Raw genomic sequence first — 115,343 nt, 5'->3', positions numbered from 1 at the left:
CGGCGGGTACTGCCGCCGCTTGTACTCGGCGGTGTCGACCAGCCGGACCACCCGGTCCACCACGGCCGGGTCGAAGCCGGCCGCGACGATCGCGTCCCGCCCCTCGTCGCCCTCGATGTAGCGGGCCAGCACGCTGTCCAGCAGGTCGTAGTCGGGCAGCGAGTCGCTGTCCTTCTGGTCCGGCCGCAGCTCGGCGGACGGCGGCTTGGAGATGGTGTTCTCCGGGATCGGCGCCACCTCGCCGCGCCGCTGGGCCTCCTCGTTGCGCCAGTGGGCCAGCCGGAAGATCAGCGACTTGTAGACGTCCTTGATCGGCCCGAACGCGCCCACCGAGTCGCCGTAGAGGGTCGAGTAGCCGACGGCCAGCTCGCTCTTGTTGCCGGGCGCGAGCACGATGTGCCCCTCCTGGTTGGAGATCGCCATCAGCAGGGTGCCGCGCAGCCGGGACTGCAGGTTCTCCTCGGCCAGGCCGGTCAGCTCGGTGGCGCCCATGTACGCGTCGAACATCGGGGCGATGGAGACGGTCCGGAAGTGCAGGCCGGTCCGGCGGGCCAGCTCGGCCGCGTCGTCCCGGGAGTGCTGCGAGGAGTAGCGGCTGGGCATCGAGACGCAGTACACGTTCTCGGCGCCGATCGCGTCCACCGCGATGGCGGCCACCAGCGCCGAGTCGATGCCGCCGGAGAGGCCGATCAGCACCGACCTGAAGCCGTTCTTGGCGACGTACGCCCGGGTGCCGGCGACCAGCGCGGCCCAGATCTCGGCCTCGTCGGACAGCCGCGGCGCGACCTCGGCGGCCGCCGCCGAGGCGGGCGCGGCCTGCGGCTCGCCGCCCAGGTCGGTGCGGACCAGGTGCAGCCCGTCGCTCAGCAGCAGGCCGTCGGTGTGGTCGCTGCCGGCGGCCGGCAGGTCGAGGTCCAGCACCAGCAGGTGCTCCTCGAACTGCGGCGAGCGGGCCAGCACCTCACCGTCCGCGCCGACCACGATCGAGTCGCCGTCGAAGACCAGCTCGTCCTGGCCGCCGACCATGTTGACGTAGGCCAGCGGGCAGCCGGCCTCGGCGGCCCGGCGCCGCACCAGCTCCAGCCGCTGGTCGTCCTTGTTCCGCTCGTACGGCGAGCCGTTGATCACCAGCAGCAGCCCGGCCTCGGCCTCGCGGGCCGCGGTGACCCGGCCGCCGTCCTGCCAGATGTCCTCGCAGATGGCCAGCGCGACGTCCACCCCGTGCAGCCGCAGCACCGGCAGCTGGTCGCCCGGGACGAACCAGCGGTACTCGTCGAACACGCCGTAGTTGGGCAGGTGGTGCTTGGCGAAGCGGGTCACCACCTCGCCCCGGTGCAGCACGGCGGCGCAGTTCTGCGGTGAGCCGGCCGGGCGGCCGAACCGCGGCGAGGCGTGCTCCGAGCGCCCGAGGTAGCCGACCACCACCGGCACCCCGCCCAATCCGTCGGCGTCCAGCCGCCCGGCCAGCTCGACCAGCGCGCCACGGGAGGCCTCGACGAAGGAGCGGCGCAGGGCGAGGTCCTCGACCGGGTAGCCGGTCAGGGCCATCTCGGGGAAGGCGACCAGCTGGGCGCCGGCCTCCACGGCCTGCTTGGTCCAGCGCACCACCTCATCGCTGTTGCGGGCGATGTCACCGACCCAGGGGTCGATCTGGCTCAGGGCGAGACGGAGATTGGGCATGCCCCCGAGTGTAATCGTCGATCTGACGCAATGTGCTGCCCGGGGGGTCGGGCCGGGCCCGGCACTGCCGTCCCGGGCGATGATCGGCCATGATGGGGTCAGTCGCTTTCGGGGGTCTTCCGGGCGTAACACAAGCGTAAAGAGCAGAGGTGAGACTGTCCCCATGGGCAAGCAGCAGCAGTTCGTGCTTCGGACGCTTGAGGAGCGTGACATCCGGTTCGTCCGGCTGTGGTTCACCGACGTGCTCGGGTTCCTGAAGTCGGTCGCGGTGGCGCCGGCCGAACTGGAGCAGGCCTTCGAGGAGGGCATCGGCTTCGACGGCTCGGCGATCGAGGGCTTCGCCCGGGTGTACGAATCCGACATGATCGCCAAGCCGGACCCGACCACCTTCCAGATCCTGCCGTGGCGCTCGGAGACCCCGGGCACCGCCCGGATGTTCTGCGACATCCTGATGCCCGACGGCTCGCCCTCCTACGCCGACCCCCGGTTCGTGCTCAAGCGCACCCTGGAGAAGGCCTCCGGCCAGGGCTTCACCTTCTACACCCATCCCGAGATCGAGTTCTTCCTGCTGAAGAACCTGCCCGGCGACGGCACCCCGCCGATCCCGGCCGACCAGTCCGGCTACTTCGACCACACCCCGCGCGGGGTCGGCCACGACTTCCGCCGCCAGGCCATCACCATGCTGGAGTCGATGGGCATCTCGGTGGAGTTCTCCCACCACGAGGGCGCCCCCGGCCAGCAGGAGATCGACCTGCGTTACGCCGACGCGCTGTCCACCGCCGACAACATCATGACCTTCCGCCTGGTCATGAAGGAGGTCGCGCTGGAGCAGGGCGTGCACGCCAGCTTCATGCCCAAGCCCTTCTCCGACCACCCCGGCTCCGGCATGCACACCCACCTGTCGCTGTTCGAGGGCGACCGCAACGCCTTCCACGAGTCCGGCGCCGAGTACCAGCTGTCCAAGGTCGGCCGCTCCTTCATCGCCGGCCTGCTCAAGCACGCCGCCGAGACCGCCGCCGTCACCAACCAGTGGGTGAACTCCTACAAGCGCATCTGGGGCGGCTCCCAGCGCACCGCCGGCGCCGGCGGCGAGGCCCCGTCCTACATCTGCTGGGGCCACAACAACCGCTCGGCGCTGATCCGGGTGCCGATGTACAAGCCCGGCAAGCAGGGCTCCACCCGGGTCGAGGTCCGCTCCCTGGACACCGGCTGCAACCCCTACCTCGCCTACGCCGTCACCCTCGCGGCCGGCCTCAAGGGCATCGAGGAGGGCTACGAGCTCCCGCCCGGCGCCGACGACGACGTCTGGGCCCTGTCCGACTCCGAGCGCCGCGCGCTCGGCATCCAGCCGATGCCGCAGAACCTCGGCGAGGCGATCGACCTGATGCAGCGCAGCGAACTCGTCGCCGAAACCCTCGGCGAGCACGTCTTCGACTTCTTCCTGCGCAACAAGCGCCAGGAGTGGGAGGAGTACCGCTCCGAGGTGACGCCGTTCGAGCTGCGCAAGAACCTCCAGGTGCTGTGAGCGCTTGACGGCTTCTCAAACGGCTTCGGGCCCGTTGTCGTTCGACCGGATGACAGCGGGCCCTCCGGTGGGGTGGATCGTCTCGCCACGGCGGAATGCGATGACCTGGCCTCGGCGCCCGGCGGGTGGATCCGTCCGCCGGTCGTGTCCGCCGGTCGTGTCCGCCGGTCGTGTCCGCCGGTCGTGTCCGGCGCCGGACCGCCAGGGCGCGTAACCTGCTGGGGCGGACGGACGGAGGGGCGATGGCGGTGGAGGAACAGCGGGCCGGGAGCCGGGTCAGCCGGCCGGAGAACAGGCTGGTCCGGCGCGGGTTCACCGACCCGGCGCAGGCGGTGCGGCTGCTGGCCGGGCCCGGCCTGGAAGGCCTGGCCGAGGACCCCGTGCTGCTGGACGCGCTCGGCGCCACCGCCGACCCCGACCTCGCCCTGCTCGGCCTGGCCCGGCTGCTGGAGGCCGCCGACGAGGCCGAGCGGCACACCCTGCGCGACACCCTCACCACCTCCAAGCCGCTGCGCGACCGGCTGCTCGGCGTGCTCGGCGTCTCCACCGCGCTCGCCGACCACCTGGCCCGGCACCCGCACGACTGGCACGTGCTGGTCACCTTCGAGCTGCGCGACATGCACCCCGGCCCGGAGGACTTCCGCCGCGCGCTCGCCGAGGGCGTCCAGGGCAGCGGCCAGGCGGGCGGCCGCAGCCCGGCGGACGCGCTGCGCATCGCCTACCGCCGCTGCCTGCTCGCCATCGCCGCCCGCGACCTGACCGGCACCGCCGACCTCGCGCAGACCGCCGCCGAACTCGCCGACCTGGCCGGCGCCACCCTGCAGACCGCCCTGGACCTCGCCGCCGAGCAGGACCCGGACGCCGCCCGGGCCTGCCGGCTCGCCGTGATCGGGATGGGCAAGTGCGGCGGCCGCGAACTCAACTACGTCTCGGACGTGGACGTCATCTTCGTCGCCGAGCCGCACGAGGGCGTGGACGAGCACGAGGCCGTCAAGGCCGCCACCCGGCTCGCCGCCCTCCTCACCCGGCTCTGCTCGGACACCACCGGCGAGGGCACCATCTGGCCGGTGGACGCCAACCTGCGCCCCGAGGGCCGCAACGGCCCGCTGGTGCGCACCCTGGCCAGCCACCTCGCCTACTACCAGCGCTGGGCCAAGACCTGGGAGTTCCAGGCGCTGCTCAAGGCCCGCCCGGTCGCCGGGGACGCCGACCTCGGCGCCGCCTACGTCGAGGCGCTGGCCCCGATGGTCTGGCAGGCCGCCGCCCGGGACAACTTCGTCACCGACGTGCAGCAGATGCGCCGCCGGGTGATCGACTCGATCCCGGCCACCGAACTGGACCGCCAGCTCAAGCTCGGCCCGGGCGGGCTGCGCGACGTCGAGTTCTCCGTCCAGCTGCTCCAGCTGGTGCACGGCCGCACCGACCCGGCGCTGCGCAGCGGCAACACCCTGGAGGCGCTGGCCGCGCTCTCCCGCGGCGGGTACGTCGGCCGGGCGGACGCCGTCTCGCTGGACACCGCCTACCGCTTCCTGCGCTCGCTGGAGCACCGGATCCAGCTGTACCGGCTGCGCCGCACCCACCTGATGCCCACCGGCGCCGAGGACCTGCGCCGGCTGGCCCGCTCGCTGGCCGCGCTGATCAACGACGACACCCGCTCCGACCCGGTGGCCGCCCTGCAGCGCGAGTGGAAGCGGCACGCGGTGGAGGTCCGGCGGCTGCACGAGAAGCTGTTCTACCGCCCGCTGCTCGACGCCGTCGCCGAACTGCCGCCGGGCGCCGCCGGGTTGACCCCGGACGCGGCCCGGGCCCGGCTGGAGGCACTGGGCTACGCGGACCCGGCCGCCGCGCTGCGCCACCTCAGCGCGCTCGCCTCCGGGGTGAGCCGCAAGGCCGCGATCCAGCGCACCCTGCTGCCGGTGCTGCTCGGCTGGTTCGCGGACTCGGCCGACCCGGACGCCGGGCTGCTCAACTTCCGCCAGGTCTCCGACGCGCTCGGCCGCACCCCCTGGTACCTGCGGCTGCTGCGCGACGAGAGCGCCGCGGCCGAGCAGTTGGCCCGGGTGCTGTCGGCCGGCCGGCTCGCCCCCGACCTGCTGCTGCGCGCCCCCGAGGCGGTCGCCATGCTGGGCGATCCGCAGGGCCTGGCGCCGCGCGGCCGGCCCGCCCTGGAGCAGGAGATACTGGCCGCCGTCGGCCGGGCCGGGTCCACCGCCGCGGCCGTCGCCGCCGCCCGCTCGGTGCGCCGCCGGGAGCTGTTCCGGACCGCCGCCGCGGACGTCCTCGGCCGGCTCGACGAGGACCCGGCCGAGGCGCTGGACACGGCGGGGGAGGCGCTGACCGCGCTCAACGCCGCCACCCTGCAGGGCGCGCTGCGGGCCTGCGTGGCCGGCTGGGAGGCCGAGCACGGGGACCTGCCGACCCGGATCGCGGTGATCGCGATGGGCCGGTTCGGCGGCCGCGAACTGGGCTACGGCTCGGACGCGGACGTGCTCTTCGTCCACGAGTCGCTGCTCGGCTCGCTGGAGCAGGACGCCGCCCGGGCCGCCCAGGCGGTCTGCCACGAGCTGCGGACCCTGCTCGGCGCGCCGTCCACCGAGCCGCCGCTGCTGGTCGACGCCGACCTGCGGCCGGAGGGGCGCAGCGGCCCGCTGGTGCGCACCCTGTCCTCGTACGCGGCGTACTACCGGCGCTGGTCGCACGCCTGGGAGAGCCAGGCGCTGCTGCGCGCCGATCCGGTGGCCGGGGACGAGGAGCTGGGCGCCCGGTTCCGGCAGCTGATCGACCCGCTTCGCTACCCGGGCGCCGGGGTGCCGGAGCGGGACCTGGTGGAGATCCGCCGGATCAAGGCGCGGATCGAGGCCGAGCGGCTGCCGCGCGGCGCCGACCCGACCACGCACACCAAGATCGGGCGTGGCGGGCTGGCCGACGTGGAGTGGACGGTGCAGCTGCTCCAGCTCCAGCACGGGCACGAGCTGCCGGCCCTGCGCACCACCCGGACCAGGGCCGCGCTGGCGGCCGCCGTCGAGGCCGGGCTGGTCGGGCGGGCGGACGCGGAGGTGCTGGACGCGGCCTGGGTGCTGGCCTCCCGGGTGCGCTCGGCGGTGATGCTGGTCCGTGGCCGGCCCGGCGACAGCTTCCCCGGGGAGGCCCGGGAGCTGGCCGGGGTGGCCCGCTACCTCGGGTACGGCGCCGGTCACAGCGGCGAGTTGGTGGACGACTACCGGCGGACCACCCGGCGGGCCCGGGCGGTGGTGGAGCGGCTCTTCTACGGCGGCTGAGCCGAGCACGCGAGAGGGGCCCCGACCGGGGCCCCTCTCGCGTGCTCCTTCGTCCTGCGGGCTAGCGCCGTGCGCTGCCGACCGCCTGTTCGCTCCACTGCTCGGGGACGGTGATCGGCTCCTCCACCGGCTCCCGGGCGGGCACCTGGGGCAGCTTGTAGACCCAGGAGTGGTACAGCCAGCGGGCGGCGAGGAAGCCCAGGGCCAGGCAGAGCTCGCCGACGACCGCGTCCATCCAGAAGTGGTTGGCGGTCGAGACGATGACCACCAGGGTGGCCGCCGGGTAGAGCAGTCCGAGCACCCTGACCCACGTCCGGCGGGCCAGGCAGAAGATGGCCAGCCCGCACCACATCGACCAGCCGATGTGCATCGAGGGCATCGCCGCGAACTGGTTGGAGACGTGCGCGGCGGGCCCGGAGGCCATCGAGCCCCAGGTGCCGTGGACCTTCACGGTGTCGATGAACCCGCCGTCGGTCATCAGCCGGGGCGGCGCCAGCGGGAAGCCGTAGAAGCCGACCAGGGCGATCCCGGTGGTGATGAACAGCACGGCGCGGGCCGCGGCGTAGCGGCCGGGGTGGCGGCGGTACAGCCAGATCAGCACGCCGATCGTCACGACGAAGTGCAGCGTCGCGTAGTAGTAGTTCATCCCGGTGATGAGCCACCCGATGCTGTCGACGCCGTGGTTGATCGAGCGCTCGACGGCGATGCCGAGGGAGTGTTCCAGGTCCCAGATCCAGCGCGCGTGCTTCTGGGCTATCGCTTCCTGTTCCGGGACGGCGTTGCGGACGATCGAGTAGATCCAGTAGCTGATCCCGATCAGGGCCAGTTCGAACCAGACCCTCGGTCGGGCCGGCGAGCGCCGCTGGTCGCGGATGCGGTCGCGCAGCGCGGCGGCGCGGGTCCGGGTGGCGCGGGTGGCTCCGTCGGGCAGGCGTTCCGAAGAGGCCGGCCGTGCTCCGGAACCGTCACCGTGCGCCGCCTCGGCACGCCTGGCGCGGCCTTGCTGGATCTCGGTCGGTTCCCCCATGGACGAGAAGTCTGCCAGACGTCCTGTCGCCGTCCGATCATCCCCTGGCAGTGGATTCTTCACCGGCTGTCCCCCTTGAGGGGTAGGGGGCGGCTCCCACCGGGGTAGGGGGTGCGGTCGAGTCTGGTGCTTACCGGTGGGACGGACATACGTCCCATTGTCATGCCGACCGCCTGAAGGGAGTAATCGGGGTGGCGGCACGGGCCGGAGGCCTGGATTTTCCCGGCACGAAACGGTTTCTGCATCTTGCTGAAACATATTGCAGGCCGCTAGCTTCCTGGGAACTCGATCGCCCTTCCCCTAAGGGAGACCCTCAGTGGCCGATACGCCGCCGCTCCGCCCCCGACGCAGACCCGGCCGCACGGCCGTCCTGCTGGCCGCCGCCCTGACCGCCGCCACCCTCGGCAGCGCCCCCGCGGCCCTCGCCGCCGCCGCGCCGGCCCCGCCCTCGGACGCCGCCCTGGCGGCCACCGCCGGGCGGCACGACCTCACCCGCGAGCAGTTCTACTTCGTCCTGCCCGACCGCTTCGCCAACGGCGACCCCGCCAACGACACCGGCGGCATCACGGGCGGGCGGCTGGACCACGGCTTCGACCCCGCCGACAAGGGCTTCTACCACGGCGGCGACCTGGCCGGCCTGACCCAGAAGCTCGACTACATCCAGGGCCTCGGCACCACCGCGATCTGGATGGCCCCGATCTTCAAGAACAAGCCGGTGCAGGGCAGCGGCGCGCAGGCGTCGGCCGGCTACCACGGCTACTGGATCACCGACTTCACCCAGGTCGACCCGCACTTCGGCACCAACGAGCAGCTCAAGGACCTGATAGCCAAGGCGCACGCCCGCGGCATCAAGGTCTTCTTCGACGTCATCACCAACCACACCGCCGACGTGATCGACGACGCCGAGCAGCAGCACGCCTACCGCTCCGTCGGCGCCTACCCGACGCTCGACGCGGACGGCAAGCCGGTCGACGAGACCGCGATCGCCGACGCCGGGGCGCCCTGGCCGCGGCTGACCAAGGACTCCTTCCCCTACACCCCGGTCTTCCGCACCCCCGCCGACGCCGGCGCCAAGACCCCGTCCTGGCTCAACGACCCCGCGCTCTACCACAACCGCGGCGACTCGACCTTCATCGGCGAATCCGCCACCGAGGGCGACTTCAGCGGCCTGGACGACCTCGACACCCAGAACCCCCGGGTGGTGAAGGGCTTCGAGAAGGTCTACCAGCAGTGGGTCAAGGACGCCGGCGTGGACGGCTTCCGGATCGACACCGTCAAGCACGTCGACATGGCCTTCTGGCAGCAGTGGGCGCCCGCGCTCAAGGACTTCGCCGCCAAGCAGGGGAACAAGAAGTTCTTCATGTTCGGCGAGGTCTACTCCGGCGACCCGGCGATCACCTCGCCGTACGTCACCAAGGGCAGGCTCCAGGCCACCCTGGACTTCCCGTTCCAGGGCGCGGCCCGCTCCTACGTCTCCCAGGGCGGCTCGGCGCGGAACCTCTCCGACGTCTACGCCCAGGACTACCGCTACACCACCGCCGACACCGACGCGTACGAGCTGCCGACCTTCCTCGGCAACCACGACATGGGCCGGTTCGGCTCCTTCCTGCTCGCCGACAACCCGGGTGCCGACGAGGCCACCCTGCTGAAGAAGGACCGGCTCGGCACCGAGCTGCAGTTCCTCACCCGGGGCCAGCCCGTCCTGTACTACGGCGACGAGCAGGGCTTCACCGGCGCGGGCGGCGACCAGGACGCCCGACAGGACATGTTCGCCTCCAGGACGCCCTCGTACAACAGCGACCGGGTGCTCGGCGGCACCCCCGGCCCGGCCGACCGGTACGGACAGGACGGCGGGCTCTACCAGGACGTCGCCGCGCTGGCCGAACTGCGCCGGGAGAACCCGGCGCTCGCCGACGGCGCCCAGATCGAGCGCTACGCCGCCGACGGCGCGGGCGTGTACGCCTTCTCCCGGATCGACGCCGGGCAGCAGATCGAGTACCTGGTGGCGGTCAACAACGCCGCCGAGGCGAAGACCGTCACCCTGGACACCTTCTCGGCCGGGGCGGCCTTCGACCGGATCTACCCGGCGGCGGGGGAGCGGGCGACCAGCGGGGCCGACCGCAAGGTCACCGTCACCGTGCCGGCGCTCTCCTCGGTGGTGTTCAAGGCCGGTGCCAAGCCGGCGCCCACCACGGCGGCGCCGCAGCTCGCGGTGCGGCCGCCGGCGGACGGTGCGAGCGGCACCGTCACCGTCGGCGCCGCGGCGGACGGCGGCGGCTTCGACCGGGTCAGCTTCGCCGCCCAGATCGGCAACGGGCCCTGGCAGACCCTGGGCACCGCCGACACCGGCACCTCCGGCCCCGACGGCCGACGACTCTTCGCCGTGACCCAGGACCTGAGCGCCGCCGCCCCCGGCACGGTCGTCCGCTACAAGGCCGTCGTCCAGGACTCCAGCGGCCGGCTGCGCTCCGCCACCGCGAGCTTCACCACCGGCGCCCCCGCGCCCAAGCCGGTGCCCACGGCCGGCGCCCGCCCGTACGCCGTCGTCCACTACAACCGGCCGGACGGCGACTACGACGGCTGGAACCTCTACGCCTGGGGCGACCTCGCCGACGGCGAGGCCACCCAGTGGCCGGCCGGGCACGCCTTCACCGGGCGGGACGCGTACGGCGCCTTCGCGTACGTGAAGCTCAAGCCCGGCGCCTCGGACGTCGGGTTCATCGTCGAGAAGAACGGCGTCAAGGACGTGGACGCCGACCGCCACCTCGACGTCGGCGCCGCCGGGGAGGTCTGGCTGAAGCAGGGCGACCCGACCGTGCGCACCGCCGACCCGGGCCCGGCCGGCACACCGCCCGCCGGCACCGCCGTCATCCACTACAACCGGGCCGACGGCGACTACGACGGCTGGGGCCTGCACGACTGGACCGGCGCCGCCACCCCCACCGACTGGGGCAAGCCGCTGACGCCGGTGCGCCGCGACGCCTTCGGCGCCGTCTTCGAGGTGCCGCTGGCCCCCGGCGCGACCAGCCTCAGCTACATCCTGCACAAGGGCAACGACAAGGACCTGCCCGCCGACCAGTCGCTGGACTTCGCGGTCAACGGCCGCGAGGTGTGGATCCTCGGCGGCCGCGAGGGCTACCTGCTGCCGCAGAACCCCGCCGCCTCCGCGCAGGTGGACCTCGGCAGCGCCAAGGCCCAGTGGATCGACGCGAGGACCGTCGTCGTCCCGGCCGGCTACGGCGCGAACGACGCGGCCCTGGCCGGCGGCACCAGCGCCCAGCTGGTGTACGACCCCGAGGGCGGCATCCGCGCCGACAAGGGCGCGCTGACCGGGCCGGGCCGGTGGATCCGGCTCACCCCCGTCCAGGGCGGCCTGACCGACGCCCAGAAGGCCGAGTACCCGCACCTGGCGGGCTACCGGGCCTTCACCGTGGACGCCCGCGACACCGCCCGCGTCCCGGCGGCGCTGCGCGGCCAGCTGCTGTTCACCGAACACCTGCCCAGCGGTGCCGTCCTGGCCGCCACCGGGGTGCAGATCCCGGGCGTGCTGGACGACCTGTACGCGCGCCGCACCGGCCGGGTGGACTTCGGCCCGGCCTACTACAACGGCAAGGTGGCGCTCTCGGTGTGGGCGCCGACCGCGCAGGAGGTGTCCGTCCAGGTCTTCGACAGCGCGACCGGGGGCACCCCGAAGACGCTGCCGCTGAAGCTGGACGACGAGACCGGCGTGTGGGAAGTCGTCCGCGACAAGGCCGAGTTGGACGGCAAGTACTACCTGTACCAGGTGAAGGTCTGGGCGCCCTCGGTGCAGCAGGTGGTGGTCAACACCGTCACCGACCCGTACTCGGTGGCGCTGTCCACCGACTCCCGGCGCAGCCTGGTCGCCGACCTCGCCGCCAAGGAGCTCAAGCCGAAGGGCTGGGAGGAGCAGGCCGTCCCGAAGGCCGTCCCGCCGGCGCAGCAGCAGATCCAGGAACTGCACGTCCGGGACTTCTCGGTGGAGGACACCACCGTCCCGGCCGCCGAGCGCGGCACCTACCTGGCGTTCACCGAGTCGCAGTCGGCCGGCATGCAGCACCTGCGGGAGCTCGCCAAGGCCGGGGTGACCACCGTCCACCTGCTGCCGACCTTCGACATCGCCACCATCCGGGAGAACCGGGCCGACCAGAAGCTGCCGGCCTGCGACCTCAAGTCCCTTCCCCCGGACGGCCCGAAGCAGCAGGAGTGCGTGGCGGCCGTGGCCGCCGACGACGCGTACAACTGGGGCTACGACCCGTTGCACTACACCGTGCCGGAGGGGTCGTACGCCACCGAGCCGAACGGCGTTGCCCGCACGGTGCAATTCCGGCAGATGGTGCAGGCGATGCACGAGGCCGGACTGCGGGTGGTGCTGGACGTCGTCTACAACCACACCGCCGCCAGCGGCCAGGCCGAGCACTCGGTGCTGGACCGGGTCGTCCCCGGCTACTACCAGCGGCTGGACGCCAACGGCAAGGTCACCACGGACAGTTGCTGCGCCGACACCGCGCCCGAACACGCCATGATGAACCGGCTCGTGGTCGACTCGGTCACCACCTGGGCCCGCGAGTACAAGGTCGACGGCTTCCGCTTCGACCTGATGGGCCTGGACCCGAAATCCACCATGCTGGACGTGCAGGCCGCGCTGCGGAAGATGACGCCCGACTCCGACGGCGTCGACGGCCGGAACGTCCTCCTCTACGGCGAGGGCTGGAACTTCGGCGTCGTCGCGAACAACGCCCGGTTCGAGCAGGCCACCCAGCTCAACCTGGCCGGCACCGGCATCGCCACCTTCGACGACCGGATCCGCGACGCCGCCCGCGGCGGCAACTTCATGCTGAGCTCCGCCCCGCAGCAGGGCTTCGCCTCGGGCCTGTACACCGACCCCAACGGCTCGCCCGCCAACGGCAGCCCGCAGGAGCAGAAGGCCCGGCTGCTGCACCAGATGGACCAGCTGAAGGTAGGACTGACCGGCAACCTGGCCGGCTACTCCTTCACCGACAGCTCGGGCAAGGCCGTCACCGGCGCGCAGGTCGACTACAACGGCGCCCCGACCGGGTACGCGGCCAAGCCGGGCGAGGCGGTGGAGTACGTGGACGCCCACGACAACACCGACCTGTTCGACGCGCTCGCCTACAAGCTGCCGACCGGCACCGCGCCCGCCGACCGGGCCCGGATGCAGGCCCTCGGGCTATCGCTCACCGCGCTCACCCAGGGCGCGGGCTTCGCCCAGGCCGGCAGCGACCTGCTGCGCTCCAAGTCGCTGGACGCCAACTCCTACGACTCGGGTGACTGGTTCAACGCGATCCACTGGGACGCCGGACAGGGCAACGGCTGGGGCCGTGGCCTGCCGCCGGCGGCGGACAACAAGGAGATGTGGTCGACCGCGCAGTCCCTGCTGGCCAACCCGAAGTTGACCATGGGGGCGGCCGAGATCCGCGCGACCACCGCGCAGTACCAGCAGTTCCTTCGGATCAAGCAGTCCTCCCCGCTGTTCTCCCTGCCGACCCTGGCCGCCGTCCAGCAGCGGCTGTCCTACCCGCTCTCCGGCACGCCCGGCGAGACGCCCGGGGTGATCACCCTGCACCTGGACGGCACCGGGCTGAAGGGGGCCGAGAAGGGCGTCACCGTGGTGTTCAACGCCACGCCGACCGCGCAGGCGCAGACCGTGGCGGCCCTGAGGGGGACGGGCCAGGCCCTGCACCCGGTCCAGGCGGGCGGCGCGGACGAGGTGGTGAAGCAGTCCGGCTTCGACGCCGCGACCGGCACCTTCACCGTGCCGGGCCGCACCGTGGCGGTGTTCGTCCAGGGCTGATCGGACCGTAACCGGAACTCCCGGGTCCCGCACCACCGTTGGGGTGGTGCGGGACCCGCTTCGTTTTGGCCGCCCGGTGGCCGGAAACCACCGATGGCACGGCCGGAAGTGTGATGTGCCGCGCCCGCTCGGCGCCGCGGGACACCGGGTGGTGCGGGCGGGGGCCCTGAGCGCTGGTCAGTGACATCCGGAAGTGATCGAACTTTACCCGGATCATGAAAACCGTGTTCACGAGTTCGCAATGGGGTAACACAACTGACGAACAGTCGCGCATACGGTTTCGGTAATGAATCGGCCATTCCGTGGCATGCATCTGTCATTAACGGCTCGTTTGCTGCCACGATTCCTGCGGCTGCAGACGAGGGGGCCCCACCCCCCGGTGCAGCTGACCGGTTCAGGTGCAGCGCCTCCCAACCCTGCAACGACTTGTGAGCACCGCTACCGCACCCCCGTCGCACACCGCGGGCGGGGGCCCCCACTGCGCCGCAACCCTGCGGCCCAGGTTCTCTCCACCGCGTGCGAACCCGCACCGGTCGGAAAAGGAGTCCGCATGTCCCGTTACGCTCACGCCCGGAAGGCAGCGGTTGTCATGGCCGCCACCACCGCGCTGCTGGTGACCGGCATACCGGTCATCGCCCAGGCGGCCACGCCCGACGCCCCGACCGCCGTCGCCACCCAGCAGTCGGCCCGGGCCGCGCTGATCGCCTCCGCGAACCAGCAGTCCGCGTCCGTCGCCCAGGCCCTGGGCCTGAGCAGCCAGGAGAAGCTGGTCACCAAGGACGTCGTCCAGGACGCCAACGGCGGCCGCCACCTGCGCTACGAGCGCACCTACGCCGGACTCCCGGTGCTCGGCGGCGACCTGATCGTCCACCAGGACGCCGCGGGCGCCACCAAGAGCGTGACCAAGGCCAGCGAGGCCAACCTCACCGGCGTCGACACCACGCCGGCCCAGGCCGCGCCGAAGGCCCAGGCCGCCGCGCTCGCCGCCGAGCAGGGCGCCGCCGTCGACACCGCGCCGCGCCTGGTCGTCTGGGCCGCCGACGGCACTCCGAAGCTCGCCTGGGAGACCGTCGTCGCCGGCCGCGAGTCCGACGGCACCCCGAGCAAGCTGCACGTCGTCACCGACGCCAAGACGGGCGACGTGCTCAGCAAGGCCGACGGCATCAAGCGCGGCTCCGGCACCGGCGTGTTCGTCGGCCAGGTGCCGCTGACCACCACCCAGAGCGGCTCGACGTACTCGCTGAAGGACGCCACCCGCGGCGGCCAGTACACCACCGACATGAAGAACGGCACGTCCGGCAACGGCACGCTGTTCAGCAAGTCCAGCGACACCTGGGGCAACGGCCAGGCCAGCAACCGCGAGTCGGCCGCCGTGGACGCCCAGTTCGGCGCCGCCGTCACCTGGGACTTCTACAAGAACACCTTCGGCCGCAACGGCATCAAGAACGACGGCGTCGGCGCCATGAGCCGGGTCCACTACGACACCGGCTACGTCAACGCGTTCTGGGACGACAGCTGCTTCTGCATGACCTACGGCGACGGCTCGGGCGACACCCACCCGCTGACCGAACTCGACGTCTCCGGCCACGAGATGAGCCACGGCGTCACCTCGGCCACCGCCAACCTGAACTACTCGGGCGAGTCCGGCGGCCTCAACGAGGCCACCTCGGACATCTTCGGCTCGATGGTCGAGTTCTACGCCAACCTGTCCGCCGACGTGCCGGACTACCTGATCGGCGAGCTGATCGACATCAACGGCAACGGCACGCCGCTGCGCTACATGGACAAGCCCTCCAAGGACGGCCAGTCGGCCGACTCCTGGTACTCGGGCGTCGGCAACCTGGACGTGCACTACTCGTCCGGTGTCGCCAACCACTTCTTCTACCTGCTGGCCGAGGGCAGCGGCGCCAAGGTGATCAACGGCGTCAGCTACAACAGCCCGACGGTCAACAACATCGCCGTCACCGGCATCGGCCGGGACAAGGCCCAGCAGGTCTGGTACAAGGCGCTGACCGCGTACATGACCTCCACCACCGACTACGCCGCCGCCCGCACCGCGACCCTGAACGCGGCCACCGACCTGTACGGCGCGAACAGCGCCGAGTACAACGCGGTCGCCACCGCCTGGGCCGCCGTCAACGTCGGCTCGCTGCCCAACCCGGGCGGCGTCACCGTCACCAACCCGGGCAACCAGTCCACCGCGCTCGGCAGCGCGGTGAACCTGCAGATCAAGGCCTCCGGTGGCACCGCGCCGCTGTCCTACGCGGCCACCGGCCTGCCCACCGGCCTGGTCATCAACGCCTCCACCGGCGCGATCACCGGCACCGCCAACACCGCGGGCACCTACAACACGACCGTCACGGTGAAGGACGCGGCCGGCAAGTCCGGGACCACCAGCTTCACCTGGACCGTGGCCGGCGGTGGCGGCTCCTGCACGCCGACCCAGTTGCTGGGCAACGCGGGCTTCGAGACCGGCACCGCGGCGCCGTGGACGGCCAGCTCCGGCGTGGTGGACAACAGCTCCTCGCAGGCGGCCCACGGCGGATCGTGGAAGGCGTGGCTGGACGGCTACGGCTCCTCGCACACCGACTCGGTCTCGCAGACGGTGACCATCCCGGCCGGCTGCAAGGCGACGCTGAGCTTCTGGCTGCACATCGACACCGCCGAGACCGGCACCACCGCGTACGACAAGCTGGCCGTGTCGGTGAACGGCACCACGCTGAAGACCTACTCCAACGTGGACGCCGCGGCCGGCTACCAGCAGCGCACCTTCGACCTCTCGTCCTACGCGGGCCAGACGGTCACCGTGAAGTTCACCGGCACCGAGGACACCTCGCTGCAGACGAGCTTCGTGATCGACGACACCTCCGTCCAGACCGGCTGAGGCCGGACCGGGCCCCCGCGGGCCCGGTGAACCAGGACAGGTGAGGGGCCCGGCGGCTACGGTCGCCGGGCCCTTGTCGTGGGCGCGGGCGCGGTTGTGAAGAAACGTTCCTCCAAGGACCTTGACGCTGTCTCCCGGCGGCCCTAGGTTCAGCGCTGCAAGTTTCCGGCAAGTTACAGAAACTTCCTGCAGGCTCCACCTCCGGCTGCCCCACCCCAGCCGCGGGCTTCACTTCCGGCTGCCCCACCCCAGCCACCCCCAGGAGACGACGTGGTCACCACCGCCCCCACCCGCCGACCCGCCCGCGCGGCCGGTGCGCTCGCCGCCTCGGCGGCGCTCGCGCTCTCGCTCGGCACCTCCCTCGGCGCCCCCGCCGCCCAGGCCTCCCCGCCCGCCAACGGCGGCAAGGACGTCACCGCCACCCTCTTCGAGTGGCGCTTCGACTCGGTCGCCCAGGCCTGCACCTCGACGCTCGGCCCGAAGGGCTACGGCTTCGTCGAGGTCTCGCCGCCCCAGGAGCACATCCAGGGCCCGCAGTGGTGGACCTCCTACCAGCCGGTCAGCTACAAGATCGCCGGGCGGCTCGGCGACCGGACGTCCTTCAAGAACATGGTCGACACCTGCCACGCGGCCGGGGTCAAGGTCATCGCCGACGCGGTCGTCAACCACATGACGGCCGGCTCCGGCACCGGCACCGGCGGCACCGCCTACACCAAGTACACCTACCCGGGCACCTACCAGGACCAGGACTTCCACTCCTGCCGCCAGCCGATCACCAACTACCAGGACCGCTCCAACGTGCAGAACTGCGAGTTGGTCGGCCTCGCGGACCTGGACACCGGCAGCGCGTACGTCCAGACCACCATCGCGCACTACCTGGACGACCTCGGCTCGCTCGGCGTCGACGGCTACCGGATCGACGCCGCCAAGCACATCGCCGCCGGCGACCTCGCCGCGATCAAGGCGAAGATGGCCAACCCCAAGGCCTACTGGGTGCAGGAGGTCATCTACGGCGCCGGCGAGCCGGTCCAGCCCACCGAGTACACCGGCACCGGCGACGTCGACGAGTTTCGCGTCGGCACCGACCTCAAGCGCATGTTCACCAGCGACAAGCTCGCCAACCTGGCCTCCTGGGGAGCCTCCTGGGGCTACCTGCCGAGCGCGCAGGCGCGCTCCTTCGTCGACAACTGGGACACCGAGCGCAACGGCTCCACCCTCACCTACGCCGACGGCAGCACCTACACGCTGGCCAACGTCTTCCTGCTCGCCTCGCCGTACGGCGCGCCCAACGTCTACTCCGGCTACGCCTTCACCAACAAGGACGACGGACCGCCCAACGGCGGAACCGTCAACGCCTGCTACCAGGACGGCTGGAACTGCACCCACGCCTGGCGGCAGATCGCCAACATGGTCGGCTTCCGCAACGCCGTCGCGGGCACCGGTGTGACCAACTGGTGGTCCAACGGCAGCAACGCGATCGCCTTCGGCCGCGGGAACAAGGGCTACGTGGCGATCAACCACGAGAGCGGCGCGATCACCCAGACCTTCCAGACCGGGCTCGCGGCCGGCACCTACTGCGACGTCCAGCACGGCGACCCGCAGCCGGGCGGCGGCTGCACCGGCCCGACCTACCAGGTGGGTGCGAACGGGCAGTTCACCGCGACGATCGGCGCGGGCGACGCGGTCGCCCTGTACCTCCAGGGCGGGGCGACGAGCGCCTCCGGAGCCTCGTTCAACGTCAACGCGACCACCGCGTACGGCCAGAACGTCTCCGTGGTCGGCGACGTCCCCGCGCTCGGCGGCTGGGACCCGGCCAAGGCACTGCCGCTCTCCTCGGCCGGCTACCCGGTCTGGTCGCTGTCGCTCACGCTGCCGGCCGGCACCGCCTTCCAGTACAAGTACGTCCGCACGGACGCGAGCGGCGCGGTGACCTGGGAGTCCGGGGCCAACCGGACGGCGACCGTGCCAGCCTCGGGCCTGGTCACCCTGAACGACACCTGGCGGCCGTAGGGCTGACGGACCCCTCCGACCCCGGGACCCCCGTCAGCCCGGCCTGACGGGGGTCCCCCCGGGGGGGCGCCGCTTTCCCCGTCCGGTCCGGGTCCTGCCCGGCGGACCCTGGGGCTGGACGCCCTAGCCCCGTCCGATGTACGGCATGGCGGTCGCCATCACGGTGGCGAACTGCACGTTCGCCTCCAGTGGCAGCTCGGCCATGTGCCGGACGGTACGCGCCACGTCGGCCACGTCCATGGTGGGCTCGACCGCGATCCGCCCGTCCGCCTGCCGCACCCCGGCGCTCATCGCGGCGGTCATGTCGGTGGCCGCGTTGCCGATGTCGAGCTGCCCGCAGGCGATCCGGTACGGGCGGCCGTCCAGCGACAGCGACTTGGTCAGCCCGGTGATCGCGTGCTTGGTCGCGGTGTACGCGATCGAGTGCGGGCGCGGGACGTGCGCCGAGATCGAGCCGTTGTTGATGATCCGGCCGCCCTGCGGGTCCTGAGCCTTCATCCGGCGGAACGCGGCCCGGGCGCAGAGGAAGGCCCCGGTCAGGTTGAGGTCGACCACGGCCCGCCAGGCCTCGACCTCCAGGTCCTCCACCGGCACGGCCGCGCCGAAGGTGCCGGCGTTGTTGAACAGCAGGTCCACCCGGCCGAAGCGCTCGGCGGCCTCGGCGAACAGCGCGTCCACCGCGGCCGGGTCGGTGACGTCGGTCGGCACCACCGCGGCCGGGGCGCCGCCCAGCCGGGCGGTCTCCCGCAGCGGCTCGGCCCGTCGGCCGGCCAGCACCAGCTGCCAGCCGGCCGCGGCCAGTTCGACCGCCACGGCCCGGCCGACCCCGCTCCCGGCTCCGGTGACGACGGCGATCTGCTGGGGCATGGCGCTCTCCTCGGTCTGCTCGGGTCGACGGTCCGCCCGGTAGTGGTTCGCCCGCTGGTGGTTCGTCCGGTAGTGGTTCGCCCGGCTCGCTGGTCCGCGCGGGCCCTGGCGTGAGCCGATCGTTGCGGATGCGCGGGCCGCCGTCACTGGTCGAAGGCCCCAAAATCCACGCGGTCGGGCCGGCCGGAGACTGTGCCCCCGCCGTTCGGCCCCCGTCGACCGGGGGGAGAGGTGAAGGTCTTTACCTGATCGCGAACAAACATTGGATTTCCGGTGGCCACCACGCAACCGGGCCACCCCGGCCCACGTCATAAGATCGCAGGAAGGCGCGCCACCGCGAGGGAGGGCGCGCCACCACCCCGGGGACCGCACCAGCGCCGCGCCCCCGGGCCTGTCCGGCCCCACCGGGGGGCCACAGCCCGGCCAGACGGACCGGGCGTGACATCGGTCGGAGAGTCCTCACCGTGCTTAGGCAGTCGTCCCGTTCCCGCGCCGTTCTGACCGGCGCCGCCGTGCTCGCCCTGGCCGCCTCGCTGGCAGCCTGCGGGAGTTCCGGCGGCGGGAAGGAGGACGGCGCCAAGGCGGCCGGCACCCCGGGTGCGAGCGGCACCGCCGCGGGCGGACCGACCGCCGCCGGCGCCGCCACGGCCGCGCCCGCCAACGCGGAGCCTGCGGTCGCCAGCGGGAAGGTGCTGATGCCCACCGGCCCGAACGCCGCCCTGACCAAGGCCCGGGACACCGCCGCGGGCCCGATCATGGTGACCACGGTGACCGGTGCGAAGTCCGGCGTCTCCGGCAAGGTCTGGGTCTGGCTGCCGCCCGAGTACAACGACCCCAAGTACGCCAAGACCGGCTTCCCGGTGCTCACCCTCTTCGCGGGCGGCCAGAGCAACGGCTACAACACCTGGACCGACAACCAGCTGCCGATCCAGGAGGACAACGAGGCACTGGTCAAGGCCGGCAAGGCCCACCCGTTCATCATGATCATGCCGGTGCAGAACTTCAACAGCGACGAGCACAACGCGCTGGACTGCTCCGACATCCCGGGCCAGCCCAAGATGGGCACCTGGATGGCCCAGGACATCCCGGACTTCGTCCGTGCCAACTTCCGTACCGTGAAGGGCCGCGACGGCTGGGGCGTGATGGGCGCCTCCACCGGTGGCTTCTGCAGCGCCAAGCTCGCCCTGCAGCACCCGGACGTCTACAAGGCCGCCGTCCCGATCGACGGCTACTACGTCCCCGACTCGGGGCTGTGGAAGGGCCACGAGGCCGAGCGGCAGGCCAACAACCCCGACGTGCTGGTCGCCCAGGGCAAGGCCGACGTGAAGATGCTGGTCACCGCGGGTGGGGCCAACCCGTACGAGACCAAGCTGGTCAAGGCCTGGGTCGCCAAGGCCGCCCCGCCGGCGTCCCTGGAGTACTACGAGCAGCCCGGCGGCAAGCATCTGACCTCGGACTTCAAGAAGATGATCCCGGACACGCTGCAGTGGCTCACCAAGAACCTGGCCGGCCCGGCGGCCGACTGATCCGGTACCGCCACCCGCGCGGGCGCTCGCGCGGGCACTCGTCCGCCGACCGGCACGGCCATCCGTACGCCGCGGGCCCGGAGCACCACCAGGTGCTCCGGGCCCGCGGCGTTCCGGCTTCGTCCGCGGGTCGTCCGCAGACCCGGTGCGCGCTTCGCGAGGAGCCGCCGCCGTCCGCGAAAACGCCTGTGACCTGCGCGTCAATCGGACATTGATTCACTTCTGATCGACTGTGAGCACTTTGGATGGGGCCGCATTCCACCGGCCGGCCCCGCCCGCCCCACGACGTTGTGAAGAGAGTGCCATGCCGATCCATCTGCTGCCCCAGCCGTCCCCCTCCGTGCCCCCGCAGACGGAGCCCGGGGCCGACACCCGGGGCGCGGCCGCGCCCGTGCGGGCCGCCGACGAGGTGCCGGGGACGGACCGCTTCGCCGGGCTGCGGCTGGTGCACGCCGCGCTGCGCCGGGACCTCGCCCGGCTGCCCAACGCGCTGCGGCTGCTCCAGCCCGGCGAGGACGACGCGGGCGAGGCGCTGCTGCGGCACTGGAGCTTCGTGACCGCGATGCTGACCTGCCACCACGAGCAGCAGGACACCCGGATCTGGCCGATCGTGCGCCGCTTCGCGCCCGAGCTGCGGCTGCTGCTCAACTGGCTGGAGGCGGACCACCACAACCTCGACCACTCGTTCACCCGGGTCACCACGCTGGTCCGGATCGCCAGCCGGGACACCGGCAGCGCCTGGCCGGTCGCCTACGCGATGGAGGACCTGGCGGCCCGGCTGGAGACGCACCTGCGGATCGAGGAGCGCCAACTGCTGCCCCGGATGGAGCGGGTGATCCCGGAGGGCTCCCGGCTCGGCGGTCTGGGCGAGCTGCTGGACCTGCTGCGGTCGGCGGACGGTCCGGGCGCGCCGGACGCGCTGGCGTGGCTGCTGGAGGGGGTGGAGCCGGCGCTGGTCGAGCGGCTGCTGGCCGAGTGCGACGACGACGTGGCCCGCAACTGGCCGCACTGGCAGGCCACCTACCAGCGCTGCATGGCGCCGCTGTGGGGCCCGTCCGCCGGACTGGGCGGCCTCGGCGACTGACCGCCGGTCCTTTTCGCGGCCCGTCGATCTACGCGCGTGGCATACGCCTGAGGCATATGCGGTCATCGCCTTGGCATCTGCCCCTGTAGGCCCAACTCCCTTTTCCCCCTAGGGGATTCACCTCACCGTCCTCGGGGTCGCGGTGGCCCGGGCGCTCCGGGCCCGGCCAGGGGACGGGTGCCGCCGACGGGCGATGGCGGGGTGTGCCCGGCCGCCTACCGTCGACACCATGACCACAGGACGCACACCGAACTCCCACCGAACCCGTGACCGCCACGGCCTCGTGCCCGCCCGCCGCCGCCCGGCGCTCCTCGCCGCCGGCGCCGTCCTGGCGCTCGGCGCCGGACTGACCGCCTGTGGGGGCAGCGGCTCGCTGTGCCTCGACGACGACAGCTGCGACGTCGTCGTCCGCACCGACGATGCCGACACCTCCAAGACCGTCCAGGTCTTCGGCGGCAGCCACACCGTGAAGATGGCGGTCGGCCACATCACCGACAGCACGGTCGAGGTGGCCGTCGGCGACGACCGGAAGACCGTCGGCAAGGACGCCGAGACCACCATCGGCCAGGCGAAGGTCACCCTGCACAAGGCGAACAAGGGCGACCGCTCCGCAGAACTGCACGTCACCCGCGGCTGACACCGCCCGCACGCTGCCCAGACGTTCACCCGGGACTCCCCGGCGCCTACTCCGGCAGGCGGTTGAGCCACTCCAGCGGAGTGACCCGGATCGCCGTATGCGGCGAACCGTCCCACTCCACCGGGAGCCCGGCCGCCTCCAGCGCGGCCACCACCGCCCGCCCGACCTCGGCCGTCCGCCGCTCCGACACCTCGGCGGCCTCCTCCCCGGTGTGGAAACCGCCGTAACGCAGCATCAGGCCCCGCCCGTCGGCCGCCGCCTCGGTGTCCTGCTGGTGGAAGAAGACGAAGCCGTGCGAGCCCTCGTCGGCCTCGCCGCCGATCTCCGCATAGCCGCAGCCCGCGCAGCAGGTGAAGTCCATCGCCGCGACGACGCCCTCCTCCTCCAGCGCGTCGAAGGCCGCCGCCAGCCGGTCCACGTCCGTGGTCGCGGGCCAGGAAGCCTGCTCGGCCAGCCGCTCGGCCCACAGCGGAGCGACGATCCGCTCCGCCTCCTCCTGCGTCAGCCCCTGGTCGTCGAGGACCTCGACCAGGGACTCGGCTATCTCGTCCGGGTCCTGGAAGCCGCACCGGATCAACTCGCGGGCCCGTTCGCGGGCTTCGCGCAGCACGTCGGGGGTGGGAGCCGTCTCCTGGGTCATGCCCGCATCCTTGCACCCACCACTGACAACGCCACCGCCCCGGCCGACCGTGAGTGCCACCGTCCGCCGGTGACCTCCCTCCGGCAACCCCCGCTGATCACCCGACTGCCGGCCGCCGAGCGCATCCTGGCCGCCGGCGCCGGTGGCGGCGCCAGCGCCAGCGCCGGTGGCGGCACGCCGTGCTGACCCGCCAGATCCGCACCGCCATCGAGGAGTTCCGGGACGGGCCGTCGTGACAGCGGGCACCGCGACAGCTCCCGCACCGACCGGCCGCCCGGGGGAGCGACGGACCCTAGGCGAGCCGGAACTCCAGGTTCCCGAACCGGACCTGGTCGCCCGGCCGGACCCGGACCCCGCCCGCGATCCGGCGCCCGTTCACGTGCGTGCCGTTGGTCGAGCCGAGGTCGTACAGCACCCAGCCGCCGCCCTCGTGCCGCAGCTCGGCGTGCTTCCGGGACACCGAGGCGTCGTGCAGCCGCAACCCCGAGCCGATGATCCGACCGATCGTCAACTGCCCGGCCCCGGTCTCCGGCAGGCTCAGCCCGGGCAGCCGCTCGGCGCGCCAGGCCCGGCTCAGCCGGTCCCCGAACGAGGAGATCCGGCCGACCGTCCGCAGCAGGAGGCGCTCGACCGGGTTCCCGGTCGGCAGCCCGCTCATCGCCTCGTCCAACTCGCCCCGGCTGGTGGCGTGCAGGACGATCTCCATCCGGCCGAGGAAGGTGTCGTGCGACAGCCGCCCGCTGCCCGCGCCGTCCTTGAGCACCCCGAGCACCTGGTCCCGTTCGGCGTCGGAGGGGCGGACCGCGCCGGAGGGCGAGACCGCGCCGGTGCGGAACTCAGGAGACGTCATGGCCCGATTCTCGGCTCGGCCGGCTCCGACTGTCCAGATCACGCCGTGCGCCGACGCGGAGTGAGTACGTCACTGCACTTCAGACGCCTGGTGCGCGACCGCGGTTCCGGTCGCGGTGGCGGCCGGCCGGAGGTGGTCAGCCCTTCCGGGCGGCCGCCAGGATCTTCTCGGTGGTGTGCAGGAACCGGGCGGTGACCGACCCCCGGTAGGCCTTGCCGAACAGGTCCCCGGTGACCCACCGGCCGTCCCGCAGACGGACCACCACGTACGCGGCGCCCGGGTCGGCACCGATCACCTCGTGGTCGCCCTTCGGCGAGGTGCGGGGGAGGGCGAGGGCGGCGGGCAGCGGTTCGGAGAGGAAGGCGACGACCAGCCGGATGTCGGGCGTCACCTCGATGCCCCGGAACGGCTCGGCGGCGAGCAGCGCGGCCACCTCGTCGACCGTCCGCAGCATCACCGGCACCGGGTAGCCGAGCGACCGCTCCAGGTGTTCCTCGATGCGCCGGGTGAGGGCGGCGCGGTCCGGCTCGTCGGTGCTGAAGAAGACGTTGCCGCTCTGGATGTAGGAGCGCACGCCCGCCAGCCCCAGCTCGGCGAAGAGCGCCCGCAGCCGCTCCATCTTCACGGTCCGGCCGCCGACGTTGATGGCCCGCAGGAACGCGATGTACGTGGTCGTGGTGGTCACCCCGCCAGTCTGGCACCGGCCACCGACAATGCCCGGGCGGCGGTGGGGGGCGACGGTGGGCACCCGGCCGGCGGAGATGCCCGGCGGCTGTCAGTGCCCGGTGCCAGACTGGCGCCATGGCTACCTGGCAGGATTTCGAGCAGCAGGCACCCGATCTGGCGCCCCTCGTACGGGCCCGGTTCGAGGCCGACAAGCACCACGTCCTGGCGACGCTGCGCAAGGACGGTTCGCCCCGGGTGAGCGGGACGGAGGTCGGCTTCATCGGAGCCGACCTGATGATCGGGTCGATGTACGGCTCGGTCAAGGCACGCGACCTCCAGCGGGACGGCCGCTTCGCGCTGCACGCCCACCCGGGGGACGAGACCATGGCCGGTGGGGACTCCAAGGTCTCCGGCCGTGCGGTCGAGATCACCGACGAGGCCGAACTGACCGCCTACGTGGCCGATCTTCCCGAGCCGCCGCCCACCCCCTTCCACGCCTTCCGGCTGGACCTGGAGCAGGTGGTGCACACCACCGTGGAGGACGGCCGGCTGTGGATCTCCAACTGGCACCCGGGTCGGCCGGTGCAGCGGATCGAGCTGCACTGACCGCCCCCGGCGGCGTCCCTACGGCAGTACGGACTTGACGGCCTCGGGGGTCCGGGCCACGACGGCGTGGCCGTCGTCCGCGGTGATGATCGGCCGCTGGATCAGGATCGGGTGCTCCGCCATGGCCGCGATCCAGCGCGCCCGGTCCGCCGACTCCCGGGACCACCGCTTCATCCCGAGGTCCTTGGCGACCGGCTCCTCGATGCGGGTGATGTCCCACGGCTCCAGGCCCAGTCGCTCCAGCACCTGTTCCAGCTCGGCGGCGGTCGGCGGATCCTCCAGGTAGCGCCGCACGGTGTACTTGGCCCCGACGGCCTCCAGCTCGCCGAGTGCCGACCGGCACTTGCCGCAGCGCGGGTTGATCCAGATTTCCATACGGCCACCCTACCGAGCCGCCTCGACGCCCGCGTGCGAACCCGGGTCGCACGGGAGCCGCGGCCGGATGCGCACCCGAGCCGGACGGGAACCCCGCCGGAACCCGGCCGGAACCCGCCGGAACCCCGCCGGACGGGAACTCCATTGCCCCCGTCGGTGGTTCACGCATCAGGAACGTGGGCTTCGGGAGGGGTGCACCGGATGGACGGCACGTCGATCATCGAGGAACTGCTGACCAGCGAGGGCAGGGCCGACCCGTACCCGCTGTACGCGAGGGCGCACGAGCTGGGCGCGGCGATGCCCGCCGGCCCGGACACCTTCCTGGTGGCCGGCCACGCCGCGGCCGACAAGGTGCTGCGCACCCCCGCCTTCGCCGTCGCGACCGCCGAGATGATGGCGGGCCTGGCCCCGGAGTTCGCCGAGCACCCGTCGATGGCGCTGTTCGGCCGCTCGATCCTGCAGCGCAACGCACCCGACCACCCCCGGGTCCGCTCGCTGATCGCCTCGGTGTTCACCGCCCGCCGGGTCGCCGCGCTGCGCCCGGCCGTGGAGGCGGCGGTCGCCCGGCTCCTGGACGGGATGGCCGAGCAGGGCGCCGACGGCTCGCCGGTGGACTTCATGGACGCCTTCGCCTTCCGGCTGCCGGTCGGGGTGATCTGCGAACTTCTCGGTGTCCCCGAACCGGACCGCTACCGCTTCCGCGACCTCGCCTCCGACCTCACCGTCGCCCTGGAGTTCATCGACGACCGCTCCGATCTCACCGCGGCCGACGCGGCCGCCGACGAGCTCGCCGGCTACTTCACCGAACTGGCCGCCGAGCGCCTCGCCCGCCCCCAGGACGACCTGGTCACCGACCTGGCCCGGATCGCCGTCGACGATCCGGAGCGGCTCCCCGCCCGGGAGCTGCTGGCCAACCTGGTGCTGTTGTTGGTGGCCGGTTTCGAGACCACCACCAACCTGCTCGGCAACGGCCTGGCCCTGCTCTTCCGCCATCCGGAGGCGGCCGCGGGCCTGCGCAGCGGTGCGATCACCCCGGCCGCGTTCACCGACGAGGTGCTGCGCTTCGACTCCCCGGTCCAGCTCACCTCGCGGGTCGCACTGACCGAGGGGCTCGCCGTCGAGGACCTGCCCGTTCCGGTCGGCACCGTGGTGCTCCTGCTGCTCGGCGCGGCCAACCACGACCCGGCCCGGTACGACCGCCCGCAGGTGTTCGACCCGACCCGCGGCGACAGCCAGCCGCTCAGCTTCGGCGGCGGCCCGCACTACTGCCTCGGCGCCCAGCTGGCCCGGCTGGAGGCCGAGGTCGCGATGCCCGCCCTGCTGGACCGCTTTCCCCGACTCGCCCCCGGCGGCGTGCCCAGTCGGCGGGATCGCCTGGTCCTGCGCGGCTTCGACACCCTGCCGGTGACCGTGCGCTGACCGCCCCCGCCCCCGTCCCGCCCCCGCCCCCGCCCCGCCCCCGTCCCGCCGGCCAGGGCGTTCGTCACCCTCGGTCGGCCAGGCCTGACGCCGCGCGTCCAGGCCCGGCCGGCCGGGAAAACCGGGACATTCGGCCGTTCGTGACCGGACCGTTCATAGGAGAACATGGAGGGATGAACCGGTCATTCCGGACCGGTCGGCCAGGAGGTCCCCGCCGTGCCCGTAGCACCCCGCCCGCCGCACCGGGCGGCCGTGGAACCCAGGGTGCCGCGTTGGGTGCCCTGGCTGCCGGTGCTCCTGCTGCTGCTCGACCTGGTCGCCGAGGCGGTCGTCCCGGACGCGGTCGCGGCCGGCTTCCTGCTGACCGCACTGCCCGTGGTGGCGGCGTTCAGCTACGGCCCGGTGCTGACCGCCACCGCCTCGGCCGGCTCCCTGGCGCTGCAACTCGTGCTGGCCCTGCGGGCGGGCCACATCAACGAGCAGCACCACGTCTGGGTCTACATCGCCACGCTGTTGTCCGGGGTGATGGGCACCGCCCTGTCCTGGCAGCGGACCCGGCAGAACCGCAACCTGCTGCACGCCCGTACGGTCGCCGAGACCCTGCAGCGCACGGTGCTGCGCCCGGTGCCCGAACGGGCGGGCGGCCTGCGGGTGGCCGGCCTCTACCGCCCCGCCCAGGCCGAGGTGCTGGTCGGCGGGGACCTGTACGAGGTGTGCGACACCCGCTTCGGCGTCCGGGTGCTGCTGGGCGACGTCCGCGGAAAGGGCCTCGGCGCGGTCCGGACGGTGGCCGACGTGCTCGGCGCCTTCCGGGCGACCGCGCACGACACCCCCGACCTGGTCGACCTCGCCGACCAGCTGGACCGCTCCGTGCTGCGCGACGCCGCCGACCGGGGCGACGACGAGCTGTTCGTCACCGCCGTCCTGCTGCAGTACCGGCCGGGCTCCGACTGCGTGGAGATCGTCAACCGGGGCCACACCACCCCGCTCCTGCTCACCGGCCACACCATCACCCCGGTGTCCTGCGCGGACGAACTCCCCCTCGGCCTCGGCCACCTCGGGCCCGCCGAGGAACGCGGCAAGCCGACCGCGGTCGCCCTGCCCCCGGGCCACACCGTCCTGCTCTACACCGACGGCGTGAGCGAGGCCCGCGACGCCACCGGAGCCTTCTACCCGCTCGACCGCCGCCTCGCGGCCCTCGGCACCACCTCGCCCGACCGGCTGGTCTCCTTCCTGGCCCAGGACGTCCACGAGTACGCCGGCCTGCTCGCCGACGACCTCGCCGTCCTGGCCCTCACCCCGGAGCGCCCGTAGGCCGTCCCGGGCTCGCCTTGCCCGCGCTCCACTTCACCACCTGACCCACCCCGACAGGCGAGGCACCCCGGGCCGGGGGCCGCTCGCCCGGGCGGAACGCGCCGGTGGCGCCGCTGGGGGCGGCGCCACCGGGGATGGTCAGGTGTTCAGTTGTTCACCGTTGCGTCAGCTGTGCCGTCCGGGCCGGCGGTAGGCCACTGCGCACAGCGCCACGCCGCCCAGGACGGCGATCAGCGAGTCGGACGACGAGCCGCCGGTGTTGGGCAGTGTTCCACCGCTCGCCGACGAGCTCGCGCTGTGGGTCGGGCTGACGGGCGGGGTCGTACCGCCGGTCCGCGTCGCGGTCGGCGACGGAGAGGACGTCGGGGACGGGGACGAGGTCGGCGACGGAGAGGCCGTGGGCGAGGCCGTCCAACCGGACTTCCCTCGGCACAGCACTCGATGACACTGATTCACCCGATCGGCCGCCCCCACCCGCACCGGCCACCCCAAGCCCCGCCGCCAGCCACCACCACCAACCAAAGACCCCGCCGTCCCCACAAGGAGCACGACGGGGCCCGATCAAGGCCGACGACCGCGATTTAGAGGTCGTAGTACAGCTCGAACTCGTGCGGGTGGGGGCGGAGGGCGATCGGGGCGATCTCGTTGGTGCGCTTGAAGTCGATCCAGGTCTCGATCAGGTCCGGGGTGAAGACGTTGCCGGCGAGCAGGTACTCGTGGTCGGCCTCCAGGGCGTCGAGCACGGCCGGGAGGGAGGAGGGCACCTGCGGGACGTTGGCGTGCTCCTCGGGGGCCAGCTCGTAGAGGTCCTTGTCGACCGGCTCCAGCGGCTCGATCTTGTTGCGGATGCCGTCGAGGCCGGCCATCAGCATCGCCGAGAAGGCCAGGTACGGGTTGGAGGACGGGTCGGGCGCGCGGAACTCGATGCGCTTGGCCTTGGCGTTGGAGCCGGTGATCGGGATGCGGATCGCGGCCGAGCGGTTGCGCTGCGAGTACACCAGGTTGACCGGCGCCTCGAAGCCCGGCACCAGACGGTGGTAGGAGTTCACCGACGGGTTGGTGAAGGCCAGCAGCGAGGGGGCGTGCCGGAGCAGGCCGCCGATGTAGTAGCGGGCGGTGTCGGAGAGGCCGGCGTAGCCCTGCTCGTCGTAGAAGAGCGGGGAGCCCTCGGTCCACAGCGACTGGTGGACGTGCATGCCCGAGCCGTTGTCGCCGAAGATCGGCTTCGGCATGAAGGTGGCCGTCTTGCCGTTGCGCCAGGCGACGTTCTTGATGATGTACTTGAACAGCATCAGGTCGTCGGCGGCGTGCAGCAGCGTGTTGAACTTGTAGTTGATCTCGGCCTGGCCGGCCGTGCCGACCTCGTGGTGCTGGCGCTCGACCTCCAGGCCGGACTTGGCCAGCTCCAGCGACATCTCGGCGCGCAGGTCGGCGAAGTGGTCCACCGGCGGGGTGGGGAAGTAGCCGCCCTTGTACTTGACCTTGTAGCCGCGTACGTCGCCCTCGGCGGCGCCGGTGTTCCAGGCGCCGGCCTCCGAGTCGATGTGGTAGAAGGACGCGTTGGCGCTGGTCTCGAAGCGGACCGAGTCGAAGACGTAGAACTCGGCCTCGGGCCCGAAGAACGCGGTGTCGGCGATGCCGGAGGAGGCGAGGTAGGCCTCAGCCTTCTTGGCGACGTTGCGCGGGTCGCGGCTGTAGGCCTCGCCCGTGACCGGGTCCTGGATGAAGAAGTTGATGTTGAGGTGCTTCTCGGTCCGGAACGGGTCGAGCCGGGCCGTGGCGAGGTCCGGGACCAGGGCCATGTCGGACTCGTGGATGGCCTGGAAGCCGCGGATCGACGAGCCGTCGAACATCAGGATCTCGGACGGGTCGAAGGTCGCCGCAGGTACGGAGAAGTGCTGCATGACGCCCGGCAGATCGCAGAAGCGGACATCGACGAACTTCACGTCGTTGTCCTGAATGTACTGCTTCACTTCGGCGGCGTTGTTGAACATACATCCTCCTCGGCGTGCGAATGGGGCTCACCCTAGGAACGGGCCGTTTCCGGTCGGTGACCCGGTCGTTTCGTAAATGTTAACCACGGCCGCCGATCGGGTGGCAAAGTCGTACCGTACGGGGGCAAAACGCACCGCCGACCGGGTCGGGTGTGTACAAGTGGTCTGGACCACTTGGAAAGCTCCGGCAGCGCGATTCACTCGCCCGTGGCGTTCGGGGGAGCCGGTGGCGGTGTGGACGGGCCGCCCGGTTAGTGTGGATTCGTGGACACCAGAGAAGCGTTGGGATCGTGGATCGACGGCCCGAAGGCGGCCGCCGAGAAGATGGGAGCCGACTTCGGCTACCGCGGCGAGCGCCTCGGCCTGCCCAAGGAGGGCCCCGGTTCGATCGCGGGCCCCGGCCGTCGCATCGGCGCCCTGTTCGTGGACGGCTGGCTGGTCGCCCTGATCGCCTACGGGCTGATCGGCAAGGGCAGCCCGGCCGAGGCGAACCTGTGGACCAGCCCGCTCTACTTCGTGGTCGCGGCAGTGCTGCTCGCCACCACCGGCACGACCGTCGGCAAGCGGCTGTTCGGCCTGCGGGTGATCCGTCTGGACGGCGGCCGCGCGACCATCCCGCAGGTCCTGCTGCGCACCCTGCTGCTCTGCCTGGTGGTGCCGCCGCTGGTCTGGGACCGTGACGCCCGCGGCCTGCACGACAAGGCGGTCGGCACCGTCGAGGTCCGGATCTAGGCCCCGGCCTCCAACGGCCCCGCCGCACAACGATGAACGGCCCCGCCGCGGGATCTCCGCGGCGGGGCCGTTCACGTGTCGTCAGGGACGGGGGAGGGTCAGCGGACCTGGCCGCCCTTGGGCATCCGGGCACCCTTGGGCATCGGGCCCTTGGGGATCGGCGCCTTGGAGAGCAGGTCGCCCAGCGCGCGCAGACGGTCGTTGGTCTCGGTGACCTGGGCGGCGGTGATGGCGCGGGGCAGTCGCATCAGGTGGATCTGCAACTTCTTGAGCGGGATCTCGCCCTCGCCGTTGCCCACCACGATGTCGTGCACCGGCACGTCGCCGACCACCCGGGCCATCTTCTTCTTCTCGGAGGCCAGCAGCTGGCGCACCCGGTTCGGGTTGCCCTCACCGATCAGCGCGATGCCGGCCCGGCCCACCGCGCGGTAGACCGCGTCCTGGTTACGGGTGACCGCGACCGGGGTGGAGTTGGAGCTCCAGCCACGTCGGATGTTGTTCAGCACCGCCGCAACGGCGCCCGGCTGCCCCTCCATCTGTCCGAACGCCGCGCGCTCGGCCCGGCGCCCGAAGACGATCGCCATGGCCAGGAAGGCCACGATGAAGCCCAGGATGCCCAGGTAGATGGGGTGGTCGATTGCGAAGCCGATGGCGAGGAACACGCCGAAGGTCAGCAGGCCGACGCCGGCGATGATCAGGCCGATCTTGGTGTCGACCTTCTTGGTCATGGTGTACGCCAGGCGGATCTGCTTCAGTCGCCCGGGGTTCTCGGATGTTTCCCTCGCCATAACGCTCATGGTACGTGGCACGGGTACGGGATATCCAAGCCCGGGTACCCGTTCGCTCGATCCGTGACCCGAGTGCCCTGCGCCGTCGCACACAGCGACCGGCGGCCGCGGGCGGACTGCCGCCCTTGCCGCCGTCCGGATGTCACCGTCGCCCCGGCCTCACCGGCGACTCGGCCTCACCGGCGCCCCGGCCTCACCGCTGTACGGACCTCACCGTCGTGCGGACGTCCCCACCGGCCCGGGCGACGGCGCGTCGTGGTGGCGGTCCGCCGCGTACCGGCGGTTCTCGCAGACTGCCGCCCAGGCGTTGCGCCGGGCCTGCCGCTGGCCACCCGCCAGCAGGACGCTCTCGGCGAACCGCAGCGCAACCCCGACCGACCGGATTCGCATCCGCATGCCGAACAGCTCCCCTCGTGGCTGAGAAGAATCGAACGCTCGCAATGAGTCCATCATCACCACCCCGTGTTACCAGGCGGTGACCGGCCAGTCAAAGCGTGGTGAAGCCGAAAGGGCGGAGCCGAGGCTCCGCCCTTCGCTCGATGCGGGTGGCTCAAAAGCGCCGGATCAAGAGCGGCGACTCAAGAGCGGCGACTCAAGGCGCCAGCTCAGACCGCGGCCTGCTCGCGCCGCTCCAGCGCCTGCCGGTACAGCCGGCCGGCCCGGTAGGAGGAGCGCACCAGCGGGCCGGACATGACCCCGGCGAAGCCCAGCTCCTCGGCCTCCTGCTGGAGCTCGACGAACTCGTGCGGCTTGACCCAGCGCTCCACCGGGTGGTGGCGCAGCGAGGGGCGCAGGTACTGGGTGATGGTGATCAGCTCGCAGCCGGCGCCGACCAGGTCGGCGAGCGCCTGGCTGACCTCCTCGCGGGTCTCGCCCATGCCCAGGATCAGGTTGGACTTGGTCACCAGCCCGGCCGCGCGGGCCTGGGTGATGACGTCCAGCGAGCGCTCGTAGCGGAACGCCGGGCGGATCCGCTTGAAGATCCGCGGCACCGTCTCGACGTTGTGCGCGAGCACCTCGGGGCGGGAGGAGAAGACCTCGGCCAGCTGCTCGGGCACCGCGTTGAAGTCGGGGATCAGCAGCTCGACGCCGGTGCGGCCGCTCGCGCGGTCGGCGGTCATCGCGTGCACCTGGCGCACGGTCTCGGCGTACAGCCAGGCGCCGCCGTCGGGCAGGTCGTCGCGGGCGACGCCGGTGATGGTGGCGTAGTTGAGGTCCATCGTGACGATGGACTCGGCGACCCGGCGGGGCTCGTCCCGGTCGAACTCGGCGGGCTTGCCGGTGTCGATCTGGCAGAAGTCGCAGCGGCGGGTGCACTGGTCACCGCCGATGAGGAAGGTCGCCTCGCGGTCCTCCCAGCACTCGAAGATGTTGGGGCAGCCGGCCTCCTGGCAGACGGTGTGCAGCCCCTCCTTCTTCACCAGCGACTGGAGGGCGTTGTACTCCGGGCCCATCTTCGCGCGGGTCTTGATCCACTCGGGCTTCCGCTCGATGGGGGTCTCGCTGTTGCGGACCTCCAGGCGGAGCAGCTTCCTGCCGTCGGGCGCGACAGCGGACACGTGCGACTCCTAGAACTAGACGGGGTACCCCCAGGGTACGCCTGTGGTTGTACGGCCTTCGCGGCGCCCGTTGCCCCGCAATCGCAGGGCAACAGAGCTACTGGCCGGTAGATTCCCGGGTGGTGCCGAGGGTGCCGAGAGCGTCCGGGGTGTGCCGGGCGGTACGGTCCTCAGCGGGTGAGCGCCGGCTCCGGCAGCTCCGCGAACACGTCCGACAGGTGCCGCTCGACCACCGGCAGTGCCTCGCCGACGGTGAAGCCGCGTCCCAGCTCGCCGGCGAGCGAGGCGACGCCCGCATCCCGGATGCCGCACGGCACGATCCGGTCGAACCAGGTCATGTCCGGGTCGCAGTTGAGTGCGAAGCCGTGCATGGTCACCCCGCGGGCGACCCGCACGCCGATCGCGGCGAGCTTGCGGTCGTCGCCGCGCTGGCCGGCGTTGGACGGTGCGTACTCGGGGCCGGCCAGCCGCGGGTCGATGCCCAGCGGCAGGCCCATGCGCAGGGTCAGCTTGCCGATGTCCACCACCTGCGCCGGGTCCACCACGGCGTCCGGGATGGACTCGCCCAGCACCCACACGCCACTGCGGCCCTCGACCCGGGTGGTCCCGACGCCGAACTCGGTGCAGGCGCGGATCAGCGCCTCCTCCAGCCGGCGGACGTACGCGACCACGTCGATCGGGTCGGGCAGCTTGACGATCGGGTAGCCGACCAGCTGGCCGGGGCCGTGCCAGGTGATCTCCCCGCCCCGGTTGACCTCGACCACCGGGGTGCCGTCCATCGGCAGGTCGGCGGGGTTGGTGCGCTTGCCCATCGTGTAGACGGGCTGGTGCTCCAGCAGCAGCACGGTGTCGGGGATCTCGTCCGCGACCCGCAGCGCGTGCAGGCGCTGCTGCTCCTCCCAGGCCTCCTGGTAGGCGATGACGCCCTCGCCTATCCCCATTCGAACGAAATCGACGTTCTCGCTCACCGCTGCCGCTCCTTGCCAGGCGTTCGAGACCAACCTCGCCACTGTACGCCCACGCCCGTACGGACCGGTCAGCCGCCCGAGGCCACCCGACTCCGCCCGACTCCACCCGAGGCCGCCGGGGGCTACCTGGGGCCACCCGAGGCTGCCGGGGGCTACCTGGGGCCGCCCGAGGGACAGCCGCTCAGCCCCCCGAGAGCAACTGCAGCCGCAGCGCCAGCTGGAGTTCGAGCGAGCGCTCGGGGTGGTTCCAGTCCGGGCCGAGCAGCGCCTCGACCCGGTCCAGCCGCTGGACCACGGTGTTCACGTGGACGTGCAGTTCGTCCTTGGCGCGGGTGAGGCTGCCGCCGCAGTCGAAGTAGGCCCGCAGGGTGCGGACCAGTTCGGTGCCGCGCCGGGCGTCGTAGGCGAGCAGCGGGCCGAGCGCCGCGCCGACGAAGCCGTCCACGTCGTGCCCGTCGCCGAGCAGCACCCCGAGGAAGCCCAGCGCCCGGGCCGAGGCGCCCTCCCCGGCGCGGCCGAGCACCCGCAGCGCACGTACGCAGCGCAGGCCCTCGGCGTACGAGGCGGCCAGCGCGGGCGGGCCGGCGGCCGGGCGGCCAGCGCCCACGGTGACCGGGAAGCCGGCCAGCCGGGCCAGCCGCTCGGCGGCCTGCCGGGCGGCCTCCTCGGGGTCGCCGGCCTCCGGCACCAGCAGCACCACCGCGTCGCCGTGCTCGGCGCCGACGCCTCGGGAGCCGAACAGGTACCGGCGGGCCGCCCCGGCCAGCCGGCCGCGGTCCGCGCCGGGGGACCCCACGGGTTCGGCCGGTTCCGCGACCAGGACCAGGTGCGGGCGGGCGAGGTCGACGCCGAGCCGGCGGCCGCGTGCGGTGAGCCCGGCCGGGTCGCGGTCGGGGGCGGTCAGCAGGTCGGTGAGCAGTTCGCCGCGGACCCTGTTCTCGGTCTCGGCCACCGAGCGGCGCAGCAGCAGGAGCAGCGCGGTCACCACGCTGGCCCGCTCGAACAGTCGCCGGTCCGCGTCGTCGAGGTCGGGCCGTCCGCGCAGCACCATGGTGCCGAGCGCGTCGTGCCCGGCCAGGACCGCGCACACCCACAACTCGCCGTGCCGGACGGACCGCCCCTCGGCCCGGGACGCGGCGACCGCCTCCGCCAGTTCGGCGGCGGGCGCGGACCGCCCGGCCAGTGGCTCGCCCTCGGCGTCGAGGACGGCTATCTCACCGCCCAGCAGGGTTGCGACGGCGGCGGCGACGTCCGGCACCTCGGCGCCGCGCAGTACCAGGTCGGTGAGCCGGTCGTGCGCCTGCTCGGCGCGCTGGACGGCGGCGGAGTGGGCGCGGACCAGCTCGTTGGCGCTGTTCAGCTCGGCGAGCGCGGCCCGGGTGTCGGCCAGCGCCTTGGCGGTGTCCAGGGCGATCGCGGCGTGCGCGGCCAGCGTGCACAGCAGCGCGACCTCGTCGGGGGAGAAGGCGCGCGGCGAGCGGTCGGCCGCGAACAGCACCCCGATGACCTCGCCGCCGAGCAGCAGCGGCACCCCGATGATCGCCACCAGGCCCTCGTCGAGTACACCCTCGTCGATCGTGCCGGTGTGGTGGAACCGCTCGTCGGTGCGGTAGTCGGGGGTGGCGTACGGGCGGGCGGTCTGCGCGACCAGGCCGCCCAGCCCGTCGCCGAGGCTGAGCCGCAGGGTCTGGAACAGGACGGAGACCGAGCCGTCGGTGACCCGCATGTAGGTGTCGCCCGCGGCCACGTCCGGCAGGGTCAGGTACGCGGTGTCGGTGCCGAGCAGCATTCGGGCGCGGCGGACGATCGCCTGCAGCACGGTGTCCAGCTCCCGGGAGGCGGCGAGGTCCCCGGCGGTGTCGAACAGGGCCGTCAACTCCGCCTCCCGGCGCCGGTGTTGGCGCAGCGTGCGGTGCACCCGGAGGGCCTGCCAGGTGGCGTCGTCGATCTCGGCGAGGACGGCGGCCGGCGCCCCGCGGTGGCGAGCGTCGGCCAGCACGTCGGCGAAGTCCTCGGTGGCGGCGCCGGAGGCGAGCAGGTCGAGCAGCCGCCGCAGCGCGGGCGCGGAGCTTTCGTGAGGGTGGTTCATGGTGCGTGCCGCCAATCGGCGTCGTGTCCGGCGGAAGCGCGATCGTAGCGGCTCGGCCGTCAGGCCGTGGCGGGCTTTCCGGCCACGGTGGTGGCCTCCGTCTCCGCCCCGGCCGCCGCCTCGGGCTCGACCTCCGCGAGGTCCTGGCCCCTGGTCTCCCGCCCGCAGAGCACCGCCAGTACGGTGATCGCCGCCGCGATCGCGACGTACACCGAGATCGGGGTGGCGCTGCCGTAGTCCTTGAGCAGCGCGGTCGCGATCAGCGGCGCCGGCGCGCCGGCCGCCACCGAGGCGAACTGGGCCCCGATCGAGGCGCCCGAGTACCGCATCCGGGTCGAGAACAGTTCGGAGAAGAACGCGGCCTGCGGTGCGTACATCGCGCTGTGGAACACCAGCCCGATCGTCACCGCGACCAGCAGCGACCCGAACGACCTGGTGTCCACCATCCCGAAGAAGACGAACGCCCAGACGCCCACCCCGACCGCGCCGACCAGGTACACCGGCTTGCGCCCGACCCGGTCCGACAGTGCGCCGAACAGCGGGATCAGCGCGAACTGGATCGCCGAGGCGATCAGCACCGCGTTCAGCGCGGTCTGCTTCGAGAAGTGCGCGTGGGTGACGGCGTAGGTCAGCACAAAGGTGGTCATCACGTAGTACGAGATGTTCTCCGCCATCCGGGCGCCCATCGCCACCAGCACCTCCCGCCAGTGGTGCCGCAACACGGCCACCAGCGGCGGCTGTTCGGCCGCCGTCCGGGCCGCCTTGCGCTGCTCGGCCGCCGCCAGCGCCTGCTTGAACAGCGGCGACTCGTCCACCGCCAGCCGGATCCACATTCCGACCCCCACCAGCAGCGCGGACAGCAGGAACGGCACCCGCCACCCCCACGACAGGAACTGCTGCTCCGACAGCACCGCCGTCAGCAGCGACAGCACCCCCGCCGCCAGCAGGTTCCCGGCCGGTGCCCCACCCTGCGGCCACGACGCCCAGAACCCCCGCCGCCGTTGGTCGCCGTGCTCCGACACCAGCAGCACCGCCCCGCCCCACTCCCCGCCCAGCGCGAAGCCCTGCACCAGCCGCAACACCGTCAGCAGCACCGGCGCCGCCACCCCGATGGAGCTGTAGGTGGGCAACACCCCGATCAGCGTGGTCGACCCGCCCATCAGCAGGAGACTGACGACGAGCAGCTTCTTCCGCCCCACCCGGTCCCCGAAGTGCCCGAACACCAGCGCCCCGACCGGCCGCGCGGCGAACCCGATCGCATAGGTGAGGAACGACAGCAGCGTCCCCGTCAGCGGATCACTGTTCGGAAAGAACACCTTGCCGAACACCAACGCGGCTGCTGTTCCGTACAAGAAGTAGTCGTACCACTCAATGGTCGTGCCGATCAGGCTCGCGGCCACCACTCGGGGGAGTGAACTGGTCGCCGTCGAACCACGTGCAGAGGCGTTCATGGTCACCACTCCAGGTTCAGGGGGGACGGGGACGATGTCGCCACAAGGTAGGAAGTCCCGGAGCTGCGGCACATGTTGGCAACACACATAGTCAACGGCACTGATATGGCCTGCCACTCCATAACGGCCTCGGCCCCCACCCCTGCACCGGTCGCCCCGTCGTGGGGGGGGGGGGGGCCCCGCCCCCCCCCCCCCCCCCGCGGGGGGGGGCGGGGTGGCCGGGGCGGGGGGGCCCCCGGGGGGGGGGGGGGGGCCCCCCCCCGCGGCGGCCCCCCCGCTCCCCGCCCCGCCGGCCGCGCCGCCCCCCCGCGCGGCGGCCGCGGGGGGGGCGGCCCCCCACCTCCGCCCCGCCGGGGCCCGGGGGTCGGCGGCCCCCCCCCCCCCCCGACGCTGCTGATCGAGATCGAGATCGAGACGGCCGGGCCTGCGCTCCCCGTGTGGGCGCGGGCATCCGCCCCGGAGGAGGCCCGTACACGTTGCCTGCCCGTGGATCTTCTCTTTCGCTTTCCACCGCCTGTCTCAGTGCGCCGTCCAGCCGCCGTCGACGGGGAGGCTGGCACCGGTGATGTAGGAGGCGGGTGGGGAGCAGAGCCAGAGGGCGAGTTGGGCGATCTCGTCGGGTTCGATGAGGCGCTTGAGGGCGGTGCGGTCGAGCATGATCTGTTCGACGACCTCGTCCTCGTGGATGCCGTGGGCCAGGGCCTGGGCGGCGATCTGCTGCTCCACCAGGGGAGTTCGGACGTACCCGGGGTTGATGCAGTTGCTGGTGACGCCGTAGGGGGCGCCCTCCAGGGCGACGGTCTTGCTGAGGCCTTCCAGGGCGTGCTTGGCGGTGACGTAGGCGGACTTGAAGGCGCTGGCCCGCAGGCCGTGGACGGAGGAGATGTTGACCACCCGCCCCCACTCCTGCTCGTACATGTGCGGGAGGGTGCGGCGCAGGATGCGGAACGGGGCCTCGACCATGACACGTTGGATGAGGGTGAAGCGGTCGGGCGGGAACTCGTGGACGGGCGCGACGTGTTGGAGACCGGCGTTGTTGACCACGATGTCGGCGTCGTCCGGCAGGGTCTCCACGGCCTCCGGGGCGCCGAGGTCCGCGACGATGGCGCGGCCGCCGATCCGCTCCGCGAGCTCCCGGGCCGGGCCGGCCGCGAGATCGACGACGTAGACCCGGGCGCCGGCCCCGGCGAAGGCCTCGGCGCAGGCTCGGCCGATGCCCGAGGCGGCCCCGGTGACCAGGGCCGTCCGGCCGTCGAGCGGGCGGGCTGTAGTGGTGTCCATGGCCGAGAACGGTAGGAATTCGGGGGCCTGGCTCCCATGTGGCAGGCCGCTACAGCATTCCGGTGGGCTGTGGTGTCCGTCGCCATGACCGTCGATCGACGGTTCGACCGCGGAAGGCCAAACCCGCCCTGGCCTCGCTTCCCCACAATGGGCGCGATTGCTTCACCCGTTCGGAGGATTGCTCGGTCAGATCCACCCATAGCGCCCGAATGCTCGCTACATTCACGCCGATTCCCGACAGGGGGCGCCGCCCCAGGCAGCCGAAGTGCTGGTAGAGCCCGGTGCGACGTCCGAGAGGTGTTGACTGACATGCCCCAACGGCCTGCAACCGACAGCCCGGCGTACGGACCGCTCGACCCGCTCGGCCAGCACCGAGGCCCGGTCGGCCGGGCCCTGCCGGACGCCCCCGACGCCCTGACCGCCGACGCCCCGACCGCCGACGAACTGCGGCTGCCCGCGCAGGCCACAACCGACCGGCACGAACCCGCCAGGCCCGCGCCCGCCCCCGCGCCGACGGGCGGCCACTCCGGACCGGCCCCGCAGAACGGCCAACTCGCCGCGCTGATCGAGGAGGCCGGCTTCTCGCACGCGGGCCTGGCCCGCCGGGTCGACCAGCTCGGCCTGGAACACGGTCTCGACCTGCGCTACGACAAGACCTCGGTCACCCGCTGGCTGCGCGGCCAGCAGCCCCGCGGCGCCACCCCGGCACTGATCGCCGAGGTCTTCACCCGCCGCCTCGGCCGCCGCCTCACCGCCCAGGACCTCGGCCTGGACGCCTGCGCCCCGGTGTACGCCGGGCTGGAGTTCGCCGAGACCCCGCAGGAGGCGGTGGACATCGTGGCGAGCATGTGGCGCAAGGACAACGGCCCGCAGTCCGAACTGCGCCGGATCGCCTTCACCCCGGCCGGCCTGGTCGTCCCCAGCCGGGACTGGCTGATCGGCCGCACCGACGAGCGCGTCGCCCGGGACGGCTCTACGATGGCCCGCCCCGACGCCGCCACCGGCCCGCCGCCCGCGTCCGCACCCGTGCACGGCCCGTCCGGCACGCCCTCCATGACCTCCGTGCCCTCCGTGCCCTCCGTGCCCTCCGCGGCCGGAACGGTCGGTACGCCCGGCGCGCCTTCCGCGAGCCCAGCGCGCGGCCCGGCTCCCGGCACGCCCGGCACGCCCGGCATGTCCGGCGCACCCGGCACGCGCCCCACCGTGGGCACGGCCGGTACCGCCGTGCCCCCCATCGGCCGGGTCCCCACCCAGAGCCGCCGCCCGCCCGCCGCCGTCGAGCCGCCGTACACCGACCCGGCCCGCGAGCAGCGCCCCGCCCTGCGGGTCGGCCGCGGCGACATCGCCGCCATCCGTGCCGTCGGCGACCTCTTCCGCGCGCTCGACCACGCCTACGGTGGCGGGCACGCCCGGCAGGCGCTGGTCCGCTACCTGGAGAGCGAGGCCGAGCCGATGCTGCGCGGCCGCTACGGCGAGCAGATCGGCCGGGCACTGTTCGGCGCGGTCGCCGACCTGACCAGGCTGGCCGGCTGGACGTCCTTCGACATCGCCGCACACGGCCTCGCCCAGCGCTACTTCGTCCAGGCGCTGCGCCTGTCCCAGGCCGCCGGGGACCGCGCGCTGGGCGGGTACGTCCTGGTGACGATGAGCCAGCAGGCCGTCCACCTGGGCCACGGCCGGGAGGCCGTCCAGCTGGCCCGGGTCGCCCAGCAGGGCGTGGGCACGGCGGTGCCGCCGGTGGTCCAGTCGCTGATGCACGCCGCCGAGGCCCGTGGCCACGGCCTGCTGGGCGACGTCCGGGCCTGCACCACCGCCCTGGTACGCTCCGAGCGGTCGCTGGCCGCGGCCCGGGCGGGTGACGAACTGCCCTCCTGGGCACGGTACTTCGACGAGGCGCAGCTCTCCGACGAGTTCGCCCACTGCTACCGGGACCTGCAGCAGTGGCGCACCGCCGCGCAGCACGCCGAGAAGTCGTTGCGGCTGCGCTCGCCCGCCTATGCGCGCAGCCGGATCTTCTGCCGGCTGGTGCTGGCCACCGCCCGGCTCGGCATGGGGGACCTCGACGAGGCCTGCACCATGGCCACCGACGCGCTGCGGGCGGCGGGGGAAATGCGCTCGGCCCGCTCGCTGGAGTACGTCCGGGACTTCCACCGCCGCCTCATCCCCTACCGGGGCAGCCCGGTGGCCCGCGCCTTCGAGGAGACGGCCCGCCAGGCGGGCGTGATCTAGGAACTCGTGATCCAGGGACTGCCGGACGCGCCCGGCGGTCCCGGAAACCCGTACCGCCCGGGCTTGCCCCGGGCCGGAGGACCGCCCGGGGCCGGAGGGGTGCGCCGGCGTCGGAAGGGCCGCTCGGAAGGGCCGCTCGGAAGCGCCTGCCGGGACGCCTTCGAAAGGGCTTTCCCCCGCCGCCCGTTGGCGTCCGGGGAGTGCGACCGGGAGCGACTCACCAGCTCTCGGCCCGGACGCGCGGCCGTCCCGGCTCCGGCGCGGGTGGCCGGACGCCGCCGCGTACCCGCTGCGCCGCCAGCGGGAACGCCAGCACCGAGAGCATGCCCGCGCCCACGAGTGCGGCCGCCGTCGACGACGGCAGGTGCCCGTCGTCCACCTCGATGGTGGTGATCACCACGACCAGCGGCAGCGCCGTCGCGCCGTACAGCCCGAGCGCCGCGCGGTCCCGCCGGCCGAGCCCGGCCGGGGCGAGCAGTCCGGCCGGCAGTCCGCGCACCACCAGGAGCAGCAGCAGGAACACCGGGACGAGCAGCAGCGTGCCGGGGTCGTCCAGCAGGGCGGTCAGGTCGAAGTTCATTCCGCTGACCACGAAGAACACCGGCACCAGGAAGCCGAAGCCGATGCTCTCCAGCTTGGCCTCGATCACCTCCTCCTCGGCCTGGCGGATGTCGGAGAGCAGCAGGCGGGAGATGGCCCCGGCGGTGAAGGCGCCGAGCAGCATGTCCAGGTCGAGCCAGACCGCGGCGGCCACCATGACGGCGAGCACCAGGATCACCGCCCGGATCGCGAACTGCCCGGACGTGCGCAGGGTGCGCTCGATGAGCCGGGTGGCCCAGGCGGGCCGGGGGCGCCGTGCGCCGAGGACCGCGACGGCGGTGATCACCGCGAAGGCGCCGAGGATGACGGCCGTCCTGGCCGGGGAGTTGCCGCTGAGCAGGACGGCGATCGCGATGATCGGCCCGAACTCGCCGACCGCCCCGGTGGCCATCACCAACGAGCCGAAGGGGGTGGGCAGTTCGCCGGAGTCGCGGAGGATCGGCAGGATGGTGCCGAGCGCGGTGGTGGTGAGCGCGAGCCCGGCGAAGGCGCCGTTCAACGGGTCCCGGTTGACCAGCGCGCCCACGCCGAGCGCCAGCACGATCGAGACCAGCCACGCGGTGCCCGCCCGTTTCAGCGGGCCGCCGCGCAGCTTGGCGAAGTCGATCTCGTACCCGGCGAGGAACATCAGCATGGCCAGGCCGAACTGGGACAGCGCGTCGATCAGGTCGTCGACGTGCGCCCAGTTCAGGACGTCGGGGCCGATCAGGACGCCGAGCACGATCTCGAACACGACGGTCGGGACGGCGATCCACCGCAGCAACCGGTCGGCGAGCAGCGGTGCGGCGACGGCCGCGGCGGGGATCAGGATCAGCGCCACCGGCTGGATGGCGGCGCTCACCGCGCAACCGGCCGGACGGTGAAAATCATCCGATGAGCGGTCATATCGGCATCCTGGCACGTCGCCGGTCTGTCACCCCGGCAGACCGTCAGTGTGTTCCGGGCACCGGCCGTGCAGGACCGCCGGCGTGTTCCGGGCTCAGCCCGTCCGGGAGCGCCCGAGCACTCCGGGCGTCCGAACGGGTCAGGCCGCCGCCTCGGCCTCCCGGGCGGTGGCCGGGACGCCGAGGTCGCGCAGCACCGCCTGCGCCGCCCGCCGCCCGGAGACCAGCGCGCCCTGCACGGTGCTGGTGTCCCGGTGGTCCCCGGCGACGTACAGCCCGGCCAGCACCCGCACCGGGCGCCGGGGATTGTGCGGCGGGGGCATCGTGGGCAGCGCGTCCGGGACGTGCCGCACGTTCAGGAACTGCCAGCCGGTGGTCGAGGTGCCGTACAGCTCGGCGAGCCGGGCCCGGACCGCCGGTTCCAGCCCGGCCGGGCCGCCGGCGTCGAAGGAGCGCCGCCCGAGCACGGTGGTGGCGACCAGCGCCTGCCCGGCCGGGGCGTAGGAAGGGTGCAGCTCGCTGAGCACCAGCGAGTGCGAGACCAGCGGCGGCTGCCCGCCGGGCCGGTCGCCGTCGAGCAGCAGGACGGCCTCGTTCAGCGGGGCGCGGTCGGCCGCGTGGTAGAAGGTCGTGACGGGGTGGAAGTCCGGCAGCCGCAGCCCGGGCAGCAACTGGGCGGCGGAGCGGGCGTCGGTGGCGACGACGACGGCCTGGGCGCCGATCCGCCCGTGCCCGACGGTCTCCACGCCGTCGGCGGCGATCGAGGTGACCTGCACCCCGGTGCGCACGGTGCCGGCGGGCAGGGCGGCGGCCAGGTGGGCCGGTACGGCCGCGATCCCGTCGGCGGGCAGACAGAGCCGTCCGCGCGCGTAGGAGCGCAGCACCAGGTCGGCGATCCGGCTGCTGGTGCCGAGGGCCGGGTCGCTGAGCAGTGCGCCGAGCAGCGGCCGCAGGAAGCCGTCGAGGGTGCGCGGGGCGAGCCCGTGGCCGGTCAGCGCGCGGGCGGTGGTGGTCTCCGGGCGGTTCTGGAGCCGGCCGGCGGGGGTGGCGGCGAGCCGGCCGAGCCAGCTGCCGAGCCGGGCCTTGTCCAGCGGGCTGCCGAGCGGGGCGCGGGTGGCGGCCTGCCGGGCGGTGGTGAGTTGAGGGTCCCCGGTGCGGTAGCGGCGGCCGCCGCTGTGCACGAGGACACCGGGAGCGAGCGGGCGCAGGTCGAGGCGGTCGAGGTCGAGTACGCGGCGGAGCTCGGGGAAGGCGGTGTTCAGCAGGTGGCTGCCGTCGTCGAGCCGGAAGCCGTCCAGTTCGCGGGTGGCCATCCGGCCGCCGATCCGGTCCGTGGCCTCAAGGATCTGGACGGTGAGGCCGTGGCCGGTGAGCGTGCGGGCGGCGGCCAGGCCCGCGAGTCCGGCGCCGACCACGACGACGTCCGGGTCGGACGGGCGGCGGGCGCGGCGGGTGAAGTCGTATGTGGGCACTGGCGTGCTCCCTCCCTGGTCCCGGGGCTCCGGCCGACGCAGGCAGCGGGGTGCCGGGACACGGTCCGACGGTGTGATGCCCAGTCAGTACGACCATCAGACAAGCGCATCGGACCCGATCCAAGGGTCGGGAGGGGGAGTGCGGCACCGGACCGGGGCGCGGTCACGGACAGTGCGCCGTTGGGGCCGGGTTCCGGGGTCGGCGGGCGCGTACGGTCACCGGGGGCGTGCGACGCGCCCGGTCTGTGCTCCCATGCGCCCCCTCCCGGAGCCCCGTCCGACCCCCGCCCGGCATATGCCCCTGGCCAGGGTGAATGCCGTAGCCGCCGTACGCCGGAGCGGTCGGCGAGCCCGGTCCGAACCCGGTCCGAACCCGCCCGCGCACACCGTCGCGCGGCACACCCGGACCCGCGTGCACCGCGGCGCGCGCCGCGACGCACTGTTCACATCGCCGCACGGCACACCTGTACCCGCGCGGCACGCCCGGACCCGTACGGCACGCCCGGACCCGTACGGCGCACCCGGACCCGCACGCACCGCCACGCACACGACAGCGCACGGCTCACGCCGCCGCACCGCCCACCCCGCACCCGCTCACAGCGCCGCGCGCACCGCCGAGTCCACGTCCGGGTGGGCGAAGCGGAACCCCGCGTCCAGCAGCCGCCGCGGCACCACCCGGTGGCTACCGACCACCTCGACCGCGAGCTCCCCGAGCACCACCTTGAGCACCGCCTCCGGCACCGGGAACGGGGTGGGTCGCCCGAGCGCCCGCCCGAGCGCCGCGGTCAGCCCGGCGTTGGTGACCGGGTCGGGCGCGGTGAGGTTGACGGCGCCGGAGAGGTCGTCCCGGTCGATCAGGAACCGCAGCGCGGCGACCTGGTCGGCCAGCGAGATGAAGCTCCAGTACTGCCGCCCGTTGCCGAGCCGTCCGCCCAGGCCCAGCTTGAACAGCGGGAACAGCCGTGCGCCGGCCCCGCCGGCCGCGGACAGCACCATCCCGGTGCGCGGGTGGACGACCCGGATCCCGGCCCGCTCGGCCGGCCGCGCGGCCGCCTCCCACTCCACGCAGACCTCGGCCAGGAAGTCCCGGCCGGCGGGGGAGTCCTCGTCGATCACCCGGTCGCCGGTCTGCCCGTACCAGCCGACCGCGGAGGCGCTGACCAGCACCCGGGGCGGCTCCTTGAGTTCGGCCAGCGCGACGGCCAGCGTCTCGGTGCCGAGCGCCCGGCTCTCCCGGATCTCCCGCTTGTAGGAGTCCGTCCAGCGGTGGTCGCCGACCCCGGCGCCGGCCAGGTGCACCACCGCCTCGACCCCGGCCAGCCCGTCCCGCTCGACCTGGCCGAGCAGCGGGTTCCAGCCGATCGCGGTACTGCCGTCGGGCTGCGGGCCCGTCCTGGAGCGGTGCCGGACCAGCCGGACCACCTCGTGGCCGTCCGCCAGCAGGGAGCGGACGAGGGCCGAACCGATCAATCCCGTGGAGCCTGTGACAGCGATGCGCATGCGCCCATCCTCGCAGTTTTCAATTCCCTGTCATGTTTGCGGGCGTCTCATTAGCATGACGCGCATGCACGAGGACGATCTGATCATCCGACCAGCTCAGCCCGAGGACGAGGGCGAACTCGCCGTCCTCAACCGCGCCGCCTGGTCCCCGCTGTCCGACGTCTCCCCGCAGCCGCCCGAGGAGGACGGCGTCTTCGACGAGCGGCACGCCCCGGAGCAGTTCCTGCTCGCCCTCCTGGACGGCCGCGTCGTCGGCTACATCCGCCAGGTCCCGGCGACCCCGCTGGCCAGCAACCGGCACGTCCGGCAGATCCAGGGCCTGGCCGTCGACGCCGAGGTCCGCGGCCGGGGCGTCGGCCGGAGTCTGGTCGAGGCCGCCTGCGCGGCGGCCCGGGCCGAGGGCGCGCGCAAGCTGACCCTGCGAGTGCTCGGCTGGAACGCCCCGGCCCGCAGGCTCTACGAGAGCTGCGGCTTCGTCGTCGAGGGCTCGCTGGCCGAGGAGTTCCTGATCGACGGGTCCTACGTGGACGACATCTGGATGGCCCGCCGCCTGGCGGACTGACCGGCCCGACCGACCCGGCTGCCCGACCGACCCGGCTCCCGGACAGGCCGTCGGCCCGACCGGGCCTCCGGCCGTACCCGCCACCGGACCTGACGGATCGTCAGTCAAGACGAGTGGTGCAGAGTCGTGACCGACCCGCCCTGTCTGGACCAGCACCCCGCCGGGTACCGTACGGCCGTGAGCAACTCGACGCCTCCCGGGTGGTACCCGGTCCCCGGTGCGGACGGCACCCCCGGTCACGAGCGCTGGTGGGACGGCAACGCCTGGACCAGCGAGGTGCGCCCGCTCCAGGGCGGCGCCGGCCAGCTCGCCGAAGCCTCCACCCAGGGCTGGCAGCCCACGGCCCCGCAGCCCGGGTACGGCTACGGCGGCCCGCAGGACACCCCCGGCTACGGCTACCCGGGCGGCGCCCCCGCCCCGGCGTACGGCTACCCGGGCCAGGACGGCCACCCGGGCCAAGACGGCTACCCCGCCCAGGGCGCGGGCTACGGCTACCCGGCACCGGGCTACCCGCCGCAGCAGCCGGCGCCCGGCCGCATGAAGCCCGGGGTGATCGTCGCCATCGCGGTCGGCGTGCTGGCCGTGGGCGGGATCATCGCCGGGATCGCGCTCAGCGGCGGCGGCTCCCCGAAGGCGGACCCGACCCCGAACCCGACGGTCACCGTCACCCAGAGCGTCGGCCCCGCCCCGAGCCCCAGTCCGACCGCGGGCACGCCCGCCCCGACGCCGACGGTGCCCGCGCCCAAGCCGGCGCCGGCCCTCAAGAGCACCGCCCCGGATCCCCAGCACGCGATCACCATCCCGGTGTTCGACGGCTGGGACGCGGCGACCGACTCCGCGCACTCGACGGTCTTCCTCGGCACCGGCCGCTACACCTGCGCGGACGGCAACTCCTGCATCCGCGGCCAGTTCTCGGTCGAGAAGGACACCGTCCAGGGCACCACCGCCAAGGCGGCCGCCGAGGCCGCGATGCCCACGTACGCCGGCCAGATCTTCACCGGGATCAGCTCGCACACCGACTCCGGCTCCGGCTACGCGACCGTCGCGGGGGTGTTCGGCTACGCCGTGCGCTGGCACATCCGCACCTCGGACGGCACCCAGGGCTACATACTGCTGGCCGCCGTCCCGGCCAAGGGCGGCGGCTTCGTGGTCTTCGAGGGCGGCGTGGACGACGACCCGAGCGCGCCGGACGCGTCCGTGCTGGACCAGATCCTCAAGGGCGTCAAGCAGGACGGCACGTCAGGCAGCGGCAGCACCACCTGACGTGGCCGGACCCGGTCAGTCCCCGTAGCGCTCCCAGAGCTTGGGAAACCGTTTCGCCATGACGTCCGGGTCGTCGAAGTCCAGCGCCGCGCCGGCCGGCCGCCCGGGCTGCCGCCCGCCGACCTCGGGCAGCGGCAGGCCGGTCAGCTGCTCGTACGCCTCGTCGGCGGCGTAGCCGAGGTCCTCGGCCTCGCCGTCCTCCTCCTCGTCGAACTCCGGCAACAGGTCCGCCAGGTCGTCCGGCTCGACCAGCGCGCCCTCGAAGACCTCCCGGCCCTGGCCGATCAGCCAGCAGCGGAAGTAGTCGAAGGTGTCGTCGGAGGCACCGTCCAGCAGTAGGTAGGCGGCGCCCCAGAGGTCGTTGCGGTAGGCCCGCTGGAACCGGGCCTCGAACAGCCGGGCGAAGTCGATGACGTCGTCCGGGGTCAGCTGGACCAGCCGTTCCACCAGGCGGTCGGCCTGCTCGTCCGGATCGCCCTCGGCGGCCTCCCAGGTCTCGTCGATCATCTGCCAGAAGTCGGTCTCGTCCATCACCGCTCAAGCATCCCCGTTAGCCAGCCCCCGCGCATGCCATGGCCCGGCGAAACGCTGGTGATGTTCGACGCAGACAGCGGCGGAGCCCCGCGTCGTCCGGGGACGACGCGGGGCTCCGGTGCAGCCGAATACGGCCGGAACGGCCGAAGTGCCTTACAGGCCGAGCTCGACCTCGAACTCGCCGGCCTCCAGGATCTCCTTGACCGCGACCAGGTAGCGGGCGGCGTCGGCGCCGTCCACCAGGCGGTGGTCGTAGGAGAGCGACAGGTAGGTCATGTCGCGGATGCCGATGGCGGTGCCGCCGTCGGCCTCGATGACCACCGGGCGCTTGACGGTGGCGCCGATGCCCAGGATGGCGACCTGGTTCGGCGGCACGATCACGGTGTCGAACAGCGCACCGCGCGAGCCGGTGTTGCTGATGGTGAAGGTCGCACCGGACAGCTCGTCCGGGGTGATCTTGCTGTCGCGGACCTTGGCGGCCAGCTCGGCGGTCTTCTTCGAGATGCCGGCGATGTTGAGGTCGCCCGCACCCTTGATGACCGGGGTCATCAGACCCTTCTCGGAGTCCACCGCGATACCGATGTTCTCGGTGTCGAAGTAGGTGACGGTGCCCTCGGCCTCGTTGATCCGGGCGTTGACGACCGCGTGGGTCTTCAGCGCCTGGGCGGCGGCCTTGACGAAGAACGGCATCGGGGACAGCTTGACGCCCTCGCGGGCGAGGAAGCCCTCCTTGGCCTTGCCGCGCAGCGACATGATCTTGGTGACGTCCACCTCGACCACGCTGGTCAGCTGGGCCTGCTCGTGCAGGGCCTTCAGCATGTTGTCGCCGATGACCTTGCGCATGCGGGTCATCTTGACGGTCTGGCCGCGCAGGGCGGACGGCGCGGCGGCGGCCTTCGGCGCGGCGGCCGGAGCGGCGGCGGCGACCGGGGCCGGAGCGGCCTTGGCGGCCTCCGCGGCGGCGATGACGTCCTGCTTGCGGATGCGGCCGCCGACGCCGGTGCCGGCGACGGCGTTCAGCGCGACGCCGTGCTCGGCGGCGAGCTTGCGCACCAGCGGGGTGACGTAGGCGTCACCGGCGTCGGCCACCGGGGCGGCTGGCGCGACCGGGGCCGGAGCGGCGACCGGGGCCGGAGCGGCCGGAGCGGCGGCCGGGGCCGGGGCGGGAGCGGCGGCCGGGGCCGGGGCAGCGGCGACCGGAGCCGGAGCCGCCGGAGCCGGAGCGGCCGGGGCAACGGGGGCCGGAGCGGCGGCGACGGCACCAGCGGCGCCGATCAGCGCGAGCTGAGCGCCGACCTCGGCGGTCTCGTCCTCGCCGACCAGGATCTTCACCACGACACCGGCGACCGGCGACGGGATCTCGGTGTCGACCTTGTCGGTGGAGACCTCGAGCAGCGGCTCGTCGACCTCGACCGTCTCACCCTCGGCCTTCAGCCAGCGGGTGACGGTGCCCTCGGTGACCGACTCGCCCAGCGCGGGCAGCAGGACCGGGGTGGCGTCGCCGGCCGGAGCGGCCGGAGCGGCGGCCGGAGCCGGCGCGGCGACCGGCGCGGGGGCGGCGGGCGCCTCCACGACCGGGGCCGGGGCGGCGACGGGCGCGGCCTCGACGGCCGGGGCGGCGGCCGGGACCGGGGCGCCGGAGCCGTCGTCGATGATCGCCAGCTCGGCGCCGACCTCGACGGTCTCGTCCTCGCCGACCTTGATCGAGGCCAGGATGCCGGAGGCCGGCGCCGGGATCTCGGTGTCGACCTTGTCGGTCGACACCTCGAGCAGCGGCTCGTCGACCTCGACACGCTCACCCTCGGCCTTCAGCCAACGGGTGACGGTGCCCTCGGAAACGCTCTCGCCCAGCGCGGGCAGTGTTACTGAGACCGCCATGGTTTCAGCGACTCCTATCAAGTCTTGCGTACTGGAAATGGGGGGTGGGGGCGTGATCAGTCGTGCGCGTGCAGCGGCTTGCCGGCCAGCGCCAGGTGCGCCTCGCCCAGGGCCTCGGACTGGGTCGGGTGCGCGTGGATGAGCTGCGCGACCTCGGCCGGCAGGGCCTCCCAGTTGTAGATCAGCTGAGCTTCGCCGACCTGCTCGCCCATGCGGGCGCCGACCATGTGGACGCCGACCACGGCGCCGTCCTTGACCTGGACGAGCTTGATCTCGCCGGCGGTCTTCAGGATCTTGCTCTTGCCGTTGCCGGCCAGGTTGTACTTGAGGGTGACGACCTTCTCCTTGCCGTACAGCTCGACGGCCTTGGCCTCGGAGATGCCGACGGAGGCCACCTCGGGGTTGGAGTAGGTCACGCGCGGGACGCCGTCGTAGTCGATCGGCACCGGCTTGAGGCCGGCCAGGCGCTCGGCGACCAGGATGCCCTCGGCGAAGCCGACGTGGGCCAGCTGCAGGGTCGGGGCGAGGTCGCCGACGGCCGAGATGGTGGGCACGTTGGTGCGCATGTACTCGTCGACCAGGACGTAGCCGCGGTCCATCGCGACGCCGTTCTCCTCGTAGCCGAGGCCGGCCGAGACCGGGCCGCGGCCGATGGCGACGAGCAGCAGGTCGGCGTCGATCTGCTTGCCGTTCTCGGTGGAGACGCGGACACCGGTCTCGGTGTACTCGACGCCGGAGAAGCGGGCCTTCAGCTCGAACTTGATGCCGCGCTTGCGGAACGCGCGCTCCAGCAGCTTGGAGGAGTTCTCGTCCTCCAGCGGGACGAGGTGCGGCAGAGCCTCGACGATGGTGACCTCGACGCCGAAGGACTTCCAGACCGAGGCGAACTCGACGCCGATCACGCCGCCGCCGAGGATGATCGCCGACTTCGGGATGCGGTCGAGCTTGAGGGCGTGGTCGGAGGAGATCACGCGGTTGCCGTCGATCTCCAGGCCCGGGATCGAGCGCGGCACCGAACCGGTGGCCAGGACGATGTGGCGGCCCTCTATGCGCTGGCCGTTGACGTCCACCGAGGTCTGCGAGGAGAGCTTGCCCTCGCCCTGGATGAAGGTGACCTTGCGGGAGGCGACCAGGCCCTGCAGGCCCTTGTACAGGCCGGCGATGACGTCGTCCTTGTACTTGTGGACGCCGTTGATGTCGATGCCCTGGAAGGTGGCCAGCACGCCGAACTCGGCGGCCTCCTTCGTCTCGTCCGCGATCTCGGCGGCGTGCAGCAGCGCCTTGGTCGGGATGCAGCCGCGGTGCAGGCAGGTGCCGCCCAGCTCACCCTTCTCGACCAGGGCGACGCTCAGGCCCAGCTGAGCGGCGCGGAGCGCCGCGGCGTAACCGCCGCTTCCGCCTCCGAGAATGACTACGTCGAAAACGGTGCTGGCGTCGTTCGCCACGTCACGTCCTCCATGCAATGGGGTGAGTCGCCGGGCCGGTCGCGGTCCGGTGGGTCGGAAGCCTTTGTGGGGCGCCCAGTCGTGCCGGAAATACATCTTCGCACTTGTTCGCGGTGGCTGATGTCCGGGTCCACCCCAGGGGTGTCCCGCAGAGTGGTCACCAGGGCGGGAACACCCCCGACGGAAGGGCATCATCGCAGCTCAACGCGGGGTTGACAGCCGCCGGATGGGCGTCGGGGCGGCCCCGTCGGGCTGGCTCTTCCGCAGTGTGGAACAAAGTTTCGCCCGCAGCGAACAGAGGTGCGGGGCGACGTCCCGGCCTACCCGCAGGTAACCGAACCGGTGCCGGAACGCCGACGGGGGCCCGGCGCACACGCGCCGGGCCCCCGTCGGGGAGGGTGCCTGATCAGGCCTTGCCGTTGGCCGCGGTCTGCTCGGCGTAACGGACCAGGGTGCGCACCGCGCTCGCGGTGCCGCCCTTCGGGGTGTAGCCGAACGGCGCGCTCTCGTGGAAGGCCGGGCCGGCGATGTCCAGGTGCGCCCAGTCGATGCCCTCGGCCACGAACTCCTTCAGGAACAGGCCGGCCACCAGGCCGCCGCCCATCCGCTCGCCCATGTTGGCCAGGTCGGCGATGGTCGACTCGGTCATGCCCTTGCGCAGCTCGGCCGGCAGCGGCATCGGCCAGGACTGCTCGCCCACCTCGCCCGCGACGGTGTGCAGGGTGTCGCGCAGCTCGTCGTTGTTGGACATCACACCGAAGGTGCGGTTGCCCAGGGCCAGCACCATGGCGCCGGTCAGGGTCGCCACGTCGACGATGACGTCCGGGTTCTCCTCGCCGGCGCGCACGATCGCGTCGGCCAGCACCAGGCGGCCCTCGGCGTCGGTGTTCAGCACCTCGACGGTCTTGCCGCCGTACATCCGCAGCACGTCACCCGGGCGGGTGGCGGTGCCGGACGGCATGTTCTCGGCCAGCGCCAGCCAGCCGGTCACGTTGACGGCCAGGCCCAGGCGCTTGGCGGCCACCACGGCGGCGAACACGGCGGCGGCGCCGGCCATGTCGCACTTCATGGTCTCGTTGTGGCCGGCCGGCTTCAGCGAGATGCCGCCCGAGTCGTAGGTGATGCCCTTGCCGACGAACGCCAGCGTGGCCTTCGCCTTCGGGTGGGTGTAGGCCACCTTCACCAGCCGCGGCGGGTTGGCCGAGCCGTTGCCGACGCCCAGCAGGCCGCCGAAGCCGCCCTTGGCCAGCGCCTTCTCGTCCAGCACCTCGACCTTGAGGCCGTGCTCCTTGCCGGCCGCCTGGGCGATCGCGGCGAAGCTCTTCGGGTTCAGGTCGTTCGGCGCGGTGTTGACCAGGTCACGGGCCCGGTTCATCTCCTCGCCGATCGCGGCGGCGCGCTCCACGGCGGCCTTGGCGTCCTTGCTGCCCTTGCGGGGGGCCAGCACGACCAGCTCGCCGACCGGCTCCTTGCCGTTGCCGTCGCCCTTGTACGTGCCGAAGGCGTACGCGCCGAGCAGGCCGCCCAGCGCGACCGCCTCGACCTCGTCCGCGGACTCGGTCGGCAGCGCCAGCGCGGCCTTCTTGGCGCCGGCCAGGGTGCGGGCGGCGACACCAGCGGCGCGGCGCAGCGCCTCCAGCTGGTAGCCGGCCTCGGCGGCCTCACCGAGGCCGACCGCGAGCACGAACGCGGCCTTCAGGCCGGCGGGGGAGGGCACCTTGACGGCCTCGCCCTCGGCGCCGGTCGCGCCCAGGGTGTTGAGGACCTCGGTCAGCTTGCCCTCGAACGCCTCGTTGACGGCCTCGGCGCCGGGGGCCAGCGCGATGCCCTTGGGGCCCTTGGCGACACCGACCACCAGGGCGTCCGCACGCAGCGAGGCGGCGGAGGAGGTGCTCACAGACAATGCAGTCACGTAATGCGTCCTGTTCTTTCGCGGTCCACGGCCGGTTGCGGCGAGGCTGCCGCACCGGCGCAGCCCGGCGTCGCAGGCCGGTCCGCCCGACGCGCCCCGGGTCCGGGCCCCCTGGCGCGCGCACCCGCGCGTCGCGGCCACGCACACCAGAGGCCCCGGCTCCTCGGTCGCGCCGGGCGGGCAGGACCTGCCACGGTGCAGGGCTGCGGTGCTCCCCGCATGGTAGTCCGCATGCTGGGATCACGCTCCGCCCGGTGTCAGCCGAGCAACGCCAGGGCGAACAGTGCGCCGGTCGCGGCGGTCTCCGCCATCGCGCCGAGCACGTCCCCGGTGATTCCGCCGAACCGCCGTACGCAGCGCCGCAGCAGCAGCTGGGCGCAGCCGACGCCGAGCACAACGGCGGCCGGGAGGCGAAGGAATGACGATCCGTCAAACGATCCGAATGCGGCCAGCGCGAGCGCCGCGGCGGCCGTCCCCGCGACCGCCCCGGCGGGCGGGACGGTGCCCGCCACCATCGCGCCGAGACCGCCCGGCCGGGCGGCCGGCACCGACCGCAGGCAGCCCCAGGCGAGCGCGCACCGCGCGGCCACCGCCGAGGCAAGCACCGCGAGCGCCCCGCGCGTCGTCGACTCCGCGAACTGCCCGGCCAGAGCGGCGATCTGGGCCAGCAGCACGAGCGCGAGGGTCAGGACGCCGAACGGCCCGATGTCGGACTGCTTCATGATGCGCAGCGCGTCCTCGGCCGGTTTCCCGCTGCCCAGGCCGTCGGCCACGTCCGCCAGGCCGTCCAGGTGCAGTCCCCGGGTGAGGGCGGCCAGCACCCCCGCCGCCGCCACCGCCCCGAGCAGTCCGCCCGCCCGCCACGCCACCAGCGCCCCGGCCCCGGCCGCCGCCGCCCCGAGCACCAGCCCCACCACCGGGGCCGCCGTCATCGCCCGCGCCGCCGCCGCCCGGTCCCACCGTTCCACCCGGACCCGCAGCACGGACAGCGTCCCGAACCCGAACCGGAGCCCCTCGGCCCAACTGGCGCCCTGCACGACGTGTTTCCCTTCAACCGGAAGCGCCCCGCCCGATGTGCCGGGGCGAGCCCCCGGCACCCCGGACGGGGCGCCCATGACCTTGCGTCTACAGCCTTCGCAGCAGGTCCGCCGCCGACGGCAGCTTCGGCTGCTCCTTCGGTGCCGGCGGCACGTACGGCTGCGGCGCCTCGTCCGCGAGCGCGTCGCCCGCGGCCTGGAGCAGCGGCAGGGCCAGCAGCGCGCCGACGCCCTCGCCCATGGTGATCCCCTGGTCCTGCAGCGGCGTCAGGGTGAGCCGGTCGTACGCCTTCGCCTGGGCGGGCTCGCCGCTGGACTGCCCGGCCCGCCACCACTCCGGCGCCCGGAAGGCGATCCGCTGCGCGACCAGCGCGCAGGCCGCCGAGACGACGCCGTCCAGCACCACCGGCAGTCGTCGCACCGCGGCCTGCAGCAGGAAACCGGTGATCGCCGCGAAGTCGGCCCCGCCGGTGGCGCCGAGCAGCGCCAACTGGTCGCCGAGGACCGGCCGGGCCCGCCGCAGGGAGTCCCGGATGGTCGCGCACTTGACCATCCACACCCGGTCGTCGACGCCCGAGCCGCGCCCGGTGACGGCGGCCGCGTCCGTTCCGCACAGCGCGCCGACCAGGACGGCGGCGACGGTGGTCGAGCCGACGCCGAGGTCGCCGAGGAGCACCAGGTCGGTGCCGGCGTCGGCCTCCTCGTCGGCGACGGCCATGCCGGCCCGGAAGGCCCGTGCGGTCTCCTCGGGGGTGAGTGCGTCCTCGACGTCGATCCGGCCGGAGCCGCGCCGGATCCGGTGGGTGACCACCTCGTCCGGGAAGTCGGCGGGGTCGGTGTCCACCGCGACGTCGACCACCCGCACCTCGGCGCCGTAGCGCCGGGCCAGCCGGGCGATCGGTGCGGTGCCGTCCAGCACCGCGCGTACCCGTGCGGCGGTGCCGCCCTTGGCGGGCAGCCGGGACACCCCGAGCGCTGCCACGCCGTGGTCGGCGGCGAACAGCAGCACCTTGGGGGCCGACACCGGCCGTACGGGGGAGCGCCCCTGCACGGACGAGAGCCAGCTGCCCAGCTCCTCCAGCTTGCCGAGCCCGCCGCGCGGCCGCTCGGCCTCCTGCCAGCGTTCCTCGGCGGCCCGTCGGGCGCTTTCGTCGGGGCGCTCGACGAGCGAGGAGAACGTATCGAGATCCACGGTCGTGTCCATCGTCCGGAAGGCTACACGCCGCGGATGTTCAGGCCGCGGCTGGCTTGACCGTCAGAACCTGCCCGGCCACCACCAGCAGCACACGTTCCGAGGCGTCCGCCACGGCCATGTTGAGCCGGCCCAGGGTGTCGCGGAAGCGCCGACCGGCCGGGGTCGCCGGGACGACGCCCATCCCGACCTCGTTGCTGACCGCGACGACCGTCCGCCCGGTGGCCGCCCAGGCCCGCGCCAGGGCCTCGCAGCGCCGCTGGACGGCGGCCTCGCCGCCGTCCGCCCAGACCGCGTCGTCCCAGGCGCCGCACTCGTCCAGCACGGCGGTCAGCCACAGCGCCAGGCAGTCGATCAGCACCGGCGCCGGGTCGGCCGGGTCGGCCAGCACGGCCTCCAGGTCGCAGGTCTCGGCGGTGCGCCAGCTCGCCGGCCGCCGCTCGCGGTGCAGCGCGACCCGCTGGGCCCACTCGGTGTCGCCGTCCCGGGTGCCGCCGGTGGCGACGTACAGGACGTCCGGGCGGTCGGCGAGCAGCTGCTCGGCCCGGGTGGACTTGCCGGAGCGGGCGCCGCCGAGCAGCAGCGTGCGGGGGAGCGGGGGGTGGGTCGCCATGCGCCCATCCTGCCCGACCGGCCATCCGGACCGTCCGCCCAGGCATACGGAAGATCGGGCCGGGCAGGCTAAGGTGCGCAGCACACAGGCAGCGTCGTCGGTGGGAGGAGCCGGGCATGGTCTGGACGTGGCGGTACGAGAAGGCGGACGGGACCGTGGTGGCGCCGAACGGCGGCCAGGAGGAGTTCGCTGGCCAGGGGGACGCCGAGACCTGGATCGGGGAGTCCTGGAAGCAGCTCGCCGAGGACGGAGTCGACACGGCGGTCCTGCTGGACGACGACCGGGTGGTCTACTCGATGAGCCTGCACGAGGCGTAACCGCCGCCTCGGGGCCGCTACTTGGTGCCGATCACGTGCAGCAGCGCGGCGACCTGCCGGTACGGGTCGGTGCGGCCGGCCCGGTCCTCCGCCTCCAGCAGCTGGGCCAGCTGCCGCCCGTCCACCGGCGGGGTCGCGTCGTCGGGCGCGTTGTCGGTGAAGATCCGCACGCCGTACCAGTGCTTCAGCGGCACCGACACCTCGGTGAGCGTGACGCAGAGGTCGGCGAGGCGGTCGGCGCGGGCGGCCAGGCCGAGTCGGTTGTAGTACCGGTCGCTCTCGAAGGCGTGCAGGGCGGCCCGCCAGTCCCCGGCGGCGGCGGGCCGCAGGGCGAGCGCGTCACGGTTGCGGACCAGCAGCGAGAGCAGCCCGCCGGGTGCCAGCAGCCGGGCCAGCGAGGCGATCATCGGGTCCGGGTCGGGCAGGTACATCAGGACGCCGTGGCAGAGCACCACGTCGAAGCTGCGCGGGCCGAACCAGCGCCCGCACTGGTGCGCGTCGCCGCTGAGCAGCTGCATCCGGCCGCGGACCTCCGGCGGCTCCTCGGCGAGCGCCCCCTGGGCGACGCCGAGCGCGACCGGGTCGGAGTCGATGCCGGTGACGTAGTGGCCGGCCCGGGCCAGGCGCAGCGCCTGGGTGCCCTGGCCGCAGCCGATGTCGAGGACGCGCTGCGCGGTGCGGCCGGCCAGCTGCTCGGCGAGCTGCCGGGAGACCAGCTCCTGGCGGACGAAGTTGCGCAGTCCGCCGAGCCGGTCCAGCCAGGCACCGGTGCCGCCGGCGAAGGAGCCGCTGCGCGAGGGCAGCCGGCGCTCCTGGCCGATCCGGTCGTGGCCGCCGTCCCCCTGCCCCGGCAGCGCGTACAGGCCGGGCCCCTCCCAGGACGGCGGGGCCCAGCCGGAGTCCACCGGTTCGGCGGTCAGGGCTTCTCCCCGCGCCGCACCTGCGGCTTGGGCAGTCGCAGCCGGCGCATCTGCAGGATGCGCATCAGGCCGTAGGCGACCGTGCCGCGGGTGTTCTGGCCGGCGAAGCGCTCGGCGAGCTGCTTGCGCAGACCGAAGCCGAGGCGGACGAAGTCCAGGATCACCAGCACGAAGAAGAGCAGGAACAGCAGCGTGGACAGCAGCTGGATGGCCGGCACCTTGATGATGCTCAGCACCAGGATGACCACGGCGGCCGGCAGGAAGAACTCGGCGAGCGACCAGCGGGAGTCCATGTAGTCGCGGGCGAACTTGCGCACCGGGCCCTTGTCACGGGCCGGCAGGTGGCGCTCGTCGCCCTCCAGCAGCGCGGTGCGCTGCTTCTCGCGCTCGGAGCGCATCCGCTCGCGGGCCTGGCGGGCGGCCTCCTTGCGGTCCTTGGGCACCGTCACCCGGTTGCGCCGGTTGGCCTCGGCATCACTGCGCTTGGGCGTTGGCCGGCCCTTCTTGGCCTGGGGGTGGCGCTGGGTCGTCTCGTCCTGCTTCTCCAGCACGGTGGCGGAGGCGGCGGCATCATCTGAACGGCGTCGGAACACACCACCAGCGTACGGGGTGCGGGTCGACTTCTCGGGGTCGCCCGGGACCCAAACGCATATCGATCCGGGAGGTCGGCGTCCGATGGGGTCTCCCGGGCTCTTCCCGTAGGGGATCAATCGGATGGACTATGGGGGGATGAGAGGCGGATCCACCCGGGGGATGAGGAACTGCCGCTCGTCGCTGTAGCAGTCTTGTAGCAGGCAGGTGCACTGCGGCGACGGGCTCGCTGCACATACACTCGTCGTGTCTGGTAACGAGATAGAGACCGCAGGCCGGAGAAGGGGGCACCCGAGGCCCATGAGCGACGGAATCATGAAGCGTATGGGGCTGATCTTCCGCTCCAAGGCGAACAAAGCCTTGGATCGGGCGGAGGATCCCCGAGAGACGCTCGACTACTCCTACCAGAAGCAGCTCGAACTGCTGCAGAAGGTACGGCGTGGCGTCGCGGACGTCGCGACCTCGCGCAAGCGCCTGGAACTCCAGCTGACCCAGCTCCAGCAGCAGTCGGCGAAGTACGAGGACCAGGGCCGCAAGGCGCTGTCCCTGGGCCGTGAGGACCTCGCGCGCGAGGCGCTGACCCGCCGGGCCAACATGCAGTCCCAGATCACCGACCTGGAGACGCAGTACCAGGCCCTGCAGGGCGAGGAGGAGAAGCTCACGCTCGCCTCCCAGCGACTGCAGGCGAAGGTGGACGCCTTCCGGACCAAGAAGGAGACCATCAAGGCCACCTACACGGCCGCTCAGGCGCAGACCCGCATCGCCGAGTCCTTCTCCGGCATCTCGGAGGAGATGGGCGACGTCGGCCTGGCCATCCAGCGGGCCGAGGACAAGACGGCCCAGATGCAGGCCCGGGCCGGCGCGATCGACGAGCTGCTGGCTTCCGGCGCGCTCGACGACGCGAGCGGTCTCGGCCGCAAGGACGACATCGAGGCCGAGCTGGAGCGGGTGGCCGGCGGTACCGACGTCGAGCTGGAGCTGGCCCGGATGAAGGCCGAGCTGTCGGGCCCGTCCGCCGGTCCGGCCGCGATCGAGCAGGGCAAGCCGCAGCAGCCGGAGGCCCACCCGCAGCAGGACACCCCGCGCATCAACTACAACAAGTGATCTGAGCTCCACCCCACGGAACCAGGAGACGCACGGCATGATCATGAGGGTCATGGGTGAGGGGCAGTTCGAGGTCGGCGAAAGCCACCTGAACCTGCTCAACGAGCTCGATGCCGAGCTCGTCACCGCAGTGGAGTCGGGGGACGAGGAGCGCTTCCGTCGGGCCTACGGCAAGCTGCTGGACGCGGTGAAGCAGTTCGGCACCCCGGTGCCGCTGGATTCGCTGGAGCCGTCCGAGCTGATCCTGCCGAGCTCCGAGGCGACGATCGAAGAGGTCCGCGAGCTGTTGATGGCCGATGGCGAGGGTGTGATCCCGGGCTACCCCGAGTAGCCGCCGCGGTCGGTGCCAGACGAAAGGGCGGGCCCCCTCCCACCGGAGGGGGCCCGCCCTTTCGTCGTGTCCCGGGATCCGGGTCGGACTACGGCAGGGCCAGCATCCGGTCCAGCGCGGCCTTGGCGTACTTCTCGGTCTCCGGGTCGACGGTGATCACGTTCGGCACCCGGCCCTCGACCAGCGACTCCAGCGCCCAGACGAGGTGCGGCAGGTCGATCCGGTTCATGGTGGAGCAGAAGCAGACCGCCCGGTCCAGGAAGACGATCTCCTTGTCCGGGTGGGCCTTGGCGAGGCGGCGGACCAGGTTCAGCTCGGTGCCGATGGCCCACTTGGAGCCGGGCTCGGCGGCGTCCAGCGCCTTGATGATGTACTCGGTCGAGCCCACCATGTCGGCGGCCGAGACGACCTCGTGCTTGCACTCGGGGTGCACCAGCACGGTGACGCCGGGGATCCGCTCGCGCACGTCGTTCACCGAGTCCAGGCTGAACCGGCCGTGCACCGAGCAGTGGCCGCGCCACAGGATCATCTTGGCGTCCCGCAGCTGCTCGGCGGTCAGGCCGCCGTTCGGCTTGTGCGGGTTGTACAGGACGCAGTCGTCCAGCGAGAGGCCCATGTCGCGCACCGCGGTGTTGCGGCCGAGGTGCTGGTCGGGCAGGAAGAGGACCTTCTGGCCCTGCTCGAACGCCCACTCCAGGGCGCGCTTGGCGTTGGAGGAGGTGCAGATGGTGCCGCCGTGCTTGCCGGTGAAGGCCTTGATGTCGGCGGAGGAGTTCATGTACGAGACCGGGACGGTCACGTCGGCTATGCCGGCGTCGGTCAGCACGTCCCAGCACTCGGCGACCTGCTCGGCGGTGGCCATGTCGGCCATCGAGCAGCCGGCCGCGAGGTCGGGGAGGACGACCTGCTGGGCGTCGCCGGTGAGGATGTCGGCGGACTCGGCCATGAAGTGCACGCCGCAGAAGACGATGTACTCGGCCTCCGGGCGGGCCGCCGCGTCGCGCGCGAGCTTGAAGGAGTCGCCGGTGACGTCGGCGAACTCGATCACCTCGTCGCGCTGGTAGTGGTGCCCGAGGATGAAGACGCGGTCGCCGAGCGCGGCCTTGGCCGCCCGGGCTCGCTCGACGAGGTTCGGGTCGGAGGCCGGGGGGAGGTCACCGGGGCATTCGACGCCGCGCTCGCTGTTCGGGTCGGCCTCGCGGCCGAGCAGCAGCAGAGCGAGCGGCGTCGGAGTGGGGTCGACGCCGTAGGTCTCGGTGATGGTGGTGGTCACGGGCGGGTGCCCTTCTGTGCGGCCGATCAAGCGGTGAAGCCTTTTCGTCTATCTGACGCTATCTATGATAACCGGTTAGCGTCAGAGTGACGATGGCCATCCTGTCGATGTGACGAGAACCGCTCGCCGAATCGGATGCTTCCGGGCGTGGCCGAATCGATATCCGGCCGGGCCCGGGTGCGGCCGGGGCCGTGGCGGCGCGTCCGGGTCCGGCCGGGCGCCGGGCCCGCGTCGACCGGCAGTGGACCGGAAACGGACCGGAAACGGACCCGCGGCGGTCATCTGCCAGCGGTGAACTCGCTGCTGACATCCGCCAGAATGGTTGGCGAACCGTTTCGGCAGTGGCCGCACCCCCCTCCGGCCGAGGCCGCCGCCGACCCGTACGACCCGTGGAGCCCCGCACCGATGACCAGCAGCCGAGCGCACGAGGTGGTCGGGGCCGACCTGGACGAGACCGACCGGCTCCTGCTCGCCCGGCTCGGCAGCGACGGCCGCGCCTCGTACGCCGAGATCGGCGTGCAGGTGAACCTCTCCGCCACCGCCGTGCGTCGCCGGATCGACCGGCTGCGGGCCCGCGGCGTGGTGCGCGGCTTCACCGTGGTGCTCGACCCGTCGGTGCTCGGCTGGCAGACCGAGGCCTTCGTCGAGGTCTACTGCCGCGAGCGGACCGCCCCCGAGGAGATCCTCGCCAGCCTGCGCCAGTTCCCCGAGGTGGTCGCCGCCTGGACGGTCACCGGCGACCCGGACGCCCTGGTCCACCTGCGCGCCGCCGACATGCGCCACCTGGAGGCCGTCATCGAGCGCATCCGGCGCGAGCCCGGCGTCCAGCGCAGCCGCTCCTCGGTCGTCCTCTCCCAGCTCATCGGCTGACCCGTTCGGCCCCCTTTCACGGGTGCGCAGGAATCCTGCGCGGACCGGGTCGAAGACGCCCGAAACCTGCCTGACCAGCCGCGTTCCGACGCGCGGCGGACCCCTCCCGCTGCCTACGCTGATCACGTCCGGTCGACGCGGTGAACCGTCCCGCCGACCAGGCATCCCCCGACACCCCACAGCCGAGAGGGACAGCCGTGTCCGCAGCCCCCGACCGCATGCACCGGCCCGACAACGAACTGGTCGACCTGGTATTCGACTACATGCGGGAGCGGCTGCAGTACGACCCCGTCCCGCTCGACCACCCCGGTGACGGCGAGCACCTGCGCGCCCAGCTGGCCGGCCTGCTGAACCCGGACGGCAACAGCCCCGTCGACGTGCTCAAGCTCTACGACCACGAGCTGTCCCGCGCGGTGATCTCCGCCGACAGCCCGCGCTACCTGTCGTTCATCCCGTGCGCCCCGACCAAGGCCGCGCTGCTCTTCGACATGGTGGTCTCCTGCGCGTCCCTGCAGGGCATCTCCTGGCTGGAGGCGGCCGGCGCGATCGCCGCCGAGAACCAGGTGCTGCGGCTGATCGCCGACCGCGCCGGCCTGCCCGCCTCGGCCGGCGGCACCTTCGTCTCCGGCGGCTCCGCGGGCAACCTCTCCGCCCTCGTCGTCGCCCGCGACACCGCCCGCCGCAGGCTGGGCGTCGGCCCGGAGGCGCGGCTGCGCATAGCCGTCGCCGACCAGGTCCACTCCTCGGTCAAGAACACCTTCAACATCATCGGCGTCGAGGCCTTCACGGTCCCCACCGTGAACCGGCAGTTCACCGGCGAGGCGCTGCGCGCCGCGCTGGCCGCCGACCCCCACCCGGAGACCGTCATCGCGGTGGTGGGCACGGCCGGGACGACCAACGAGGGCATCATCGACGACCTCCAGGGCCTGGCCGAGGTCGCCCGCGAGCGCGACCTGTGGTTCCACGTCGACGGCGCCTACGGTGGCGCGGGCCTGTTCGCCCCCTCGGTGCGCGAGCGCTACAACGGCATCGAGCACGCCGACTCCTTCGTCGTCGACCCGCACAAGTGGCTGTTCGCCCCCTTCGACTGCGCCGCGCTGCTCTACCGCAACCCGCAGCTCGCCCGCGCCGTGCACACCCAGGACGCCTCCTACCTCGACGTCCTGCACACCGAGGGCGACGAGTGGAACCCCACCGACTACGCCTACCACCTCACCCGCCGCGCCCGCGGCCTGCCGCTCTGGTTCTCCCTCGCCGTCCACGGCACCCAGGCGTACACCGACGCCATCGAGGCCGGCCTCAAGCTGGCCCAGGACACCGCCCGGCTCATCCGCGACGCCGACCACCTGGAGCTGCTGTTCGACCCGCAGCTCTCGGCCGTCTGCTTCAAGCGCAAGGGCTGGACCGGCGAGGACTACTACCGCTGGTCGAAGCAGCTGCTCGCGGACCAGATCGGCTTCGTCACCCCCACCGGCTGGGACGGCGAGACGGTCGCCCGCTTCGCCTTCCTGCACCCGGGCACGACGATGGAGATGGTCCGGGAGATCCTGGACACCATGGCCTGAGCCGACGCTCCTGCGCAGGACCCCCGCCGGGCACCACGGCGGGGGTCCTGACGTTCACCGGCCGCACGGCCCACCGGCCGACCGCCTACAGGAAGGCGCCGCTCGGCAGGTACGGCGCCGGCGGCCGCATCCCGCGCAGCCCGACGAAGCCCCCGCTGCGCGGGGTCAGCCCCACCTCCAGGCCGACGTCCAGCGCCCACTCCTGCTCGGCGGTCAGGAACTCCACCCGCGCCTCGACCCCGTCCGGCACCCGGGCCAGCGCCTCGCGCAGCAGCCGGGCGGCGATCCGCTTGGTGGTGGCCGCCAGCAGCTTGACCTCCCCGCCGTCCCGGTAGCAGTAGCCGCTGCCGGCCAGCGCGTCGGCGATCAGCAACTCCTCGAAGTGGCCCAGCATCAGCTCGTGGTCCGGGCCGTGCGCGGAGCCGCGCAGCCGCCGGTCCACCGAGTCCAGCAGGTGCCGGTGGGTGGCGCTGCCCCGGTGCACCGGGATGTCCCCGGGATCGAGCAGCCCGGCCCGGTCCACCCGCCCGGTCAGCCGCATCGCCGGGTGCAGGGTGAACCCGGCCAGCCGGTAGCGGCGGGCCGCCGCCGGGGAGGCCGACACACAGACCATCCCGCGCAGGCAGCCCCGTGAATGCGCTGCCGCCCGTTCCAGCAGCAGCCGCCCGACGCCCTTGCCCTGCGCCTGCGGCCGGACCGCGAACAGCGAGGGCGTCCACAGGCCCTCGCGGCGCATCGACAGCACCGCACCGACCGGTTCCCCGTCGCTCTCCGCGAGCCAGCAGCCCGCCGGGTCGGTGCGCGCCAGGTGTCTGACCCGGGCCGGCTGCAGCGGGGTCGGCACGGTGGCCGGCCCGGGGCGGGCCGGGTCGGCGGACGCGGCGAGGGAGAGCTCCTGGACGGCCTCCGCGTCGGCGGCGCTGTCCCTGACCTGGCGCAGGATCATGGCCACCATCCTGGCGTCCGCCGACCCGGCCCGGGGCCGGTTCCCCCGGATTCCGCGGCTCGGGCGGTGACCCGTCCTCCCGGGTTGTGCGAGCATGGGGAGCGTAGGGGACGCGGGTGGCACACCCGGCCCACGGAAATTCCGCCGTCGACAGGCCGACGAAACAACCTCCGTCCGGGAAATGAATCCGGACGGCCGGTGGTTGGCACTGGCGGCAGACCGTCGCCAAGACCGGGAGAAAGCAGATGACCGTCCAGGACGAGACCACTGTCGAAAGTGGCATCCTCCTTACCGATGCCGCCGCGGCCAAGGTCAAGGGCCTGCTGGAGCAGGAAGGCCGTGACGACCTCGCGCTCCGCGTGGCCGTCCAGCCCGGTGGCTGCTCCGGCCTGCGTTACCAGCTGTTCTTCGACGAGCGCTCGCTCGACGGCGACGTGATCAAGGACTTCAACGGTGTCAAGGTCGTCACCGACCGGATGAGCGCCCCGTACCTGGGCGGCGCCACCGTCGACTTCGTCGACACCATCGAGAAGCAGGGCTTCACGATCGACAACCCGAACGCCACCGGCTCCTGCGCCTGCGGCGACTCGTTCAGCTAAGCGGTACCGCTCAGTCGGGCCGCACCGCGAAGGCGGCCCCGGGGATCTCCCCGGGGCCGCCTTCGCGTTTCACCGTGCCCCGCCCTCGGGCTTGTCTGACAATTCCCGCCGCGCGCTGATGCGACGCGAATTGTCAGACAAGCCCTACTGCCCGGCGACGTCCGGCGTGACCGGGTCCGGGCCCATGTGCGGGTCGGCCTCCAGCGGCACGTTCTGGCCGCTCGACTGGTCGGTCACCGTCCGCCCCGCCAGCGGCGAGCGCAGATCGGCGGACACCGTCTGCCGCTTGGCCAGCGCGTTGCAGACCTGCCCGGGCGGCATCGGCGCCGCGACCACGATCCGTACGTCCACCCGGCCGGGGTGCGACTCGTCCGCCTTCAGCGCGTACTGCTGGCAGACCCCGCCGAAGAAGTAGACGGTCAGCTGGTTGCTGCCGTCCACCCGGTAGGAGACCGCCGGCCGCGCCCCCGTCCCGGCCGGGTCGGGCTCGCCGACCGCGATCCCCGGGGGAGTGCCCGGCGAGGTGGTCGCCGACGGCTGCGCCGGGGCCGGCGCGGCCGAGCCGGGGGAGGAGCCGGTCGACGGGCTCGCCGCCGGTGCGGACGCCGGGTCCGAGGGCGGGGTGGCGGCGGGCGGGGTGGCGGAGTCCGCCGGGGCCTGCGGGGACGCCGTCGTGCCGGCCGAGGTCGTGGTCGAGGCCGCGCCGGCCGCCGCCGAGTCCGAGGAGGTCTTGCCGTCCCCGTTGCACCCGGCCACCGTGACCGCCGCCGCCAGCACCAGACCCGCCAGGGCCGTCACCCGCCGACCGCGCCGGGGCATCGTCTCCAGATCCATCTGTACATCCTCCCGAGGGCTCAGCGGCGCCGCCCGCTCGGCCGCTCCGCGCGGATGTGACGTGACCCGGACGGATCCGGTTCCACCCGGCCCCGGCCCTGCCCCGTGGCCGGGCCGGGCGCCGGGTCAGTTGCCGTACTCGGCCATCCCGGCTACCAGCCGCTGCGCACGGGACGGCACCCGGAACCCCTCCCGGGCGGGCGCGGTCGGCTCCGGGCCGGACGCCAGCAGTGGCCAGAAACGGCGCAGTCGCCGGGACGAACTCACCAGCGCGTCGAGGGTCTCGCCGTCCGCCCCGTCCCGGAGGGCAGTCAGCGGGGGGTGGTTGGGCATCATCGGGCATCGCTCCGATCCAGGGCCGTGGCCGCACTGCCACGGTCGACGACGGGGCCCGGACCTGGTCGGGCAGGGGCCCTACTGCCGACCCTAGGCCGGGGCTCGGCCCGCCCACCAGTGCTACCCGGAGGTAGTACACGTTCGACGGCGGCGGGTGCCACCACCGCCCGCAGAGATGGCCGATTGCGGCGGTCTTGCTGCCGCCCGCCCAGGGCCCGGTACCGTGAGTGGGTTCACCCGTGCATGCCCGCTGGCCCTGTAGCCATCTTGAGGAGACCTTCCGTGCGTATCGCCGTCGCCGGCTCGATCGCCACCGACCACCTGATGACGTTCCCCGGTCGGTTCGCCGACCAGCTCGTCGCCGAGCAGCTGCACACCGTGTCGCTGTCCTTCCTGGTCGACACCCTGGACATCCGCCGCGGCGGGGTCGCGCCGAACATCGCGTTCGGCATGGGCGTGCTCGGACTCCGCCCGATCCTGGTCGGCGCGGCCGGCGCGGACTTCGCCGAGTACCGCAGCTGGCTGGAGCGCAACAACGTGGACTGCACCTCCGTCCACATCTCCGAGACCCGGCACACGGCCCGCTTCATGTGCACCACGGACGAGGACCACAACCAGATCGCCTCGTTCTACACCGGTGCCATGGCGGAGGCCCGCAACATCGAGCTCAAGCCGATCGCCGACCGCGTCGGCGGCCTCGACCTCGTCCTGATCGGCGCCGACGACCCGCAGGGCATGGTCCGGCACACCCAGGAGTGCCGCACCCGCGGCTACGCCTTCGCCGCCGACCCCTCCCAGCAGCTGGCCCGCCTGGAGGGCGACGACATTCGGGAGATCGTCGACGGCGCCGCGTACCTCTTCACCAACGAGTACGAGGCCGCGCTGATCGAGAGCAAGACCGGCTGGGGTGCCGAGGAGCTCCTCACCCGGGTCGGCACCCGGATCACCACCCTGGGCAGCAAGGGCGTGCGGATCGAGCGCAAGGGCGAGGCACCGATCCTGGTCGGCTGCGCCGCCGAGGAGGCGAAGGTCGACCCGACCGGCGTCGGCGACGCCTTCCGGGCCGGCTTCCTGGTCGGCCTGTCCTGGCAGCTGGACCTGGAGCGCTCCGCCCAGCTCGGTTGCATGCTCGCCACCCTGGTGATCGAGACCGTCGGCACCCAGGAGTACGAGCTGCGCCCGTCCGCCTTCCTGAAGCGCTTCGAGGACGCCTACGGCGCCGAGGCCGCCGCGGACGTCCGCGCGCACCTGGTCAAGTAGTCCGCCGGACGACCAGGTAGGCCGTGCCCCGGTCGCCGCCGTAGTCGGCGGCCGGGGCCTCGCCCGCGTACTCCTGCCCGCGCATCTCGCACCAGGCCGGGATGTCCAACCGAGCCGCCTCGTCGTCCGACAGCACGGCGACCGTACCGCCCTCCGGCACCTCGCCGATCCGCTTCGCCAGCTCGATCACCGGCAGCGGACACCGCTTGCCCAGGGCGTCGATGACGAGGGTCCGCGTCCGCACCCGCGGCGCCGGCAGGTCCAGCCCGAGCGGCGCCCGCACGCCCGCGACCAGCTCCGGCAGCACGGTGAGGAAGCGCTCGACGTCCGCCTCGGCCGTCCCGGCGGGCAGCGAGACCCGGACGTTCCCCTCCGTGAGCACCCCCATCGCGGCCAGCACATGGCTCGGCGTCAGGGTGGAGGAGGTGCAGGAGGAGCCGGAGGAGACCGCGAAGCCCGCCCGGTCCAGCTCGGTGAGCAGCACCTCGCCGTCCACGTACAGGCAGGAGAAGGTGACGATGTGCGGCAGCCGCCGCACCGGGTCGCCGACCACCTCGACCTCGGGCACCAGCTGCGGCACCCGGGCCCGGATCCGCTCCACCAGCGCGTGCAGCCGGGCGTTCTCCCGCTCGGCCTCGGCCCGGACGGCCCGCAGCGAGGCGGCCGCGGCCACGATGGCCGGGACATTGACGTAGCCGGGCACCCGTCCGCCCTCGCGTTCGTCGGCCGGCAGCGGCGAGACGTACCGGACGCCCTTGCGCACCGCCAGCACCCCGACCCCGGGCGGCCCGCCCCACTTGTGCGCGCTGGCGGTCAGCAGCGACCAGCCGGCCGGGACGTCCACCCGCCCGACGCTCTGCGCCGCGTCGACCAGCAGCGGGACGCCGGCCTCGCGGCAGTGCCCGGCGACCTCGCCGACCGGTTGGACCGTCCCCACCTCGTGGTTGGCGCTCTGCAGGACGGCCAGCGCGGTGTCCGCGCGCAGCAGCGCGGCGAAGGCCTCCGGGTCGACCCGTCCGGCGCGGTCCACCGGCGCCACCGAGACGGTGCCGCCGCCGACCTCGTGCCCTTCGGCGACGTGCAGCACGCTGGAGTGCTCCACCGCAGAGTGCACCAGGTGCCCGCCGCGCCGCCGGTGGCCGGTCAGCGCGCCCTGCATGCCGAGCTGTACCGCCTGCGTCCCGCTCGCGGTGAAGGCGATCTCGTCGGCCCGGGCGCCCAGGGCCTCGGCCACCGTCTCGCGGGCGGCGTCCAGCAGCATCCGGGCCTGTCGGCCGGAGCGGTACAGCCGGGCCGGGTCGGCCCAGCCCTCGTCCAGGGCGGCGATCAGTGCCTGCCGTGCGACGGGGTGCAGAGGGGCCGTCGAAGCCGCGTCGAAGTACACGGTCACATTTAACGGCACACCGGGAGGCCTTCCGGTCCGATGACGTCGCTTACCGGCCGTCAGTCGATCACCCCGAATGTCCGCTTCGTCCTCGTCCGACGGACCGTCACCCGCGTTGTTCGACGTCATCCCCCGATCGGGCGTAAGGACCTCGAATGCCTACGATGACCTGCGACGCAGCCCCTGCCGGGCCTGATCGGGCGACCGGGCGGCGCGTTACCGGGGGCTGCCCGTCAGGAGCGCATAAGGCTGGAGTAGGGTTTGGCCCGCATAAGCATTCAAACCGTGCCCGTGGACGGGTCGCCGGGGAGGCTCACAATCCTCCGCGGGGCGACGCGAAGGCGGGCGAGACTTCGGGAAGGCGCTACGTGAGTCCCAACGGCTCCGACCGCTCGCCGCGGCGCACGATGCGGCGGAAGCTGCCTCAGGCGCTGGCACTGGGCCTCGTCATCGCGACCGCCACCGGCTGCTCGGCCAACGACCTGCCCAGGCTTGGCCTCCCGAGCCCCGTCACCAAGGAAGGGCCGATGGTCCTCCAGATGTGGCAGGGTTCCTGGATCGCGGCGCTGGTGGTCGGCGTACTGATGTGGGGTCTGATCATCTGGAGCGTGATCTTCCACCGGCGCAGCCGCACCGGTGTGGAGGTCCCTCCGCAGACCCGGTACAACGTGCCCATCGAGGCGCTCTACACCGCGGTCCCCATCATCATCGTGTCGGTGCTCTTCTACTTCGTCGCCCGCGACGAGTCGAAGCTGATCGCCGTCTCCGAGAAGCCGCAGCACACGGTCAACGTGGTCGGCTTCCAGTGGAGCTGGGCGTTCAACTACGAGAACACCGAGAACCCCGACCCGGCCAACAAGGACGCCGCGTACGACGTCGGTACGCCCAAGGACGCTCCGACGCTCTGGCTGCCGGTCAACGAGACGGTTCAGTTCCGTCTGACCTCGCGTGACGTCATCCACGACTTCTGGCCCGTCAACTTCATGATGAAGATGGACGTCGTGCCGGGCGTGGTGAACAGGTTCGAGGTCACCCCCACCGTCAAGGGCGAGTACATGGGCAAGTGTGCGGAGCTCTGTGGCGTCGACCACTCGCGCATGCTGTTCAACGTCAAGGTCGTCGACCGCGCCGACTACGACAAGCACCTGGCGGACCTCCGGGCCAAGGGCCAGACCGGCGCGGTGCCCTCCGGCATCACGACCATGGGAAGTGAAGAGAAGTGACCATCCTCAACGAGCCCGCCGCGGCCGGCGGGGGCGCCGGGGCCGTCACGGTCGGGGCGCAGCGGACCCGCAAGCCGGGTTCGACCATCATCAAGTGGCTGACCACCACCGACCACAAGACGATCGGCACCCTGTACCTGGGCACGTCGTTCGCCTTCTTCCTGATCGGTGGCATCCTCGCCCTGGTCATGCGCGCCGAGCTGGCGCGTCCCGGGACCCAGATCCTGTCGAACGAGCAGTTCAACCAGGCGTTCACGATGCACGGCACGATCATGCTGCTGATGTTCGCGACGCCGCTGTTCGCCGGCTTCGCGAACTGGATCATGCCGCTGCAGATCGGCGCCCCGGACGTGGCGTTCCCGCGTCTGAACATGTTCGCGTACTGGCTGTACCTCTTCGGCTCGACCATCGCGGTGGCGGGCTTCCTCACCCCGAACGGTGCCGCCAACTTCGGCTGGTTCGCCTACTCCCCGCTGTCGGACGCGGTCCGCTCGCCGGGCGTCGGCGCCGACATGTGGATCATGGGTCTGGCCTTCTCCGGCTTCGGCACGATCCTCGGTGCGGTCAACTTCATCACCACGATCATCTGCATGCGCGCCCCCGGCATGACGATGTTCCGGATGTCGATCTTCGTCTGGAACGTCCTGCTGACCGCCGTGCTGGTCCTGCTGGCCTTCCCGGTCCTGGCCGCCGCGCTGTTCGCCCTGGAGGCGGACCGTAAATTCGGGGCCCACGTATTCGATCCCGCCAACGGCGGGGCGATGTTGTGGCAACACCTCTTCTGGTTCTTCGGCCACCCCGAGGTGTACATCATCGCGCTGCCGTTCTTCGGCATCGTCTCGGAGATCATCCCGGTCTTCAGCCGCAAGCCGATGTTCGGCTACTCCGGTCTGATCGCGGCCACCATCGCGATCGCCGGTCTGTCCGTGACGGTGTGGGCGCACCACATGTACGTCACCGGCCAGGTGCTGCTGCCGTTCTTCTCCTTCATGACCTTCCTGATCGCGGTCCCGACCGGTGTGAAGTTCTTCAACTGGGTCGGCACCATGTGGAAGGGCTCGCTGAGCTTCGAGACGCCGATGCTCTGGACGGTCGGCTTCCTGGTCACCTTCCTGTTCGGTGGTCTGACCGGTGTTCTGCTGGCCTCCCCGCCGATCGACTTCCACGTCTCGGACTCGTACTTCGTCGTCGCCCACTTCCACTACGTGGTCTTCGGCACCGTCGTCTTCGCGATGTTCGCCGGCTTCCACTTCTGGTGGCCGAAGATGACCGGCAAGATGCTGGACGAGCGCCTCGGCAAGATCACCTTCTGGACGCTGTTCTTCGGCTTCCACACCACCTTCCTGGTCCAGCACTGGCTCGGTGCGGAGGGCATGCCCCGCCGCTACGCCGACTACCTGGCCTCGGACGGCTTCACCACGCTGAACACCGTCTCGACCATCGGTTCGTTCGTGCTCGGCGCCTCGATGCTGCCGTTCCTCTACAACGTGTGGAAGACCGCCAAGTACGGCGAGAAGATCGAGGTCGACGACCCGTGGGGCTACGGCCGCTCGCTGGAGTGGGCGACCTCCTGCCCGCCGCCGCGGCACAACTTCCTCACCCTGCCCCGGATCCGCTCCGAATCCCCGGCCTTCGACCTCCACCACCCGGAGATCGCCGCGCTGGACTACCTGGAGAACCACGGTGAGCCGGCCAAGCACCTCGCCGGTGTGACCCCGGCGAAGTACGACGCCCCGAAGCTGGACAAGGGTAAGAAGGAGGGCGACGCCTGATGAGGGAACAGGGAAAGATCTTCCTCGGCCTGGCGGTCTTCGTCCTCGCCATGGCCATCACCTACGGCCTGTGGACCAACCACTCGGACCACGGGATCGAGGCGGCCGGCACCACCGCGCTCTTCCTCGCCTTCTCGCTCTGCGCCTTCATCGGGTACTACCTCGCCTTCACCGCCCGCCGGGTGGACAGCGGCGCGGGTGACAACCCCGAGGCCGAGGTCGCGGACGACTCCGGCGAGCTGGGCTTCTTCGCCCCGCACAGCTGGCAGCCGCTCTCCCTGGCGATCGGTGGCTCGCTGGCGTTCCTCGGTGTGATCTTCGGCTGGTGGCTGCTGTTCTGGTCGATCCCGATCATCCTGATCGGCCTCTTCGGCTGGGTCTTCGAGTTCTACCGGGGTGAGAACCAGAACCAGTAGGTTCCCTGGTTCCACCGTCGACGACAGGGCCGGTCCCCCCGCACGGGGGGACCGGCCCTGTTGCTTCCCCAGGGTGACCGCCTCACTCGCCCGGGTGAACGGATGGTCGCTCGGATGTCGCTTCGCCCCATGCCGTTCCTACGATCTGATCAATCATGCGAACCCTCGGAGGCGGTCATGGCCGACAGGCGCGGAATCGCAGGTATCGGCGGCATCTCGCTGACCCTCGCAGTGCTGGCCCCGCTGGCCGCCTGCTCGTTCGGCGACGAGGCGACCGGTCCCCACCGGATCGACGCGGCCCCGCTCGTCCATCTCTCGGCGGTGGGCAAGGTCGATCCCTCCCGGCCGGTCACGGTGACCTCGGTGCCCGGCAGCCGGCTCACCGACGTCACCGTGGTCGGCCCGGACGGCAGGGTGGTGGCCGGACAGCTCGCCGAGGACCAGCACAGCTGGCAGACCACCGGCCGGCTGAAGGCCGGCACCGACTACTCGGTGCGGATCGCCGCCGACAACGGCAAGGGCGGCCGCGGGGACACCACCGCGGGCTTCAGCACCCTCGCCGCGCAGCGGCTGCTGACCGCGAAGCTGGGACCGGACTCCTCCGGCAGTGGCGTCTACGGCGTCGGCCAGCCGCTCACCGTGCAGCTGTCCGAGGCGGTGAAGGACCCCCAGGCCCGCCAGGAGGTCGAGCACGCCCTGACCGTCGCCTCCCAACCCGCCGTCACCGGCGCCTGGTACTGGGTGGACGACAAGAACCTGCACTTCCGCCCGGAGGAGTACTGGCCGTCCGGGGCCACCGTCTCGCTGGCCTTCGACGGCACCGGCAGCCGGATCGCGGACGGCCTCTACGGCGGCGACCGCAGCGCGCTGAGCCTGCGGATCGGCGACCGGGTCGAGTCGGTGGTCGACGCGGCCACCCACGAGCTCACCCTGCTCCGCGACGGCAAGAGGGTCCGACGCATCCCGGTGACCACCGGTAAGCCCGGCTTCGACACCCGCAACGGCGTCAAGGTGGTGCTCGGCCAGGAGCGCTCCGTCCGGATGAACGGCGAGACGATCGGGATAGCGGCCGGCAGCTCGGAGGCCTACGACCTCGACGTGGAGTGGGCCACCCGGGTGACCTGGAGCGGCGAGTACGTCCACGCGGCGCCCTGGTCGGTGAGCTCGCAGGGCGTGGCGAACGTCAGCCACGGGTGTACCGGCATGAGCACCGACGACGCCAAGTGGTTCTACCGGAACACCAGGGTGGGGGACCTGGTGACGGTGGTGAACAGCCACGGCGCCACCATGGAGCCGTTCGGCAACGGCTTCGGGGACTGGAACGTCTCCTGGACGGACTGGGTCAAGCACAGCGCCCTGGGACAGCCCCTCAGCACCACCGGTCCGGCCTCCCAGGCCCACGCCGCCGGGATGATCCGCCCGGAGGTCTGAGCCCCCGTGGCGGGCCCGTGCAGGCCTCCTCAGGCCCCCGCGTAGGCCAGCCGCAGGGCGGTGTCCACCGCGGCCAGCGCGTCCGCGTGCGAGAGCCCGAGCCGGGTCGCCCGCTCGGCGTACTCGGTGGCGGCCGCGGCGGCCAGCCGGTGCGCGGTGTCGCCGGTGGCGGCGATCAGGGTGCCCCGCCGGCCGTGGGTCTCCACCACGCCGTCCGCCTCCAGCTCCCGGTAGGCCCGGGCGACCGTCCCCGCGGCCAGTCCCAGTTCCTCGGCCAGGGCCCGGACGGTGGGCAGCCGCAGCCCGGTCGGCAGCTCGCCGGAGCGGGCCCGCTCGGCGATCTGGGCCCGGATCTGCTCGTACGGGGGAGTGGCAGCGGCGGGGTCGACGGACAACTGCACGAGGGGCTCCTGGAGGGTGCGGACGGGGGGACGGGAAAGCCCGAGGGCCGCCGACCAGAAGAACTCTGGTCAGCGGCCCTCGGGTGTGACGCTGTGGCGCGTACGGGATCAGTGGTGGCCGTGGCCGCTGGTGATCTCGTGGTGCTCCTCGGACGTCGGCTTGGGGATCTGGCTGCCGCCGCCGTAGAAGCCGCGGGAGAGCTTGGCCCGGGTGCGGTTGAGCAGACCGGACTTGGCGGCCACGCCGTTCTCGTCCGTCTGGGCCGGCAGCTCGACCGGCTGGATCTGCTCGTGCGCGGTGAGCTTGTACAGGTCCTTCTGCGGCAGCTGGGCGTGCACCTCGACGAACTCGCCGTGCGGCAGGCGCTTGATGACGCCCGTCTCGCGGCCGTGCAGCACCTTCTCCTTGTCCCGGCGCTGGAGGCCGAGGCACCAGCGCTTGGTGATGATGAAGGTGATGACCGGCACCGCGAAGAAGCCGACGCGGACGAAGTAGGTGATCGAGTTGATCGACAGGTGCAGGTGGGTGGCGAACAGGTCGTTGCCACCACCGACCAGCAGCACCAGGTACAGGCTGATCCAGGCGGCGCCGAGCGCGGTGCGGACCGGGGCGTTGCGCGGGCGGTCCAGGATGTGGTGCTCGCGCTTGTCGCCGGTGATCCAGCCCTCGATGAACGGGTAGACCGCGATCGAGACCAGGACCAGCGGGAAGATCATCAGCGGGATGAAGACACCCAGGTTCAGGGTGTGGCCCCACAGGCCGACCTCCCAGCCCGGCATGACACGGATCAGACCCTCGGAGAAGCCCATGTACCAGTCGGGCTGGGCGTCCGTGGAGACCTGGTCCGGGCGGTACGGGCCGTACGCCCAGATCGGGTTGATCGTGGCGATCGCCGAGATGGCGGCGATCAGACCGAACACCAGGAAGAAGAAGCCACCGGCCTTGGCCATGTAGACCGGCATCAGCGGCATGCCGACGACGTTCTTCTCGGTCTTGCCCGGGCCCGCCCACTGGGTGTGCTTGTGGTAGAAGACCAGGATCAGGTGCGCCACCAGCAGGCCGAGCATGATGCCCGGGATCAGCAGCACGTGGATCGTGAAGAAGCGCGGCACGATGTCGTGGCCGGGGAACTCGCCCCCGAACAGGAACATCTGGACGTAGGTGCCGACCAGCGGGACGGCGAGGATCGCGCCTTCCATGAAGCGGATACCGGTGCCCGACAGCAGGTCGTCCGGCAGCGAGTAGCCGAAGAAGCCGTCGAACATGCCCAGGACCAGCAGCAGGAAGCCGAAGACCCAGTTGATCTCACGCGGCTTGCGGAACGCGCCGGTGAAGAACACGCGCATCATGTGCACGAGCATCGCGGCCACGAAGACCAGGGCGGCCCAGTGGTGGATCTGACGGATCAGCAGACCGCCGCGGACCTCGAAGCTGATGTCGACCGTCGACGCGTACGCCTCGGACATCCCGATGCCCTTGAGCGGGACGTACGAGCCGTTGTAGACGACCTCGGCCATCGAGGGCTTGAAGAACAGCGTCAGGTAGACACCGGTCAGGATGATGATGACGAACGTGTAGAGGCAGATCTCGCCCAGCATGAAGGACCAGTGGTCCGGGAAGATCTTGCGCAGGTTGGCCTTGGCGAGGGAGTAGATCCCCAGCCTGCCGTCCGTCCAGTCCGCGGCGGCTTCCCACTTGTTGGCGGGCTTGGCGCGCGTGCTGGCGGGCTTGGCGGCACCGGAGGTGGTGCTGCTCGCGCTACTCATCGAGCACGCTCCCAGTAGCTCGGGCCGACGGGCTCCTCGAAGTCGCCGGTGGCGACCAGGAAGCCCTTCTCGTCAGTGGTGATCTTCAGCTGCGGCAGCGGGTGGCCGGCCGGGCCGAAGATGACGCGCGCGCCGTCCGCCAGGTCGAAGGTCGACTGGTGGCAGGGGCAGAGCGCGTGGTGGGTCTGCTGCTCGTAGAGGCTGATCGGGCAGCCGACGTGCGTGCAGATCTTGGAGTAGGCGAGGATGCCCTCGAAGCCCTTCTCCCGGGACTTGTCGTCCTTGATGTCGTCCGGCGCGATGCGCACGAGCATCAGGGCGTCCTTGGCGATCGCCTGCTGGAAGTCCTCGTCGTGGACGTGCAGGCCCTCGGGCATGGCGAAGGTCAGCGAGCCGACGACGATGTCCTCGGCCTTCATCGGCTGGCTGGTGCTCATGTTGATGAGCTGCAGCGGCTTGACCGGGGTCGCCTCCTTCCAGCCCGTCTCCTTCAGCTTCTTCTCGGGCAGCGGGCCGAGGTCGCGGAGCAGGACCACGCCGGAGAGCGGGACCAGCGCCATCGAGCCGATGAGGGTGTTGCGGATCATCTTGCGGCGGCCGAAGCCGGACTCCGCGGCACCGGTCTTGAACTGGTCGATGACGTCCGCGCGGACCTCGTCGTCAGCCTCGATCGGGTGACGCTCGGCCGGCAGCTCGACGTCCGACATCAGCGTGCGGGCCCAGTGGACCGCACCCGCGCCGATCATGAACAGCGCGACGCCCAGGGTCAGGCCGAGCGCGAAGTTCAGCGCGCTGACGTGACCGAGCGGGAAGATGTAGACGATCTTGTCCGGGTCGATGGCCACGTACGAGGCGATGAAGCCGACGGTGGCGATCATCGAGACCACGAACATCAGCGAGACCTGGCGCTCGGCCCGCTGGGCGGCCCGCTCGTCGATGTCGGTGCGGCGGGGCTCGTGAGCCGGCAGGCCCGGGTCGGCGAACGGGTCGCCGTGCTCGGCGACCTCACCGGCGGAGCCGTGTGACTCCGGAAGCTTCTCTTCTGACATGTCGTGGCTCATGACTTCTTGGCCTTGGTGGTGTGGGCGGCGACCCAGATCGCGACCGCGATGAGCGTGCCGAGACCGAAGATCCAGCCGAACAGACCCTCGGTCACCGGACCGAGGCTGCCGAGCGTGAGACCGCCGGGGTTGGGCTCATCGTTGGTGGTGTGGCGGACGAAGGCCACGATCTGCTTCTTCTGCTCCTCGGGCATGGTGGTGTCCGGGAACGACGGCATCTGCTGCGGGCCGGTCTGCATGGCCTCGTAGATGTGCTTGGCGTCCACGCCCTCCAGCGCCGGGGCGTACTTGCCCTTGGTCAGGGCACCGCCCTGGCCGGCGAAGTTGTGGCACTGGGCGCAGTTGGTGCGGAACAGCTCGCCACCCTTGGAGATGTCGTCCGGGTTGGTCGAGGTGTACTGCTCCTTGGTCGGCGTCACCGGGCCGGGGCCGAGCGAGGCCACGAAGGCGGCGAGCTGGTCGATCTCCGCCTGCGAGTAGATGTTCTTCTTGCGCGGCACCTGGGCGCCGGGCTGCTGGGCCGGCATGCGGCCGGTGCCGACCTGGAAGTCGACGGAGGCGGAGCCGACGCCGACCAGGCTCGGACCGTCGCTGCTGCCCTGGCCGTTCAGGCCGTGGCACGAGGAGCAGCCCACGGCGAAGAGCTTCTTGCCCTCATCGATCGCGAGCGACTGCGCGGCGACGTCGGCCTGCGCCTTGTCGGCGGGCGCGAACGCGGCGTACAGCCCCCCGGTTGCCGCCAGGGCGAGAAGTAGGACGACCAGCGCCGCCAATGGGTGGCGCCGTCGTGCGGAGAGCTTTTTCACGGAATAACCCCGGTGTCAGGATCTGGTCGACTGGTGGGTGCACCCGGCGGCCGGTCTGGCCGGCACGAGGCTGCCTGTCTAGGGCTGCGCGCGCGGTCGGTCGGTGGGAGCGTCGCCACCGGCAGAATCGGCCCGACGCCGGTGAGGGCGGGGACCGAAGCCGGTGGCCAGCGACTTGATCAGCTGGTTACTTGATCAGGTAGATGGTCGCGAACAGGCCGATCCACACGACGTCGACGAAGTGCCAGTAGTACGACACGACGATCGCGGCGGTGGCCTGCTCGTGCGTGAAGCGCTTGGCTGCGTACGTCCGTCCCAGGACCAGCAGGAAGGCGATCAGACCACCCGTCACGTGCATACCGTGGAAGCCGGTGGTCAGGTAGAACACCGTGCCGTACGGGTCGGAGGACAGCGAGAGGCCGTCCTTCTTGACCAGCTCGGTGTACTCGAAGATCTGGCCGCCGATGAAGATCGCGCCCATCACGAAGGTGATGACGAACCACGAGCGGAGCTTCTTCACGTCCCCGCGCTCGGCGGCGAACACGCCGAGCTGACAGGTCAGCGAGGAGAGCACCAGGATCGTGGTGTTGACCGAGGAGAAGGGCACATTGAGGGCGTGCGCCTTCTCGGTCCAGAACTCGGCTCCCTTGACGGAGCGGAGCGTGAAGTACATCGCGAAGAGGGCCGCGAAGAACATCAACTCGGAACTGAGCCAGACGATCGTTCCGACGCTGACCATGTTCGGCCGGTTGACCGATCCGTGCGCGTGCCCGGTTTCTACTGCTGTTGCTGTCGCCACGACGGACATTATGTCGGTCCCTTATTCCGTCTTCACGTCGGGGGGTGTCCCTCGGAGTGTCCGGTGCGTGCGGTATGCCCCCCTGGGGGGCGACGGGGTGTCCGGATGGCGGCTGAGCAGCGGCGTGTCCCTTTTCTGACGGTTCCTCGGAGGAGCCTGCGACCCCGCTGCCCAGCGTGTCGTTGCACGTCTGGCGGAGCCTCCGGCGGTAGGGCGCGGGCGCCGTGTCGGCCGTACGGGTGGACCGGGCGGGTCCGGGTGACGGGCTGTCCTCCGGGCGGGTGAGTCGCGGGCGCGGCGCCTTGAGAAGGAACGTCGGCGAGGGGGACTCGGCGAGCGGTGATCCGGAGTAGCATCCGGATCAGGCGAACGTGGTCCGGATCACACTTGAGGGAGCAGGGCCCATGGCGTACACGACCGACGAGACGCTCACCGTCCTCGTCTACAGCGACGACCGCAACACCCGCGAGCAGGTGCTGACGGCGCTCGGCCGTCGGCCCGCCGAGGACCTTCCGGAACTGTCCTACCTGGAGTGCGCGACCACCCCCGCGGTGCTGAAGGCACTGGAGAAGGGCGGCGTGGACCTCTGCATCCTGGACGGCGAGGCGGTGCCGGCCGGCGGGCTCGGGCTCGGCCGCCAGCTCAAGGACGAGATCTACGGCTGCCCGCCGGTGCTGGTGCTGATCGGACGGCCGCAGGACTCCTGGCTGGCCGCGTGGAGCCGGGCCGACGCCGCGATCTCCCGGCCGGTGGACCCGGTGGCGCTGGCCGAGGCGGTCGCCACCCTGCTGCGGGCGCGACTGGCCAAGCGGGCCCCGGTCGGCCGTTGAGCGAGGTCGCCGCAGGGCGGACGGCGCCGTCTCAGTACTAGAGAAGACGGGGTCGTGGGCACGCCGCTGGTCGATAGGCTGACGCCATCCGTACGGACGTCCCCCCGCTGCGGGGAACCCGACAACAGCTGGAGTCAGCCATGGTGAACGTGAACCCTGCGAACGGTGGTACCGACCCCGCGCAGGTGGTCCGCGCCTGGCCGGACGTCCTGGCGGCGCTGTTGAAGGGGGAGGACCTCGACCGCTCGGCCACCGCGTGGGCGATGGACCGGATCATGAGCGGCGAGGCGTCCCCCGTCCAGGTGGCCGGGTTCATGGTGGCGCTGCGGGCCAAGGGCGAGACGGTCGACGAGATCACCGGTCTGGTGGACGCGATGTACGCGCACGCCGAGCCGCTGGACATCCCCGGCCCGGCCGTGGACATCGTCGGCACCGGCGGCGACCGGGCCAAGACCGTCAACATCTCCACCATGTCGGCGATCGTCGCGGCGGCGGCCGGGGCCAAGGTGATCAAGCACGGCAACCGGGCCGCCTCCTCGGCCAGCGGCTCCTCGGACGTGCTGGAGAAGCTCGGCGTCAGCCTCGACCTGCCGGCCCGGCGGATCGCCGAGGTGGCCGAGGAGGTCGGGCTCACCTTCTGCTTCGCGGCCAAGTTCCACCCGTCGATGCGGCACGCCGCCACCGCCCGGCGCGACCTCGGGGTGCCGACCGCGTTCAACATCCTCGGTCCGCTGACCAACCCGGCCAAGGTCACCGCGCACGCGATCGGCTGCTTCGACACCCGGCTCGCCGGGCTGATCGCCGGGGTGCTCGCCCGGCGTGGCTCGACCGCCCTGGTCTTCCGGGGCGACGACGGCCTGGACGAGCTGACCATCACCACCACCTCGCGGGTGTGGATCGTGCGGGACGGGACCGTCACCGAGACCACCTTCGACCCGCGGGACGTCGGCATCGAGCTGGCCGGCATCGAGACGCTGCGCGGGGCGGACCCGGGGTACAACGCCGAGGTCGCGCGCCGGCTGCTGGCCGGTGAGCACGGGCCGGTGCGGGACGCCGTCCTGATGAACACGGCGGCGGCGCTGGTCGCGCTCGACCTGGGCGAGGCACCGCTCGCCGAGCAGCTCGCCGCCGGCATGGCGCGGGCGGCGCAGGCCATCGACTCGGGCGCGGCGCAGGAACTGCTGCGGCGTTGGTCGGAGGCCACCAGCCGGGTGTGAGGCGGTACCTGGGAGCCCGTGCCGGGATGCCGGCCCGGGCTCCTCGCGTTCCCCCGGCCCGGCGGCGGGCGGGCGGGAGCACCGTCCGGATGGTGGATACCTGTTTGACCACCCGCCGGACGCGACCTAGAGTCTGCGCCAGGTCATGAGTGACAGCGTCAAGCCCCAGCTTGCTGTCCGGCAACCCTCCGTCCGTGGCGGGGTGCCCTGGGTGAGGACCGGGTCGCTCGGCAAATCGTCCGCGCGGCAAGCGCGGACGCCCGACGACTGGCACTCCCGGGGTCCCACACCCCGAAGGAGTGCATTCCCATGTCCGTTTCCACCGAACTCTGCGCCCCGCTCGCCGTCCTCGGCCACGACGTCCAGGTCCCGCTCGCCAGCGGTGCGAAGGTCGGCTACGCGGCCCTCGACTACGCGGCCAGCTCCCCGGCGCTGAAGCGGGTCTGGGACGACGTCGCCGCCTACGCCCCGTACTACGGCAGCGTGCACCGCGGCGCCGGGTACCTCTCCCAGCTGTCCACCGACCTGTTCGAGCAGAGCCGCCGCACCGTCGCCGAGTTCCTCGACCTGCGCGAGGGCGACCAGGTGGTCTTCACCCGGGCCACCACCGACTCGCTCAACCTGCTCGCCGCGGCCCTCCCGGCCGGCACCCGGGTGTTCGCCTTCGAGACCGAGCACCACGCCTCGCTGCTGCCCTGGGCGCACGCCGGGCTGGACGTCAGCTACCTGCGGGCACCGCGCTCGCACGCCGAGGCGGTCGCCGCCCTGGACGCCGCGCTCGCCGGGGCGCCCGAGGGCCCCAAGCTGCTCTGCGTCACCGGCGCCTCCAACGTGACCGGCGAGCTCTGGCCGGTCGCCGAGCTGACGGAGACCGCGCACCGGCACGGCGCCCGGGTGGTGCTGGACGCCGCCCAGCTGGCCCCGCACCACCGGGTCTCGGTGCGCGATCTGGACGTCGACTGGATCGCCTTCTCCGGCCACAAGATCTACGCACCGTTCGGCGCCGGCGTGCTGGCCGGCCGGGCGGACTGGCTGGACGCGGCCGAGCCGTACCTGGCCGGCGGCGGCGCGACCCGGACGGTGGCTCGGGAGGCCGACGGCTCGGTGGCCGTTCAGTGGCACAGCGGCCCGGCCCGGCACGAGGCCGGTTCGCCGAACGTCATCGGCGCCTACGCGATCGCCTCGGCCTGCCGGGCGCTGAGCGAGGCGGGCTTCGACGCGCTGGAGGCCCGGGAGCGGCAGCTGATCGCCCGGCTGACGGCGGGGCTGGCGGAGATTCCGCAGGTCAAGGTGTTGAACCTGTTCGGCGCCGGGTCGGCCCGGGTGGGCGTGCTGTCCTTCGTCGTCCAGGACTGGAACAGCTCGCACTTCTCGGCCGCGCTGTCCGCCGAGTACGGCATCGGGGTCCGTGACGGCCTGTTCTGCGCGCACCCGCTGCTGCGCACCCTGCTGGGGGAAGAGGACGTGGCCCCTTCGGAGTGCGGGGCGCCCGAGCCGTCGCTGCCCGGCGAGCGCAGCCTGAACGCGATCCGGGTGAGCTTCGGGGCCGGGACCCCGGACGAGCACGTCGACCGCTTCCTGACCGCCGTCCGCGAGCTGGTCACGGACGGTGCGGCGTGGAACTACCGCAACGAGGGCGGCCGCTGCGTCGTCGACACGCGCCGGGAGGGCTGACGGGGCCGGCCGGGGCTACTCGTCCAGGCCGAGGGCGAAGGCGGCCTCGAGGTCGTGCTGGGAGTAGGTGCGGAAGGCGATCTGGGTCTCGGTGTGCGCCACCCCCGGGACCTTGTTCAGCCGACCCGGGATGACCTCGGCCAGGTCGTCGTGCCGGCGCACCCGGACCATCGCCACCAGGTCGTAGCCACCGGTCACCGAGTACACCTCGCTGACGCCCTCGATGGCCGCGATGGCCTCGGCGATCTCCGGGATGCGGTCGACACTGGTCTTGATCAGGACGATGGCGGTGATCACTGTTTCGGGCTCCTTCGTGGGGTGCCGCCAGCGTATCGGGCGTCAGCCGGGTCGTCGCGGGGGGTGGCTGACCACCGTGCAGGCGTAGAGGAAGCCCGCCGAGAAGCCGATCACGTGGACCAGATAGGCAACCCCGGGCCCGGCCGAGTGGACCGACCACCACTGCAGGGCGAACCAGAGGCCGAGCACCAGCCAGGCCGGGAAGCGCAGCGGCAGGAACAGCAGCAGCGGGACGAGCGTGGTCACCCGGGAGCGCGGATGGAAGCGCAGGTAGGCGCCGAGGACGGCGGAGATCGCGCCGGAGGCGCCGATCAGCACCCGGGTGGAGTCCGCGGAGTGCGCCTCGGCGAGGGCGAAGCCGTACGTGGCCAGGCTGCCGGCGGCCAGGTAGAAGAGGGCGTACCGGGCCCGGCTCAGCCGTTGTTCGACGGTGGGGCCGAAGACGTAGAGGAAGAGCAGGTTGCCCAGCAGGTGCAGCCAGCCGGCGTGCAGGAAGAGCCCGGTGAGGACGGACAGCGCCGGGCGCTTGCCCGGGGTGGGCCTGGCCGGGCAGCCCGGGGCCGGCTCCGGGGCCTCGGCCAGCTGCTCGGCGGTCAGCGGCCGTCCGGCCAGTACCTCGGCGGGGATGACACCCCAGCGCTGCTCGTACCGCTGCTCCGCGCAGAGCTGGGCCTGGCCGGTGCCGTAGAGCGGGTTGAGCCCGGCGGCCGGGCCCAGCAGGAACACCAGGGTGTTGACCGCGATCAGGGCGTAGGTGACCACCGGGGCGGGCACGGCCGGGCGCTCGCCCCGCGCGTCGGTGTGCCCGGGGGCGGTCAGTGCCATGCGGCCAAGCATCCCTCCGGCCAGGGCGTGTGACACCGCCTTGTACGGCAGGTGGACTAGCCCTGCGGTTCCCCTGACCGGTGGCCGGGATGGTTGCCTCAGGCAATAGGCTTGGGGCGGGCATTCCCGCCTCCCGCCGCCGACGCCGGGGCTCCGGGGGGAGCGCCTAGCCCACCCAGGGACCACCCGAGAGGACCCCCGATGACCGTCCCCGCCCTGACTGCCGAGACGCGCTGGCGCTGCACCCCGTGCGGAAACCTCACCCGCTTCGACCTGACCCGCACCGCGCGGGTCACCGAGTTCCTGCACTTCGACCTGGCCGGCGAGTCCAAGGTCGAGGAGACCGAGGTGCTGAGCGAGACGGTCGAGTCGGTGCGCTGCCGCTGGTGCAACGCCGTGGACCAGGTCGAGCTGGTGGCCCGTCCGGGCGCCGAGGGCGCGGAGGCCCCCGCCGAGCAGGGTTGACGCCCGACGGTCCGGTGGACGGGTGCGCGGCGCGCCCGGCCACCGCACTGGGACAATACAGACAGGACGCACAGAACGTGACGACAGGGGCGGCGGCCGCGGGCCGTGCCCCGTAGGACCAGGATCGGAGCCGAGGACGTGGTGGACGCAGCGAGGGAGCCCGCCGAAGCGCAGGGGCTTCAGCCCGCTGCGGACGCGCAGGCGCCGGCCGCGGACGCGGCCCCCGGCGGGGCGGCGGACTCCGGCGAGCGCGGTGGCACCGACGGGTCGGCGGAGGCGGAGCTGGCCGTCGAGAAGCTCGACCGGCCGCTGCCCGAGGGCGTGCGCCGGCGCGTGGTCGGCCTGGCCTCGGACGCGCTCGGCGGACTGCCGCAGGGCGAGCTGCCGCAGAGCCTGCGCCAGTACGTCAAGTTCACCCCGGCCCGGCGGGCCAAGTACGCGGCCACCGCGCTGGCCGCGGCGCTGGAGTCGGAGCCGGCCTTCCGGGTGCGGATAGCGGAGCGGCTGCGGCTGGGCCAGCCGGACCTGGTGAAGGCGTTGGAGTCGGGCAGTGTCCCGGGCGCCGCCGATCCGATGGACGTCGCGGCCGCCGCCTACCTGGTGCGCTCGGCCGGTTGGAGCCGGCTGGTCGCCGAGGCCGGGGAGGAGGCCGAGCGGGCCGGTGCCGAGGGCGCGGTCGCCGAGGCCGCCCGGCTGGTGGAGAAGCTGCAGGCCGAGCTGGCCGAGCTGCGGGCCGCCGCCCGGGCGGACCTGGACCGGCAGCGCGCGGAGTCCGAGGACGTCCGCCGGGAGGCCGAGTCGCTGCGCAAGAAGGTGCGCTCGCTGGAGAGCGACACCCGCCGGGCGCAGGCCGAGACCCGGCGGCTGGCCGGGGAGCTGGAGGCCGCGAAGGCGCAGGCGGCGGCCGAGCGCGGCGCCGTGGAGACCGAGGCCCGGCGGTTGCGGCACCGGGTCGGGGAGCTGGAGACCGCCGCCGAGCAGGGCCGCCGGTCGGCCCGCGAGGGGCGCAGCGTCGAGGACATGCGGCTGCGGCTGCTGCTGGACACCGTGCTGCAGTCGGCACAGGGGCTGCAGCGGGAGCTGGCGCTGCCGGTCTCGCAGATCCGCCCGGCGGACCTGGTGGAGGCGGTGGTGCCGGAGTCGGCCTCGCCGCACGACGTGGCCCGGCGAGGCCTGGCCGACGACGATCCGGCGCTGCTGGACCAGCTGCTGGCGATCCCGCAGGTGCACCTGGTGGTGGACGGCTACAACGTGACCAAGACCGGCTATCCGGCGCTGCCGCTGGAGCAGCAGCGGATCCGGCTGCTGGGCGGGCTGGCGATGCTGGCCCAGCGCACCCAGGCGGAGGTCACCTGTGTGTTCGACGGGCAGGACCTGGACGTTCCGGTGATCATGGCGCCACCGCGCGGTGTGCGGGTACGGTTCAGTCGGACCGGGGAGACCGCGGACGAGCTGATCCGTCGTCTGGTGCGGGCCGAACCGCAGGGCCGGCCGGTGGTGGTGGTGTCCACCGACCGGGAGGTCGCGGAGGGCGTGCGGAAGGCGGGCGCGCGCCCCGTGGCCTCCGTTCTGCTGCTGAACCGGCTGGCCCGGCCCTGACCACTGTCCGGGCGGGATGATGCCTGGTCAGCGCCCTGTTTGCGAGGGTGTGCACATCCCGTGAATTCAGCGGGGGAAATGGAGTTCACGCCTTCGGGGGAGTGGCAAAACGCGTAGATCTTCACTAGGGTCTGGCGTCAAACCTATTTTCCGGATTCTCACCTGATCGGGTGAGGCCGATGGAAGAAGGAGCAGTTCCCTTGGCCTCCCACCGCCGTCCCAAGCAGCCGAGCCGCGCGCGGGTCTCCGTGCTCACCGCCGCCGCTGCGACTGCGGTCGCACTCTCCGCGCAGGTCGCCGCGCATGCCGCGCCCCAGCCGAACAAGAGCGACGTGAAGGCGCAGATCGACCAGCTCCAGCAGGATCAGGAGCAGGCGGCGGAGAAGTACAACGGCGCCAAGGAGCGGGCCGACCAGCTCCGCAAGCAGGCCGACCAGCTGCAGGACCAGGTGGCCCGCAGCCAGGACCAGATGACCCAGCTCCAGACCGGCCTGGCCGGGGTGGCGGGCGAGCAGTACCGCACCGGCGGGATCGACCCGTCCGTCCAGCTGATGCTCTCCTCCGACCCGTCCGGCTACCTGGAGAAGGCCTCCACCGTCCAGCAGGCCAGCACCAGCGAGACCGAGGCGCTCAAGGGTCTGCTGGACCAGCAGCGCCGGCTGGACCAGGAGAAGACGGAGGCCGCCGCCGTCCTGGCCTCGCTCGACTCCACCACCAAGGACCTGAACCAGGCCAAGTCGGACGTCAACCAGAAGCTCAAGGCCGCGCAGGACCTGCTGAACTCGCTCAGCGCCTCGGAGCGCGCCGCGCTGCGCGCCCAGCAGACGCAGGACGACCGGGCCTCGCGCGGCAGCGAGCGCACCGACCTCGGCAGCCTCCCGCAGGCCGGTGGCTACGCGGGCGTGGCCGTCGCCAAGGCGATGAGCAAGCAGGGCTCGCCGTACGTGTGGGGCGCCACCGGCTCGAGCACCTTCGACTGCTCGGGCCTGATGGTCTGGGCGTACGGCCAGGCCGGCATCTCGCTGCCGCGCACCTCGCAGGAGCAGGGCAACGTCGGCACCCGGGTCACGCTGGACCAGGCCCAGCCGGGCGACCTGGTCATCTACGGCCCCGACCGGCACCACGTCGCGATGTACATCGGCAACGGCATGGTGGTGCACGCGCCGCACACCGGCGACGTGGTGAAGGTGATGAAGGCCGACGCGATGCCGATCAACACGATCCGCCGGGTCTGACGGCCCGACACGCCCGTTGGCCCCGCCCGGGCCTGTGATCCGCGCCACCCTCCGACCGGGGGGTGGCGTTCGGGTTTGCCCGCCGGGCGAGCACATCGTGAAAGACGATCAGCTTTGCGTGTGGCAGTGATCACCATCTGTCATATTCACCAAAGAACTTTGGTCTTCTTCCGTCTTTTTTCTGACAAGGATTTGAACGGATCACGGTTCAGTTACTAGGGTCGTGCTTCGAACCACCGCACTGTCGATCGCCCAGCCGGGGTGGCGGCGGTGGTTTCCGTCGAGTTCGCGACGCAGCGGGGCGGGCCGTGTGCCTGCCTGACGGGGAGCCCAGCAGTCGGGGGCGCTGTCGAGCGGAGCCGGGGAACCACGTTCCTCCGGGGTGAATCGGCGCCAGGTCGGCCGGTGGAACGGCCGTGAGGCGTCGTAGGGCATGCTTCCGGCCCGAACCCGTCAGCTCACCCGGTAGGCGGCGCAGGAAGAAGGAGTCCGCCTTCGTGGCGTCCCATCGTCGTCCCAAGCCCGCCGGCCGCGCCCGGGTGTCGATCCTGACCGGCTTCGCCGCCGCGGCGGTCGCCATGTCCGCGCAGTCCGGTGCCCACGCGGACCCGCAGCCGACCAAGGACCAGGTCAAGGAGCAGGTCGACCAGCTCTACGAGCAGGCCGAGGTCGCGACCGAGAAGCTCAACGGCGCCCAGGAGAAGCAGCAGCAGCTGCAGAAGCAGGTCGCCGGCCTGCAGGACCAGGTGGCGCGGCAGCAGGCGCAGGTGACCGACCTGCAGGGCGGCCTGGCCGAGATCGCCGGCGAGCAGTACCGCAACGGCGGCATATCCCAGACCGTCCAGCTGATGCTCTCCGCCAGCCCGGACAACTTCCTGAGCCAGGCCGACACCCTGAACCAGGCCGGCAGCACCCAGAAGGGCCAGCTCACGCAGCTCCAGGAGGAGCAGCGCAAGCTCGACCAGGTGCGCTCCGAGGCCCAGGGCAAGCTCGCCGAGATGGAGAGCACCACTCAGCAGCTGAAGGCCGCCAAGGACGAGGTCCAGGGCAAGCTCAAGGCCGCGCAGGACCTCCTCAACACCCTGACCGAGCAGGAGCGCCAGGCGCTGCGCGCGGCCGAGGAGAAGGCCGCCGCCGACGCCAAGGCCAAGGCCGACGCCGCCGCGAAGGCCGCTCAGCAGCAGGCCGCTCAGCAGCAGGCCGCCGCCCAGCAGAGCGCCGACCGCTCCTCCCGCGACACCAGCCGCACCGACCTGAGCGCCCCGCAGACCTCCGCGCCGACGGCCCCCAAGCCGGCCGCAGGCAGCTCGCGCGGTGCCGCGGCGCTGTCCATCGCCGCCTCCAAGCTCGGCACCCCGTACGCCCGCGGCGGCACCGGTCCGAGTTCCTTCGACTGCTCCGGCCTGATGGTCTGGGCGTTCAACCAGGTCGACGTGTCGCTGCCGCGCACCTCGCAGGAGCAGGCCAACGCCGGCACCCGGATCGGTACGGACCTCTCCCAGGCCCAGCCCGGCGACCTGCTGATCTTCTTCGGCGACGCCCACCACGTGGGGATCTACGCCGGCAACGGCCAGGTGCTGCACGCCCCCAAGCCGGGCGCGTCGGTGCGCTACGAGGCGGTCTCCAACATGCCGCTGACCTCCATCGTGCGGGTCTGATCCCCGCTCAGGTCCTGACCGGCCCGGCCTTCCACCACGGACGGCCGGGCCTGCGGCTTTTCCGGCGACTCGGACTGGTGTCCGATTACGGGTCAAATATTCGAGTTGGTAGGGGTTTGGACTCGGTTGCCCGGACTCGCTAACGTCTGCCACCGGACTCCCGCTTCGAGGGCCGCCCCTTCGGTGCGGCGGCGGGGCCGCACCGCAGGATTGGAGCCGCTGCCGCCATGCCCGTGCACCGCCGTTCCCTACTGCTCGCCCGTGCGCTGGTGCTGACCGCGGCCGCCGCCACCGCCCTCGGCGTGACGACGGGCGGCAGCGCCCAGGCGGCCCCCGGTACGCCGGACACGCCCACCCACAAGGACGTCAAGGCGCAGGTGGAGCAGCTCTACGACGAGGCCGAGCAGGCGTCGGAGAAGTACAACGCCGCGCAGGACGCCCAGCAGCGCCTCCAGGGTGAGACCGCCATCCTGCAGGGCGAGGTCGCCGCCGCCCAGGACCAGCTCAACCAGCTGCGCGGCGACCTCGCCACCGTGGCCGGCGCCGAGTACCGCGGGGGCGGTATGGCCCAGACCGTCCAGCTGATGCTCTCCACCGACCCGGAGGGCTACCTGAACCGGGCCCGCACCCTCGGCCAGGCCGCCGAGCGGCAGCAGGAGACCCTGCACGAACTGGTCACCCGCCAGCGCCGGCTCGACCAGCGCCGCACCGAGGCCTCCGGCAAGCTCGCCGACCTGGAACAGGCCCGCCGCTCGCTCGCCGACAGCAGGCAGCAGATCCAGCAGCGGCTGGCCATGGCGCAGCGGCTGCTCAGCAGCCTGGGCGCCGCCGAGCGGACCCGGCTGGCCGTCCAGGACGCCCGGGACGCCGAGTGGCGCGCCACCCGCGGCACCGACCGGCTGGACCTCGGCTCCGCGCCGCCCGCCTCCGAGCGCGGGGCGGCCGCGCTGGCCGCCGCGGTGCGGACGATCGGCTCGCCCTACGTCTACGGATCCACCGGGCCCCGCGCCTTCGACTGCTCCGGTCTGATGTACTACAGCTGGCGGCAGGCCGGAGTGACCCTGCCGCGCACCTCGCAGGCCCAGGCGTACGCCGGTCAGCGGGTCAGCCTCTCCGAAGCGCGGCCGGGAGACCTGGTGATCTTCTACCGGGACATGCACCACGTCGGCATGTACGCCGGCGGCGGGGTGATCGTGCACGCCCCCTACCCGGGCGCCAAGGTCCGCTACGAGAGCGTCAACGCGATGCCGGTCGCGGGGGTGGTCCGGCTCTGAGCCCGACGCCGTCCGACCCCGACGGCCCCCGGCCGATATGCGGGGACCGCCGCGTGCTGTCCCGGCGCGGTGCGCTGCTGCTCGCGGCCGGCGGGCTGGCCCAGCTGTCGCTGCCGCCGGCCGTCCCCGCGGCGCCGGCCGGGCGGGCGGTGGACCGGCGGGCCGAGGTGGCCGCGCTGCTGGACGCGCGGTCCCGGGCGCTGCCGTTCGGGCCCGGGCCCGCGGTGGTCGAGGCCGGTTACCGCAACCTGGTGCTCGGCGCGGCCGGCGGGCCGGACCGGCTGACCGCCGCCGCCGACCTGGCGGTCCGGGTCACCGGGTACGACGAGTACCCCGTGGTGTATCCGCGCCGGATCGAGCTGGTCCGGGCCGACGGCGGCTGGCGGGTCGGGCGGGAGGAGAGCGCGAGCGGTCCTCCGGCGCTCTGGGACCTCGGCCCCGCCCGGTCCGCGGCGGGCGCGCACTGCCTGGTGCTCGGCCTGGCCGACGGGCCCGACCCGACCGCCCTGGCCGCGGTGGCCGACCGGGCGGTGCCGGCCGTGAGCGAGGTCTGGGGCACCGGTTGGCCGGGCCGCCTGCTGCTCGAACTGCCGTCCACCGAAGGTCAGTTCGCCCGACTGCTGGAGGCCGACCCGGCAGGCTGGACGGGCATGGCGGCGGTCACCGTGGCCGCCCCCGGCGCGCCCTGGCACACCCCCGCGGACCGGGTGCTGGTCAACCCCGAGGCGTACGGGCGGCTCAGCGACTTCGGCCGGCAGGTGGTCGTCACCCACGAGGCCACCCATGTCGCCACCAGGGCCGACACCCGGGCCTGGACGCCGCTCTGGCTCTCCGAGGGCGTCGCCGACTGGACCGCCTACCGGGGCTCCGGCCGCCGCCCGCAGCAGATCGCCCCCGAGCTGACCCGGGACGTCGCGGCCGGCCGGCTGCCCGCCGCGCTGCCGGCGGACCAGGCCTTCACCGCGGGCGCCGACGGCATCGCGCAGGCCTACGAGCAGGCCTGGCTGGCCTGCGAGCTGGTCGCCCGGCGCTACGGGCCCGAGCGGCTGGTCGTGCTCTACCGGGCGGTCGGCGCCGCAGACGGGGCGGGGGAGGACCGGGAGCAGCGGCTGGACCGGCTGCTCCGGGCCGAACTAGGGCTCGGCCTGGCCGAGTTCACCCGACTCTGGCTGGACGAGGTCGCGGGGCTGGCGCGTTAGGGAGCGTCCGACCGTTCCCGCCGCGCGACCGGTCGGTTCCTAGGGCGGCGTGTCTGGCAATTCCCGCCGGGCGTGCGGCGCGAATTGTCAGACACGCCCTAGCGCCGCTGCTCGGCCGGGAGGCCGGGCCGGTCGATGCCGTCCAGCAGGTCCTGCTCGTACGCGATGCCCGGACGCACCGGGTAGGCGGGCGACACCGGCTCGGGCGCGGCCAGCACCACCGTCGGCGGCAGCTGGGACGTGCCGCGGGTGGAGCGCCAGAGCCGGACGCAGGAGAGCACGGTGGCGGCCAGCAGCAGGAGGTTGCGCAGGCTCAGCACGGCGATCGCCCAGGGCTCGCTGGCCAGGACCTGGGTGAACATCGTCGGGAACTCGACCAGCGTCAGCGGGCAGGCGAGCAGGATCAGTCCGGCCACCGGCCGTTGGCTGGTGCCGCGCACGGTCAGGCAGACCGCCGCGACGCCGACCAGCCACACCAGGTACTGCGGGCTGATCACCCGGCTGGTCACGATGAAGATGAGCAGCGCGCACAGCGCCGCGTCGTACATGGTGGCCGCGTTGCGGCGCTTGGCCGTGAAACGCCAGAGCAGCAGCCAGGCGAAGCCCAGCACGGTGCCGGCCATCATCACCTTGCTGATCACGCCGACCCACGGCCCGAGCATCTCGGGGGAGCCGTAGTTCATGGTGACCCTGCCGTCCCACGCCTCCGCGATCCGGGCGTAGTGCAGCGGCAGTGCGCCGAGCGACTCCACCTCGATGCCGCGGTCCTTCTGGAAGGCCAGGAAGTCGAAGGCGCCGTTCATGCCGGCCGCGAGCAGGAAGCCCACCGAGACGGCGGTGGCCGCGGCCAGCGTCCAGGAGCGGCGGGTGCGGCGGCCGGAGGGGGTGCCGATCAGGCCGAGCAGGGGCCAGACCTTGACGATGCCGCCCAGGCCCAGCAGCATCCCGCCGATCGCCGGGCGGCGGATCAGCGCCAGCAGGCCGGCCAGCGCGACCACGGTGACGATGATGTCGAAGCGGTTGTAGATCATCGGGCCGAGCAGGGGAACGCCCACCACCCACATCCAGGCACCGGTCAGTGCCCGGCCCCGGCGCAGGCCGGTGCGGATCAGCAGGGCGGCGGCGGCCGCGTCGGCGATCCCGCAGATCACCCAGAACGAGACCAGGTACGACCAGGGCAGCAGGCCCGGCAGGAGGATCACCAGGGCCGCGCCGGGCGGGTACTGCCAGGTCACGTCGTCGAACGGGAAGGTGCCGGTCTGCAGCACCCCGTACCAGGCGTGGTAGATCATCCAGACGTCGGCGGTGACGTCCCCGCCGGGTGCCTTCAGCACACCGGTCACCAGCAGCACCAGGACCGTACGGGTGGCCACCCAGGTCGCGACGAGCGTGGCGAGTGCCCCCAACGGGCGGCCGAGGCGGCCGCGCGACGAGCCGGACTCGGTGGCCGGGGCCAATTCCACTGCGCTCCCTCGTTGGTCTCGGACGTCCTCACCGGCGGCGCCGTGCGACGGACGCCAGGGCCGCCACCGGCCGCCCGGGTACTAGGACTGACCCGGGGATGAAACGGTTGCCGTGCGCGGATCCGTTCCCGGCGGGGCATGGTGTTGACCTATCGTACGGATCACCCAGCGGTAACCGAGCACCCCCCGACCGAGCGAGCCGTGGACTGATGCACAGGACCTTGATCGTCACCAACGACTTCCCGCCCCGCCCCGGCGGTATCCAGGCCTTCGTGCACAACATGGCCGTGCGTCAGCCCGCCGGGAGCATCGTGGTGTACGCCTCGACCTGGCGGGACGGCACCGAGGTGGCGCGCTTCGACGCCGAGCAGCCGTTCCCGGTGATCCGGGACCGGACGAAGGTGATGGTTCCCACACCGCGGGTCACCCGGCGGGCCGCCGAGATCCTGCGCGCGGAGAAGTGCGACTCGGTCTGGTTCGGCGCCGCCGCCCCGCTGGGGCTGATGGCGCCCACGCTGCGCCGCGCCGGGGCCGGGCGGCTGCTCGGGATGACCCACGGGCACGAGGCCGCCTGGGCCCAGCTGCCGGCCGCCCGGCAGCTGCTCCGGCGGATCGGCGCGGGCACCGACGTGCTGACCTACCTGGGCGAGTACACCCGCTCCCGGATCGCGGGCGCGGTCGGGCCGCAGGCCGCGGCCCGGATGGTGCAGCTGCCGCCGGGCGTGGACGAGACGACCTTCCACCCGGACTCGGGGGGTGCCGAGGTGCGCCGTCGGCTCGGGCTGGCGGACCGCCCCGTGGTGGTCTGCGTCTCCCGGCTGGTGCCGCGCAAGGGCCAGGACACCCTGATCGAGGCGATGCCGCAGATCCTCGTCGACGTGCCGGACGCCGTGCTGCTGATCGTCGGCGGCGGCCCGTACCGCGCGGACCTGGAGAAGCTGGCCGACGCCAAGGGCGTCCGGGACTCGGTGCGCTTCACCGGCTCGGTGCCGTGGGAGGAGCTGCCGGCCCACTACGGGGCCGGCGACGTCTTCGCGATGCCCTGCCGGACCAGGCGCGGGGGGCTGGACGTCGAGGGCCTGGGCATCGTCTACCTGGAGGCCTCGGCGACCGGCCTGCCGGTGGTCGCGGGCGACTCCGGCGGTGCGCCGGACGCGGTGCTGGAGGGCGAGACCGGGTACGTGGTGCCGGGCGGCTCGTCCGCCGCGGCCGCCGAGCGGATCGTCCGACTGCTGCGCGACGAGGAACTGCGGCGGCGGATGGGCGCGGCCGGGCGGCGCTGGGTGGAGCGCTCCTGGCGCTGGGACCTGCTGGCCGGGCGGCTGACCTCGCTGCTCGCGGGGTGAACGGCGGGCCCGCCTCCCGGTCGCGGGGAAGCGGGCCCGGCTCCGCCGGTCAGCGCTGGTAGATCGCCTCGATGTCGGCGGCGAAGTCCTTCAGCACGAGGTTGCGCTTGAGCTTGAGCGAGGGCGTCAGGTGGCCGCTCTCCTCGGAGAACTCGGTGTCCAGCAGGCGGAACTTCTTGACCGCCTCGGCGTGCGAGACGGCCGCGTTGCCGTCGTCCACCGCGGCCTGCAGGGCGGCCAGCAGGTCCGGGTCCTGGCTCAGCTCGGTCACCGTGGCGGTGGCGGGCTTGCCGTTGAGCTCCTTCCACTTGGGGAAGAAGTCCGGGTCGACGGTGATCAGGCAGGCCACGAAGGGCTTGCGGTCGCCGACCACCATGACCTCGCCGACCAGCGCGTGCGCCCGGATGCGGTCCTCGATCACGGCCGGGGCGACGTTCTTGCCGCCCGCGGTGACGATGATCTCCTTCTTGCGGCCGGTGATGGTCAGGTAGCCGTCGGAGTCCAGCGAGCCGAGGTCGCCGGTGGCGATCCAGCCGTCCTTGAGGGCGTCCGCGGTGGCCTGCGGGTTGTTCCAGTAGCCGGTGAAGACCTGCGGGCCCTTGAAGAAGACCTCGCCGTCCTCGGCGATCCGGACGGCGGAGCCGGGCAGCGGCTGACCGACCGTACCGATCTTCGGCTTGTCCCACGGGTTGAAGGCGGTGGCCGCGCAGGTCTCGGTCAGGCCGTAGCCCTCCAGGACGGTGAAGCCGATGCCCCGGTAGAAGTGGCCGAGCCGCTCGCCGAGCGGGGCGCCGCCGGAGATGGCGTGGGTGGCCCGGCCGCCGAGGGCGGCGCGCAGCTTGCTGTAGACCAGCTTGTCGAAGACCGCGTGCTTGATCCGCAGGCCCAGGCCCGCGCCGCCGGCGTCCAGCGCCCGGCTGTAGGCGATCGCGGTGTCGGCGGCCTTGTCGAAGATCTTGCCCTTGCCGTCGGCCTGGGCCTTGGCGCGGGCGGTGTTGTAGACCTTCTCGAAGACTCTCGGCACGCCCAGGATCAGGGTCGGTTTGAAGGCGGCCAGCTCGGCGGTGACGTCCTTGATGTCGGAGACGTGGCCCAGCTTGATCGGCGCCATCGCGGGGGCGATCTCGGCGATCCGGCCGAGCACGTGGGCCAGCGGCAGGAACAGCAGGACGGAGCTCTCGCCGGTGCGGAACAGCGGGGCCAGACGCTCCACCACGTTGCCGCACTCGGCGAGGAAGTTGCCGTGCGTCAGCTGACAGCCCTTCGGGCGGCCGGTGGTGCCCGAGGTGTAGACGATGGTCGCCACCGAGTCGGCGGTGGCGGTCGCGCGGCGCTCAGTGACGGTGGCGTCGGCGACCTCCCGGCCGGCCTCGGCCAGCGCGGCGATCGCGCCCTGCTCGATCTGCCAGGTGTGCTTCAACTCCGGCAGCCGGTCCCGGACCTCCTCGACCACCTTGCGGTGCTGGTCGGTCTCGGTGAGCACGGCGGCGGCGCCGGAGTCGCCGAGGATCCACTCGACCTGTTCGGGGGAGGAGGTCTCGTACACCGGCACGGTGATCGCCCCGGCCGACCAGATCGCGAAGTCCAGCAGCGTCCACTCGTAGCGGGTCCGGGACATGACGCCCACCCGGTCGCCCGGCCGGATGCCGGCGGCGATCAGGCCCTTGGCGGCGGCGTGCACCTCGACCAGGAACTGGGCGGCGGTCAACTCCTGCCACCGGCCGTCCACCTTGCGGCTGAGAACCACGACGTCCGGGTGCCGCTCGGCGTTCTCGTGCACGAGGTCGGAGAGGTTACCGCCGCTCGGTACCTGGTAGAGGGCCGGAAGGCTGAAGTCGAGCAAGACTGCTCCTCGTTCGCGACGCTGCGGGACGGCAGGACGTTACTGCCCGGTAGGCAGCTTCGACCAGGGGGGTCGGCCCCGGTGTTCGAAGTGTCACACCCGGCCGGGTCCGACCAGGCCGTGACCGGGTCGTTCGAATGGCACCCTACGGCAGCCCCGTGGTGACCGGCCGGTAGCATGCCCTGCCGCCCGCTCCCCGACCGGTGCTCGCGCCCGCCGGTCACGGCCCGCACGGCCGAGCCGATCGCCGGTCGCGATAGCCTGCTCCGGGCGGACAAGGCCGAGCACGCTCGACCGGACCGGCAGGCAGAGGGACGAGGCGGAGGGCCATTCCATGGCGGAGCACACCAGGTCGAGCATCACCATCGACGCGACCCCGGCCACGGTCATGGCCGTGATCGCCGACTTCGCCGCCTACCCGGCCTGGACCGGCGAGGTCAAGGAGATCGAGGTCCTGGAGACCGCCGAGGACGGCCGCGCCGCCCAGGTCCGTCTGCTGCTCGACGCCGGCGCCATCCGCGACGAGCACGTCCTCGCCTACACCTGGGACGGCGACCGCGAGGTCGGCTGGACCCTCGTCCGCAGCCAGATGCTCCGCTCGCTCGACGGCTCCTACACCCTCGCCCCGCTCTCCGGCGGCCGCACCGAGGTGACCTACCAGCTCGCCGTGGACGTCAAGATCCCGATGCTCGGCATGATCAAGCGCAAGGCCGAGAAGGTCATCATCGACCGCGCCCTGGCCGGTCTGAAGAAGCGCGTCGAGGACGTCGAGGACGCCGACGGCAAGAAGTCGGTCTAGGGCCCGTCTCCGAGGCGAGCACCGGGACTGACAGCACGAAACGGGGGCCGGACGGCATGACGGCGACACGCACCATCCTGGTCAGCGGCGACGTGGGCGCGCCCACGGTGGCCGCCGCCACCGCCCTGCACGCCGCCCGGCGCGGCCACCGCACCTGGCTGCTGGCCGCCGACGACCCGCACCGTGCGCTGGACGGCGTCCTCGGCACCCGCCTGGAGCCCGAACCGGCCCACTACGCACCCGGCCTGACCGTCTCCCGGATCGACGAGCAGGCCGCCTTCCGGTACGCCGCCGGCGAGCTCACCAGCCGGCTCAAGCCCGCCCTCGACCTGCTCGGCGCCGAGCAGCTCGATCCCGAGGAGCTGACCGCCCTCCCCGGCATCGCCCGGATCGCCCTGCTGCGCGCCCTGCCCGCCGCCGACCAGGACGTCCTGGTCGTACTCGCCCCGCCGCCCGCCGAACTGATCGCCACTCTCGCCCTGCCCGAGCAGCTGGAGCGCTACCTGGACCGGCTCGTCCCCGAGCAGCGGCAGGCCGCCCGGGCACTGCGCCCGCTGCTGGCCGGCCTGGCCGGCGTCCCGATGCCGGCCGAGTGGCTGTACGAGGGGCGGACCAAGGCCGCCGCGGTGCTCGCCGAGTCCCGCGCCGCGATCACCGCGCCCGGCACCAGCGTGCGCCTGGTCGTCCCCGCCGGCGGTCACCCGTACCAGGAACTGCGCCGGATCCGGGCCGGGCTGGCCCTGCACGGCCACCGGCCGGACGCCGTCGTGGTGCACGGCGCGCTGCCCGAGGGCGCGGCCGACTCGCCGGACCCGTGGCTGGCCGCGCTGGCCCGCCGCCGCCAGGAGGAGCTGACCGGGCTCGCCGCCGAGACCGACGCCCCGGTCCTGGCCACCGGACTGGCCGACGCCACCCTGGAGGCCGTCGCCGACCGTCTGTACGGGGACGGGCCCGGCCCGGAGCGGCTCGCCCCCGAGCCCTGGCCGGTCGAGGACCGCCTCGCCGAGGAGGGCCTGCTGGTCTGGCACCTCGCCCTGCCCGGCGCCGACCGGACCGAGCTGGACCTCGTCCGCCGCGGCGACGAACTGGTGGTCGGCCTCGGCGCCCACCGCCGGGTGCTCACCCTGCCGTCCGCGCTGCGGCGCTGCACGGTGGCGGGCGCGGGGCTGCACGACGGGGCGCTCTCGGTGCGGTTCGCGCCCGACCCGGCGCTCTGGCCCCGGGGCTGACCCTCCGACGCTCTGACCCCGGGGCTGGCCCTCCGGCGGTCGCGGGCCGCCCGGCCCCCCGCGGGCCGTCCGGTAGCGTCGGGCCCGTGGGCCGCGGGGTGCGGCCACAGCTGAGGAGGCGCCCGCGATGACCAGCACCGACGACCGGACCGAGCCCACCGCCGAGCCGGGCGGCCCGCAGGCCCACCCGTTCGGGCCGGAGCTGGGCCCGCTGGTGGACGAGGTGCGCAAGCTCGCCACCGCCGTCGGCCAGAAGGCGCAGGAGGCGAGCGCCGACACCCTGATCACCCTCTCCGGCCTGGCCGACCGGGTGCGCACCGAGCAGCCCGAGGTCTACACCCACCTGGCCGCCGCCGGTACCGGACTGGCCGCCGCGGGCGCCGAACTGCTGGCCGCCTACCGGGCCGCGGTGGCCGGCCACGAGCACCGCTGGACCGCCGGCGAGAGCGCCACCACCGAGCGGATCGACCTCGACACGCCTGACGAGCCGTCCGCCAAGCAGTGAATCCGTAACCTCCGAACCGTGATCGCGTTGCTCTCATGCGTGACGAAGCGGGAGATTAGATACGACTTTTGAAGGATCGCGGCCGGGTTGGTCCATGATTGTCTTCGGTTAATGTATGCGAGGTTGTGTACGGGGGCAGGGTTGGGCGGTACCGTTCCGTCCAGCGGGAACGAGTGAATAGCTGAGGGACACATGGCTCTGACCATCGGCGTCGATGTCGGCGGGACCAAGATCGCGGCAGGCGTGGTCGACGAGGCGGGCGCGATCCTGGCCCGGACCAGGGTGCCCACCCCGGCCGACCCGCAGTGGGCGGTCGACGCCATCGCGCAGGCCGTACGCGAACTCAAGGAGCAGCACCCCGACGTCAACGCCGTCGGTGTCGGCGCCCCCGGCTTCGTGGACAGCAACCGCTCCACGGTGATCTTCGCTCCCAACATCGACTGGGAGAACGAGCCGCTGCGCGGCCGGATCGAGGAGCTCACCGGCCTGGACACCGTCGTCGAGAACGACGCCAACTGCGCCGCCTGGGCCGAGTTCCGCTTCGGCGCCGCCGCCGACCACCACGACATGGTGCTGATCACCGTCGGCACCGGCATCGGCGGCGGCATCGTCCTCGACGGCCGGCTGCACCGCGGCCGGTTCGGCGTGGCCGGCGAGATCGGCCACCTCAACATGGTCCCCGACGGTCTGACCTGCGGCTGCGGAGGCAAGGGCTGCTGGGAGCAGTACGGCTCCGGGCGGGCGCTGCGCCGCTACGGCCGGGAGAAGTCCGCCGCCGACCCGGTGCGCGGCCGCCGGATGCTGGAGCTCAACGACGGTGTCGCCGAGACCATCCGCGGCATCCACATCACCGAGGCGGCCGAGGAGGGCGACCCGCTCGCCCTGGAGTGCTACGCCGAACTGGCCGACTGGCTCGGCCGCGGCATGGCCGACCTCGCCGCGCTCTTCGACCCGGGCGTCTTCGTCCTCGGCGGCGGCGTCTCCGACTCCGGCCGCCTGCTGCTCGACCCGGTCGCCAAGGCCTTCGAGCACTACCTGACCGGCGGCATCCACCGGCCGCGCGCCGAGGTCGTCCTGGCCTCGATGGGCTCCGCCGCCGGCATCGTCGGCGCCGCCGACCTGGCCCGCACCGCCTGACGGGCGGCACCCCCCCAAGCCCGCCGGCGGCGGCGCGACCGGACCCCGACCAACCCCGGACGCGCCGCCGCCGACGCATACCTCCACGTTGTCGTACGGATCACGTACGGGGAGGACTTCGGGGCCGGGCGGCGGTCCGCCTTGACACCGGGCTTTCCCCGCCCCTGAGGTTTTCTCGGAGGTATCAGATGACCACGGCACCCGCCGAACCGCCGCCGCCGGGCCCACGCCGGCTGCGCCTGCTCAGCTACAACATCCGCTCGCTGCGGGACGACCGGCGGGCACTGGCCCGGGTGATCCGGGCCTGCGCGCCCGACCTGGTCTGCGTCCAGGAGTCACCGCGCTACTGGCGGCCCGAGGGGCAGGCCGCCTGGCTCGCCCGCAGCACCGGGACGGTCGTCCTGGCCGGCGGCGGCCGGACCGCCGCCGGGCCGCTGCTGCTCGGCCGGCCCGGCGCGGCACAGCTGCTGGGCGTGCACGACCGGCTGCTGCCCAAGACCCGCGGCCTGCACGCCCGCGGCTTCGCCACCGCGCTGCTGCGGCTGCCCGGCACGGCGCCGTTCACCCTCACCAGCTGCCACCTCAGCCTGGACGCCGACGAGCGCTACCGCCAGTTCGAGCTGCTGCTCGACCAGCTCGGGATCGCCGAACACGGCATCGTGGCAGGGGACTTCAACGAGCACCCGGACGGCGGGGGCTGGCGGCTGCTGGCCTCGCGGCTGCAGGACGGGTACCCGACCGCGCCCTGGGGCGGCGAGTTCACGTCGGTCCCCGAGCGCCCCTACCAGCGGATCGACGCCGTCTTCGCCACGCCCGGGATCACCGTCCTCGGCTGCGGCGTGCCCAACGGGCTGCCCGGCGTCACCGAGGCCGACCTGCGCGCCGCGACCGACCACCTGCCGGTGCTCGCCGTCCTGGAGCTGCCGGAGCCCGCGGGCCCCTGAACGCCCCTGGGGCTTGTCTGACACTTCCCGCCGCGCGCGACGCGAATTGTCAGACAAGCCCTGGATGTTGCTGGGGCCAGGGCTAGACCACCGCGCCGTGGTCCGGGTCCTCGGGCTCGTCCTCGTCGCGGTCCTTCAGCCGGGTCACCAGGGTGACGAAGCCGCCGAGGAACGCGGTGACCCCGACCCAGGCCGGCCAGCCGGAGATCTCCCGCCACACCACCGCGTCGAACAGCAGCAGGGCGGGGCCGCCGAGGACGGCGAGCCAGGCGAACTTGGCGGTGACGTCGGCGGGCGGCAGCGGCGGGGGCTCCGGCGGGACGTAGTGGCCCTCGTCGGTGTCCTCGGCCAGCTCGAAGTCGCGCGGACCCGAGCCCGCCGCGGGCATCACCGGCCGGCCGGAGCGGGGGCGCGGCTGCGGGGTGAGGTCGGCGAGGTCGTCCGGGTCGGTCCGGGAACCGGCGCCGTCCTTGAAGCCGCCCTTCAGCTCGTTCTGGGCCCGGAGGTTCTCCACCTCCGGCCAGTTGGGGTTGGTGAGGTCCACGGGATCGTCGAACTGGGCCACCAGGGCGGCGAAGATCTCGTCCTGCTCGGCCTGGCTGCGCTCGGGCGCGCGCCGGGTGCGGGGCTCCGCGGGCGCGCCGGTCTCCGGTTCGGCCGGGTGCCGGTCGGCGGCCGGCTGTCCGGTGGCCTCCGCGGCCGGGGCGGTGGCGCCGTCCGCCCCCGTACGGTCCGCCGGTGCGCCGCTCTGCGCGGTGCCGTCCTTCGTCGCGCCGTCCTCGCGGGGTGCATCGTCCCCGCCGCCCGCCGTGCTGCTCTCGTGCACTTCCGGCCCTTCAGCCATGGTGATCGTCGGATTCGACCCGGGTGACGCCCGCCGCGTGTGCGGGAGCCAGCCGTCGGATGAAGTCCTGGCTGGCCGCGAATATTTCCGCCGCGTCGTGGTCCAGCGTCGCGACGTGGAAGCTGCGCTGGCACAGCCGCTCCGTCACGTCGGTCGAGGATATCCGGGCCAGCACCAGTTCCGAGTTGGCCGGCGAGACGACATGGTCCTGCGGACTGTGGAAGAGCAGCACCGGCTGGGTCACCTGGGGCAGCCGCTGCTGGACGTCCCGCCACAGCCGGCTCAGCGACCAGGCGGCGTGCAGTGGCGTCCGGTCGTAGCCCAGCTCGACCGCGCCGGGCCGGGCGATGTCGTCGGCGATCCCGGGCAGGCTCGGGACGAGGTGCCGCAGCACCGGCAGCAGCACACTCGCGGGGTTGTCCGAGCGCACCGACGGGTTGACCAGCACCAGCCCGGACACCGTCGGACCGTGCAGCGCGGCCAGCCGCAGCGCCAGTGCGCTGCCCATCGACAGCGCGCAGACGAAGACCTGCTCGCACTCGGCGGCGAGCGCCAGCAGTTCGTGCTCGACCTCGGCGTACCAGTCCTCCCAGCGGGTGACCTGCATGTCCTGCCACCGGGTGCCGTGGCCGGGCAGCAGCGGCAGCGAGACGGTGAACCCGGCCGCCGCCAGTTCCTCCGCCCACGGCCGCAGCGACTGCGGCGAACCGGTGAAGCCGTGGCACAGCAGCACCCCCACCGGTCCACCACGGTGGCGGTACGGTTCGGCACCGGGCAGCAACGGCATGGCGGACTCCTTCGCGGGCGGGTGGCGCTGGGGGAGGCTGCGGGAATCCGCATCGTCCCACGGCCCCGGCCGGGACGTACACCCCTCATGGCGGGCCCCGCGGGAGCCCGCGCAGGAGTGCGGCGACGGCCCGCCAGGGCGGGGCGGGGCGCGGGCGGCGCCCACGGGGCATTAGGATCGACCGGTCCGCATAACAGGAGGCCCGGGTTGTTCTACCGACTGATGAAGATGATCGTCGCGCCACTGCTTCGGATCTTCTTCCGGCCGTGGATCGAGGGTGAGGAGAACATCCCCACCGAGGGTGCGGCGATCATCGCGAGCAACCACCTGTCCTTCTCGGACTCCTTCTTCTTCCCCGCGCTGATCAAGCGCCGGGTGACCTTCATCGCGAAGGCCGAGTACTTCAACACCCCGGGCCTCAAGGGCCGGCTGACCGCCGCCTTCTTCAAGGGCGTCGGCCAGCTGCCGGTGGACCGCTCGGGCGTGCGCGGTGCGGGTGAGGCCGCGATCCGCAGCGCCATCGCGGTGCTGGACCGCGGTGAGCTGTTCGGCGTGTACCCCGAGGGCACCCGCTCGCCCGACGGCAAGCTGTACCGCGGCAAGGTCGGCGGCCTGGCCCGCGTCGCGCTGGCCACCGGCGCGCCGGTCATCCCGGTCGCCATGATCGACACCGAGAAGGTCCAGCCGCCCGGCCAGGTGGTCCCCAACTTCGGCATCCGCCCCGGCATCCGGATCGGCCGCCCGCTGGACTTCTCCCGCTACCACGGCATGGAGAACGACCGCTTCATCCTCCGTTCGGTGACGGACGAGGTGATGTACGAGATCATGCGGCTCTCCGGCCAGGAGTACGTGGACATCTACGCGACCGCCGCCAAGCGGCAGATCGCCGACGACAAGAAGAAGGCCGACGCCGAGCGCAAGGCGGCCGCCAAGGCGGAGAAGGCGGAGGCGGAGAAGGCCGCCGCGGCCGAGAAGGCGGAGAAGGCCGAGACCGAGAAGGCCGAGACCGAGCAGGCCGAGAAGGACACCGGGTCGGCCTGACGACCGCGGGGCGGCCCAGGGGAGGGGCGGACGGATGACGGACGGCGAGAGAACCGGGGCGGTCGGCGGCGCGGTCGCGGCCGGGGGCATGTCCGTCGAACTGCCGCTGTGGAAGGCCATCTCCTACTTCCGGGTGCTGGCCCTCTGCTACGCCCTGTTGCGCTACCTCGACGCGTACCTGCACTTCCTGCACCCCGTCGCCGGCTGGATCTTCCTCGGCGCGCTCACCCTCTGGACGCTCGCCAGCACCCGGGCCTTCGCCGGCCCGCAGCGCTGCACCTGGTACGTGCTCGGCACCGACCTCACCCTCGCCGTCACCGGCATCGTGATGAGCGGTCTGACCGACGACCCGGTGCGGATAAGCCACGGCGCGCCCACCCTGCCGACCATCTGGGCCGCCGGAACGGTGCTCGGCTTCGCCGGCAAGGGCGGCTGGCGCTGGGCGGCCGCCGCCGGTTCGGTGATCGGTGTCGCCAACATCCTCGGCCACGGCGGTCTGACCGGCGACAACATCCACAACATCATGCTGCTGATGGTGGCCGGCTGCGCCATCGGCTACGTCATCGAACTGGCCCGCGCCAGTGAGGCCACCCTCACCCGGGCCCTCCAGGTCGAGGCGGCCACCCGGGAGCGCGAGCGGCTCTCCCGGGACATCCACGACGGCGTGCTCCAGGTGCTCGCCCTCGTCCAGCGCCGTGGTGCCGAGCTCGCCGCGCGGCCCGCCGAGGGCGGCGGCCGGCCCGCCGACGGGCATCCGGGTGGTGGGCGCGAGGGCGGCGACGCGGACTTCGCCGAACTCGGCCGGCTGGCCGGCGAGCAGGAGCGCGCCCTGCGGGCGCTGATGGCCGGTGGCCCGATCCCGGGGCAGCGCCCGCCGCGGTGCGGCGCCGAGGAGCCGCAGGACCTCACCGCGCTGCTGGGCGGGTACGCCGACGAGCGGATCACGCTGTCCGCCCCCGGCAGCCCGGTGCTGCTGCCCGCCCGGGCGGCCGGCGAGCTGGCCGCGGCGGTCGGCGCCGCCGTCGACAACGTCCGCCGGCATGCCGGGGAGCGGGCCCGCGCCTGGATCCTGGTCGAGGAGGAGCCGCAGACCGTCACGGTCAGCATCCGCGACGACGGCCCCGGCTTCGCCCCCGGTCGGCTCGGCGAGGCGGAGCGGGCCGGGCGACTGGGCGTCTCCCAGTCCATCCGTGGCCGGCTGCTGGACCTCGGCGGCACGGCCGAGCTGTACTCGGCGCCCGGGGAGGGCGTCGAGGTCGAACTCCGCGTCCCGAGGAAGGGCTCTGATGACCGATCAGCCGACGACTGACCGGCCGGTCCGGGTGATGGTCGTGGACGACCACCCGATGTGGCGCGACGCCGTCTCGCGGGACCTCGCCGAGGCCGGGCTGGACGTGGTGGCCACCGCGGGCGACGGCGAGGAGGCCGTCCGCCGGGCCCGCGCCTGCTCGCCGCAGGTCGTCGTGCTGGACCTCAACCTGCCCGGCCTGCCCGGCGCCGAGGTGTGCCGCCAGGTGGTCGCGCAGGACCCGGCGGTGCGGGTGCTGGTGCTCTCGGCCAGCGGCGAACACCAGGACGTGCTGGAGGCGGTGAAGTCCGGCGCGACCGGGTACCTGGTCAAGTCGGCCGGGCGCGAGGAACTGCTGGACGCGGTGCGTCGTACGGCCGTCGGCGACGCGGTGTTCACCCCGGGCCTGGCCGGCCTGGTGCTGGGCGAGTTCCGCCGGCTGGCCGCCGAACCGGCCCCGGCCTCCGCGTCGGCCGTTCCGCAGTTGACCACCCGGGAGACCGAGGTGCTGCGGCTGGTGGCCAAGGGCCTGTCGTACCGGCAGATCGCCGACCGGCTGGTGCTGTCGCACCGGACGGTGCAGAACCACGTGCAGAACACGCTCGGCAAGCTGCAGCTGCACAACCGGGTGGAACTGGTGCGGTACGCGATCGAGCAGGGCCTGGACGACGAGATCTGACGGCTCCGGCGGCCTGCGCGGGGGAGCCGGTCCCGGGCTGCGCCCCGCCCGGGACCGGCGCCCGCCGCCTCCTCAGCCGCGGACGGCCGCCGCCTCGCGCAGCAGGCCCGCCACGATCTCCACACCGTCGCGGGTCAGCACCGACTCGGGGTGGAACTGGAGGCCGGCGAAGCCGCGCCCGCGCAGGGCGTGCACGTCGCCGGTCACGGCGTCCCGGGCGACCTCGACGCCCTGCGCGGCCAGCCGGGCCGCGTCGGCGTCCGAGCAGCGCGCGGTGAACGTGTTGTAGAAGCCGACCGTGTGCTTGGTGCCGAACAGGTCGACGGTCTCCTGCGCGCCCTGGTACGGGACGGCCTTGCGGCCCAGCGCCAGCCCGAGTTCCGCCGCGAGCAGCTGGTGGCTGAGGCAGACCGCGAGCAGCGGCGCGGTGCGGTCACCGGACCGGACGGCGGACAGGGCGTCCGCGACGATCGGCCGCAGCACGGCCATCTTGGGGTCGTCGGCGAGCGCCGGGTCACCGGGGCCGGGGCCGAGCACCAGCGGGCCGCGGTGTGCCGCCGCCAGCTCGCGCAGCCCCGGCTCGTCGTAGCGGACGACGGTGACCTGGTGGCCGATCGAGGTGAGCAGGTGGGCGAGCATCGAGGTGAAGGTGTCCTCGCCGTCGACCATCAGGGTCGGCGCGGCCTCGGTGACCGGCGTCGGCGTCTGCATCCGCAGCCAGAACGGCGCGAGGCCGGCCCGCCGGGCGTCGAGGGCGGCCTGGACGCGGTGGTCGTCGGCCAGCCGGGGGCCGGTGGGGCCGGGCAGCCGGGCCGGCGCGGGCCGGGCGCCGATCGCGGTGAGCACTCCGGCGGCCTTGGCGTGGGTCTCGGCGACCTCGGACTCGGGGACGGAGTGGCGCACCAGCGTGGCGCCGACCCGGACGACCAGGCGGCCGGTGGCCGGGTCGATGTCGGCGGTGCGGATGCAGATCGGTGAGTCCAGCAGCTGCCCGCCGCTGGCGGAGCGGCCGATCAGGGCGAGCGCGCCGGAGTAGTAGCCGCGCCCGCCGGGCTCGTAGCGCCTGATGACCCGGGTGGCGTTCTGCACCGGGCTGCCGGTGACGGTGGCGGCGAACATCGTCTCGCGGAGCACCTCGCGGACGTCCAGCGAGGTGCGCCCGCGCAGCTCGTACTCGGTGTGGGCGAGGTGGGACATCTCCTTGAGCCGCGGCCCGAGCACCTGGCCGCCGAGGTCGCCGACCGTGCACATCATCTTGAGCTCTTCGTCGACGACCATCGTCAGCTCCTCCAACTCCTTGGGGTCGTGGAGGAATTGGAGCAGCGAGTCGATGTCCGAACCGCCGGTCGGATAGCGGTACGTGCCGGAGATCGGGTTCATCACGACGGTGCCGCCGCTCTGCCGGACGTGCACCTCGGGGGAGGCGCCGACCAGGACGCGCTCGCCGGTGTGCACCAGGTAGGTCCAGTACGCGCCGCGCTCCTGCTCCAGCAGCCGCCGGAACAGGGTGAGGGCCAGCGCGGGCGAACAGTGTCCGTCACCGGCTCCGCCGGGGGCTTCCAGGGTGGCGCTGAAGTCGCGCCGGATCACGAAGTTGGCGCCCTCGCCGTTGCCGATCTCGTCCTCGATCACCCGGCGCACGATCGCGGCGTACGCCTCGTCGTCGACGTCGAACGAGCCGCCGGTGAGTGAGACCGGCAACTGCGGTAGTGCGGAGGTGAGTTCAGCCAGCGGAAGGGTGTGCTGTTCGGCCACCGCGAGGGCCTGCAGCGGGGTCCCGTCGTCGTGCGCCTCGAAGCCGCGCTCGCGGATCTGCCGGTACGGGACGAGCGCGAGCAGGTCGTGGACCGGTCCGCCGGCCGGGACGCCGGTGCGGACCGGCAGGTCGGCGAGGTTCCGGTAGCTGTCGACCGTGCCCAGCAGCACCTCGACGGTGTCCGGGGCGAGTCGGGGGGTGCGGCGGTGCAGCAGGGCGAACGCGGGGGCGTCGGGGGCGGTGAGGCGGGTGAGCAGGTCGGCGGTGGCGGTCACGGGGGCGGCTTCCTTCCGGGGGGACTGGCGAGGTGCGGTGCTGGGTTCCGCTCCCGGAGGGCCGACTGCTCAGACGCCGACGGCCGCCCCGAGGGGCGGCCGTCGTGTTCGTCTAGGAACGCGCGATCGGTGGGCCACCCTTGGGGGAGGCCCACCACCAGGAGTGGGTGTGGGGCGCGTGCATGGGGCGAGCCTAGCCGATCGTGCGGGGAGGGTGAGCCCGGTCACGTGATTGTCCGAGTTGTGTCTCACCCCTCGGGCAATGGTCACGAATCGCTCGGGTCACCCCGTAGCCTTGACGGTGTGACCGTGACGAATCTCCACTCCTGGCAGTCCCTGCCCGCGGCGCAGCAGCCTGAATGGCCGGACCAAGAGGCTCTGCGCAAGACCCTTGCCGAGCTCGCCTCCTATCCGCCGCTCGTGTTCGCCGGCGAGTGCGACCAGCTGCGCGCCCGGCTCGGAGCCGTGGCGCGTGGGGAGGCGTTCCTGCTGCAGGGCGGCGACTGTGCCGAGGCCTTCGACGGCGTGTCGGCGGAGCACATCCGCAACAAGCTGAAGACCCTGCTGCAGATGGCCGCCGTGCTGACGTACGCGGCCTCGGTGCCGGTCGTGAAGGTCGGCCGGATCGCCGGCCAGTACTCCAAGCCGCGCTCCAAGTCGACCGAGACCCGCGACGGCGTGACCCTGCCGGTCTACCGCGGCGACTCGGTGAACGGCTTCGACTTCACCCCCGAGTCCCGCATCCCGGCCCCGGAGCGCCTGAAGCGGATGTACAACGCGTCGGCCGCGACGCTGAACCTGGTGCGCGCGTTCACCACCGGTGGTTACGCGGACCTGCGCCAGGTGCACGCCTGGAACCAGGACTTCGTGCGCAACTCGCCGGCCGGCCAGCGCTACGAGCAGCTCGCCCGGGAGATCGACAACGCCCTGGCGTTCATGAACGCCTGCGGCGTGGCGCCGGAGGAGTTCAAGACCGTCGAGTTCTTCTCCTCGCACGAGGCGCTGATCCTCGACTACGAGACCGCGCTGACCCGCGTGGACTCGCGCACCGGCGAGCTGTACGACGTCTCCGGCCACATGGTGTGGATCGGCGAGCGCACCCGCCAGCTGGACCACGCGCACATCGAGTTCGCCTCGAAGGTCCGCAACCCGATCGGCGTCAAGCTCGGCCCGACCACCTCGGTCGACGAGGCGCTGACCCTGATCGAGAAGCTGGACCCGGAGCGCGAGCCGGGCCGCCTCACCTTCATCACCCGGATGGGCGCGGGCAAGGTCCGCGAGCACCTGCCCACCCTGGTGGAGAAGGTCACCGCGTCCGGCGCCCAGCCGGTGTGGATCTGCGACCCGATGCACGGCAACACCTTCGAGGCCTCCAGCGGTCACAAGACCCGCCGCTTCGACGACGTGCTCGACGAGGTCAAGGGCTTCTTCGAGGTGCACCGCGCGCTCGGCACCCACCCGGGCGGCATCCACGTGGAGCTGACCGGCGACGACGTGACCGAGTGCGTCGGCGGCGGCGACGAGGTGCTGGTCGACGACCTGCACCAGCGCTACGAGACGGCCTGCGACCCGCGGCTCAACCGCAGCCAGTCGCTGGACCTGGCGTTCCTGGTGGCGGAGATGTACCGCGGCCAGTGACCGGGTCTCCGGCGCCGAACGGTGCCGGATGTGACGAAGGCCCCTCCGGATTCGGGACTCCCGAAGCCGGAGGGGCTTTTTCCTGCCCGGATCGCCGGGTAAGGTGAGGCTTAGTGAACTAAGGCAAGCCTTAGTCAAGATCATTCCGCCAGAGGGCGCCGCACCACCCGGGAGAATCCGCGATGTACGTGTGCATGTGCCATGCGGTCACCGAGGACCAGGTGAAGAAGGCGATCGACGCGGGTGCCGATTCCCCGCGCCAGATCGCCCGGGGCTGCAAGGCCGGCACCGACTGCGGGTCCTGCGTCCGGCGGATCCAGGCGCTGCTCGGCGAGCACGGCGCCAGGCCCTGCCCGACCGCCCGCCTGGCCGCGAAGCTCGGCCTGGCCGAATCGCAGGCCCAGGCCGCGGCGGTCCCGGTCGTCCCGCTGCGCGCGGCCTGAGGGCTCAGGACTCCGGCTGCTCGATCACCTGGGCGATGTAGAGCGCCTCGCCGAGCTTCTCCAGGAGTTCCAGCTGGGTGTCGAGGTAGTCGATGTGGTGCTCCTCGTCGGCCAGGATGTCCTCGAAGATGTTCGCCGAGGTGACGTCGTTCTTGGCCCGCATCACCACGATCCCGCGCTTCAGCCGGTCGATCGCCTCGACCTCGATCTGGCGGTCCGCCTCGAACATCTCCTGGACCGTCTGGCCGATCCGGACGTGGAACAGCCGCTGGTAGTTCGGCAGTCCCTCCAGGAACAGGATCCGGTCGGTGAGGGTCTCGGCGTGCTTCATCTCGTCGAAGGACTCGTGCCGGGTGTACTTGGCGAGCTTCGTCCAGCCGAAGTTCTCCTGCATCTTGGCGTGCAGGAAGTACTGGTTGATCGCGGTGAGCTCCGCGGTGAGCTGCTCGTTGAGGAACTCGATGACCTCTGGATCGCCTTGCATGGCGGTGCCTCCCTGCGCTACGTCCTGGCTGTGACTCCTGCGCTGCGCATCCTGGCACCGAAATGGGAGGAAGTTCCAGTAAGTTCACACTCACTAGGACATGTGTCGGAATATCCGATTTGAGAGGAAGTGGGTCGACCGCTGGTCCGTACGGGCAGGGCGTGTGACCTCGTGAAGGGGCGCGCGCGGAGCCTCGTCCGCCGTCTGTCACCATGGAGCCATGGGTCAGTCCGAACAAGAACCGTTTCCGCCGTCTGACCCGAGGCTCCCCCCGGGGCAGCGCGCGCAGCGCGGCTGGCCCGCCCTGCACTACGGGCCCGTGCCCCGGTTCAAGCCGCTGACCTGGGACCTCCAGGTGTTCGGCGCCACCGCCTCGGCGGAGAAGCACAGCTGGGACTTCGAGTCCTTCCACGCCCTGCCGCGCACCACCGTCGTCGCCGACCTGCACTGCGTCACCAAGTTCACGGTGCTCGGCAACGAGTGGACGGGCGTGCCGGCCGCCGCCCTCCTCGACCTGGTGCCCCCCGCGCCCGGCGTCACCCACGTCATGGTCTGGGCCGAGTACGGCTACAGCGCCAACCTGCGGCTGGCCGACTTCGCCGACCCGCGGACGATCTTCGCCACCCACCGCAACGGCGAGCCGCTGACCGCCGAACACGGCTTCCCGGTCCGGCTGATCGTCCCGGGGCTGTACGCCTGGAAGGGCCCCAAGTGGGTCCGCGCGGTGGAGTACATGCGGGCCGACCGCCGGGGCTTCTGGGAGGAGCGCGGCTACCACAACCTCGCCGACCCGTGGCGCGAGCAGCGCTACTCCTACCAGGAGGAGCCGGGGGACGGACCGCTCCGCTGAGCCCGGCGAAGTCCTGTGCCTGGCGAACTCCCGCACCCGGCGAACTCTCGAACCCGGCGAACTCTCCTAGAAGAACGGGAAGTTGACCGTCACCGTGGTGTGCTGCGGGCGTCGCTCGCCGGCCGCCGGGGACTGGCTGGACACCTTGCCGGTGCCGAACAGGTTGACCCCGCTGGTCTGCATCGTGAAGCCGGCCGCCTGCAGCGCCTTCGCCGCGTCGTCCTTGCTCATCCCGGTGACGTCCGGGATCGGCACCATGCCCTTGCTGACCACCAGCGCGACCGCGGTGTTCTCCTGCAGCAGCTGCCCGGCCGCCGGCGAACTGCTGATCACCACGCCCTCCGGCACGGTGTCGCTGTACGTCCCGGTCACGCCGCCCCTGGTCAGCTGGAGCGCGGTCAGCGCGTCGGCGGCCTGGTCGGAGGTCTTCCCGGTGAGGTCCGGCACCGCGATCCGCTTGGGGCCCTTGGAGACGGTGACCGTCACGGTGTCGCTCTTGCGGGTCCGCGCGCCCACCCCGGGGTCGGTGGCGATCACCTGCCCGGCCGGGACGCTCTCGCTGAACGCCTCGACGAACCGGCCGTGCATGCCCTCCTTGTCCAGGATCCGCTGCGCCTCGGCCCGGTCCTTGCCGAGCACGCCGGGCATCGGCCCGTACAGCGCCTCGGACAGCCCGTACGTCGCGCCGCCGACCGCGAGCACCAGGGCGGCCAGTGCGGCGACCCAGACCAGTGGCCTGCGGGGGAAGCGGCGCAGCAGGCCGGGCCGGCGCCGGCGCACCGGGGTCGGCTCGTCGTACGGGCGCGGCTCGACCAGCAGCTGGTCCATCAGCTCCGCCGGCACGTCCAGCACGCTGGTGTGCTCCGGCGCCGGGGCGTCGGCGGGCTGCGGCAGCGGCTGGATCACCGAGGTCGGCTCGCTGGTCGGGTAGCGCGGGCTGGGCCGGGTGGAGGCGGGCGGCTCGGCGTCCAGCTCGGCCGGGGTGAGCGTGCGGCGCAGCCGCTGGAGGGCGGCGAGCAGCTCGACCGCGTCGTACGGGCGGGCCTCGGCCGTCCGGGCGCAGGCGCCGGCCACTATGGCGTCCAGCGCGGGGCCGACGGCGGGGGCGATCAGCGAGGGGGCGGGGACGTCCTCGTGCAGGTGCTTGTACATGACCTGGACGGGGTTGTCGCCGGTGTGCGGGCGGCGGCCGGTGAGCATCTCGTAGAGCAGGATGCCGGCCGCGTAGACGTCGACCCGCTGGTCGGTGGGGGCGTCCGGGAGGATCTGCTCGGGGGCCAGGTAGGAGACGGTGCCCAGGACGGTGCCACCGGTCGCGGTGCTGGTCGAGGTGGGCGCGCCGTCAGCGGTGCCCAGGACCCGGACCAGGCCGAAGTCGGCGACCTTGACCAGCCCGGCCTCGGTGATCAGCACGTTCTCCGGCTTGACGTCGCGGTGCACCAGCCCGGCCCGGTGGGCGGCGCCGAGGGCGGCGAGCACCGGCTCCAGCACGTCCAGCGCGGCCCGGACGGACAGTGCGCCGCGGTCGCGCAGCAGGTCCCGCAGGGTGCGGCCGGGCACGTACTCCATGGCGAGGAAAACGTTTCCGCCGTCCGCGCCCTGGTCGAAGACGTTCACCACGTTCGGGTGGGTGAGCCGGGCGACCGCCTTGGCCTCGCGGATGAACCGGGCGGTGAAACCGTCGTCCCCGGCCAGCGCGGGGTGCATCACCTTGAGCGCGACGACCCGGTCCAGCCGGGTGTCGGTGCCCTGGTAGACGGTGGACATCCCGCCGGTCGCGATGCGCTGCTCGACCCGGTACCGGCCGTCGAGCAGGGTACCGATCAGCGGGTCGTGCAATGCCATGTCCACCCGGGGGAGTCTAGTGCCGCGCTCACCCGCCGGACCCGGAGGACACCGCCCCCGGGCCCGGCTGTGCCCGGCTTGTGACACGGGACACGCGGCTCCCGCGGCGTCAGAACGCCGGGTGCTCGCGGGTGTCCAGGCTCGCCCGGCCGGCCATCGCCGAGGAGGCCTCGGCGTGGAAACGGCGCGGGATGCGGCCGGCCCGGTGCGCGAGCCGGCCCGCCTCGGCGGCGTGCCGCATCGCCTCGGCCATCAGCACCGGGTCCTGGGCCCGGGTCACCGCGGAGGCGAGCATCACCGCCGCGCAGCCCAGTTCCATCGCCAGGGCGACGTCCGAGGCGGTGCCGGCGCCCGCGTCCAGGATCACCGGGACGCCCGCGCCCTCCACGATCAGCTGGAAGTTGTGCGGGTTGCGGATGCCCAGGCCGGAGCCGATCGGCGAGCCCAGCGGCATGATCGCCGCGCAGCCGACGTCCTCCAGCTTGCGGGCCAGCACCGGGTCGTCGTTGGTGTACGGCAGCACCGTGAAGCCGTCGTCGACCAGGGTCTCGGCGGCGTCCAGCAGCTCGATCGGGTCCGGCAGGAGGGTCCGCTCGTCGGCGATCACCTCCAGCTTCACCCAGTCGGTGCCGAGCGCCTCGCGGGCCAGCCGGGCGGTCAGCACGGCCTCGCCGGCGGTGAAGCAGCCGGCCGTGTTGGGCAGGACCCGGATGCCGTTGCGGGTCAGCACGTCCAGGACGGAGCCCTGGGTGCCGGTGTCGACCCGGCGCATCGCCACGGTGGTCAGCTCGGTGCCGGAGGCCAGCAGCGCCCGTTCCAGGATCTCCAGGCTGGGCGCGCCGCCGGTGCCCATGATCAGTCGGGATCCGAACGACGTTCCGGCGATGGTGAGTTGGTCGTCGGCCATGGTCAGCCTCCCTGGACGGCGGTGAGGATCTCGATCCGGTCGCCCGCCGAGAGTTCCGTGTCGGGCCACGAACTGCGGGGCACCACGGTCTCGTTGAGTGCGGCGGCGACACCGCTGTGGGCGGCGCTGAGGCCGGCCACCACCTCCGCGAGGGTGGTCGTGGCGGACACCCGGCGGGGCTCGCCGTTGACGGTCAGTGCGATCTCGGTCATGCGGAGGCCTTCGTGGTGGAGCGGTCGGGGGAGAACCTGGTGGGCGTGAACGGCTTTGCCAGGTCGGGCAGTTCGCCGGTCGCCAGGTACTCGGCGAGCAGGTCGGCGGTCACCGGGGTGAGCAGCACGCCGTTGCGGTAGTGGCCGGTGGCGGCGACCAGTCCGGGCAGCGCGGTCGGGCCCAGCAGCGGGGCGTTGTCCGGCGAGCCGGGCCGCAGCCCCGCCGAGGTCTCCACGAGCGGGAGTTCGGTGATGCCCGGGACCAACTCGTGGGCGTCGCGCAGCAGTTCGTACACCCCGCCGGCGGTGACCGTGGTGTCGTAGCCCTGTTCCTCGGTGGTCGCGCCGATCACCAGCTCGCCGTTCTCCCGGGGCACCAGGTACAGGTGTCGGCCGCGCACCACCGCGCGGACGTTGCGGGACAGGAACGGCCGGTACGCCTCGGGGATCCGCAGCCGCAGGATCTGTCCCTTCACCGGGCGGATCGCCGGCAGCACGCCCTCGGGCAGCCCGGGCAACCGGTGGCTGTGCGGGCCGGCCGCGAGCACCACCTGCTCGGCGGTCAGGGTCTCCTGCGGGCCGAGGCGGGCGCCGACCGCGCGGCCGTTCTCGACCAGCAGCCCGACGGCCTCGGCGCGGTGGATCACGACCCCGGCGCGTTCGCAGGCGGCCAGCAGGGCGGTCAGCAGGCGGCGGGGATCCACCTGGTGGTCGTCCGCGGCGTGCAGGCCGCCACGCACGCCGGGGGCGAGCATCGGCTCCAGCTTGCGGGCCTCCCGGCCGGTCAGCCAGGCCGAGTCCAGGCCGAGCCGCTGGTGGAAGGCGTGCAGTTCGCGCAGTTCCGCGCGGTCGTCGGAGTCCAGCGCGACCGCGATCGTGCCGCACCGGCGGTACCCGGTGTCCAGGCCGCCGCTCGCTTCGGTGAGCTCGGCGGCGAAGTCCCCGTACCGCCGGTTGGAGGCCATCCCGAGGCGCAGCAGCGGCTCCTCGCCGTACTGCAGCTCGGTGACCGGGGCGAGCATCCCGGCCGCGACCCCGGCCGCCCCGCCGCCGGGGGAGGGGTCGACCACCAGGATCCTCTTCAGCCCGCGCTGCGCGGCGCGCCAGGCGACGGCGAGGCCGATGATGCCCCCGCCGATCACCAGCACGTCGGCACGGGTGCTTTCGGGCAAGCGTGACAAAGCTGCTCTTCTCCCTTCGCCGGTATGACCCGGATCAGGTTCGGACGGTCGCGGGCCGTGGCAGCCCGCCTCTCAGCCCGGTACGCCGGGCTCCCGTGATGGTGTCCCCACCATAACGCCGGGGTCGGCCCGGCCGAAGGCCCGTACGAAGGGTGGACGGGCCGGTGGGGCGCCCGGGGCCGCTGAGTACAGTGACGGGCGTGGCAGAGCTGAGCGGAACGGATCGGGTGGTCGTCGTCGGGGCCGGGCTGGCCGGGGCGCAGTGCGCCCTGAAGCTGCGGCAGGGTGGCTGGCCGGGGCGGATCACGCTGGTCGGCGAGGAGCCGCACGCGCCGTACGACCGGCCGCCGCTGTCCAAGGACGTGCTGCTCGGCAAGGCCGACGCCACCACCCTGGACATCGACTACCCGCACCTCGGCATCGAGGTGCTCACCGGCCGCCGCGCCACCGGCCTCACCCCCGGCGTGCTGCACACCGACGACGGCGACCTCCCGTACGGCGCGCTGGTGATCGCCACCGGCGCCACCCCGCGCGCCCTGCCCGGCGCCGAGCGCGCGCACCTGCTGCACACCCTGGACGACGCGCTGGCGCTGCGCGCCCTGCTGCGGCCCGGCCGGCGGCTGGTACTGGTCGGCGCGGGCTGGATCGGCGCCGAGGTGTCCACCGCGGCGCGCGCCGCGGGCTGCGAGGTGACCGTGGTCGAGGCGGGCCCCGCGCCCGTCCCCGGCGCGCTGCCGACCGAGGTCGGCTCGGCGATGGCCGCCTGGTACGCCGAGGCCGGCGTCGACCTGCGCTGCGGGGTCGGCGTGGCCGCCGTCGAGCCCGGCGCGGTGCTGCTGGCGGACGGCTCGCACCTGCCCGCCGACGAGGTGGTGGTCGGCGTCGGCGCCCGGCCCGCGACGGGCTGGCTGGCCGGCTCCGGCGTCGAACTGGACGAGACCGGCGCGGTCCTGGTGGACGAGCGGCTGCGGACGGGCCTGCCCGGCGTCTTCGCGGCCGGCGACTGCGTCAGCTACCCGTCCGCTCGCGCCGGGGCCCGGCTGGCCGTCCAGCACTGGGACCACGCGCTGCAGTCCGGCGAGGCCGCGGCCGCCGCCGTGCTCGGCGCGGACGCGCCGCCGTACGACCCGGTGCCGTACTTCTGGTCGGAGCAGTTCGGGCGGATGGTCCAGTACGCCGGGCGGCACGCCGAGGGCGACGAACTGCTGTGGCGCGGCGGCCCGCAGGACGCCTCCTGGACGGTGCTCTGGCTGCGCGACGGGGTGCCGAGCGCGCTGCTGGCCGTCGACCGGCCGCGCGACCTCACCCAGGGCCGCCGGCTGATCGAGCGCGGCACCGCGCTGGACCCGGCCCGGGCGGCCGAT

At 72.8% G+C, this 115,343-nt stretch carries 97 protein-coding genes, 1 pseudogene and 3 riboswitches (2 of these 101 running past the window's edge); of the genes and pseudogenes, 49 read left to right on the top strand and 49 right to left on the bottom strand.

Annotated elements, in window-relative coordinates; translation table 11 throughout:
• On the bottom strand, positions 1–1,680 hold the 5' portion of the coding sequence (locus P3T27_RS05320; protein WP_280674690.1) for an NAD+ synthase. It extends 75 nt beyond the left edge of the window; 1,680 of the gene's 1,755 nt are visible here — the first part of the coding sequence; its start codon is at positions 1,678–1,680; the stop codon falls past the left edge of the window.
• A 163-nt stretch (positions 1,681–1,843) separates the two neighbouring features.
• On the opposite strand from P3T27_RS05320, the gene glnA (P3T27_RS05315) reads away from it, so the two are divergent.
• Positions 1,844–3,205, top strand: coding sequence for a type I glutamate--ammonia ligase (gene glnA, locus P3T27_RS05315; RefSeq protein WP_280674688.1), 1,362 nt, complete (start codon positions 1,844–1,846; stop codon positions 3,203–3,205).
• Positions 3,206–3,447: 242 nt separating this feature from the next.
• A complete protein-coding gene (locus tag P3T27_RS05310; protein WP_280674686.1) occupies positions 3,448–6,483 on the top strand; it encodes a bifunctional [glutamine synthetase] adenylyltransferase/[glutamine synthetase]-adenylyl-L-tyrosine phosphorylase in 3,036 nt (1,011 codons plus the stop codon).
• 61 nt (positions 6,484–6,544) lie between these two features.
• On the opposite strand, the gene P3T27_RS05305 is transcribed toward P3T27_RS05310, so the two are convergent.
• On the bottom strand, positions 6,545–7,510 hold the full coding sequence (locus P3T27_RS05305; RefSeq protein ID WP_280674684.1) for a phosphatase PAP2 family protein: 966 nt from the start codon (positions 7,508–7,510) through the stop codon (positions 6,545–6,547).
• Positions 7,511–7,826: 316 nt separating this feature from the next.
• On the opposite strand from P3T27_RS05305, the gene pulA reads away from it, so the two are divergent.
• From pulA to P3T27_RS05290, 3 genes are all read left to right on the top strand, one after another.
• Positions 7,827–13,343, top strand: a complete 5,517-nt coding sequence (gene pulA / locus P3T27_RS05300) for a pullulanase-type alpha-1,6-glucosidase (protein WP_280674681.1) — start codon at positions 7,827–7,829, stop codon at positions 13,341–13,343.
• A gap of 550 nt (positions 13,344–13,893) precedes the next feature.
• Positions 13,894–16,227 carry a M4 family metallopeptidase gene (locus P3T27_RS05295; protein WP_280674679.1) on the top strand — a complete coding sequence of 778 codons (2,334 nt, stop codon included), beginning with the start codon at positions 13,894–13,896 and terminating at the stop codon, positions 16,225–16,227.
• A 270-nt stretch (positions 16,228–16,497) separates the two neighbouring features.
• Positions 16,498–18,237: a carbohydrate-binding module family 20 domain-containing protein gene (locus P3T27_RS05290; RefSeq protein WP_280674677.1), complete on the top strand. Its 1,740-nt coding sequence runs from the start codon at positions 16,498–16,500 to the stop codon at positions 18,235–18,237.
• Positions 18,238–18,360: 123 nt separating this feature from the next.
• Here the strand turns inward: P3T27_RS05290 and P3T27_RS05285 are convergent, their stop codons facing one another.
• A complete protein-coding gene (locus P3T27_RS05285; RefSeq protein WP_280674675.1) occupies positions 18,361–19,104 on the bottom strand; it encodes an SDR family oxidoreductase in 744 nt (247 codons plus the stop codon).
• Positions 19,105–19,568: 464 nt separating this feature from the next.
• Here P3T27_RS05285 and P3T27_RS05280 point away from each other — a divergent pair, with 464 nt between their 5' ends.
• The 3 genes from P3T27_RS05280 to P3T27_RS05270 all read left to right on the top strand — a co-directional run bounded on the left by P3T27_RS05280 (position 19,569) and on the right by P3T27_RS05270 (position 22,351).
• On the top strand, positions 19,569–20,630 hold the full coding sequence (locus P3T27_RS05280) for an alpha/beta hydrolase-fold protein (protein WP_280674672.1): 1,062 nt from the start codon (positions 19,569–19,571) through the stop codon (positions 20,628–20,630).
• Between the two features lie 304 nt (positions 20,631–20,934).
• Positions 20,935–21,714: a hemerythrin domain-containing protein gene (locus tag P3T27_RS05275; protein ID WP_280674670.1), complete on the top strand. Its 780-nt coding sequence runs from the start codon at positions 20,935–20,937 to the stop codon at positions 21,712–21,714.
• 229 nt (positions 21,715–21,943) lie between these two features.
• Positions 21,944–22,351 carry a hypothetical protein gene (locus P3T27_RS05270; RefSeq protein ID WP_280674668.1) on the top strand — a complete coding sequence of 136 codons (408 nt, stop codon included), beginning with the start codon at positions 21,944–21,946 and terminating at the stop codon, positions 22,349–22,351.
• A 46-nt stretch (positions 22,352–22,397) separates the two neighbouring features.
• Here the strand turns inward: P3T27_RS05270 and P3T27_RS05265 are convergent, their stop codons facing one another.
• The 3 genes from P3T27_RS05265 to P3T27_RS05255 all read right to left on the bottom strand — a co-directional run bounded on the left by P3T27_RS05265 (position 22,398) and on the right by P3T27_RS05255 (position 24,526).
• On the bottom strand, positions 22,398–22,991 hold the full coding sequence (locus P3T27_RS05265) for a hypothetical protein (protein ID WP_280674666.1): 594 nt from the start codon (positions 22,989–22,991) through the stop codon (positions 22,398–22,400).
• A 292-nt stretch (positions 22,992–23,283) separates the two neighbouring features.
• Complete coding sequence (locus P3T27_RS05260; protein ID WP_280674664.1) at positions 23,284–23,841, bottom strand: DUF1707 and FHA domain-containing protein; 558 nt, start codon at positions 23,839–23,841, stop codon at positions 23,284–23,286.
• Between the two features lie 136 nt (positions 23,842–23,977).
• Complete coding sequence (locus P3T27_RS05255) at positions 23,978–24,526, bottom strand: DUF1697 domain-containing protein (protein WP_280674663.1); 549 nt, start codon at positions 24,524–24,526, stop codon at positions 23,978–23,980.
• 116 nt (positions 24,527–24,642) lie between these two features.
• Here P3T27_RS05255 and P3T27_RS05250 point away from each other — a divergent pair, with 116 nt between their 5' ends.
• Complete coding sequence (locus tag P3T27_RS05250) at positions 24,643–25,113, top strand: pyridoxamine 5'-phosphate oxidase family protein (protein WP_280674662.1); 471 nt, start codon at positions 24,643–24,645, stop codon at positions 25,111–25,113.
• Positions 25,114–25,131: 18 nt separating this feature from the next.
• Here the strand turns inward: P3T27_RS05250 and P3T27_RS05245 are convergent, their stop codons facing one another.
• The gene (locus P3T27_RS05245; protein ID WP_280674661.1) at positions 25,132–25,488 is read right to left on the bottom strand and encodes an arsenate reductase family protein; all 357 of its coding nucleotides are present in this window, start codon (positions 25,486–25,488) and stop codon (positions 25,132–25,134) included.
• 201 nt (positions 25,489–25,689) lie between these two features.
• Between P3T27_RS05245 and P3T27_RS05240 the strand changes: the two genes are divergently transcribed.
• The 3 genes from P3T27_RS05240 to P3T27_RS05230 all read left to right on the top strand — a co-directional run bounded on the left by P3T27_RS05240 (position 25,690) and on the right by P3T27_RS05230 (position 28,666).
• The gene (locus tag P3T27_RS05240) at positions 25,690–26,907 is read left to right on the top strand and encodes a cytochrome P450 (protein WP_280674660.1); all 1,218 of its coding nucleotides are present in this window, start codon (positions 25,690–25,692) and stop codon (positions 26,905–26,907) included.
• Positions 26,908–27,123: 216 nt separating this feature from the next.
• A complete protein-coding gene (locus P3T27_RS05235; RefSeq protein ID WP_280674658.1) occupies positions 27,124–28,221 on the top strand; it encodes a PP2C family protein-serine/threonine phosphatase in 1,098 nt (365 codons plus the stop codon).
• A gap of 256 nt (positions 28,222–28,477) precedes the next feature.
• Positions 28,478–28,666: a hypothetical protein gene (locus P3T27_RS05230; protein WP_280674657.1), complete on the top strand. Its 189-nt coding sequence runs from the start codon at positions 28,478–28,480 to the stop codon at positions 28,664–28,666.
• Between the two features lie 136 nt (positions 28,667–28,802).
• Here the strand turns inward: P3T27_RS05230 and glnA (P3T27_RS05225) are convergent, their stop codons facing one another.
• Positions 28,803–30,215, bottom strand: a complete 1,413-nt coding sequence (gene glnA, locus P3T27_RS05225; RefSeq protein ID WP_280674655.1) for a type I glutamate--ammonia ligase — start codon at positions 30,213–30,215, stop codon at positions 28,803–28,805.
• A 264-nt stretch (positions 30,216–30,479) separates the two neighbouring features.
• Between glnA (P3T27_RS05225) and P3T27_RS05220 the strand changes: the two genes are divergently transcribed.
• A complete protein-coding gene (locus P3T27_RS05220; protein WP_280674653.1) occupies positions 30,480–30,947 on the top strand; it encodes an RDD family protein in 468 nt (155 codons plus the stop codon).
• A gap of 98 nt (positions 30,948–31,045) precedes the next feature.
• Here the strand turns inward: P3T27_RS05220 and P3T27_RS05215 are convergent, their stop codons facing one another.
• From P3T27_RS05215 to P3T27_RS05185, 7 genes are all read right to left on the bottom strand, one after another.
• Complete coding sequence (locus P3T27_RS05215; RefSeq protein ID WP_280674651.1) at positions 31,046–31,735, bottom strand: DUF4191 domain-containing protein; 690 nt, start codon at positions 31,733–31,735, stop codon at positions 31,046–31,048.
• Positions 31,736–31,945: 210 nt separating this feature from the next.
• Positions 31,946–32,131 (bottom strand): hypothetical protein, encoded by a 186-nt coding sequence (locus P3T27_RS05210; protein WP_280674649.1) that lies wholly within the window; start codon positions 32,129–32,131, stop codon positions 31,946–31,948.
• Positions 32,132–32,340: 209 nt separating this feature from the next.
• Entirely contained in the window at positions 32,341–33,294 is a 954-nt protein-coding gene (lipA, locus tag P3T27_RS05205) for a lipoyl synthase (protein ID WP_280674647.1), read from the bottom strand.
• A 170-nt stretch (positions 33,295–33,464) separates the two neighbouring features.
• Positions 33,465–34,262: a lipoyl(octanoyl) transferase LipB gene (gene lipB / locus P3T27_RS05200; protein WP_280674645.1), complete on the bottom strand. Its 798-nt coding sequence runs from the start codon at positions 34,260–34,262 to the stop codon at positions 33,465–33,467.
• A gap of 181 nt (positions 34,263–34,443) precedes the next feature.
• The gene (locus tag P3T27_RS05195) at positions 34,444–36,351 is read right to left on the bottom strand and encodes a GAF domain-containing protein (protein WP_280674643.1); all 1,908 of its coding nucleotides are present in this window, start codon (positions 36,349–36,351) and stop codon (positions 34,444–34,446) included.
• Positions 36,352–36,410: 59 nt separating this feature from the next.
• Positions 36,411–37,802 (bottom strand): MFS transporter, encoded by a 1,392-nt coding sequence (locus P3T27_RS05190; RefSeq protein ID WP_280674641.1) that lies wholly within the window; start codon positions 37,800–37,802, stop codon positions 36,411–36,413.
• A gap of 519 nt (positions 37,803–38,321) precedes the next feature.
• Positions 38,322–39,083, bottom strand: a complete 762-nt coding sequence (locus P3T27_RS05185) for a 3-hydroxybutyrate dehydrogenase (protein ID WP_280674639.1) — start codon at positions 39,081–39,083, stop codon at positions 38,322–38,324.
• A 309-nt stretch (positions 39,084–39,392) separates the two neighbouring features.
• Here P3T27_RS05185 and P3T27_RS05180 point away from each other — a divergent pair, with 309 nt between their 5' ends.
• The gene (locus tag P3T27_RS05180) at positions 39,393–41,312 is read left to right on the top strand and encodes a regulator (RefSeq protein WP_280674637.1); all 1,920 of its coding nucleotides are present in this window, start codon (positions 39,393–39,395) and stop codon (positions 41,310–41,312) included.
• A 217-nt stretch (positions 41,313–41,529) separates the two neighbouring features.
• On the opposite strand, the gene P3T27_RS05175 is transcribed toward P3T27_RS05180, so the two are convergent.
• From P3T27_RS05175 to P3T27_RS05165, 3 genes are all read right to left on the bottom strand, one after another.
• Positions 41,530–42,753, bottom strand: coding sequence for a cation:proton antiporter (locus tag P3T27_RS05175; RefSeq protein WP_280674635.1), 1,224 nt, complete (start codon positions 42,751–42,753; stop codon positions 41,530–41,532).
• Positions 42,754–42,936: 183 nt separating this feature from the next.
• A complete protein-coding gene (locus tag P3T27_RS05170; RefSeq protein WP_280674634.1) occupies positions 42,937–44,268 on the bottom strand; it encodes an NAD(P)/FAD-dependent oxidoreductase in 1,332 nt (443 codons plus the stop codon).
• Between the two features lie 594 nt (positions 44,269–44,862).
• Complete coding sequence (locus P3T27_RS05165) at positions 44,863–45,768, bottom strand: TIGR01777 family oxidoreductase (RefSeq protein WP_280674633.1); 906 nt, start codon at positions 45,766–45,768, stop codon at positions 44,863–44,865.
• A 64-nt stretch (positions 45,769–45,832) separates the two neighbouring features.
• On the opposite strand from P3T27_RS05165, the gene P3T27_RS05160 reads away from it, so the two are divergent.
• On the top strand, positions 45,833–46,330 hold the full coding sequence (locus P3T27_RS05160) for a GNAT family N-acetyltransferase (protein ID WP_280674632.1): 498 nt from the start codon (positions 45,833–45,835) through the stop codon (positions 46,328–46,330).
• Positions 46,331–46,507: 177 nt separating this feature from the next.
• Positions 46,508–47,593 carry a DUF2510 domain-containing protein gene (locus P3T27_RS05155; protein ID WP_280674631.1) on the top strand — a complete coding sequence of 362 codons (1,086 nt, stop codon included), beginning with the start codon at positions 46,508–46,510 and terminating at the stop codon, positions 47,591–47,593.
• Positions 47,594–47,608: 15 nt separating this feature from the next.
• Here the strand turns inward: P3T27_RS05155 and P3T27_RS05150 are convergent, their stop codons facing one another.
• The 7 genes and pseudogenes from P3T27_RS05150 to cobU all read right to left on the bottom strand — a co-directional run.
• Complete coding sequence (locus tag P3T27_RS05150) at positions 47,609–48,124, bottom strand: DUF4240 domain-containing protein (RefSeq protein ID WP_280674832.1); 516 nt, start codon at positions 48,122–48,124, stop codon at positions 47,609–47,611.
• Positions 48,125–48,280: 156 nt separating this feature from the next.
• Positions 48,281–50,005, bottom strand: coding sequence for a 2-oxoglutarate dehydrogenase, E2 component, dihydrolipoamide succinyltransferase (gene sucB, locus P3T27_RS05145; RefSeq protein ID WP_280674630.1), 1,725 nt, complete (start codon positions 50,003–50,005; stop codon positions 48,281–48,283).
• Positions 50,006–50,061: 56 nt separating this feature from the next.
• A complete protein-coding gene (gene lpdA, locus P3T27_RS05140; protein WP_348534057.1) occupies positions 50,062–51,468 on the bottom strand; it encodes a dihydrolipoyl dehydrogenase in 1,407 nt (468 codons plus the stop codon).
• A 388-nt stretch (positions 51,469–51,856) separates the two neighbouring features.
• The gene (locus P3T27_RS05135) at positions 51,857–53,362 is read right to left on the bottom strand and encodes a leucyl aminopeptidase (protein ID WP_280674628.1); all 1,506 of its coding nucleotides are present in this window, start codon (positions 53,360–53,362) and stop codon (positions 51,857–51,859) included.
• 257 nt (positions 53,363–53,619) lie between these two features.
• Positions 53,620–54,399: an adenosylcobinamide-GDP ribazoletransferase gene (locus tag P3T27_RS05130; RefSeq protein ID WP_280674626.1), complete on the bottom strand. Its 780-nt coding sequence runs from the start codon at positions 54,397–54,399 to the stop codon at positions 53,620–53,622.
• Positions 54,400–54,487: 88 nt separating this feature from the next.
• A complete protein-coding gene (locus P3T27_RS05125) occupies positions 54,488–55,603 on the bottom strand; it encodes a nicotinate-nucleotide--dimethylbenzimidazole phosphoribosyltransferase (RefSeq protein WP_280674624.1) in 1,116 nt (371 codons plus the stop codon).
• A gap of 28 nt (positions 55,604–55,631) precedes the next feature.
• A pseudogene (gene cobU, locus P3T27_RS05120) lies at positions 55,632–56,192 on the bottom strand (bifunctional adenosylcobinamide kinase/adenosylcobinamide-phosphate guanylyltransferase); the annotation flags it as partial.
• A gap of 128 nt (positions 56,193–56,320) precedes the next feature.
• Here cobU and P3T27_RS05115 point away from each other — a divergent pair.
• Positions 56,321–56,521, top strand: coding sequence for a hypothetical protein (locus tag P3T27_RS05115; RefSeq protein ID WP_280674622.1), 201 nt, complete (start codon positions 56,321–56,323; stop codon positions 56,519–56,521).
• 17 nt (positions 56,522–56,538) lie between these two features.
• On the opposite strand, the gene P3T27_RS05110 is transcribed toward P3T27_RS05115, so the two are convergent.
• Both P3T27_RS05110 and P3T27_RS05105 read right to left on the bottom strand, forming a co-directional pair.
• A complete protein-coding gene (locus P3T27_RS05110) occupies positions 56,539–57,279 on the bottom strand; it encodes a class I SAM-dependent methyltransferase (protein WP_280674830.1) in 741 nt (246 codons plus the stop codon).
• Between the two features lie 158 nt (positions 57,280–57,437).
• On the bottom strand, positions 57,438–58,034 hold the full coding sequence (locus P3T27_RS05105; protein ID WP_280674620.1) for a DUF3043 domain-containing protein: 597 nt from the start codon (positions 58,032–58,034) through the stop codon (positions 57,438–57,440).
• Positions 58,035–58,332: 298 nt separating this feature from the next.
• Between P3T27_RS05105 and P3T27_RS05100 the strand changes: the two genes are divergently transcribed.
• Both P3T27_RS05100 and P3T27_RS05095 read left to right on the top strand, forming a co-directional pair.
• Positions 58,333–59,136 (top strand): PspA/IM30 family protein, encoded by an 804-nt coding sequence (locus tag P3T27_RS05100; protein WP_280674617.1) that lies wholly within the window; start codon positions 58,333–58,335, stop codon positions 59,134–59,136.
• 37 nt (positions 59,137–59,173) lie between these two features.
• A complete protein-coding gene (locus tag P3T27_RS05095; protein ID WP_280674615.1) occupies positions 59,174–59,467 on the top strand; it encodes a hypothetical protein in 294 nt (97 codons plus the stop codon).
• A gap of 88 nt (positions 59,468–59,555) precedes the next feature.
• On the opposite strand, the gene nadA is transcribed toward P3T27_RS05095, so the two are convergent.
• Positions 59,556–60,740 (bottom strand): quinolinate synthase NadA, encoded by a 1,185-nt coding sequence (gene nadA, locus P3T27_RS05090; protein ID WP_280674613.1) that lies wholly within the window; start codon positions 60,738–60,740, stop codon positions 59,556–59,558.
• Between the two features lie 405 nt (positions 60,741–61,145).
• Between nadA and P3T27_RS05085 the strand changes: the two genes are divergently transcribed.
• Positions 61,146–61,610 (top strand): Lrp/AsnC family transcriptional regulator, encoded by a 465-nt coding sequence (locus P3T27_RS05085; protein ID WP_280674611.1) that lies wholly within the window; start codon positions 61,146–61,148, stop codon positions 61,608–61,610.
• Positions 61,611–61,807: 197 nt separating this feature from the next.
• The gene (locus P3T27_RS05080) at positions 61,808–63,175 is read left to right on the top strand and encodes a pyridoxal-dependent decarboxylase (protein WP_280674609.1); all 1,368 of its coding nucleotides are present in this window, start codon (positions 61,808–61,810) and stop codon (positions 63,173–63,175) included.
• Positions 63,176–63,260: 85 nt separating this feature from the next.
• Here the strand turns inward: P3T27_RS05080 and P3T27_RS05075 are convergent, their stop codons facing one another.
• Complete coding sequence (locus tag P3T27_RS05075; RefSeq protein WP_280674607.1) at positions 63,261–64,121, bottom strand: GNAT family N-acetyltransferase; 861 nt, start codon at positions 64,119–64,121, stop codon at positions 63,261–63,263.
• 245 nt (positions 64,122–64,366) lie between these two features.
• Here P3T27_RS05075 and erpA point away from each other — a divergent pair, with 245 nt between their 5' ends.
• Entirely contained in the window at positions 64,367–64,720 is a 354-nt protein-coding gene (gene erpA / locus P3T27_RS05070; RefSeq protein WP_280674605.1) for an iron-sulfur cluster insertion protein ErpA, read from the top strand.
• Positions 64,721–64,864: 144 nt separating this feature from the next.
• Here erpA and P3T27_RS05065 read toward each other — a convergent pair whose 3' ends face one another.
• Both P3T27_RS05065 and P3T27_RS05060 read right to left on the bottom strand, forming a co-directional pair.
• Complete coding sequence (locus P3T27_RS05065; protein ID WP_280674603.1) at positions 64,865–65,554, bottom strand: hypothetical protein; 690 nt, start codon at positions 65,552–65,554, stop codon at positions 64,865–64,867.
• 126 nt (positions 65,555–65,680) lie between these two features.
• On the bottom strand, positions 65,681–65,890 hold the full coding sequence (locus tag P3T27_RS05060; RefSeq protein ID WP_280674601.1) for a hypothetical protein: 210 nt from the start codon (positions 65,888–65,890) through the stop codon (positions 65,681–65,683).
• Between the two features lie 282 nt (positions 65,891–66,172).
• On the opposite strand from P3T27_RS05060, the gene P3T27_RS05055 reads away from it, so the two are divergent.
• On the top strand, positions 66,173–67,150 hold the full coding sequence (locus P3T27_RS05055; RefSeq protein WP_280674599.1) for a carbohydrate kinase family protein: 978 nt from the start codon (positions 66,173–66,175) through the stop codon (positions 67,148–67,150).
• On the opposite strand, the gene P3T27_RS05050 is transcribed toward P3T27_RS05055, so the two are convergent.
• Entirely contained in the window at positions 67,143–68,534 is a 1,392-nt protein-coding gene (locus tag P3T27_RS05050; RefSeq protein WP_280674597.1) for an aminotransferase class V-fold PLP-dependent enzyme, read from the bottom strand. The two genes, P3T27_RS05055 and P3T27_RS05050, sit on opposite strands and share 8 nt — an antisense overlap.
• Positions 68,535–68,902: 368 nt before the next feature.
• On the opposite strand from P3T27_RS05050, the gene coxB reads away from it, so the two are divergent.
• The 4 genes from coxB (at position 68,903) to P3T27_RS05030 (ending at position 73,376) form a co-directional block, all read left to right on the top strand.
• Positions 68,903–69,757 carry a cytochrome c oxidase subunit II gene (coxB, locus tag P3T27_RS05045; RefSeq protein WP_280674595.1) on the top strand — a complete coding sequence of 285 codons (855 nt, stop codon included), beginning with the start codon at positions 68,903–68,905 and terminating at the stop codon, positions 69,755–69,757.
• Between the two features lie 86 nt (positions 69,758–69,843).
• The gene (gene ctaD, locus P3T27_RS05040) at positions 69,844–71,529 is read left to right on the top strand and encodes a cytochrome c oxidase subunit I (RefSeq protein ID WP_280674828.1); all 1,686 of its coding nucleotides are present in this window, start codon (positions 69,844–69,846) and stop codon (positions 71,527–71,529) included.
• The gene (locus P3T27_RS05035; RefSeq protein WP_280674593.1) at positions 71,529–71,945 is read left to right on the top strand and encodes a cytochrome c oxidase subunit 4; all 417 of its coding nucleotides are present in this window, start codon (positions 71,529–71,531) and stop codon (positions 71,943–71,945) included. Before ctaD ends, P3T27_RS05035 begins: the two co-directional genes overlap by 1 nt.
• A 177-nt stretch (positions 71,946–72,122) precedes the next feature.
• The gene (locus P3T27_RS05030; protein WP_280674590.1) at positions 72,123–73,376 is read left to right on the top strand and encodes an Ig-like domain-containing protein; all 1,254 of its coding nucleotides are present in this window, start codon (positions 72,123–72,125) and stop codon (positions 73,374–73,376) included.
• A gap of 29 nt (positions 73,377–73,405) precedes the next feature.
• On the opposite strand, the gene P3T27_RS05025 is transcribed toward P3T27_RS05030, so the two are convergent.
• The 5 genes from P3T27_RS05025 to P3T27_RS05005 form a co-directional block, all read right to left on the bottom strand.
• The gene (locus tag P3T27_RS05025) at positions 73,406–73,777 is read right to left on the bottom strand and encodes a GntR family transcriptional regulator (RefSeq protein ID WP_280674587.1); all 372 of its coding nucleotides are present in this window, start codon (positions 73,775–73,777) and stop codon (positions 73,406–73,408) included.
• 108 nt (positions 73,778–73,885) lie between these two features.
• Complete coding sequence (locus P3T27_RS05020; RefSeq protein ID WP_280674585.1) at positions 73,886–75,544, bottom strand: ubiquinol-cytochrome c reductase cytochrome b subunit; 1,659 nt, start codon at positions 75,542–75,544, stop codon at positions 73,886–73,888.
• Positions 75,541–76,593 carry a Rieske 2Fe-2S domain-containing protein gene (locus P3T27_RS05015; RefSeq protein WP_280674583.1) on the bottom strand — a complete coding sequence of 351 codons (1,053 nt, stop codon included), beginning with the start codon at positions 76,591–76,593 and terminating at the stop codon, positions 75,541–75,543. Before P3T27_RS05015 ends, P3T27_RS05020 begins: the two co-directional genes overlap by 4 nt.
• 8 nt (positions 76,594–76,601) lie before the next feature.
• Entirely contained in the window at positions 76,602–77,411 is an 810-nt protein-coding gene (locus tag P3T27_RS05010; protein ID WP_280674581.1) for a c-type cytochrome, read from the bottom strand.
• Between the two features lie 187 nt (positions 77,412–77,598).
• Positions 77,599–78,219 (bottom strand): heme-copper oxidase subunit III, encoded by a 621-nt coding sequence (locus P3T27_RS05005; RefSeq protein WP_280674579.1) that lies wholly within the window; start codon positions 78,217–78,219, stop codon positions 77,599–77,601.
• Between the two features lie 395 nt (positions 78,220–78,614).
• Between P3T27_RS05005 and P3T27_RS05000 the strand changes: the two genes are divergently transcribed.
• From P3T27_RS05000 to P3T27_RS04990, 3 genes are all read left to right on the top strand, one after another.
• Positions 78,615–79,040 (top strand): hypothetical protein, encoded by a 426-nt coding sequence (locus P3T27_RS05000; protein ID WP_280674577.1) that lies wholly within the window; start codon positions 78,615–78,617, stop codon positions 79,038–79,040.
• 140 nt (positions 79,041–79,180) lie between these two features.
• Entirely contained in the window at positions 79,181–80,257 is a 1,077-nt protein-coding gene (gene trpD / locus P3T27_RS04995; RefSeq protein WP_280674575.1) for an anthranilate phosphoribosyltransferase, read from the top strand.
• 141 nt (positions 80,258–80,398) lie between these two features.
• Positions 80,399–80,516: riboswitch (SAM riboswitch) on the top strand.
• A gap of 50 nt (positions 80,517–80,566) precedes the next feature.
• On the top strand, positions 80,567–81,931 hold the full coding sequence (locus P3T27_RS04990) for an aminotransferase class V-fold PLP-dependent enzyme (RefSeq protein WP_280674572.1): 1,365 nt from the start codon (positions 80,567–80,569) through the stop codon (positions 81,929–81,931).
• Positions 81,932–81,946: 15 nt separating this feature from the next.
• On the opposite strand, the gene P3T27_RS04985 is transcribed toward P3T27_RS04990, so the two are convergent.
• A complete protein-coding gene (locus P3T27_RS04985; protein WP_030240061.1) occupies positions 81,947–82,228 on the bottom strand; it encodes an Lrp/AsnC ligand binding domain-containing protein in 282 nt (93 codons plus the stop codon).
• A gap of 42 nt (positions 82,229–82,270) precedes the next feature.
• The gene (locus P3T27_RS04980; protein WP_280674566.1) at positions 82,271–83,053 is read right to left on the bottom strand and encodes a rhomboid family intramembrane serine protease; all 783 of its coding nucleotides are present in this window, start codon (positions 83,051–83,053) and stop codon (positions 82,271–82,273) included.
• A gap of 201 nt (positions 83,054–83,254) precedes the next feature.
• Here P3T27_RS04980 and P3T27_RS04975 point away from each other — a divergent pair, with 201 nt between their 5' ends.
• From P3T27_RS04975 to P3T27_RS04950, 6 genes are all read left to right on the top strand, one after another.
• Positions 83,255–83,518 carry a hypothetical protein gene (locus tag P3T27_RS04975; RefSeq protein ID WP_280674563.1) on the top strand — a complete coding sequence of 88 codons (264 nt, stop codon included), beginning with the start codon at positions 83,255–83,257 and terminating at the stop codon, positions 83,516–83,518.
• Positions 83,519–83,800: 282 nt separating this feature from the next.
• Positions 83,801–85,117 (top strand): NYN domain-containing protein, encoded by a 1,317-nt coding sequence (locus tag P3T27_RS04970; protein ID WP_280674826.1) that lies wholly within the window; start codon positions 83,801–83,803, stop codon positions 85,115–85,117.
• A gap of 200 nt (positions 85,118–85,317) precedes the next feature.
• Complete coding sequence (locus P3T27_RS04965) at positions 85,318–86,352, top strand: C40 family peptidase (protein ID WP_280674561.1); 1,035 nt, start codon at positions 85,318–85,320, stop codon at positions 86,350–86,352.
• 334 nt (positions 86,353–86,686) lie between these two features.
• Positions 86,687–86,839: riboswitch (cyclic di-AMP (ydaO/yuaA leader) on the top strand.
• Positions 86,840–86,849: 10 nt separating this feature from the next.
• Positions 86,850–88,010, top strand: coding sequence for an NlpC/P60 family protein (locus P3T27_RS04960; protein WP_280674559.1), 1,161 nt, complete (start codon positions 86,850–86,852; stop codon positions 88,008–88,010).
• A gap of 227 nt (positions 88,011–88,237) precedes the next feature.
• Positions 88,238–89,284 (top strand): C40 family peptidase, encoded by a 1,047-nt coding sequence (locus P3T27_RS04955; RefSeq protein WP_280674556.1) that lies wholly within the window; start codon positions 88,238–88,240, stop codon positions 89,282–89,284.
• A gap of 53 nt (positions 89,285–89,337) precedes the next feature.
• Positions 89,338–90,483, top strand: coding sequence for a hypothetical protein (locus P3T27_RS04950; RefSeq protein ID WP_280674553.1), 1,146 nt, complete (start codon positions 89,338–89,340; stop codon positions 90,481–90,483).
• Positions 90,484–90,581: 98 nt separating this feature from the next.
• Here P3T27_RS04950 and P3T27_RS04945 read toward each other — a convergent pair whose 3' ends face one another.
• The gene (locus P3T27_RS04945) at positions 90,582–91,946 is read right to left on the bottom strand and encodes a glycosyltransferase family 87 protein (protein WP_280674550.1); all 1,365 of its coding nucleotides are present in this window, start codon (positions 91,944–91,946) and stop codon (positions 90,582–90,584) included.
• Positions 91,947–92,155: 209 nt separating this feature from the next.
• Between P3T27_RS04945 and P3T27_RS04940 the strand changes: the two genes are divergently transcribed.
• The gene (locus P3T27_RS04940) at positions 92,156–93,292 is read left to right on the top strand and encodes a glycosyltransferase family 4 protein (RefSeq protein WP_280674548.1); all 1,137 of its coding nucleotides are present in this window, start codon (positions 92,156–92,158) and stop codon (positions 93,290–93,292) included.
• A 49-nt stretch (positions 93,293–93,341) separates the two neighbouring features.
• On the opposite strand, the gene P3T27_RS04935 is transcribed toward P3T27_RS04940, so the two are convergent.
• Positions 93,342–95,135 (bottom strand): long-chain fatty acid--CoA ligase, encoded by a 1,794-nt coding sequence (locus P3T27_RS04935; protein WP_280674546.1) that lies wholly within the window; start codon positions 95,133–95,135, stop codon positions 93,342–93,344.
• A 334-nt stretch (positions 95,136–95,469) separates the two neighbouring features.
• Between P3T27_RS04935 and P3T27_RS04930 the strand changes: the two genes are divergently transcribed.
• The 5 genes from P3T27_RS04930 to P3T27_RS04910 all read left to right on the top strand — a co-directional run bounded on the left by P3T27_RS04930 (position 95,470) and on the right by P3T27_RS04910 (position 99,749).
• Positions 95,470–95,934 (top strand): SRPBCC family protein, encoded by a 465-nt coding sequence (locus P3T27_RS04930; protein ID WP_280674544.1) that lies wholly within the window; start codon positions 95,470–95,472, stop codon positions 95,932–95,934.
• Between the two features lie 56 nt (positions 95,935–95,990).
• On the top strand, positions 95,991–97,163 hold the full coding sequence (locus tag P3T27_RS04925) for an ArsA-related P-loop ATPase (RefSeq protein ID WP_280674542.1): 1,173 nt from the start codon (positions 95,991–95,993) through the stop codon (positions 97,161–97,163).
• 127 nt (positions 97,164–97,290) lie between these two features.
• Entirely contained in the window at positions 97,291–97,668 is a 378-nt protein-coding gene (locus tag P3T27_RS04920) for a DUF5304 family protein (protein WP_280674540.1), read from the top strand.
• Between the two features lie 192 nt (positions 97,669–97,860).
• Positions 97,861–98,805, top strand: coding sequence for an ROK family glucokinase (locus P3T27_RS04915; protein WP_280674538.1), 945 nt, complete (start codon positions 97,861–97,863; stop codon positions 98,803–98,805).
• Positions 98,806–98,993: 188 nt separating this feature from the next.
• Positions 98,994–99,749, top strand: coding sequence for an endonuclease/exonuclease/phosphatase family protein (locus P3T27_RS04910; protein WP_280674536.1), 756 nt, complete (start codon positions 98,994–98,996; stop codon positions 99,747–99,749).
• An 82-nt stretch (positions 99,750–99,831) separates the two neighbouring features.
• Here the strand turns inward: P3T27_RS04910 and P3T27_RS04905 are convergent, their stop codons facing one another.
• Together P3T27_RS04905 and P3T27_RS04900 are read right to left on the bottom strand one after the other, a co-directional pair.
• Positions 99,832–100,575 (bottom strand): hypothetical protein, encoded by a 744-nt coding sequence (locus tag P3T27_RS04905; RefSeq protein ID WP_280674534.1) that lies wholly within the window; start codon positions 100,573–100,575, stop codon positions 99,832–99,834.
• Between the two features lie 10 nt (positions 100,576–100,585).
• Entirely contained in the window at positions 100,586–101,380 is a 795-nt protein-coding gene (locus P3T27_RS04900; RefSeq protein ID WP_280674532.1) for an alpha/beta fold hydrolase, read from the bottom strand.
• Between the two features lie 222 nt (positions 101,381–101,602).
• On the opposite strand from P3T27_RS04900, the gene P3T27_RS04895 reads away from it, so the two are divergent.
• From P3T27_RS04895 to P3T27_RS04885, 3 genes are read left to right on the top strand one after another with little or no spacing between them, the layout of a single operon-like run.
• A complete protein-coding gene (locus tag P3T27_RS04895) occupies positions 101,603–102,421 on the top strand; it encodes a lysophospholipid acyltransferase family protein (protein WP_280674824.1) in 819 nt (272 codons plus the stop codon).
• 34 nt (positions 102,422–102,455) lie between these two features.
• Positions 102,456–103,730: a DUF5931 domain-containing protein gene (locus tag P3T27_RS04890; protein WP_280674530.1), complete on the top strand. Its 1,275-nt coding sequence runs from the start codon at positions 102,456–102,458 to the stop codon at positions 103,728–103,730.
• Positions 103,708–104,388, top strand: a complete 681-nt coding sequence (locus tag P3T27_RS04885; protein WP_280674528.1) for a response regulator transcription factor — start codon at positions 103,708–103,710, stop codon at positions 104,386–104,388. The genes P3T27_RS04890 and P3T27_RS04885 overlap by 23 nt, the downstream gene beginning before the upstream one ends.
• A 72-nt stretch (positions 104,389–104,460) precedes the next feature.
• Here the strand turns inward: P3T27_RS04885 and P3T27_RS04880 are convergent, their stop codons facing one another.
• The gene (locus P3T27_RS04880; RefSeq protein ID WP_280674526.1) at positions 104,461–106,419 is read right to left on the bottom strand and encodes an anthranilate synthase family protein; all 1,959 of its coding nucleotides are present in this window, start codon (positions 106,417–106,419) and stop codon (positions 104,461–104,463) included.
• 303 nt (positions 106,420–106,722) lie between these two features.
• On the opposite strand from P3T27_RS04880, the gene P3T27_RS04875 reads away from it, so the two are divergent.
• Together P3T27_RS04875 and P3T27_RS04870 are read left to right on the top strand one after the other, a co-directional pair.
• Positions 106,723–108,057: a 3-deoxy-7-phosphoheptulonate synthase class II gene (locus P3T27_RS04875; RefSeq protein ID WP_280674524.1), complete on the top strand. Its 1,335-nt coding sequence runs from the start codon at positions 106,723–106,725 to the stop codon at positions 108,055–108,057.
• 182 nt (positions 108,058–108,239) lie between these two features.
• A complete protein-coding gene (locus P3T27_RS04870; RefSeq protein ID WP_280674522.1) occupies positions 108,240–108,500 on the top strand; it encodes a (2Fe-2S)-binding protein in 261 nt (86 codons plus the stop codon).
• A gap of 4 nt (positions 108,501–108,504) precedes the next feature.
• On the opposite strand, the gene bfr is transcribed toward P3T27_RS04870, so the two are convergent.
• Positions 108,505–108,984 (bottom strand): bacterioferritin, encoded by a 480-nt coding sequence (gene bfr, locus P3T27_RS04865; protein WP_280674520.1) that lies wholly within the window; start codon positions 108,982–108,984, stop codon positions 108,505–108,507.
• Positions 108,985–109,204: 220 nt separating this feature from the next.
• Between bfr and P3T27_RS04860 the strand changes: the two genes are divergently transcribed.
• On the top strand, positions 109,205–109,834 hold the full coding sequence (locus tag P3T27_RS04860) for a sulfite oxidase-like oxidoreductase (RefSeq protein WP_280674517.1): 630 nt from the start codon (positions 109,205–109,207) through the stop codon (positions 109,832–109,834).
• Between the two features lie 66 nt (positions 109,835–109,900).
• Here P3T27_RS04860 and pknB read toward each other — a convergent pair whose 3' ends face one another.
• The 4 genes from pknB to thiO all read right to left on the bottom strand — a co-directional run bounded on the left by pknB (position 109,901) and on the right by thiO (position 113,970).
• Entirely contained in the window at positions 109,901–111,679 is a 1,779-nt protein-coding gene (gene pknB, locus P3T27_RS04855; protein ID WP_280674822.1) for a Stk1 family PASTA domain-containing Ser/Thr kinase, read from the bottom strand.
• Between the two features lie 109 nt (positions 111,680–111,788).
• Entirely contained in the window at positions 111,789–112,586 is a 798-nt protein-coding gene (locus P3T27_RS04850) for a thiazole synthase (protein WP_280674515.1), read from the bottom strand.
• 2 nt (positions 112,587–112,588) lie between these two features.
• Positions 112,589–112,798, bottom strand: coding sequence for a sulfur carrier protein ThiS (gene thiS, locus P3T27_RS04845; RefSeq protein ID WP_280674513.1), 210 nt, complete (start codon positions 112,796–112,798; stop codon positions 112,589–112,591).
• Positions 112,795–113,970, bottom strand: a complete 1,176-nt coding sequence (gene thiO / locus P3T27_RS04840; protein ID WP_280674511.1) for a glycine oxidase ThiO — start codon at positions 113,968–113,970, stop codon at positions 112,795–112,797. Before thiO ends, thiS begins: the two co-directional genes overlap by 4 nt.
• A 3-nt stretch (positions 113,971–113,973) precedes the next feature.
• A riboswitch (TPP riboswitch) is annotated at positions 113,974–114,086 on the bottom strand.
• An 84-nt stretch (positions 114,087–114,170) separates the two neighbouring features.
• Here thiO and P3T27_RS04835 point away from each other — a divergent pair.
• Positions 114,171–115,343 carry the 5' portion of an FAD-dependent oxidoreductase gene (locus P3T27_RS04835; protein ID WP_280674509.1) on the top strand. 33 nt of this gene lie beyond the right edge of the window, so the window shows 1,173 of its 1,206 coding nt (coding positions 1–1,173); its start codon is at positions 114,171–114,173; its stop codon lies off the right edge, out of view.

Origin of the sequence: Kitasatospora sp. MAA19 (assembly GCF_029894125.1) — a bacterium.
In the GTDB taxonomy this organism is placed as follows: Bacteria; Actinomycetota; Actinomycetes; order Streptomycetales; family Streptomycetaceae; genus Kitasatospora.
The sequence above is the reverse complement of the archived record's forward strand: the minus strand, read 5'-3'. Positions and strand labels throughout refer to the sequence as shown.

Coding starts and splice junctions, on each gene's coding strand:
- glnA (WP_280674688.1), top strand. CDS start 1,844: ATGGGCAAGCAGCAGCAGTTCGTGCTTCGGACGCTTGAGGAGCGTGAC.
- P3T27_RS05310 (WP_280674686.1), top strand. CDS start 3,448: ATGGCGGTGGAGGAACAGCGGGCCGGGAGCCGGGTCAGCCGGCCGGAG.
- P3T27_RS05305 (WP_280674684.1), bottom strand. CDS start 7,510: ATGGGGGAACCGACCGAGATCCAGCAAGGCCGCGCCAGGCGTGCCGAG.
- P3T27_RS05295 (WP_280674679.1), top strand. CDS start 13,894: ATGTCCCGTTACGCTCACGCCCGGAAGGCAGCGGTTGTCATGGCCGCC.
- P3T27_RS05285 (WP_280674675.1), bottom strand. CDS start 19,104: ATGCCCCAGCAGATCGCCGTCGTCACCGGAGCCGGGAGCGGGGTCGGC.
- P3T27_RS05275 (WP_280674670.1), top strand. CDS start 20,935: ATGCCGATCCATCTGCTGCCCCAGCCGTCCCCCTCCGTGCCCCCGCAG.
- P3T27_RS05270 (WP_280674668.1), top strand. CDS start 21,944: ATGACCACAGGACGCACACCGAACTCCCACCGAACCCGTGACCGCCAC.
- P3T27_RS05265 (WP_280674666.1), bottom strand. CDS start 22,991: ATGACCCAGGAGACGGCTCCCACCCCCGACGTGCTGCGCGAAGCCCGC.
- P3T27_RS05260 (WP_280674664.1), bottom strand. CDS start 23,841: ATGACGTCTCCTGAGTTCCGCACCGGCGCGGTCTCGCCCTCCGGCGCG.
- P3T27_RS05250 (WP_280674662.1), top strand. CDS start 24,643: ATGGCTACCTGGCAGGATTTCGAGCAGCAGGCACCCGATCTGGCGCCC.
- P3T27_RS05245 (WP_280674661.1), bottom strand. CDS start 25,488: ATGGAAATCTGGATCAACCCGCGCTGCGGCAAGTGCCGGTCGGCACTC.
- P3T27_RS05240 (WP_280674660.1), top strand. CDS start 25,690: ATGGACGGCACGTCGATCATCGAGGAACTGCTGACCAGCGAGGGCAGG.
- glnA (WP_280674655.1), bottom strand. CDS start 30,215: ATGTTCAACAACGCCGCCGAAGTGAAGCAGTACATTCAGGACAACGAC.
- P3T27_RS05215 (WP_280674651.1), bottom strand. CDS start 31,735: ATGGCGAGGGAAACATCCGAGAACCCCGGGCGACTGAAGCAGATCCGC.
- P3T27_RS05210 (WP_280674649.1), bottom strand. CDS start 32,131: ATGCGGATGCGAATCCGGTCGGTCGGGGTTGCGCTGCGGTTCGCCGAG.
- P3T27_RS05195 (WP_280674643.1), bottom strand. CDS start 36,351: ATGAACCACCCTCACGAAAGCTCCGCGCCCGCGCTGCGGCGGCTGCTC.
- P3T27_RS05190 (WP_280674641.1), bottom strand. CDS start 37,802: ATGAACGCCTCTGCACGTGGTTCGACGGCGACCAGTTCACTCCCCCGA.
- P3T27_RS05185 (WP_280674639.1), bottom strand. CDS start 39,083: ATGGACACCACTACAGCCCGCCCGCTCGACGGCCGGACGGCCCTGGTC.
- P3T27_RS05180 (WP_280674637.1), top strand. CDS start 39,393: ATGCCCCAACGGCCTGCAACCGACAGCCCGGCGTACGGACCGCTCGAC.
- P3T27_RS05165 (WP_280674633.1), bottom strand. CDS start 45,768: ATGCGCATCGCTGTCACAGGCTCCACGGGATTGATCGGTTCGGCCCTC.
- P3T27_RS05160 (WP_280674632.1), top strand. CDS start 45,833: ATGCACGAGGACGATCTGATCATCCGACCAGCTCAGCCCGAGGACGAG.
- P3T27_RS05150 (WP_280674832.1), bottom strand. CDS start 48,124: ATGGACGAGACCGACTTCTGGCAGATGATCGACGAGACCTGGGAGGCC.
- sucB (WP_280674630.1), bottom strand. CDS start 50,005: ATGGCGGTCTCAGTAACACTGCCCGCGCTGGGCGAGAGCGTTTCCGAG.
- P3T27_RS05125 (WP_280674624.1), bottom strand. CDS start 55,603: ATGGACACGACCGTGGATCTCGATACGTTCTCCTCGCTCGTCGAGCGC.
- P3T27_RS05115 (WP_280674622.1), top strand. CDS start 56,321: ATGGTCTGGACGTGGCGGTACGAGAAGGCGGACGGGACCGTGGTGGCG.
- P3T27_RS05100 (WP_280674617.1), top strand. CDS start 58,333: ATGAGCGACGGAATCATGAAGCGTATGGGGCTGATCTTCCGCTCCAAG.
- P3T27_RS05095 (WP_280674615.1), top strand. CDS start 59,174: ATGATCATGAGGGTCATGGGTGAGGGGCAGTTCGAGGTCGGCGAAAGC.
- P3T27_RS05085 (WP_280674611.1), top strand. CDS start 61,146: ATGACCAGCAGCCGAGCGCACGAGGTGGTCGGGGCCGACCTGGACGAG.
- P3T27_RS05075 (WP_280674607.1), bottom strand. CDS start 64,121: ATGATCCTGCGCCAGGTCAGGGACAGCGCCGCCGACGCGGAGGCCGTC.
- erpA (WP_280674605.1), top strand. CDS start 64,367: ATGACCGTCCAGGACGAGACCACTGTCGAAAGTGGCATCCTCCTTACC.
- P3T27_RS05065 (WP_280674603.1), bottom strand. CDS start 65,554: ATGGATCTGGAGACGATGCCCCGGCGCGGTCGGCGGGTGACGGCCCTG.
- P3T27_RS05060 (WP_280674601.1), bottom strand. CDS start 65,890: ATGATGCCCAACCACCCCCCGCTGACTGCCCTCCGGGACGGGGCGGAC.
- P3T27_RS05035 (WP_280674593.1), top strand. CDS start 71,529: ATGAGGGAACAGGGAAAGATCTTCCTCGGCCTGGCGGTCTTCGTCCTC.
- P3T27_RS05030 (WP_280674590.1), top strand. CDS start 72,123: ATGGCCGACAGGCGCGGAATCGCAGGTATCGGCGGCATCTCGCTGACC.
- P3T27_RS05020 (WP_280674585.1), bottom strand. CDS start 75,544: ATGAGTAGCGCGAGCAGCACCACCTCCGGTGCCGCCAAGCCCGCCAGC.
- P3T27_RS05015 (WP_280674583.1), bottom strand. CDS start 76,593: ATGTCAGAAGAGAAGCTTCCGGAGTCACACGGCTCCGCCGGTGAGGTC.
- P3T27_RS05005 (WP_280674579.1), bottom strand. CDS start 78,219: ATGTCCGTCGTGGCGACAGCAACAGCAGTAGAAACCGGGCACGCGCAC.
- P3T27_RS05000 (WP_280674577.1), top strand. CDS start 78,615: ATGGCGTACACGACCGACGAGACGCTCACCGTCCTCGTCTACAGCGAC.
- trpD (WP_280674575.1), top strand. CDS start 79,181: ATGGTGAACGTGAACCCTGCGAACGGTGGTACCGACCCCGCGCAGGTG.
- P3T27_RS04990 (WP_280674572.1), top strand. CDS start 80,567: ATGTCCGTTTCCACCGAACTCTGCGCCCCGCTCGCCGTCCTCGGCCAC.
- P3T27_RS04980 (WP_280674566.1), bottom strand. CDS start 83,053: ATGGCACTGACCGCCCCCGGGCACACCGACGCGCGGGGCGAGCGCCCG.
- P3T27_RS04975 (WP_280674563.1), top strand. CDS start 83,255: ATGACCGTCCCCGCCCTGACTGCCGAGACGCGCTGGCGCTGCACCCCG.
- P3T27_RS04955 (WP_280674556.1), top strand. CDS start 88,238: ATGCCCGTGCACCGCCGTTCCCTACTGCTCGCCCGTGCGCTGGTGCTG.
- P3T27_RS04940 (WP_280674548.1), top strand. CDS start 92,156: ATGCACAGGACCTTGATCGTCACCAACGACTTCCCGCCCCGCCCCGGC.
- P3T27_RS04930 (WP_280674544.1), top strand. CDS start 95,470: ATGGCGGAGCACACCAGGTCGAGCATCACCATCGACGCGACCCCGGCC.
- P3T27_RS04925 (WP_280674542.1), top strand. CDS start 95,991: ATGACGGCGACACGCACCATCCTGGTCAGCGGCGACGTGGGCGCGCCC.
- P3T27_RS04920 (WP_280674540.1), top strand. CDS start 97,291: ATGACCAGCACCGACGACCGGACCGAGCCCACCGCCGAGCCGGGCGGC.
- P3T27_RS04915 (WP_280674538.1), top strand. CDS start 97,861: ATGGCTCTGACCATCGGCGTCGATGTCGGCGGGACCAAGATCGCGGCA.
- P3T27_RS04910 (WP_280674536.1), top strand. CDS start 98,994: ATGACCACGGCACCCGCCGAACCGCCGCCGCCGGGCCCACGCCGGCTG.
- P3T27_RS04900 (WP_280674532.1), bottom strand. CDS start 101,380: ATGCCGTTGCTGCCCGGTGCCGAACCGTACCGCCACCGTGGTGGACCG.
- P3T27_RS04895 (WP_280674824.1), top strand. CDS start 101,603: ATGAAGATGATCGTCGCGCCACTGCTTCGGATCTTCTTCCGGCCGTGG.
- P3T27_RS04890 (WP_280674530.1), top strand. CDS start 102,456: ATGACGGACGGCGAGAGAACCGGGGCGGTCGGCGGCGCGGTCGCGGCC.
- P3T27_RS04885 (WP_280674528.1), top strand. CDS start 103,708: ATGACCGATCAGCCGACGACTGACCGGCCGGTCCGGGTGATGGTCGTG.
- P3T27_RS04870 (WP_280674522.1), top strand. CDS start 108,240: ATGTACGTGTGCATGTGCCATGCGGTCACCGAGGACCAGGTGAAGAAG.
- bfr (WP_280674520.1), bottom strand. CDS start 108,984: ATGCAAGGCGATCCAGAGGTCATCGAGTTCCTCAACGAGCAGCTCACC.
- P3T27_RS04860 (WP_280674517.1), top strand. CDS start 109,205: ATGGGTCAGTCCGAACAAGAACCGTTTCCGCCGTCTGACCCGAGGCTC.
- pknB (WP_280674822.1), bottom strand. CDS start 111,679: ATGGCATTGCACGACCCGCTGATCGGTACCCTGCTCGACGGCCGGTAC.
- P3T27_RS04850 (WP_280674515.1), bottom strand. CDS start 112,586: ATGGCCGACGACCAACTCACCATCGCCGGAACGTCGTTCGGATCCCGA.
- thiS (WP_280674513.1), bottom strand. CDS start 112,798: ATGACCGAGATCGCACTGACCGTCAACGGCGAGCCCCGCCGGGTGTCC.